The organism is Frateuria sp. YIM B11624 (genome assembly GCF_049727805.1).
GTDB lineage: Bacteria > Pseudomonadota > Gammaproteobacteria > Xanthomonadales > Rhodanobacteraceae > Frateuria_A.
Genome location: NZ_JBCNYA010000017.1, coordinates 1 through 86615, shown reverse-complemented (window position 1 = coordinate 86615; position 86615 = coordinate 1). Strand labels below are relative to the sequence as shown.

The window sequence follows — 86615 nt, the reverse complement described above, 5'->3', positions numbered from 1 at the left end:
GGTCTTGTTGCTTTTGTTGTGCGGTGCCTTGCCCACCCCACCGGCACAGGCCGGCAGCGTGGGACGCAGCACCACGCCGACCGGCGGCAGCATCGTCGGCGGCAGCGGCAGCATCGTGCAGGACGGCGCCAGCGTGGTGATCAACCAGGCATCGCAGAAGCTCGCGCTGGACTGGCAGAGCTTCAACCTGGGCCAGGACGCGACGGTGCGCTTCAACCAGCCGGGCACCTCGGCGGTGGCGCTCAACCGCATCCTCGACCAGAACCCCAGCCAGATCTTCGGCCAGATCAGCTCCAACGGTCAGGTGTTCCTGATCAACACCCACGGCATCATCTTCGGCGCCACCGCGCAGGTGAACGTGGGCGGGCTGGTCGCCAGCACGCTGGACCTGACGCCCACCGATTTCCTTTCCAACCACTTCAACCTCAACGCGGTCGGCGGCGGCGCCGGCGTCGTCAACCACGGCACCATCGCCGCGGCCAGCGGCGGCTCGGTCAGCCTGATCGGCGGCAGCGTGCAGAACGATGGCGTGATCCTGGCCAATTACGGCCGCATCAACCTCGACGGCGCCGACCATGCGGTGCTGGACTTCGACGGCAACGGACTGATCAACGTCCAGATCACCGGCGAGCTGAAGCATCGCCTCGACGCCAAGGCCGCGGTCAGCAACGCCGGCACGCTGCAGGCCGACGGCGGCACGGTGGTGCTCGAGGCCTCCGCCGCGCGCGACCTGTTCACCAACCTGGTCAACAACTCCGGCGTGATCGACGCCGGCGCGATCAGCCACGACGGCGGCGTGGTGCGGCTGGTCGCCCGCGGCGGCGACGCGACGGACAGCGGCAGCATCGACGTGAGCGGCACTCATGGCGGCAGCGTGCAACTGCTGTCCGACCGCAACGTGGTCGTGACCGGCGATATCGATGCCTCCGGCACGCAAGGTGGCGGCCGCATCCGCATCGGCGGCGGCGCGCAGGGTGGGGAAGGTCTGCTGCACGCCTCCACCAGCACGGTCGGCGCCGATGCCCGCTTGAACGCCGACGCCACGCAGTCGGGCAAGGGCGGCTCGATCGTGGTGTGGAGCGACCACGATACGCAGGTCGCCGGCCGGTTCAGCGCCCGCGGCGGCGTCCAGGGCGGCGATGGCGGCTTCGTGGAGACCTCGGCCGAACACGTGCGGATCGACGACGCCGCGCGCGTCAGCACGCTCGCGCCGAAGGGCCGCAACGGCACCTGGCTGATCGATCCGATGGACTTCACCATTGGCGCGGGCGGCGACATGACCGCTACCGCCGTGCAGACCGCGCTCGGCAGCGGCAACCTCACTATCCAGTCGACCGACGGCGCGAGCGCCGGCTTCGGCAACATCCTGGTCGAGAGCGACCTCACCTGGGGCGCCAACACGCTCACGCTGACCGCCCTCAAGGACATCAACATCGATGCCACGATCACCACCACCGGCACCGCCGGGTTGGTGCTGAACGCCTCCACGGCGATCGGTGCGGCCCCGGCCATCGCCGGTGGCCAGGTCAACCTCACCGACCTGTTGAAGGTGGGTGGCTCGGGCGGCCTCACCGTGGCCGGCACCGTGCACAGCGTCAGCGGCACGCTCGATATCTCGGGTTTGAGCAGCGGTGCCAGCATCGGTGGCCTGGACGGCAACGGGCTGGTCAACCTGGGAGGGAACGCGCTGACGTTGAGCAACGCCGCCGGCGGCGTGTTCAGCGGCGTCATCAAGGGCGCCGGCGGCAGCCTGATCCTGGCCGGCGGTACGCAGACGCTCAGCGGCACCAACACCTACAGCGGCGGCACCACGCTCGGCGGCGGCGTGCTGACGGTGTCCGACGACGCCAACCTCGGCAAGTCCACCGGCGGGCTGATCTTCAGCGGCGGCACGCTCGCGACCAGCGCGGCCTTCAGCAGCGCCCGCGACATCGTCATGCAGGGCAACGGCACCGTGCAGGCGGGCGCCGCGCTTACCCTGTCCGGAACCATCAGCGGAAGCGGGCGCCTGACCAAGGCCGGCGCCGGCACGCTCACGTTGAGCGGTACCAACACCTATGGCGGCGGCACCACGATCAGCGCCGGCACGCTGAAGGTGTCCAGCGACGCCAACCTGGGCGCGACCACCGGCGGTTTGACCTTCAACGGCGGCACGCTCAACAACACCGCTGCCTTCACCAGCGCGCGCGCGATCACGCTGCAGGGCGACGGTACGTTGCAGACCGGCGCCAACCTCACCCTGTCGGGCGTGATCAGCGGCGGCGGCGACCTCACCAAGACCGGCAGCAGCACGCTGACGCTCTCGGGCGTCGACACCTACACCGGTGCCACCGACATCGCCGCCGGTACGCTGGCTTTGTCGGGCGCGGGCAGCGTGGCCGCTTCCAGCGGTGTGACCGCCGACGGCACGTTCGACATTTCCGGTACCACCTCGGGCGCGTCCATCGCCAGCCTGGGAGGCAGCGGTACGGTCACCCTGGGCAGCAGGACGCTGACGCTGAGCAACGCCGCGGGCAGTTTCGGCGGCGTGATCGGCGGCACCGGCGGGCTCACACTCGCCGGCGGCAGCCAGACGCTGTCGGGCGTCAATACGTACAGCGGGGCCACCAGCATCAGCGCAGGCACGCTGAAGCTTTCCGGCGCGGGCAGCGTGGCCGCTTCCAGCGGCGTGACGGCCGACGGTACCTTCGATATCTCGGGCGCCACGGCCGGCGCGACCATCGCCAGCCTGGACGGCAGCGGCACCGTCACCCTGGGCAGCAGGACGCTGACGCTGAGCAACGCAGCGGGCAGCTTCGACGGCGTGATCGGCGGCACCGGCGGACTCACCCTGGCCGGCGGCAACCAGACGCTCGGCGGCATCAATACCTACACCGGCAACACCACGCTCGAGGGAGGCGTGCTGACGGTATCGAGCGACGCCAACCTCGGCGGCGCGGTCGGCGATCTCGTCTTCGACGGCGGCACGCTCGCCACCTCCGGTGCGTTCACCAGCGCGCGCGACATCGCCCTGCTGGGCGACGGCACGCTGCAGACCGACGCCGATCTCGGCCTGTCCGGCGTGATCAGCGGCACTGGCAACCTCGCCAAGACCGGAAGCAGCAAGCTGACGCTCTCCGGCATCAATACCTACACCGGTGCCACCGACATCACCGCCGGCACGCTGGCGTTGTCCGGTGCCGGCAGCCTGGCTGCCTCCAGTGGCGTCATCGCCGACGGCACGTTCGACATTTCCGGCACCACCGCGGGCGCGACCATCGCCAGCCTCGACGGCGCCGGCACCGTCACCCTGGGCGGGAACATGCTGACGCTGAGCAATGCCTCGGGCTCCTTCGGCGGCATCATCGGCGGCAGCGGCGGCCTCATCCTGGCTGCCGGCAACCAAACCCTGACCGGCACCAACACCTACGGCGGCGGCACCACGATCAGCGGTGGCACGCTCTCGATTTCCAGCGACGCCAACCTGGGTGCAACCACCGGCACGTTGACGCTCGACGGCGGCACGCTGGAAAACACCGCCTCGCTGACGCTGGACCGCACGCTGGCGCTGGGCACGGCTGGCGGCACCCTGCAGACCGACGCCGGCACCAATCTCACCCTGACCGGCGCGGTCAGCGGCACGGGTGGCCTGGCGCAGGCCGGCACCGGCTCGCTCACCCTGGGCGGCGACGTCACCACGGGCGGCAGCCAGAGCTACGGCAAGGTGTTCCTCGGCAGCGACGTCACGCTCACCAGCAGCAGCGGTTCGGTGGATTTCGCCGGCACCGTGGACAACGTCGACGCGACGGCCCGCGCGCTGACGGTGATTGCCAACAACGGCAGCATCGGTTTCGGTGGCGCCGTGGGCGGCGGTGCGAATGGCCGTCTGGCGAGCCTGACTACCAGCAGCCAGAGCTTCAGCGCTGGCGCGCTGGCGGTGGGTGGCAACCTGTCGGTGACCACCACCGGTGGCGACATCACCCAGGGCGGCGCGTTCCTGGTCGGCGGCAACGCCGGCTTCGACGCGGGCAGCAACCTCATTTCCCTGACCAACGTCGGCAACGACTTCGCCGGCACCGTCGATCTGACCGGTGGCACCACTGCGATCACCGACAGCAACGGCCTGGTCCTCGGCACGCTCGCCACGGGTGGCCTCACCGCAATCAGCCACGGCTCGCTCGCCCTGGGCAGCGGCAGCGTGGCCGGGAATCTCAAGGCCACCAGCAACGACGGTGCGATCACCCAGTCCGGCGGCCTCACCGTGACCGGCACCAGCACCATTGACGCGGGCGCCAATGCGATCACTCTGAATGCCGCGGGCAACGATTTCCAGGGCGCCGTGCGCCTGCTCAACAGCGGCGCCTACGACGTGGCGCTGGACAACGGCAGCCACGCCCTGCTGATGGGGGCGTCCACGCTGGGTACCGGCGCCTTGTCGCTGGCCGGCAACGGCATCACCCAGTCGGGCGGCATCACCCAGGCTGCGGGAGCCGGTGCAGTGACCCTGCAGGCCGGCAGCGGCGCGCTGGTGCTGGCCGACAGCGGCAACGACTTCACCGGCCTGGTCAGCGCCCAGGGCGCCGGGGTCTCGCTGCAGACGGTGGGCGACCTGCACATGGCCGCGCTGGATGCCGGTACCGACGGCTCGGTGAGCCTGGTCGCCGGCGGTACGCTGGACCTGGCCGCGCTGGGTGCGATCGATACCGGCAACGGCGACCTGACCCTGGGCGCCGGCGGCAGCTTCACCACCGGCGCCGACCTGAGCGGCCACAACGTGTCGCTGCGTGGCGACGGCGGCCTGATCCTCAGCAACAACGTCACCGCCAGCGGCACGCTGGACCTCACCAGCAGCGATGCGGCCATCACGCAAACCGGCGGCACACTGGTGGCCGCGGGCGCCACGACGGTGGGCGCAGGCACCGGCACCATCGGTCTGGCCGCGGGCACCAACGATTTCCAGGGCGACGTCACGTTGACCGGTGGCGACACCACCATCAACGACGCCAACCAGTTGACCCTGGCGGCGCAGGACACCGGCAACCTCACCGTCACCAGCCACGGCAACCTGGTGCTGGGGCAGGGCTCGGTCAATGGCGTGCTGACCGCGAGCAGCAACGGCGGGACCATCAGCCAGGCCAGCGGCGGGCTGACCGTCACCGGCACCAGCTCCATCGACGCCGGCGGCGGCGCGATCATGCTGACCGACGGCAACAACGACTTCGGAAACACGGTGGGCTTGAACGGCAGCTCCGTCGCCATCGCCGACATGAACGCGTTGACCCTGGGGGCGCTCACCACCGGCGCGCTCTCGGTCACCAGCCACGGCGACCTGGTGCTGGGCGCCAGCACCATTACCGGAACGCTGGATCTAGACAGCAACGGCGGCGACATCACGCAGGCCGGCGCTTTCACCGTCACAGGCATCAGCACGATCGACGCGGGCAGTGGCCTGATCACGCTGGGCTTGCTCAACGACTTCCAGAACACGGTGAACCTGACCGGTGGCGACACCGTCATCACCGACACCAATGCGTTGGCGCTGGGCACGCTGGACACCGGCGCCCTAACGGCGACCAGCACCGGCAGCCTGGGCCTGGGCAGCGGCATCATCGGCGGCGACCTGATCGCCACCAGCCAGGGTGGCGCCATCACCCAGACCGGCGCGCTGGCCGTGCAAGGCACCAGCGTCCTCGATGCCGGCGTCGGCGCGATCACGCTCACCAACACGAACAACCATTTCACCGGCGCCGTCAGCCTCACCGGTGCGGGCATCGCCGTGCACGATACCGGCGACCTGATGATAGCCGTGCTCACCAACCAGGCCGACACCGGCGTCAGCCTGGTCGCCGACGGTGCGCTGTACCTCCCGGGTGGCGCCATCGACACCGGCACCGCCGACCTGGTGCTGGCCGCCAATGGCGGCGTACTCAGTACGGTGGGTGCGCTCAGCGGCGCCAACGTCTCGCTGAGTGGACGCGATGGCCTGAGCCTGGGCGATGCCGTCACCGCGACGGACACCCTGACGCTTGCCAGCGCCTGGGGCGGCGTCACGCAATCCGCCGGCACGCTCACCGCTGCCCACCTGACCGGCAGCGCCGCCGGCCCCGTCGTGCTCGACCAGGTCAACGCGATCGGCCAGCTCGACGGCTTCAGCGCCGACGGCTTCACCCTGCTCAACGACGGCAACCTGACCGTTGCCGGGCCCGTTGCCGGCGGCAGCACCGGCGTGGACATCACCAGCAGCAATGGCCTGCTGACCGTCGCCGGCAACATCAGCGGCGGCAGCATCGCCCTGCAGGGCCTGGGCATCAGCCAGTCCGGCGGCAGCATCGACGCGGGCAGCGGGCAGGTCAGCCTGCAGTCCGGCGCGGGCATCATGCAGACGGGCGGCTCGATCACGGCCGGCACGCTCAGCGGCAGCGCCGTCGGCGACGCCAGCCTGGCCGGCGCCAACCACGTCGACAACCTGGGCAGCTTCAGCGCGGCCAACCTGTCGCTCACCAACGCCGACGGCCTGACCCTGGCCGGGCCGGTCACGGTGACCGGCACGGCCGCGCTGACCGTCGGCGGCGCCCTGGCCATCAACGATACGCTCAGCGCCTCGGCCACCACGCTCGCCGTGGATGGCGCGATCACCGAAGGTGCCGGCGGCAACCTCACCACCGGCACGCTGAGCGGCCAGGCGACTGGCAACGTCACCCTGACCGGCGCCAACCACGTCGGCACGCTGGGCAACTTCACCGCCGCCGGCTTCGCGCTGACCAACGCCCAGGCGCTGGCCCTCAACGGCAGCCTGGACGTCGGCACGGGCGACATCGCGCTCACCACCACCAGCGGTGCGCTCACCGTGAACTCGGCGCTCAGCGGCGGCACCGTGGCGCTGGATTCGGCGGCGGACCTGGTGCTCGGCCAGGCCATCCAGGGCAATACCGTCAGCCTCGAGTCGGCCGGTTCGATCAGCCAGACCGCCGGCGGCCTGATCACCGCCGGCACGCTGAGCGGCCAGTCCGCCGGCAGCACCGTGCTGAACCAGAACAATGCCATCACGGCGCTGGGCAACTTCACCGCCAGCGGCTTCAGCCTCACCAGCAACCGGGCGCTGACGGTCAACGGCACGGTCGATGGTGGCGCCAGCACGACGATCAATGCCGGCGGCAATCTGCGCATCAATGGCACGCTGCAGGGCGACGCCACCTCGCTCTCGGCCAACGGCACGATCAGCGAGGGCGCCAGCGGCAAGATCGTCGCCGACACCCTCACCGGCCAGGCCACCGGCGCAGCGACCCTCAGCGGCGCCAACATGATCGGCACGCTCGGCAACTTCCAGGCGGCGGGCCTGAGCCTGCACGACGCACAGAACCTGCGCGTGGCCGGCACGGTCGACGGCGGCGCCAGCACCACGCTGGACGTCACCGGCAACCTCGTGCTGGCCGGCACGGTCAAGGGCACCAGCACCCGCCTCAACGCGACCGGGACGCTGAGCGAAACCGGCGGCGGACGCGTCATCGCCGGCACGCTCACCGGGCATGCCGGCGGCAGCGCGAGCCTCACCGGCAACAACTCGATTACCAGCCTGGGCAATCTGGATGCCGCGGGGCTGAGCTTCACTAACGGCAAGGCGCTCACCATCAGCGGCACGGTCAATGGCGGCGCCAGCACCACGCTCACCACCACCGCGGGCGGCCTGACCGTGAACGGTTCGCTGGCCGGCACCACGACCACGCTGAACATCGCCGGCGCGATCGACCAGGGTAGCCACGGCCGCATCACGGCCGGCACCCTGGCTGGCCACGCCGGCGGCGACGTGGCGCTGGATGGCGACAACCGCATCGATACGCTGGGTGCGTTCAGCGCCCGCGACTTCGCGCTGAGCAACGGCAAGGCGCTGGCGGTGAACGGACCGCTGACCGCCAGTGGCGGCGACATCGCCCTCGCCACCACGGCCGGCACGCTGTCGGTCAACACTGCGCTCGCCGGCAACACCATCGCGCTGGACTCGGCCGGCGACCTGGCCCTTGGCCGCACGCTGCACGGCGGCGCAGTCACCCTGCAGTCGGGCGGCCGCATCAGCCAGACCGCCGGCGGCCTGATCACCGCCGACAGCCTGAGCGGCCATTCCACCGGCAGCACCACGCTGGACCAGGCCAACGCGATCGGCGCGCTGGGCAATTTCAGCGCGGGCGGCCTCACGCTCACCAGCACGCGCGCGCTGACCGTGAATGGCGCGGTCGACGGTGGCGGCAGCACCACGCTCACGACCGGCGGCAACCTCACCATCGCCGGCTCGCTCAGCGGCGACACCACCACACTCGCGGTAAACGGCGCGATCAGCGAGGGCAGCGCCGGCAGCCTCACTGCGCATACCCTGACCGGCCATGCCACGGGCGCGGCGTCGCTCACCGGCGCCAACCGCATCGACACGCTGGGCGCGTTCACCGCGGCGGGCTTCGCGCTGAGCAACGGCCCGTCACTGACCGTGACCGGTCCGCTCGACGGCGGCAGCAGCGTAAGCCTGGCCACCACCCGCGGCGACCTGCTGATCAACGGCAAGGTCAGCGGCAAGGCCACCACGCTCACTTCCTCCGGCGCGATCACCGAAGGGCAGGGCGGCAGCATCGTCGCCGACACGCTCTCCGGCCAGGCCGGCGGCTTCACCAGCCTCGGCACCGCGACCAGTCCGCTGGCCAACTACATCGGCACCCTCGGCGGCTTCTCCTCGCACGCGGGCTTCAGCCTGACCAATGCGCAGACGCTCACGCTGGCCTCGGTCGGCGGCAGCGCCTACACGGTCGACGCGGGCACCTCGCCGCTCTACCTCGCGGTGACCGGCGGCGACCTGCTGCAGGTCGGCAAGACCTGGCTGTACGACGGTGCGGGCACATTCGCGTCCACCGGCCGCATCGGCACCTCGGACGCGCCGATCTACGTGACCGGCACTGACCCGCAGGCAGTCGCCCTGGTGGGCATGCCGCCGGCGTACTTCTACGCGGTCAACGGCAACGGCGGCGTGCTGCCGCTGACCGGCGGCTCGAGCGTCAACGTGCCGACCTCGCTGTTCACCAGCCGCGCGCAGAACGCCAACAACCACACCGACGTCTACATCGACCCCAGCGTGATCTCGGCCAACTACCGCTCGTTCGGCATCGTGCCCTCCGGCATCCTGCTGCCGCCGGACCAGCAGGCCTGCGATCCGGAAATGGAGGAGTGCGATGAGTAAGGCCCCGCCGCGCCGACGCGCGGCCGGACGCTCATTGCAGGCATTCGCCGCGCTCGGGCTGCTGCTCGCCCTGAGCCTGCCGGCCGGCGCGCAGTTGCCGCCGCGACTGACGCCCGGCAGCGCCGCCGACCAGCTCGATGCCGCGCGCCAGCGACTGGCCGGGCGCGCCGACACCGCGGTTGTGGCGCAGCAGTTGCAGGCCATGGCGCAGGATCTGCGCGCGACGCTCGCCGACCGCAGCGCCCAGCCATTGACGGCGTTGGGCGACAGCGACCGCGGCCGGGTGCTGCGCGCCCACGCGGCGGCCCAGCTGGCCAGCGACTTCGCCGACGCCGCCGGCGCCTGCCGCGCGGGCGAGTCGGCGGCGATGGCGCAGGCACTGGCACTTTCGGTGCGCCGGCTGGCGCAGGCGCCGGCCGAAGGCAAACCGATGCAGGCGACCATCGATCGGCTGGAGACCGCCGACCACGCGCCGCTGTTCGCGCTGCGCGCCGGCGCCAGGCCGGTGGCGCTGGCGCTGGTGGGCAGCGAGTTGACCGACCCGCAATGTCCCGATCCGCAGCTCACCGCCACCGACGCCAACGGTGCGCCGCTGCCTTCGCAGCCACGCATCACCAACGTGCTGCCAACGCGCATCGAGTTCGAGTGGCCGGGTACCGCTGCGCTCAAGCCGGGCAGTTACGTGTTCCACGTGCGACCTCAGCACAAGGCGTTCCTGGTCGGCTGCAGCGCGCAGCCGGAAGCGGTCGTCGCGGTGCAGATGGTGCCGGCACCGAAATTCACCGTGGGTTACGTGCTCGATGCGGTGTGTGGCCGCAACGATCCGCGCGACGTGGCGCTGGGCAAGGGCACCTTGCCGCCGCTGGAGGGCTACGGCGCCACCGTCGCGCAGGCCATCGATACCTCGGCCTGCACCGACCCGGTTGCCTACCGCATTTCCGCCACTGTCACCTACGCCGACGGCGCGAGCGCCTCGGCCGGCCCGTTCGAGCAGAGCGCGGACGCCAATGCCACTGTGGGGCTTCCCGGCGGCCTGTCGCTGAGCTGGGATCCGGCGGTGCGCCAGCTGTTCGTGCGCTCCGGCTCGCCCATGTGCAAGGGCGTGCATTGACGCTCTGCTCCCTCTCCCCTCCGGGGAGAGGACTGGGGTGAGGGGCCGGGGCTCGCGGGGAGGTCTGCGGGGGCGTGTTGCTCGTGTGTCGCTCTTGCGGTGCGCTTCCGCGACTTGGCTCGCCTGCGGCGGGCTTCCGATCGCCTGTCGGCGCTCGGGTCACTTTTCTTTGCTGGCCCAAAGAAAAGTAACCAAAAGAAACGGCCTGCTCAGCCCGGGGTGAGATAAGAGCTAGGTGCCCTTGCGCCTTGCCGGGTGGGTCTCTTGCTCTTAGAGGAGCTGCCGCCGCTATACCGCGGGCGCTCGGGAGCTGAGGCAAGGGAGGATCATTCGCTGTGTGTGATTCGCCGCAGTGGCGAGCGTCACTTCAATCGACGGTTTGCGTGGGATAGCCGATCACTTGCTGGTGGGCTGAAGCCCACCCTACGGTGCAACGGTACGCTCGCGGGGTGGGCTTCAGCCCACCGGTCCCTCAACCGCAGTCATCACCGCCGCGGACACGACGCCCGCGCAACGAAAAAAGGCGGCCAGTGCCGACACCGTCAAACGCCATGCATGCACGCCTCCCTCGCCTCAACTCCCGAGCGCCCGAGGGTAAAGCGGCGGCAGCTCCTCTAAGAGCAGGTGCGTACCCATCAAGGCGAGACGGCACCTAGCTCTTATCCCTCACCGGGCTGAGTGGGCCGTTTCTTTTGGTTACTTTTCTTTGGGCCAGCAAAGAAAAGTGACCCGAGCGCCGTCAGGCGATCGGAAGCCCGCGGCAGGCGAGCCAAGTCGCGGAGGCGCTCCGCAAGAGCGACACACGAGCAACACGCCCCCGCAGACCTCCCCGCGAGCCCCGGCCCCTCACCCCAGTCCTCTCCCCGGAGGGGAGAGGGAGCAGGAGACTGTTATTCCTCGCTCGGGCCTGAGATCACTTCCATCTCGCTGACGCCGCCAGGGGCGAGGTCCTTGAGCAGGTCGAGGAAGTTCTTGCCGACCAGGCGCTGCGCGCGGCGCAACAGCAAGGGCACCGGGCTGGAGGGTTCGCTGCGGGCGTAGTAGTCGCAGATCTCGTCGATGCGGCGCATCACGTCCTGCGGGGTCTCGATGCGACCGGGCACGCTGGCGCGCGCCCCGGGCGCGACCGCGCCATCGGCGCCGTCGGCTTCACCGTCCATGCCTTCGACGGCATCGGGATTGCGCCGCTGCACCTGCGATTCGACGAACTTCTTCAGCTCGTAGCCGTCGCTCAGCAACGGCCTCAGGTCCGGGCCGGCGGTACCGATGCGCTCGTTGAACACCTGGTCGATGGCCTTGGCATTGTCGAGGATGCGCGTGGCCGCTTCGAGCGTTTCGGTGAGCTGCTCTTCGGGGCAATCCAGGCAGCACGCCTCGATCTCCGTCATGCTCGGCAGGGCCTCGTCGCCGGCGTCGGTTTTCAACGTGCCGTTGGCAATACGCAGATCGCGCAGCGAAAAGCGTCCGAGCCGCGGCGACTGCACGAATGGCGTGCTGCGGAAATAGCCGAGCAGGCCCAAGGGATTGGCGATGGTCGCCACCGCATTCACGCGTGCGGTCGGGTCGTCGTCGTCTTCCGCATCGAGTTGCGGATGCACGCCATCCCAATGGTTTTCCAGCAGTCCGCGGATCAGGCCCAGGCCGGCCGCCCAGCCGGACATCCCGCCGGTACGCATCCAGGCCGTGGCCAGGTGCGTCGCTACGCGCAGGTCGCGTGAGCGTTCGAGCAGGCCGGTGGCGAGCGAAGTGACCTCGTCCCAGTCGGGCTCCTCGGCGGCCTTCACGGCATCGCCAATGGCCCGTTCCGCGCGCGGCGCGGCGGCGCGTTCCAGGGCGAGGAAATCGGGGTCGTATTCCAGGTCGCTACCGGTGGGCGCATCGCCCTCCAGCGGGTCGAGAAAAGCAGCCGGATCGAAGCGCGTCATGAGTCCGAAATCCCCCTGTGGAATCGCATCGGATAATACAACAGGGATGGCATCAATCTGCCGGAAACGCGTGCCCAAAAATGGCATGGATAAATCCATTCGGCGATTGCGCAATACGGGCCTTCGAAAATGCCGCGCCGTCAAAAAAAACCAATATCGGCTACGGATGCACGTGCCGTCCGGTGGCTGCCGCGGCGGGTTCCTGCGGGCAGCGGCCCACCACGTGGGCGAGCGTGTTGACGTTGTCGACCAGGCGGTCGGTGAGCCGGCCGACCTGATCGGCCGCGGCATGGTTCTCGGACATCGCCAGCAGCGCCCCGAGGCTTCGCTGGAGCAGGCGAAGGTCGGGCAGTTCCACCACCGTGCGCTGCTCCCGCAGGGCGCCGGCGATGCCGTGCAGCGCGGTGGCGGCATGATCGATGAAGGCGCTCACCTCGGTCTGTTCGGGCAGGCTCGCATGGTGCTGCAGCAGCGCCTCCATGCTCATAGCCGTGCGCGCGAGCCGGTTGCCGTTGGAAAACAGTGCCTGCGCCAGGTCGAGCAGCGCGGCCGGCGTGGCCGGCTCGGCGCGCATGCGTTCGAGCGAAGCCAGTGCATTGGTGCGAGCGGTGCGCGCGGCGGTGCGCGTCTCGTGCTGGGCGGCGCGCCGCTGCGGGCGCCCGAGCGCGCGCAGGTAGTCGGCGTAGGCGTCGAGCATGTCGGCCAGGGCGGCACGCGCGCGGCCGCGTTCCCAGGTCGGCCACAGCACGTAGGCCAGCAGCGCCATGCCGCTGCCCAGCGCGGTGTTGATCACGCGGTCCATCACCGCCACGCCCGGATCCACGCCTTCGAACGAGAGCAGTACCACCACGGTGCCGGTGAGCGCCGCCACGGCGATCCCGTAGTGCGCGGTGGCCAGGTAGCGGAACGCCATGCACAGCACACCCATCAGCGCCAGGTGCGCCCAGGGCTGGTCGGGGATCACGTGCAGCAGCGCCGTGGTGAGCAGCAGGCCGAGCACGGTGCCGACCACGCGCAGCAGGCCGAAATTGAAGGTCGCGGCGAAATCCGGGCGCAGCACGATCGCCACGGTCATCGGCAGCCAGTAGCCGTGCGGCAACTCGAGCGCGCGCGAGAGGCCCAGCGCCAGGCTCAGCGCCACCGCCGAACGCACGGCGTGACGGAATGCCACCGAATGCGGCGTGAGATTGGCCAGCAGCATGGCGCGCGCGGAGCTTTGCCGCAGCGAGGCGGGCAGGCCAAGGTCGGCGGACTCGGCCCTCTGCTCGCCGCGGCTGCCGGCCCAGTTGGCGTTGCGCACCGCGGCCGCGAGCTGACCGGCCAGCGCATGCACGTGCAGCGCGTGCTGCACGCTGGCCTCCGCGGCGTCACGCTCGATCGCGCGCAGCGCCTGCAACGCACGTTCGGCAGCGAGCGGTGCGACACCTTCCTCCAGCGCCTCGGCGATGTGGTCGAGCACGCGGGCAACGCGGGCACGGAAGCGCAGCGGCACGGCATGGGCGGGCGAGCCGTCGGCGAGCGCGGTGAGTTCCAGCCGGATCCGCTCGGCCAGCTCCAGCATCACGCCGAAGGCTTCCATCGCACGGCCGCGCGCGTGGTAGCGCCCCAGCAGGGTCTGTTGCAGGGTGGTCATCGCGCCGCTGAGGGCCGGTTCATCCTCGTCGTCCTGCGCGCGCTGGCGGGCCAGCGTGGCCAGCCCGCGATAGACCACGGCGAGCGCCTGGCGCTCGGGACGGTAGCGCTGCAGCGGCCAGGCGGCGACCGAGAACAGCATCATCAGCAGGCCGCCGGCGAAGATCAGCGCGGCGCCCGCCGCGGCGGGCAGGAGCGAGGTGGGCGAGGCGGCGGTGACGACCAGCAGGATCATGCTGGTCATGCCCACCCGCGCCAGGTCGGTGCCGAACACCACCAGCATGCCGCCGCCGAAGCCGACCAGCGCGCTGGCCAGCAGCATCGAGGGCAACTGTCCGCCGATCAGGAAGCCGGCGAGCGCGGCCAGCCCCGCGGCAAGCGAGGCCAGCAGCAACTGCTGCACGCGCTGGCGGTAGGGGCCGGGCTGGTCGGAAAACATCGTATCCAGCGCGCCGGCGGCCACGCCCAGGCCGACCGCGGTATGCCCACTGGCCATGCCGATCGCCAGCGGCAGCACCACGGCCAGGGTATTGCGCACGACCACCCGCAGCGGGACGTCCGGACGCTTGGTCCGGGTCAGGCTGTCCAGCACGTTGGCGCGTAGCGAATAGACGCTGGCGGGCATGGCCGAATCGCTGGGATAGGGCCTGCGATTCTGCACGAGGCTAGTTGAACCGCCGTGTAGGAGCCCTGCGGCGAAGACGTTCCGGCGTAGGCCCGGCAGCCGTCAGGCGCGGCCGGCGAACTCGCCGGTCAACGTGTTCACCCACACCTTCTCGTCGTTGGTGATGTACTCGGGCACCTGGATCTCGACGCCGGTGTCGAGCCTGGCCGGCTTGGTGCGCTTGGTGGCGCTGGCGCCCTTGAGCTCCGGTGCGGTGTCGACCACGGTCAGCACCACGCTGGTGGGTACCTGCAGGCCGACCGGCGCATCGTCGATCAGTTGCACGTAGTAGCCCTCGGTGTCCTGCACGATGTAGCCGGCGTTGTCACCGACCAGCTCGGGGCCGAGCATGTACTGGGTGTAGTCCTCGGCGTCCATGAACACGAACGCTTCGCCGTCCATGTAGGAAAAGTTGGCCGCGCGGCGGACCAGGTCCATTTCCTTCAGGTCGTCGTCGGCGCGCAGGCTGAGGTCGAACTTGCGACCGCCCGGGATCGAGTACATGGTGAAGCGGAAGGTCACGTTGCCGCCGCGGGCGGTCGGCGCGCTGCGCTCGATGTCGCGCACCTGGTAGACGGTGCCGTCGTGCTCGACCACGTTGCCTTTCTTGACGTCGGAAGCTTTCATGGGGTGTCGGTCAGTGGATTGGACTGGCCGGAGCGCCGCGAGGGACGCCCCGCTGAAGTGGCAGGTTTACTTCGGCTGCAGACGCACCGCGCCATCCAGGCGGATGGTCTCGCCGTTGATGTAGCGGTTGCCCAGGATGAACGCGACCGTCCGCGCGAACTCCTCCGGCTTGCCCAGCCGCGAGGGGAAGGGGATCGAGGCGGACAGCGACTGCTGCACGGCCTCGGGCATGCCGTCGACCATCGGCGTCCAGAAGATGCCCGGCGCGATGGTGGCCACGCGGATGCCGAAGCGGGCCAGCTCGCGCGCCATCGGCAGGGTCATGCCCACCACGCCGCCCTTGGAGGCGGAGTAGGCGGCCTGGCCGATCTGGCCTTCGTAGGCGGCCACCGAGGCGGTGTTGACGATCACGCCGCGCTCGCCGTCCTCGCCCGGTTCGTTGGACTGCATCAGCGCCGCGCCGGCCTTGGCCACGTTGAAGCTGCCGACCAGGTTCACCATCACGGTGCTGGCGAAATTCGACAGCGCCATCGGGCCTTCCTTGCCCAATACCCGGCCGGAGCCGAGGATGCCGGCGCAGTTCATCACCACGTTGAGCCCGCCCATGGCCTCGCGCGCGGCGGCCACGTTGGCGGTCACGCCCTCCTCGGAGGTGACGTCGGTACGGTAGAAGCGCGCCGCCTCACCCAGCGCCTGCGCTGCCTGCTGACCCTTTTCCTCGTTGACGTCGAACAGCGCGACCTTCGCGCCCTGCGCCACCAGATGTTGCGCCACGGCGTGGCCGAGTCCGGAGGCGCCGCCGGTGATGACGGCCTTGACCTGGTCGAGCTGCATGGGTGTGTCCTCGAGTGCGAAGCGAAACGGCAATGGTAGCCGAGGCGGCCCTCAGGGCGCAGGCGCCGGGCAGGCGACGGGACCGCCGGGCGAGGGCTGCGGCGAGTCCAGGTTTCGGTGCAGCGACTGTTCCGGCGTCATCCACAGCCGCCCCTGCACACCGCAGGCGGCGGCATAGTCGAACAGCGCGCGCAGGTGCTGCGGGCGGAAGTCGATGAAGCTGCCGAACGGGTAGTCGCCGGGAATTTCGCTGATCCGCAGGTCGAGTCCGTAGCGATGGGCGAAACCCAGCGTGAGCGCGAGCGTCTCGCGCGTCTTGTAAGTGGTCTGCGCCGAGAAGCTGCGCGCCAGGATCGCCGGCGTGCTCAGGCGCGTGGTGGCGGGTGCGGCCACCAACTGGCCGTTGACGATCACGTACAGGTGCGCGCCGCGCAGCAGCCCGAGGTCGGAGGGCAGGATCTGCGCGATCAGCGGCGCGGCGAACAGCGAGGTGGTGACGCCGCCGTCGACGTGCATTTCGTCGTAGTGGCGCGCGCCTTCGTGCACCGGAATCAGCACCGGCGGGAACACCCCCGGCACGCTGGCCGAGGCGACCAGCACGTCGCGGAACAGCTTGCGGGCTGTTTCGCCGCCCTGCTCGGCGATCGCGCCCATGTCCCACAGCACGGTTTCCTGCTTGTCCAGGTCGGTGGTGGCCACGATCAGCCGGCGGCCCTTGGCCCGCTCGCGGGCCACGGCCGCTATCATCGCGTCGGTGACGTAGCGGTCGACCAGCGCCGCCAACGGATCGTGCCGGCCGAAGCCCTGCGGGAACAGCAGGCGGCTGGCGACGCTCATCAACGGGGAGCGCTGCAGGCTGGCGCTGGCCTGGCCGGTGAAGGCGTCCTTCAACTGCGCGTCCCAGTCCGGCCCCAGGAAGGCGAACGGCGCGATCAGCGCGCCGGCACTCACACCGGTGACCAGCTCGAAGGTGGGCCGCGCATGCGCGCGGCCCAGGCCCACCAGCGCGCCGGCGCCGAAAGCGCCTCCCGCGCCGCCGCCGGAGAGCGCGAGGATGTCCAGGCTGCCGTCCGCGGCGCGCCGGATGTCATGCAGCAGGAGGGGTGATTCCTGGAGGAAGCCCTGGCGGTCGATGCTGAGCAGGCGTGGGTTGGTCGTGAAACCGTCCGGGATCGCCGCGTCGATCAGCCTGGGCGGTGCCGGACGTCGCGGCGCGCCGACGCAGCCGGCGAGCAGGACGAGCGCGAGTACCAGCGGTAGCGATCGGCGTTTGCGCATGGAGGGTTTCTCCCTGGCAGTGAAAGGCGGCCTGCCCAATCCAGCATCGCATGCGAGGCGGGCAGCCCCACCGTCACCACCACGCGTGCGGGTCCGGCCTAGAGCGGAAGGCCGCGCAGTTCGATGCCGTCCGGCGCCACGCGCAATGCCGAGCCCTGTTCATACCAATCGCCCAGCACGATGCGCTGTGCGTCCTGGCCATCGAGCGAAAATTCGTGGATCGCCGGCCGGTGCGTATGGCCGTGGACCAGCCGCGTCACGCCCGCGCCACGCATCGCCTGCGCGACCGCCCCGGCGTTGACGTCCATGATCGATTCCATGGTGCTGCCGGTGTGCGCGCGGCTGTCGGCGCGCGCCTTGGCGGCGAAGGCGCGGCGCGCTTCCAGCGGCATCGCCATGATATTGGCCTTCCATTCGGGCGTGCGCACCTGGCGGCGCACCGTCTGGTAGGCGACGTCGTCGGTGCACAGCGTGTCGCCGTGCATCAGCAGGGTGGGGCGGCCGTAGAGGTCGTGCACCACGCCATCCTCCAGCAGGGTCAGGCCGGCGCGCTCGGCATAGTCCTGGCCGAGCAGGAAATCGCGGTTGCCGGGCATGAAGTAGACCGGCACGCCGGACTCGCGCACGGCGCGCGTCGCGCGGGCGATGCGTGCCGGCAGCTCGGCGTCGTCGTCGTCGCCGATCCAGGCCTCGACCAGGTCGCCGAGGATGTAGAGCGCATCGGCCTGGCACACTTCGTCGCCGCCGAGATAGCGCTCGAACAGGTCGGTGATGTGCGGGCGGCTGTCGTCCAGGTGCAGGTCGGCGATGAACAGGCTGGCCATCAGCCGTCCTTCCTGCCGGCCGGCCTGGCGGGCTTCGCCGCGCTGCTGGCCTTGGCCGGTGCCTTGGCGCTGGCGGCGGAGGCGGGGCCCTCCTCGCCGATCACGCGCGCACTCTCGATCACCGGCAGCGGGTTGGGTACGTCGGCGGCGAACGGGCCCTGGCCGCGCGTGGGCAGGGCGGCGATCTTGTCGATCACGTCCATGCCCTGCACGACCTTGCCGAACACCGCGTAGCCCCAGGTCAGGCCGCTCTGGTTGCCGGCGTAGTCGAGCCGGCGATTGTCGACCAGGTTGACGAAGAACTGCGCCGTGCCGGAGTTGGGATCGGCCCCGCGCGCCACTGCCACTGTGCCGCGCAGGTTGGACAGGCCGTTGTCCGCCTCGCTGGCGATCGCCGGGTGCGTGCGCCGCGGCTGCAGGTCACGCGTGTACAGGCCGCCCTGCACCAGGTAGCCGTTGATCGCGCGGTGGAACACCGTGCCGTCGTAGAAACCCTCGTGCACGTACTGCAGGAAGTTGGCCACGCTCTTGGGCGCCTTGTCCGGGTAGAGCTCCAGCGTGATGTCGCCCACGCTGGTGTGCAGCAGCACTTTGGGACCCGGGGCGGGGGGCGTCGGGCTGGTGCTCGCGGCCGCCGGCGCGGTCTGGGCGGCGACGCCGAACGGCAGGAACAGCAGGAGGGCCAGCAGGAGTCGGGACATGCGTGCGGAACCTGTATGGGATGTCCGCATGATACGCGGTGGCGTTGCATGGGCTGAAGCGCGGCTCTTGCTCCCTCTCCCCTCCGGGGAGAGGGCTGGGGTGAGGGGACGGTTCTTGCGGGGGAATGGATCGGAGCGTGGCTCCGAGGGAGTTCCGGGCGAGCCCCGCCCCCTCACCTCAATCCTCTCCCCGGAGGGGAGAGGAAGCGAATGCAAAGAGCCATGCCCATGCCCCCGCCTCAATCCTCTCCCGGAGGGGAGAGGAAGCGAATGAAAGAGGCGTACTTATGGAAGCAAAGCGGGAATCAAGTGCGCTGGATCTCCAGCGTCAGCCCCAGCTCCGCCATCGGCCCCTGTTCCTGCTCCAGGTCAGCCTCGGTGAGCGGATGGGCGTCCAGCCAGCCGGCGGGGATGGCCAGGCGCAGGCGGTGGCTGGTGGCATTGAGCTTGAGCGGCGGCAGCGACTCGGGCCGGCGGCCGCGGCGAAACAGCACCGCCAGGCGCAGCAGCGCAGTGATGTGCCGCGCCAGCGTGCGGTAGCGCTGCGGCAGCACCGAGATCAGCGCCTTGGCCGGCTTGCGCCGATGTGCCTCGATCACCGCGGCGAGCAGTTGCTGCTCCTGCCGCGAGAAGCCGGCGAGGTCGGCATGCCGCAGGATGTAGGCGCCATGGTGGTGGTGCTGGCTGTGCGCGATGGCCAGGCCGATCTCGTGCACGCGCGCGGCCCAGGAGAGCCACTCGCGCGCCTCGGCGTCGAGCTTCCACGGACGCGCGACCTGGTCGAACAGCGAAAGCGCGGTCTGCTCCACGCGCCGCGCCTGCGCGCGGTCGACGCCGTAGCGGGTGGCCAGCGCGTCGATGCTGGCGGTGCGCGGGTCGCTGCCGCCGGCGCGGCCGAGCAGGTCCCACAGCAGGCCTTCGCGCATCGAGCTTTCGCACACGCGCATGTGGTCGATGCCCAGCGCCTCGAACGCAGCCTCGAAGATCACCACGGCGCCGGCGAACACCGGAGCGCGTTCCTCGGTGAGGCCGGGCAGGCGCAGCAGGTCCATGTGGCCTTGTTCGAGGACGGCTTCGCGCAGTTCCGCCAGCGCGTCCAGGGTGACGCCGTCGTCGGTCAGGCCCATCGCCTGCACCGCGGCGTCCACCGCCTTGGCGCTGCCGGAGGAGCCATAGACCTCCTGCCAGCCCGATTCGCGGAAATCCTCGGCGAACTGCTGCAGCAGCACGCCGACCTCGCTGCGCGCGCGCTGCCAGCGCTTGGGCGTCAGCCGGCCACCGGGGAAGAAGCGCAGGGTCGAGGCGATGCAGCCGGCCTGCACGCTCTCCGTATGCAGTGGCGCGAGCCCGCGGCCGATGATGAATTCGGTACTGCCGCCACCGACGTCGATGACCAGCCGCGGCTCGCGCGAGGCGGGCAGGTCATGCGCCACGCCAAGGAAGATGAGCCGACCTTCCTCGCGGCCGGAGACGATCTCCACGGGATGGCCGAGCGCGTCCTCGGCCGCGCCCAGGAAGTTGTGCGGCGACGCCAGCCGCCGCACAGTGTTGGTCGCCACCGCGCGCACGTTCGCCGACGGCAGGCTTTCGATGCGCTGGCCGAAGCGCGCCAGGCTGGCCAGCGCGCGAGCGCGGTGCGCGGCGTCCAGCGTGCCGTCCGAGCGCAGGCCGGCGGCCAGGCGCACGCTGTCACGCAGGCGGTCGATCACGCGCGGCTCGCCGTGCTCCATGCGAGCCACCACCATGTGGAAGCTGTTCGAGCCCAGGTCGACGGCCGCGATCAGCTCGCCATCCTTGATGGGTACGGGCTCGGTGGTCACGCGGGGATTCCAGGCGGGAAAGGCGGCGATTCTGCCACGCCGGCCGCGAGGCGCTGCGTGCAGGAGCGGAAGGGCGGGCGTGTGCGCATCAGCCGCAGATCTTTTTCAGCAATGTCTGCTGCGCGCTGTGCGGCGGCTGGTCGCCGGGCGTGGCGCGGGTGTAGCGGCCGTCGCTGCCGAGCAGCCAGGCCTGGGTGTTGTCGGCCAGGCCGTTGGCCAGCGTCTCGTCGAACACGCGCTTGGCCAGCGCCGGGTCGAGGATCGGGAAGGCCACTTCGATGCGGCGCATCAGGTTGCGTTCCATCCAGTCGGCGCTGGCGCAGTAGATCTCCGGCTTGTCGTCGTTGGCGAACCAGTACACGCGGCTGTGCTCGAGGAACCGGCCGACGATCGAGCGCACGCGAATGCGCTCGGAAATGCGCGGCAGCCCGGGCCGCAGCGTGCAGGCGCCACGCACGATCAGGTCGATCTCCACGCCGGCCTGCGAGGCGCGGTACAGCGCCTCGATCACGTGCGATTCGTTGAGTGCGTTGAGCTTGGCGACGATGCGCGCGCTCCGGCCGGCCCGCGCGTGCGCGGTCTCGCGCTCGATCTTGGCGACCACGCTGCGGTACAGCGTGAAGGGCGAATGCAGCAGGCGCTTCAGGCTGATCACCGAGCCCAGGCCCGAGAGCTGCTGGAAGACCTTGTGCAGGTCCTCGCCGATCTCCGGATCGGCGGTCATCAGGCCGATGTCGGTGTACAGGCGGCTGTTGGCCTGGTGGTAGTTGCCGGTGGACAGGTGCACGTAGCGGCGCAGCGTGCCCGCCTCGCGGCGCACGATCAGCATCATCTTGGCGTGGGTCTTGTAGCCGACCACGCCGTAGACCACCTGCACGCCGGCCTCCTGCAGCCGCGTGGCGAGGCGGATGTTGGCCTCCTCGTCGAAGCGCGCGCGCAGCTCGATCACCACGGTGACGTCCTTGCCGTTGCGCGCGGCCTCCACCAGCAGGTCGACCAGCGGGGTGTCCTCGCCGGCGCGGTAGAGCGTCTGCTTGATCGCCAGCACGTTGGGATCGGCGGCGGCCTGGCGCAGCAGGTCGACCACCGCGGCGAAGCTCTCGTAGGGATGGTGCAGCAGCACGTCGCGCTGGCCGATCAGCTCGAACAGGTTCGCGCCCGGCTCGATCGCCGAAGGCAGGCAGGGCACGAAGCGCGGGAACTTCAGTTCCGGGCGGTCGACCTGGTCGTAGATGCCGCCGGCGCGGATGATGTTGACCGGGCCGTCGCAGCGATAGACGTCCGATTCCTCCAGCTCGAAGTTGGCCACCAGCATCGCGGTGATCGCCTTCGGGCAATCGTTGGCGATCTCCAGACGCACCGGCCGCGCGTAGCCGCGCCCGAGCAGTTCCTCGCTGAGCGCGCGGGCGAGGTTCTCCACCTCGGCTTCCTCCACGATCAACTCGCTGTTGCGGGTGACGCGGAACTGGTAGGAGCCGACCACCTTGAAGCCGGGGAACATCAGGTCGACGAAGGCCTGCAGCAGCTCGGCCAGGAACACGAAGTTGTCGCCGCCGCCGCCCACCTCGGCCGGCAGCTTGACGATGCGCGGCAGCGAGCGTGGCGCGCGCACCAGCGCCATGTGGCCCTCGTGGCCGAACGCGTCGCGGCCCTGCAGCACCACCGCGATGTTGAGCGTCTTGTTGAGGATGCGCGGGAACGGGTGCGCCGGGTCCAGGCCCAGCGGCGAGAGCACCGGCAGCACCTCGTGCTCGAAGTAGCCCTGCAGCCAGCGCCGCTGCACCGGGTTCCACTGGTGGCGGGTGAGGAAACGGATGCCTTCGGCGTCCAGTTGCGGCCTGAGCTGCTCCTGCCAGGTCGCGTACTGGTCGGTGACCAGGTCGAGCACGCGCGCGCGGATGCGGGTGAGCAGCTCGCCGGAGGACAGCCCGTCCGGCCCTGGCGCGGCCGAGCCGTAGGCGTGGTGATGCTTGAGCATCGCCACGCGCACCTCGAAGAACTCATCGAGGTTGTTGGCGACGATGCTCAGGTAGCGCAGCCGCTCCAGCAGCGGCACCTGCGCGTCGCGCGCCATCGCCAGCACGCGGAAATTGAATTCCAGTGCGGCCAGCTCGCGGCTGAAATACAGCTCCGGCGCGGCCAGGTCGGCGATCGCAGTGGCGGTTTGCGGCAGTTTGCGGGCCATGGGGGACCATTCTGGACGATGCGGCGCGCAAGTACATCCATTCCGGGATACCCGGGTAGGGTGGGCTTCAGCCCGCCGTTCCGGCCAGTCCGGCAGGCAGGAGCCCGCCCTACGGGGATTCGGGCTCCAGCAGCCGTTCCGGCCCGAAATGGCAGGCGAAGGTGGAACCCCGGCCCGGCGTGCTTTCCACGCCCAACCGCGCCTGGTGCAGGTTGAGCACGTGCTTGACGATAGACAGCCCCAGGCCGGTACCGCCGGTTTCGCGTGAGCGGCTGGAGGAGACGCGGTAGAAGCGCTCGGTCAGCCGCGCCAGGTGGCTGGCCGGGATGCCGTAGCCGGTGTCGCTGACCGAGTAGGTCGCCCCGTCGCCCGTGCGCTGCCAGCGGATCGTGATGCTGCCGCCGCTGGGCGTGTAGCGCACCGCATTGCTCACCAGGTTGGACAGGGCGCTGTGCAGGTCCTTGGGCGAACCGAGCAGGTCGCAGTCGGTGTCCACCTCGAGCGCGACCTGGTGGCGGCCCTGGCTCAGCGCCTCGGCTTCCTTGCGCAGGGTGGCGAGCAAGGCGGCCATCGGCACGCGCTCGTCGATGACGTGTTCCTGGGTCTCCAGGCGCGAGAGGGTCAGCAGGTCCTCCACGATCTGGCCCATTCGCTTGGACTGCGCGCGCATCTCGCCCAAGACCGGGGCCAGGGCCGGCACGTCTTCCGGATCGAGCAGTTCGAGGTAGCCGTGGATCACGGTCAGCGGCGTGCGCAGCTCGTGCGAGACGTTGGCCACGAAATCGCGGCGGATCTGCTCCAGCCGCGTCAGCGGACTGATGTCGCGCGCCAGCAGCATGCGCTGGCGGCGGCCGAAGGGCTGCACCGAAACGTCCAGATGGTCGCCCGGGCGCCCGGGAGCCGGTGCGTCGTGCAGCGTCACCCGGGCGCCGGCGCGCAGCCAGGCGGCCAGTTCCGAACCCTGCAGGCGTTCGGACAACTGCACGCCGCGGTCCTGTCCGCGGCGCAGGCCGAGCAGGGTTTCGGCCGCGCGGTTGAACCAGCGCACGCGCCAGGCTTCGTCCAGCAGCACGATCGCGTCCGGCAGGCTGTCGGCGGCATCGCGCAGGTCACGCAGGGTGATGGCGAGGCGGCGTGCGCGATGTTTCATGACCGTCCCCAAGGACCTTTTCCCTTTCCCGGCCTCCGCGGCGGCGGTGTCCGGGTGCCCATCAGGTGTTCGCCGAGAAACGGTAGCCGGCGCCGCGCACGGTCTGCACCATGGCATCCAGTTGCCACGGCTCGAGCGTCTTGCGCAGGCGGCGGATGTGCACGTCGACGGTGCGCTCCTCCACGTAAACGCTGCCGCCCCAGACGTGGTCGAGCAACTGCGCGCGGGTGTAGACGCGCTCGGGATGGGTCATGAAGAAATACAGCAGGCGGTATTCGGTCGGACCGATCGGCACCGGCTCCTCGCCGGCAAAGACGCGGTGCGCCGGGCCGTCGATGCGCAGGCCGCCCAGCTCCACCACGCCGGTGCCGTCGTCGCCCTGGCTGCGCCGCAGCACCGCCTTGATGCGCGCGATCAGCTCGCGGGTGGAGAAAGGCTTGACCACGTAGTCGTCGACGCCCGCCTCCAGGCCGTTGACGCGATCCATCTCCTCGCCGCGCGCGGTGAGCATGATGATCGGGATCTCGCGGCTGAGCTCCTCCTTGCGCAACCGGCGGGCCAGTTCCAGCCCGCTCATGCCCGGCAGCATCCAGTCCAGCAGGATCAGGTCCGGCACCTGCTCGGCGACGGCGATCTGCGCGGCGCGGGCGTCCGCGGCCGGCACCGCTTCCATGTCGGCCTTGCGCAGGGCGAAGGCGACCATGTCGCGGATCGAGGCTTCGTCTTCGACGATGAGGATGCGCTTGTGCACGCGGTTTGCGCCTGGCTGTGACGGGCTTATTGCAGCGGGGGAATGTTACGCGGGGATGACACTTCGCGGATCGATCGTTCCCCCGTCCCGGCAGGGCGGATGGGGGAAGCCTTGCGAAAGGCCTCGCCAAGGGCATCGCGCGAGCATCCCGCCACGAGCGCCCCCATCCGCCTGTCGGCACCTTCCCCCGCGTTGCGGGGGAAGGACTCGGGGGTGGGGACTACTGGCTCTGCCCGTCCGGGTTGTCCACGGTCTGGATCTTGCGCTTGCGCAGTTCCAGCACCAGCGGCGTCAGGTCGGCGATGCGCGCCTGGATGCGCGCGCGGGCGTAGTAGTCCAGGTCGTCGCGCCGGAGCAGGCGTTTGAGCTGCTCCATGGCGTCGAACGGGCGACCCGATAGGTAGCTGGCGTCCGAATAGGCCTCGCCGGCGCGGATGCTGTCGCCGGCCTTGTCGCTGGCGCGCGCGTAGCTGAGGTAGAGGTCCGGCTCGTCGGCGTTGTCCAGCAGCGGACGCAGCAGCGAGGCGGCGAGCGTGGCCTGCGCGGTGTCGCCGCCGGCGGTCAGTGCCTTGGCATAGGCCAGCGCCACGGCGCGATCGCGCGGCGAGCGCGCGTTGAGCTTCGCATAGCGCGCCAGCGCATAGGCGCGCTGGCCGTCCTGCAACTGTGCGTCGGCCATCGCCAGTTCGAGGATCAGGTTTTCCGGATGGGCGGCGAGCAACGGCTTGAGCTGCGCGACGGCCTGCGCGCCGGCGCCGCTTCGGGTCAGCGCCAATGCGTAGCCGTAGCGGGTGGCGGGCGAGTCGAAGCCGGGCGTGCCGAAGCTGGCGCTGTAGTAGTGGGCCAGCTTGGAGGCGTCGCCGGCGAGCACGCGGGTGCGCTCGCGCATCAGCGCGTAGGTGTCCGGGCCGCCCTTGGGTTGCGCAGCCAGCAGCGCGGTGGGGTCCTTCACGTAGGCGATCGGCGCGGTGGTCTTTTCCCACTCGCTGCGCACCAGCGTGGTGCCGCTGGGACGCAGCTTCTGCGCCGCCAGCAGGGCGCCGGCGCGCGACTTGGCGTCGCTGATGCGCGAGAGCGTGACCGGATGGGTCTGCAGCAGCTCGGGCACGTCGGTGCCGCCGGAGCCGGCGCGCAGGGTGTCCTGCATGCGCTCGAAGAAGGCGGCCATGGCGCGCGGATCGAAGCCGGCGTTGGCGAGGGTCTGGATGCCCACGCGGTCGGCTTCCACCTCGTCCTTGCGGGTGAAGTTGATCGAGCGCTGCGCGAGCAGGCCCTGGCCGGCGGCCAGCACCGCCATCGGCGAATCGCCGCTGTGCGAGCCGGCGCCCGCCGCGACCGCGCCCAGCAGCACCAGCGCCATCAGCGGCGCGTCCTTCTTGGAATCCTCGAACGCGCGCTGCAGGTGGTTCTGCGTGATGTGGCCGATCTCGTGCGCGATCACGCCGGCCAGTTCGCTCTCGTCGCGGGTGATCGCGATCAGGCCCGAGTTGACCGCGATGTAGCCGCCCGGCGCGGCGAAGGCGTTGATCTCCGGATCCTTCACGATGATGAAGGCGAAGTGGTCCTTCGGCCGGTCGCTGCTGGCCACCAGCCGGTAGCCCAGGTCGTTGATGTAGTCGTCCAGCAGCGGGTCGTCCACCACCATGTCCAGCGAGCGCATCTGGCGCAGCATGGCGGCGCCGTAGTCCTGCGCATCCTGCGGGGAGATCAGCGCGTCGGCCGAGCTGCCCAGGTCCGGCAGGCGGATGTCCTCCTGCGCGCCGGCGCCGAAGGCGAGGCTGGCGGCGAGCAGCGCGGTCAGCAGGCGGGGGACGGGTCGTGGTGCCATGGCCATAGGTGGGCGACAATACATCACTAGCAGACCGCCCGCGGGCGCGCCGGTTCATCGTCCGTTGGCTTGCAAACGGGTGTCCTGCGCCCCATCTGAAAGGGCCGACGCCAAGGCCATCCGGAGTATCAGCAATGCCCAAGATCGAGGTCTATTCCACCGCCGTTTGCCCGTACTGCGTGGCCGCCAAGAACCTGCTCAAGTCCAAGGGGCTGCAGTGGAACGAAGTACGCGTGGATGCCGACCCGGCCCAGCGCGACCTGATGCTCCAGCGCAGCGGCGGGCGCCGCACGGTGCCGCAGATCTTCATCAACGACCAGCACGTGGGCGGCTACGACGACCTGGTTGCCGCCGACCGCAGCGGCAAGCTCAAGCAGTTGCTGGACGAAGCCGCATGAGCGACGCCGACGAGAGCAAGGACCGCGTGGCGGAGTTCACCGCGTTCCGCCAGCGCATGAACGAGCGCATCCTGTCCGAGGACAACCAGGTCGTGCGCCGCTTCTTCGCGCTCGACACGCAGACCTACAAGCCCGGCGCGCTCGACGTGAAGACCAAAGAGCTGCTGGGCCTGGTGGCCTCGATGGTGCTGCGCTGCGACGACTGCATCAGCTACCACGTGGCCCAGTGCAAGGAGGCCGGCGTGACCCGCGAGGAGTTCTTCGAAACCTTCAGCGTGGGCCTGGTGGTGGGCGGTTCCATCGTGATCCCGCACCTGCGCCGGGCGGTGGATTTCCTCGATCGGCTGGAAGGCGGCGAGGCCGACGGCGCCGCCTGCGCCGATCACGCCTAGATTGCGTAGGGGTGGGCTTCGGCCCACCCCATCTGCGGGGAACGCGGGCTGAAGGCCACTCCACGTGCACTGGCGGCCTGCCAGTGCGATGAACCGCAACGCTCCATGCGAGGATTTGCAACGCGCTGGCGCACCCTGCCTGCTGCCGGCATGGGGCCGCATCGGCGATAATGGCGCTCTTTGGCGTGCGCATTCCTCCCGCGCGGCCCTGAGTCCCAAGGAGCTTCCTCATGAGCAAAACCATCGCCGTGATCCCGGGCGACGGCATCGGCCCGGAAATCATGACCGCCACCCTGCGCGTGCTCGACGCGCTGGATTGCGGCCTGAGCTACGACTTCGTCGACGCCGGCATGGTGGCGCTGGAGAAGCACGGCGACCTGCTGCCCAAGCCGACGCTGGACAAGATCGCCGAACACAAGGTCGCGCTGAAGGGTCCGCTGACCACACCGATCGGCGGCGGCTTCACCTCGATCAACGTCACGCTGCGGCGCCACTTCGACCTGTACGCCAACGTGCGTCCGGCGACCAGCTTCCCCGGCACCAGGGCGCGCTACGAGAACATCGACATCATCACCGTGCGCGAGAACACCGAGGGTGCATATCTCGCCGAAGGGCAGAGCGTGTCCGAGGACGGCGAGATCGCCACCTCGATGGTGCGCGTGACCCGCAAGGGCAGCGCGCGCATCGTGCGCTACGCCTTCGAAATGGCGGTGAAGAAGGGCCGCAAGAAGGTCACCGCGGTGCACAAGGCGAACATCATCAAAACTGCCTCGGGCATGTTCCTCAACGTGGCGCGCGAGATCGCCAAGGACTACCCGCAGATCGAGTTCAACGAAATGATCGTGGACAACACCTGCATGCAGCTGGTGATGAAGCCCGAGCAGTTCGACGTGATCGTGACCACCAACCTGTTCGGCGACATCCTGTCGGACCTGTGCGCCGGCCTGGTCGGCGGCCTGGGGCTGGCACCGGGCGACAACATCGGCGAGCACGCGGCGATCTTCGAAGCCGTGCACGGCTCCGCGCCGGACATCGCCGGCAAGGGCATTGCCAATCCGTGCGCGCTGCTGCTGGCCGCGGCCGACATGCTCGACCATCTGGGCATGGTCGAGAAGGGCACGCGCCTGCGCCAGGCGATCCGCGACACCATGGCCAACGACCATGACCACGTCACGCCGGACCTGGGCGGCAAGGGCAACACGCAGAGCTTCGGCGAGGCGATCGCCCGGCGCGTGAAGGCCTGAAACGGATCGCGCGTCGCGGCTCCCGGAAGGCAGCCGCGATGCGCGAGCGAAGTGGCGGGCGTGATGTTTCCCGGTCCGCCTACGGATTCTCGGGCGGCAGCGCCCGGCGCAGGAAATCGGTGAAGTTGCGCAGGTTCGCGGCGTAGCCCTTCGGGTCGCGCGCCTGCACCAGCGTCGAGGCGCCGTGCACGCCCGCGGCCTGGCGATAGTGCGTGACGTTGCTGCCGTGGGCGTCGCGCAGCACCTCCTCGACCTTGTCTTCTTCCTCGGGCCGGGTGGTGATGTAAAACGGCACGGTAAGCTTCGCGGCGGCGCGTTTCACCATGTCCTTGTCGTCGAAATACTCGCCCGGCGAGAAGCTGGCCACGGCGGCCGCGTCCTGCGGATGCCTTGCCGCCAGCACGATGGCCAGCGAGGCCGAGTACGAGCTGCCGACCACCGCGATGCGGGCGTAATGGTGTGCCTTGGCCCAGGCCAGCGCGCCTTCCAGGTCGGGCAGGGCGTCCAGGTAATCGGCCGAGCCGCCGCGCTTCTCCACGGTCTCGTTGCGGCCGCCGAACAGCCCGTCGCCGGAGCGCTGGTCGATGGCCAGCGTGTCGTAGCCCATCTTCGTGAGCACGGGCACCAGCGGGTCGTACTCGTGCCGGCTCGCTCCGGCCTGGTGGAACAGCAAGAGGATGGCGTCGGCCTGCCCACCGGAGGCGTCCTGTCCGGATCGGCTCAGCGTGCCGTAGACGGTACCGCCGTCGCTGGCGCGCAGCGTGATGGGCTCGCCGGCGTGGACGGCGCAGGACAGCAGGATCGACAGAAGGGCGAGGTAGCGCCCGAGCAAGCGGGCAATCCGGGAAGGCATGGCGGTCGCTCCGTGTGGGGTCCGGCGATGGTAACCCTGCATGGGGGGCGCCAGTGCATTGGCCCGGTCACCTCGGCACGGCCGGGGGAGCAGAGGTTGCGGGCGGTGCCTGCACCCCGGCTATGGCGTCCGACCCGCTAGGATTGCGGAGGTCTGTCGCTCCGCACGTCGTGCCCCTGCCCATGCCACTCACCCCCTGGACCTACGTCTACTTCGCCGCCGCCGTGCAGGCCGTGCTGCTTGCGCTGGCGTTGTGGCGCCGTCCGGCGAACCGCGAGGCCAACCGCCTGCTGTCGGCCTGGGTGGCGCTGACCGGCATCGACCTCGCAGTGAAGGCGCTCTACTGGCACCTGCTGACACCCGAGTGGTTCCGAGCCTACCGCTTCGTGGCGCTGTTCCCGTTCCTCTACGGCAGCCTGTTCTACCTCTACGTGCGTGCGCTGACCCGGGATCGCGGGTTCAGGCCGCGCGACCTCGTGCACCTGGCCGGCTTCGGCGTGATGCTGGTGCTCAACGGCTACGTCCTGGTGATGGACCGCGCGCACCTGCAGGCGCTCTCGGCACGCTGGATCGCGGGCGAGCGCTCGGTCGGCGCGTGGTTCGACGTGCCGCTGTTTCTCTACAGCCTTTCCTACGTGCTCGCCGCGCTGGCGCTGGTGCGCGGCTACCGGCGACGCTTGCGCGAACGGCGGTCCGATGCGGACCGCATGTCGCTGCGCTGGATCGACGTCATGGCCGGATTCCAGGTCGTGATCTGGTGCGTGGCGATCGTGCAGGCGCTGGTCTACCTGCCGCTGGTCAACTATGGCCTGTTGTTCGGCCTGGTGGCCGCGTGGGTGTGCGTGATGGGCTGGTTCAGCCTGGGCCAGCCGCCGGTAGCGGTCGAGGAGGAACCGCCGTCCGTGCCGCCGCCCGCACCGGCCGGCGGCACGGCCGATGACGCCCGTTTCGACGCAGTGCAGGCGCGCCTGGCCGAACTGATGGGCGGCGCCGCACCGCTCTACCTGGAGCCGGCGCTGACCATCGGCCAGGTCGCCAAGCGCAGCGGCTACCCCGAGTACCTCGTCTCGGCGGTGATCAACCGGCGGCTGGGCGGCAGCTTCTGGGAATACGTCAACAGGCTGCGCGTGGAGGCCGCGCGCGAGCGACTGGCCGATCCGGACGATGCGCGCACCGTCCTGGACATTGCCTACGCCTGCGGCTTCACCTCCAAGTCCACCTTCAACGCGGCGTTCAAGCGGCAGGTGGGACAGACGCCGAGCGGCTACCGCGGGTCGATGCTGCCGCCGCCGCAGGCGGCTGCCGGGCATGCAGGGCGGCGATGACCGCGGCGACCAGGTCGCCGGTGTCGTCGCCGTACCAGAGCGAAATGCCCATGCGCACCACCACCAGTTGCTCCGACGGCACGATCACCACGTACTGGCCGAACGCGCCGCGTGCGTAGTACATGTCCCTGGGCAGTTGGGGCATGCCCCACGGGGCGTCCCAGACCGGCACCATCGTGTCGTTCTTGACGTTGAGCCAGAAGCCGGCGCCGTAGCCGGTGTCCAGCGTCCGCGAGCGGCTGTACGCCACCCAGCCTTCGGGCAGGATGCGCTTGCCGTCGACCACACCGTCATCAAGATAGAGCTGGCCGAAACGGGCGAAGTCGCGCGCCGTGCCGTAGACGCTGCCCGAACCGATCAGCGTGCCGGTCGCGTCCGCCTGGATCACCGTGTGCGCCATGCCCAGCGGCGCGAACAGTTCGTGTCGGGCGAAGCGCCCGGCCGACACGGCGTCGCCGCCGGCCGCGTCGGTGACCATCCGTCCCAGCAGCACGTAGCCCAGGTTGCTGTAGCCCCAGGCCGTGCCCGGCGGATGCTCCAGCGGCGTGTGCGCGGCATAGGCGGCCATGTCCGGCTGCAGGAAGAGCATCCGTGTCAGCGCACTCAGCACGCCGTTGGTTTCGTCGAACGGCAGGCCGCTGTCCATGCGCAGCAGCTGGTCGACCGTGACCGCATGGTGCGGATCGCCCAGTGCGCGCCAGGCGGCGACCGGCGCCGGCTGGTCCAGCCGCAGCTTGCCCTGGCGCACCAGGATGCCGATCAGCGCGTTGGTCACCGACTTGCTCAGCGAGTGCGCCCAGATCGGCGTGTCCGGCCCGTAGCCGGGAGCGTAGCGTTCGGCGACGAGCTTGCCCTGGTGCAGCACCACCACGGCCTTGGTCAGCCGCGGATGGGCCGGGTCCGGCTCGGCGAAGGCACGGTCGAGCGCTTGCTCGATGGCCGGATCGGTCGAACCCACCACGCCTGACGGAAACGGGCTGGCGATGGGCGAGGGCACGAAGCCGGCCGCTTCGGGCACGGGCCCATCGCCATGCACCAGCAGGCAGCCCAGTCCCGGCCGGAACACCGCGCGCGCGGCGAAGCCGCCCAGCACGCTGGCGTGCACCTCGCGGCGGGCGCGGTCCACACGGTAGGCGAGCGCCCAGGCGACGCCGCGCATCAATGGCGCTTCCTCCTCGCGGAACTGCCGGGCCGGGTCCAAGCCGGCGACAAAGACGGCATCGCACAGCCCGCGGCTGACCGAACCGGTGGCCACCCGCAGCATGTCCTTGCCAGTGGTGCCCATCCAGACGGCAGCGCCGGCGGCCAGCAGCAGTACGGCGGCGAGGGCGAACTTCAATGAGCGAACGATCATGGCGGTCTCCGCGAAAAGGAAGGCCAGCATGGGCGGCGGGGGCACCGTCGGCGTCCGGGCCGGCCGTTCCGTACCGCCGCAGGGCGTGCGAGCGTCCGATCCGGCCGGTTCGGACGCCGCTTTTCGTGTTTCCGGCCGGTGCGGCCGGGCCTGCCGGCAGCTCTCCGGAGCTCAACCGAGCCCTTCGACAAAGCCGCGCCGCCAGGTGGGCCAAGCCGGCCGCCACGCCAGCTCGCGCCGGGCCTTGGCATTCGAGCCGCCGCGGATCGCGGTCATCATGGACACGCCGCCCTCGCCGATGAACAACCTGGCGAGCCAGGCCGGCACGTGGTGGGGCCGCTTCGCGCCCACGGCTTCGGCCAGCGCCGGCAGCCAGCTCGAAACGGGCGCGGGCTCGTCGTCGACGATGTTGTACAGGCCCGGGTCTCCGCGCGTGACTGCCGCCACCGTCGCGCGTGCCGCATCGCCGACGTGTATGAAGGACCAGATGCCGCCGCCGTCGCCGACGAGCGGGATCCGCCGCCGCCGCACGAGCTCGACCGTCCTGCCGCCCGTCGAGATATCGGTACCGGGCCCGTACAAGAACCCGTAGCGCAGGGCGATCGCCTCGATACCCTCCGCCCTGTGCACCGCGTCCTCGAGATACCGGAGCGCCGCCAGGGTCTTGCCGAAATGCGCGGGCGGATGCGGATCGAGCGGCGCGTCTTCGGTCTTGATCGGCCCACCCTCCCGGGCGAACGGCCACCCGCAGAAGCTCTGGGCGATGAAGCGGCGTGCGCCCGCCTTGCGTGCCGCGGCGAGCATCACGTCCGTGACCTCGGTACGCAGGCGGTTGGTCCGGGCGAAATCCTCGTCGAACCTCCTGAGGTCGATGGCCGCGGGGATGGCCGTGAGCTGGTGGATGACCACCTGCGGCTTCGCGTCCATGATGGCCACCGTCAATTGCGCCTTGTCGAAGGCGTCGGCAACGGCCACGTGCGCCCCCAGCGCCCGTAGCTGTTCGGCCTTGTGCGCCGACCGGCCCAGCACGACGACTTCGTGCCCGGCTGCCAGCAGGAGTGGCACCAGGCTCTTGCCGATGGCCCCGCTACCGCCCGCGACGAACACCCTCACAACAGGCTCCAGCGAGACGCGAGCCCGTAGAGATGCGCGAGTCCGACAAGCAGGCACAGGCCGGAGGACACCATCCAGAACAGCCCCGAGTTGCCCGGGAAAAAGCGCCGCAGCCATGGAAAGGCAAGCGCACGTCCCAGATAGGCGGTACAGACGAGCAAGAGCACGGCACGGGTCAACGGCAGGCGGGCCACGACGCCGGCGCCGGACAGCGCATAGGCGGACCCGGTCGCCAGGATGCCGGCGATGGCCCAGGTGGCGAGCGCAGGCTCGGGCTTGCCGGCCTCGACGGCGCGGGCGACCTTCTCGCCCGCGCCCATGAAACGGTATGCGGGCGCGCCGATGGCGATGCAGGCCAGATGCGCTGCCGCGGCCGCGGCGTCGAAGCATGCGGCAGCGACAAGCACCTGGGCGCCCGGCGCGGTCACGATGGCTGCCTTACGCGTCCGCGTCCAGCGGCTTGCGCTGCAGGACCACGTGGCGCTGAAGGGAATCGAGCTCGCAACCGACGATGCGGAAACCGTGCTTCAGATTGAGCATGATCATCGACGGGTTGTCCGTCCTCGTGCGCGTCTCGACGAAACGGAAGCCGTCCGTGCGCAGGTCGCGGTGTTGAAGCTGCATGAGTGCGGTGGCGATCCCGCATCGCCGGAATTCGGTCCTCACGCCGCCCAGCCAGCTGAAAAAGCTGCCCGGCATGCCGGTGTGGCCGAGCTTGAAGCCGACGACGTTGCCGCGGTCGCGCGCCGTCCAGAGCGACAGCCCGTGCACCATGCCGGCGCGTGCCTCGATGTGGACCGGGTCCAGGCGCGGAAGCACTTCGCGGCAGAGCTCCAGGACGATCGCGACCGCTTCATCGCGCGGGCCGTCGAACCGCGCAAAGGTCGGTACGCCCGGCGGCGCTGCCGTGCGCGGCGCGTTTTCGGTCGTGGCTGCGGTGGACGGCAAGTCCATGGTCGTTGTCCTGTTGGTGGTCATTCCGGAGCGGGGATTTGACGGCGTCCGTGTGGCGCGGGCATGGCCCGGCCGCGTCTATATCCAGACATCGTTGCGGGCCGTTCGCTCGCCACCCTCGTCCCCGGTGTTCAGGACGCCGCGCGGCTCGATCAGCAGCATCCTCACCTCGTGTTCCGCATACGGCTTGTGCTCGACGCCCTTCGGCACGACGTACATCTCGCCCTTGCCCAGGTTCACGTGGCCGTCCCTGAAGTCGATCCGCAGATTGCCTTCGAGAACGATGAAGGTCTCGTCGGTATCGCGGTGGTCGTGCCAGATGAAATCGCCCTGGATCTTCACGATCTTGAACTGGTAGTCGTTCATCTCGGCGATCACCTTGGGCGCCCAGTGCTCGTCGAACAGACCGAACTTTTGCTCCAGGTTTATCGGCTCGTAGCGCACGGCGCGTTCTCCAGGCTGGACGGTTTCGAAGGGGACGGAATCGGGATCGGGCTTGCCATCAGGAACGCGTCGGCCAAACGGCCCGGGTCAGGGACGGCGCGCCTCGATCCCTCGACTCTACGTCGCGGCGGCGATCAATGGGCGCCGGGCTTGTAGCTGCCACCGATCGTGCGCGCGGCGATGTTGATCCGGTTCCAGCCGTTGATGGTGGCGACCAGCAGGGTGAGGTCGACCAGCCCCTCTTCATCGAAGTGCTGCCGGGCCTGCTCGTAGAGCGCGTCGGACACTGCTTCGTGCGAGTTGAGTTCGGTCAACTCCTCGGCCCAGGCCAGGGCGATGCGTTCGCGCTCGCTGAACAGGGTGGTCTCGCGCCATGCGGGCAGCACGTACAGGCGCTGCTCGGTTTCGCCGCCGGCGCGGGCGTCCTTGCTGTGCATGTCCAGGCAATAGGCGCAGCCGTTGATCTGCGAGCAGCGCATCAGCACCAGTTCGATCAGTGCCGGCTCCAGCCGGCCGGCGGCGTGGATCTGCTTGCCGAGCTCGACCAGCGGCATCATTGACTTGTAGTGGCGTTGGATGGCGAAACGGGACATGTGGAACTCCTGGTGGGTAAGACGGCGTTGGGAAGGCGGCCCGGATGCGGGCCATTCGATGCAAGGACGCGGCAGCCACGTTTTTCGTGACTGCCGCCGGCCGGTGAACCCTCAGCCGTGCTCGCCGACCGTGTAGCTGCCGCCGATGGTGCGCACGGCGATGTTGAGCCGGTTGAAGCTGTTGATCACGCCGATCAGCAGGATCAGGTCGACCAGCGCAGCATCGTCGAAGTGCTGGCGGGCCTGCTCGTAGAGGGCATCCGGCACCGCCTGGGGCGAGGCCAGCTCGGTGAGTTCCTCGGTCCAGGCCAGGGCGATGCGCTCGCGCTCGCTGAACAGGTTGGTCTCGCGCCAGGCCGGCAGCACGTACAGGCGCTGCTCGGTTTCGCCGGCGGCGCGGGCGTCCTTGCCGTGCATGTCCAGGCAATAGGCGCAACCGTTGATCTGCGAGGCGCGCATCAGCACCAGGTCGACCAGCACCGGTTCGAGGCGGCCGGCAGTGCGGATGTTCCTGGCGACGGTGACCAGCGGCATCATCGCCGGGTAATGGGGTTCGAGGGGGAAGCGGGACATCGGGGACGCTCCTTGGCATGCACGGCTCGGAATGGGCCGTTCAGTGCAAGGACGCCGCGTGCTCCGGTTTCGTGACGGCCAGCAGCCGCGCCAGCTTGCCGGGATGCCGCAGCCCGTGGATGGCGGTGATGCGCTCACCTTCGCACTCGACCCAGATCACCGAGCTCAGGGTGCCGCCCGCCCACATCAGCAGCGCCGGCGCGCCGTTGAGGGTGGTCAGCTCGTAGTGCGGCAGGTAGAGGCGCGCATTGGTGGCGATCTGCATGTACAGGCGGGCCAGCCGCTCCGCGCCGTGCAGCGGACGCAGCACCGCGCGGACCACGCCGCCGCCGTCGCTGATCTGGATCGCGTCCTCGGCGAACAGCGCGCGCAACGCGTCCAGACTCGGCTGCGCCATAGCGGCGACGAAGCGCTCGAGCATGCGCCGCTGCGCCTGTGCATCCACGCTGAAGCGCGGCCGCCCTTCGCGCAGGCGGGTCCTGGCGCGGTGCACGCGCTGGCGGCAGGCGTCCTCGCCGATGCCGAGGATCGCGGCGGCCTCGGCATGGCTGTAGTCGAACACCTCGTTGAGCAGGAAGGCGGCGCGTTCGTCCGGGCTCAGCCGTTCGAGCAGCAGCAGAAAGGACAGGGTGATCGTCTCGCCGCGCTCGGCCTCGGCCTCGGGATGCTCGGCCTCGGGCACCAGCGGCTCGGGCAGCCAGGGACCGGTGTAGTGCTCGCGCTCGGACTTGGCGCGGCGCAGGCGGTCCAGCGCCAGGCGCGTAGTCACGGTGACCAGCCAGGCTTCGGGGTCGTCCAGCACGGTGGTGTCCTGCGCGTGCCAGCGCAGCCAGGCGTCGTGCAGCACGTCCTCGGCGTCGGCCGGCGTGCCGAGCATGCGGTAGGCCAGCCCGAACAGGCGCGGGCGGTGTTGCTGGAACAGGGCGGTCTGGCTATCCATGGGCTTCTCCGGTGGGATACGGCCAGGACGCGCGACCGGCGCGAAACGTGACCGGCCCAGGCTCCTAGCGCACCAGCGGCCAGGGCGCCAGGAACACCAGCCAGATCAGCAGCACGATGCCGGCGTACTTCAGGCCACGGAACAGTTTCGGGTGGCGCCGCTTGAACGCCTTGCTGCGCTCGCGGCTGCGCTGGTTGAGCGCGAACATGCGGTTGACGAAGCCGACCTTCTCGCTGCCGGCGTCGGAATTGGGCGAGGCGGTGATCTTGCCCATGAACGCGCCAACGCGATGGTTGATCGCGCCCATCCAGCGCGTGCGCAGCGGTCGCTCGATGTCGGCGAACAGGATCACGCGGGTCTGGTCGGTCTTGTTCTCCACCCAGTGCACGTAGGTCTCGTCGAACACCACGTCCTTGCCGTCGCCCCAGGCGTGCTCCTCGCCATCGACGAAGATGCGGCAGTCGCGCGAATTGGGCGTGATCAGGCCAAGGTGATAGCGCAAAGATCCCGCGAACGGGTCGCGGTGCGGATTGAGCTTGCTGTGCGGCGCCAGCGTGGCGAACATCGCGGCCTTGATGCTGGGGATCGCCTTGAGCAGCTCGACGGTCTTGGGGCACAACGCCTCGGCCGAGGCCAGCGGCTCGCCGTACCACTTGAGGTAGAAGCGCTTCCAGCCCTGCTTGAAGAAGCTGTTGAAGCTGGCGTCGTTGTGCTTTTCCGCGGCGCGGATGTAGCCCTCGTCGAACAGGTGCAGGGCTTCCTCGCGGATGGTCTGCCAGTTGGCCTGCAACAGGTCCAGTTGCGGGAAGCCGCGGCGGTCCAGGATCGGCCGCGCCGGCACCGCCGAGAAGGCGTACATCAGCAGGTTGTACGGCGCGAAGATCGCCGAGTGGTCGACCAGCTGGCGATCGAAGCGCAGCCGTGCCCGCCCGCGCAGGTGCACCAGCAGCACGCAGAACGCGAACAGCAGGAACAGCAGCAGGACGATCAGGCGGGGGGTGAGGATCATGGGCTGGATCGTGGGTAGGGCGCTTCATTCTACGCTGGCGCGCCTCGCTCGGAGCGAGGCTTGCTCCCTCTCCCCTCCGGGGAGAGGGCTGGGGTAAGGGGCGGCTCTTGCGGCAGGCGTAGATCGAAGCATGGCTCTGGTGCTGTTCCCCGCAAGCCCCGCCCCCTCACCTCAATCCTCTCCCCGTAGGGGAGAGGAAGCAAAGGCAAAGAGCCATGCTCATGCCCTCACCTCAGTCCTCTCCCCGGAGGGGAGAGGAGGCAAAAGCGCCGCTAATCCGTCACATCCGGCTCGAAGAAACTCCAGCGGATCTCCGGAAACTGCGCCTTCATCGCCCGCTCCACCGTATTGATCGCCTCGATCAGCGCGCGGTCGCCGGCGCACGGCTCCATCTTCGCCTTGACCGACACCATCACGTCCGCGCCCATCTGCAGCGTGATCAGGTTGAGCACCTGCGCCACCTCCGGGCGGTTTGTAAGGAACGCCTGCAGCTCGGCGCGGCGGCGCGGCTCCACGCCCTGTCCGATCAGCAGCGCCTTGACCTCCACCGCCAGCGCCACGGCCACCACCACCAGCAGCACGCCGATCGCGATGGTGCCCATGGCGTCGAACATCAGGTTGCCGGTGAGCATGGTCGCGCCCACCGCCAGCGCCGCCAGGCATAGGCCGATCAACGCCGCCAGGTCTTCGCCGAAGATCACCAGCAGCTCGCTGGAGCGCGTCTCGCGGAACCACGTCCACAGGTTCTGCTCGCCGCGCGCCTTGTTGACCTCCTGCATGCAGCCGCGCATCGAGATGCCCTCGGCGACGATGCCGAACACCAGCACGCCCAGCGCCAGCCACGGCCACTTCAGCGGTTCGGGATGGCTGAGCTTGTGCACGCCCTCGTAGACCGAAAACATGCCGCCCACGCTGAACAGCAGGATCGCCACCAGGAACGACCAGAAGTACAACGCGCGGCCCCAGCCCAGCGGGTACTCGTCCGAGGGCGGCCTCTTCGCCTGGCGCATGCCCAGCAGCAACAGGCCCTGGTTGCCGCAGTCGGCCAGCGAATGCACCGCCTCGGCGAGCATCGCGCCCGAGCCCGTGACCACCGCGGCGACCAGCTTGGCGATGAAGATGGCGAAATTCGCGCCGAGCGCGAGGAAGATCGCCTTGAGTGAATTTGCGTGGCCGGACATGCTTCGATTCCCTGCGGTTGGCCGGTCAGTTTAGGGCAGGTGGAAGATCGGGCGAACCGGTGGAATCGCCCTTCGACTGCGCCTGCGGCCCGCGCCCGGGGCGAACGCCTCTGGTCAGGCCGAAGCACCGAAGTCGAAGGGCCTGACGCGAGGCGTCAGCGGATGCCGACGCCTACGCCCACGCCGAAGTGCACGTTGTTCTTGCCCTTGTTCATCTCGTCGGCGGTCCACACGTGCGACTGGTTCACCTGCACCAGCGGGAACACGTAGTCGGCCTGGCCGACCTTGCCCGCGCGGCTGCCGCTGAGCTGGCCGCTGACCGTGATCAGCCCGCCGGCCGGGTAGTCCAGCGACTCGACGTAGCCGGGCATCACCGCGATGAAGCGCCCGCCGCCGCTGTCGTTGGCCTGCGGCCGCTGCGACTTGTCCAGCGGGTAGGCGAGGATTTCCACCTCGCTGTGGTCGGCGAGGTTGTTGACGCCGACGATGCGCCCGCCCCAGATCACCTGGCGGCTGGCGAACTGCTCGGGCGACTGCGAGACCTGGAAGGGCTGCGCGGTCACCGCATCGGGCGCGGCCTTGTAGATCGGCGCGGGGGCGCAGGCCGCCAGCGCGAGCAGCGTGGCCGGCACGAGCGAACGGAACATGATCGAAGCGAGGCGGATGCGCATGGCGGGCTCCTGACCTTGGCGGGAAGGCCGCGGCGGAACGCCGCCGCGGTGCGCAGCGAGCTTAGCGGCGACCGTGTGAACGCGGTAGCGGCGACGGTGGCGGCGCGGCGGCGCCTTCCTCGGCCAGCCAGTCCAGCCGCCACTCGGCCGGGCGTTCCTGCGACAGCAACCGCGCCAGCGCGCGCAGCGGTTCGCGCAAGCTCTCGTCCAGCTTCCACGGCGCGTTGACGATGGCCATGCCCGAACCGTTGAGCCGCAGCGGCGAGTCGTCCGGATGCACCAGCAGCTCGGCGCGCAGCACCCGGCGGGCGCCGCAGTGGCCGAGCCAGCGCAGGAACGGCTGCACCTGACTGCGCTGCTTGACCGGATACCACACGGCGTAGACGCCGGTCGGCCAGCGCACCAGCGCAGCCTTGAGCGCCTGCTCGATCAACCGGTACTCGGCTTCCTGCGCCTCGTAGGGCGGATCGATCAGCACCAGGCCGCGCTTCTCCTTCGGCGGCAGCAGCGCCTTGAGCGCCTCGTAGCCGTTGCGCTCGTGCACGTGCATGCGCCTGTCGTGGTGGAACAGCTCGCGCAGGCGCGCGGCCTCCTCCGGGTGCAGCTCGCACAACTGCGCGCTGTCGGTCTCGCGCATCGCGCGGGCGGCCTGCAGGGGCGAGCCGGGATAGAGCTTCAGGCCGTGCTCGTTGCCGGGCAGGGCGAGCAGGCCGTCCAGCCAGTGCCGCAGCAGCGGCGGCAGCGTGCCGCCGGCGCTGGCGTGCGGACCGACGTCGGGAAACAGTAGCCGGCCCACGCCATCGCGCCACTCGCCGGTCTTCTCGGCCTCCTTGCCCTCCAGCGCATAGCAGCCGCTGCCGGCGTGGGTGTCGATCACGGCGAATGGCGTGGGCTTGGCCTTCAGCGCATCGATCAGCGCGGACAGCACGATGTGCTTGAGGACGTCGGCGAAATTGCCGGCGTGGTAGGCGTGGCGGTAATTCATCGCGCCAGTATAGGGGCGGCGCGCCTTCAGTCCGTCGCGTTGTGCGCCTCGCTGACGCCCATCAGTTCCGGTTGTGCCGCCGCGCCGCGCCGGCTCAGCCACGGATGCGCGAACACCGCGGCCAGGATCACCGCCACGCCGAGGTAGAACGGCCAGGCCAGCTCGCGCTGCTCGCCCAGCAGCACCACCGCCAGCACGATCGCGTAGACCGGTTCCAGGTTGGTCACCATCTGGGTGCCGAATGCGCTCAGGTGGCGCAGCGCGACCAGCGCCAGCGCGAACGGCAGCAGCGTGCAGCCGAAGGACAGCAGCACCAGCAGGACCGCATCATGTGCGCCCGGCAGCACGAACGCGGCCCCGGCATGCGGCAGCCACGGCACCAGCAGGCTGAGGAACAGCGTGCCGGTGCCCAGTTCCAGGCAGGTCACCGTCAGCGGGTCGCCGTGCTCGACCAGCCGCTTGTTGCACGCGCTGAACAGCGCCACCAGCAGCGCCGAGGCGGTGCCCACCACCAGTCCCAGCCGCATCGCCGTCGGCACGCCGCCGACCACCAGCGCCACGCCTGGCACTACCGCCACGCCGAGCAGCAGTTCGCGCGGATCGAAGCGGCGGCGCGCGATCCAGGGCTCGACGAAGGCCAGGAATACCGGCCCGAGCGCGATGCAGGTCGCACCCACCGAGGCATTCGAGAGCTTGATCGCCGCATAGAAGGTGAGCCAGTGCAGCGACACCAGCACGCCGATGCCCGCATACGCCCAGCGCAGCCGCGCCGGCATCGCACGCAGTCCGCGCCACACCCGCGGCGTCGCCAGCAGCGCCAGCGTCACCAGCAGCATGCGCCACCACACCAGCGCCGAGGCCGGCAACGTGATCAGCTTGCCCAGGATCGCGGTGAAACCCCACAGCACCACGCAGAAGTGGATCTGCAGGCGGGCCTTGGCAATGGCTTGCATGGTGGACGTGTTCGCGCGGAGGGGAGGCGCGATTGTAGGAGGCGACGGGGTTGTTCGGATGGCCGATCGCGCGAAAGGCGCCCATCCGCCTTCGGCACCTTCCCCCGTTGCACGGGGGAAGGCTCGATCGTGAGGCCTCACGTCCAGTCATCCCCGTACCCGGGCTGGTTCGACCGGGAAGGGCGAACAAATCCTTCCCCCGCGCGCGGGGGAAGGTGCCCGAAGGGCGGATGGGGGCGCTCCCGCGGGTGACCGCAACCTGCGGCTACTTCACCTCGCGCGACGGAATGTTGATGCTGCACAGGTCGATCGCGCCGGCCGGGTTCGTGTAGAACGCGTCGCGGCGATTGCGCTTGGCCTCGACCAGCTTGGCGAACGTGGGGCTGTCGGTACGCAGCACTTCGATCTTCGGCCGCTGCGCCGCGGGCAGGTCGGCAGCCAGCCGCACCGACTCGATCGGTACCCGCATCGACTTGTCCGTATAGAAGCCCATCGGCGCCGGCCCGCGCGGCAGGGCGGAGAGCAGCTCCATGCCCTCGATCACGCGGCCGGCCACGGCCAGGTTGCGGTCCAGTCCGCGCGGGGCCTGGCCGATGATCGCGTAGAGCGCACTGCCGTTGCCGGTTTCGGGTCCGACGTCGCGCGCCACGCCCACGGTGCCGTAGCAATGCGTGATCCACTCGCGGCCCCCGGCCGGATCGCGCGCGACGGGGAAGCCTTCGGAGAAGCCCACTTCCTTCGCGTACACGTCGCCGTCGCGGAGCGGCGTCCACTCCAGCTTCGGATCGATCGCGCGGGTGAATTCCGGCGGCAGGGTCGCCTTGGCGCTGCCCAGCGGCTTGACGTGGGGCTTGTCCTCGTCGTCCGCGGCCGGATCGTCCCACTGGGTGACGAAGTTGTCCTGCACGCGCACGATCGCCAGCCCGTCGAAGTAATGCTCGCGCACCAGCGTGCGGATGTTGGCCGCGTGCAGCGGGGTGAAGTCCGGCGCCAGCTCGATCAGCACGTGGCCGCTGGGCAGCTTCATGTCGAGCAGGTTTGCCGGATCCGGCGTGCGCCATTCCTGCGGTTTCGATTGCGCCAGCAGTTCCTTGGGCGTCGGCGTGGGCCTGGCGTGGTCGGCCAGCGCGGGCAGGGCGAACAGGCTGGCGAGCGTGATGGCGAGAAGCGTGCGGCGCATGCGAAGGTCCCCTGCTGGCATGGATGAAGCCCGAAGCTTATAGCGTCCACCCGGTCGTGCGGTCGATGGGCGCGCCCTCCGCATGGCGTGTCGCTTTTCCAGCCTTCGTTTGCTTTTCGTTGGCCTGCATCCTTACCGCTGGCGAACGCCCCGGGGATCATCGGCTAACCAACGCCGTGCTATTCCTGCGCTCGAACGGGGTGCCGGCAGTCGGCCGGCTGCAGGACAATCAGGGGTTTCTTTCATTGGGAGCGACTATGCGTCTACGTATCCTGGCGGCCGCCGTCCTCGCCTGCGTCATGGCCCAGCCGGCGCTCGCGGGCGATGCCGACGCGTGGCCCACCAGCGTGGAGCTGGGCAACGGCGTCAATGCGGGCCTCAAGGGCCTGCTGCAGTACGACTTCAATCGCTTCAGCGACGATCGCCTGCCCGATGGCAGCGATCGATTCGACGATGCACAGACCTGGCGGCGCCAGGAATTCAATCTCTACGTCGAGAAGAAGGGCGCCTTCACGATCAACGCCGGCTACGACTTCCAGGCCAACAGCTGGGTGGACAACTACGTCGGCGTCGAAACCCATGCGGGCCGCTTTCGCGTCGGCCAGTTCAAGACGCCGGTGGGCTGGGAGGACGGCAACATCTCCACCGGCAACGTCACCTTCATGGAGCGCAGCCTGCCTGAGCAGGCGGTGTACGAAGGCCGCCGCGTGGGCCTGGACTGGGTCTACCAGGGCACCCCGCACTGGCTGCTGCAGGCGGGCTTCTTCACCCGCCACGACCTCAACGACGACGCGGCCGGCCAGACCTTCGCCGGGCGGGTGGTCTACAACCCGGTGCAGGAACAGGGCCAGGTGGTGCACCTGGGCCTGTCCGCCTCGCGCGAGCTGCGCGACGACCGTACCGGCCGCATCCGCGCTCGCCCGGAGGTGAACCTCACGCCGGTGCGGCTGGTCGACACCGGCACGCTCGAGGGCGTCGACCGGCTCGACCGGCAGGGCCTCGAGGCCGCCTGGATCCATGGTCCGGTGCTGCTGCAGGGCGAGTACCTGGCGATGCAGGCGATCCGCCCGGAGCAGCGCGACTTCCACAGCCACGGCTACTACCTGTTCGGCGCCTGGGCGCTGACCGGCGAATCGCGCGACTACAAGGCCGGCTCCGTCGGCGGGCTCAAGCCACGGCACGACTGGGGCGCGCTGGAACTGGCCTTGCGCTACGCCACGCTCGACCTGGACGACGGCGCGGTGATGGGCGGGCGTGAGCACGACTGGACGCTGGGCCTGAACTGGTACATCGACGATCACTTCAAGCTGCAGGCCAACGTGATCCGCGCCTTCAGCGACCGCGGCAACCTACCGCTGGATCCCACCATCTACGCGCTGCGCGCCCAGCTCAGCTTCTGACCGGCGGATCATCGGCAGGCGGGTCGGCGGCGTCGCCACGCCGACCCGCCACAGCCAGCGATCGCCGGCGATGGGCCCACCGTCGCGATCGAGCGGAAAGATCACCGCGTGGCTGGGCGAGACGTACAGCCCGTCGCCGTCGCGCAGGCCCATCCGCGCCAGGTCCTCGCTGGCGATGTCGGCCTCCAGCGGGTGGTCCAGCGCCGCCACCTCCAGGTCCAGGTGCGCCACGCTGCCGGCCAGGTAAACGTGGCGCAAACGTGCGCGCCACGCGCCGGGCATGGGGGCGGTGGACAGGGTCAGGTGCTCCGGGCGCACGTAGGCGATCGCCTGCGCGTGTTCGCCCATCCAGGGGTCGTTGGCGAAGGTCCAGCCACCGGCGGCGAAGCGCTCGCCCTCGCGGCGCAGGGTGAGACGGTTGGCCTTGCCGATGAATTCGCAGACGAACGGCGTCGCCGGTTGCTGATAGATCTCCCGCGGCGTGCCGACCTGCTCGATCCGCCCGCGGTTCATCACCGCGATGCGGTCGGCCAGCTCCAGCGCCTCTTCCTGGTCGTGGGTGACGAACACGGTGGTCAGCCCCAGCTCCTCGTGCAGCCGGCGCAGCCAGCGGCGCAGGGCCACGCGCACCTGCGCGTCCAGGGCGCCGAACGGCTCGTCGAGCAGCAGCAGCTCCGGCTCGACCGCCAGCGCGCGCGCCAGCGCCACGCGCTGGCGCTGGCCGCCGGAAAGCTGCGAGGGATAGCGCTTGCCGAAGCCGTCCAGCTGCACGCGCTTGAGCAACTGCTCCACGCGCGCATCGATCTCCGCGCGCTTGGGGCGCATGCGCCGCGGCCGCACGCGTAGCCCGAACGCCACGTTCTCGGCCACGGTCAGGTGACGGAACAGCGCGTAGTGCTGGAACACCAGCCCCACGTTGCGCTCGCGCGGCGCGGCAGCCAGGAAGTCCCTCCCGTTGAACTCCACGCGGCCGCTCTCCGGATAGTCCAGCCCGGCGAGGATGCGCAGCAGCGTGGTCTTGCCCGAGCCGGACGGCCCGAGCAGCGCGAGGAACTCGCCCGGCGCAATGCTCAGGCTGACGTCGTTGAGCGCCGGGTAATCGGAGAAGCGGCGGTTGAGGCGGGTCAGTTCGAGGGTCATGCGTCGGTTCCTCGCAGGGGAAGCGTCCGGGCGCCCTCCCGTGCCGGCGGGGGAGAGAGAACGGCGGGTGCGGTTCGAGAGTGGGACATGGCGTCACCGCCCGCCCGGCGCGTGCGCGGCGAGCTCGTCGCCGTAGCGCCATTCCAGCGCGATCCTGATCGCCAGCGTCAGCAGCGCCAGCAAGGCCAGCAGCGAGGCGACGGCAAACGCGCCGACGTAGTCGTACTCGTTGTAGCGCATCTCCACTTCGAGCGGGATGGTGGTGGTCAGCCCGCGGATGTGCCCGGACACCACCGACACCGCGCCGAACTCGCCCATCGCCCGCGCATTGCACAACAGCACGCCGTAGAGCAGCGCCCAGCGGATGTTCGGCAGCGTCACGCGGAAGAACATCTGCCAGCCGTTGGCGCCCAGCACGCGGGCCGCCTCCTCCTCGTCGTTGCCTTGCGCCTGCATCAGCGGGATCAGCTCGCGCGCCACGAACGGCAAGGTGATGAACATCGTTGCCAGCACCAGCCCCGGCACGGCGAAGATGATGCTCACGCCGTGTGCCTCCAGCCACGGCCCGAACCAGCCCTGCGCGCCGAACAGCAGCACGTAGACCAGGCCCGAGACCACCGGCGACACGGAGAACGGCAGGTCGATGAAGGCACCCAGCAACGCCTTGCCGCGGAACTCGAAGCGTGCCATCGCCCAGGCCGCGGCGATGCCGAACACCAGGTTCACCGGCACCGCGATGGCCGCCACCAGCACGGTCAGCCAGATCGCCGAGCGCGCCTCGTCCTGGCCGATGGCGTCGAAGAACGCGCCCGCGCCCTGCCGGAACGCTTCGACGAACACCACCGACAGCGGCAGCAGCAGGAACACGATAAGAAACACCACCGCGGCGAGCGTGAGCAGCCCTCGCCCGAGCACCCGTGCCCAGCCCAGGGGACGCGTACGGCGGCGGCTCATGGCGCGCTCTCCGCCCAGCGATGGCTCCAGCGCTGCAGCAGGGTGATCACCAGCAGCAGCACGAACGAGAATGCCAGCATCGCCACGCCCAGCGCGGCCGCGCCGGCGTAGTCGAACTGCTCGAGGCTTTGCACGATCAGGAGCGGCGCGATCTCCGACTTCATCGGGATGTTGCCGGCGATGAAGATCACCGAGCCGTACTCGCCCACCGCGCGTGCCAGCGCCAGCGCGAAGCCGGTCAGCAGGGTCGGCATCAGCATCGGCAGGATCACTTTCAGGAAGATCTGCCAGCGCCGGGCGCCGAGCGTCTCGGCCGCTTCCTCCACGTCGTGTTCGAGCGTCTCCAGCACCGGCTGCAGCGTGCGCACCACGAACGGAAAGCCGACGAACACCATCGCCACCAGCACGCCCCACGGCGTATAGGCGACCTTGATGCCGAGCGCGGCCAGCCATTGGCCGATCCAGCCGTTGGGGGCGTACAGCGCGGTCAGCGCGATGCCCGCCACCGCGGTAGGCAACGCGAACGGCAGGTCCACGATCGCGTCGAACAGGCGCCGCCCGGGAAAGCGGTAGCGCACCAGCACCCACGCCACCAGCAGGCCGACCACTACGTTGATCGCTGCCGCCAGCGTGGCACCGCCAAAACTGAGCTTGAGCGCCGCCAGCGTGCGCGGCACGCGCAGCAGCTCGATGAGGCCGCCCAGCCCCAGCCCGGAGGCCTTCCAGGCCAGCGCCGCCAGCGGCAGCAGCACGATCAGGCCCAGGTAGGTAAGCGAGTAGCCCAGGCTGAGATTGAAACCCGGCAGGATCCGTCCTCGTCGCATGTCAGCTCCCCGGGCCGATCTGGTCGAAGATGGCGCCGTCGGCGAAAAACTTCGCATTCACCTGGCTCCAGCTGCCGAAGGTGTCCTTGAGCGTGAACAGGTGCACCTTGGGGAACTGGCTGGCGTACTTCGCCATCACCTGCCCCGAGCGCGGGCGGTAGTGGTGCTTGGCGGCGATCTCCTGGCCCTGCGGCGAGTAGAGGAACTTCAGGTACGCCTCGGCGGCCGCACGCGTGCCGTGCTTGTCGACGTTGCGGTCGACCACCGCCACCGACGGCTCGGCCAGGATGCTCATCGAGGGCGCCACGATCTCCACGTCGGCGCCGCCCATCTCCTGCTTCGCCAGCATCGCTTCGTTCTCCCACGCCAGCAGCACGTCGCCGATGCCGCGCTGGACGAAGGTATTGGTGGCGCCACGCGCGCCGGTATCGAGCACCGGCACGTGCTTGTACAACTGGTGTACGAAGGCCTTGGCTTTGGCCTCGTTGCCGCCCGGCTGCCTGAGCGCGTAGCCCCAGGCGGCGAGGAAGTTCCAGCGCGCGCCGCCGGAGGTCTTGGGATTGGGTGTGATCACCTGCACGCCGGGACGCACCAGGTCGGACCAGTCGCGGATCTTCTTCGGGTTGCCCTTGCGCACGAGGAACACGATGGTCGAGGTGTAGGGCGCGCTGTTGTCAGGCAGGCGCTGCTCCCAGTCGCGCGCGAGCAGGCCGCGCTCGGCCAGCACGTCGACATCGTGCGCCAGCGCCAGCGTCACCACGTCGGCCGGAAGTCCGTCGACCACCGCCCGCGCCTGCTTGCCCGAGCCGCCGTGCGACATGCGGATGACCACGCGGTCGCCGTGCTGCGCCTTCCACTGCGCGGCGAAGGCTTGGTTGGCATCGCGATAGAGCTCGCGCGTCGGGTCGTACGAGGCGTTGAGCAGGGTCACGTTCTTGGCCGCCGCCGCACCCGCGGCCAGCGTGCCGAGGACGGCGCACAGCGCAATCAGCTTCTTCATGGAGTCTCCCTAACGAATGGATCGTTGCTCGCCGCACACCGGGCACGCGCCGGGCGCGGACACCCGTTCCTGCGGCCATGCCGCAGGTCTGGCGTGATCGGCTTTCTGTCTTTCCCTGGGTCGGGCGATTACGCCGGGTCTTGCCGGCGCAAGGCAGCGGCCGCGGGTGCTTCCCAGTCGTCGAATGCCTTGTGCGGCAGCGGACGACAGGCCCCTGGGCGATGGCTGCCTGCGGCCGTGGCCATGGCGGCCGGGCTTCGCGGGGCGGTGCGGATGTCGAGTGCGTCGTGCATGGTCGTACCTCGGGAATCGGCGTACTCGAGTCGCACTCCAGCACAGCTGCGGTTAAGCATCCGCTAGACATTCGTCGCGGATAGCGCAGCAATCGCGTCCACGTTTTCCTAACAAGCGCACGTGCGTCGGCCGAACCCGCGCGCCGCGGATGGATGGCCAACCGTTGCGCCGAGGGAGGTGCCGGCAGATCAACCGGTGTCGGCCTGGGCGACCGGCTCGGCCACCTCGTCCATGCGCAGTGCGGGCAGGGGAATGCGTACCGTTGCCGTCGTGCCGTTACCGTCGGACGACCACTGGATCTCGCCGCCAAGCTGCGTGGCGAACAACCGGTTGAGCCTCGATCCCAGCCCGCTTCCTGCTGCGTCGCTGCGCATGCCGCAGCCGCGATCGCTGACGGTGACGTGCAGCCACGTGCCCCGCCTCGCGGCATGCACGGCGATAGGACCGGGCGCGCCGCCATAGGCATACTTGGCCGCATTGGTGAGCAACTCGGTCACCACCAGGCCCAGGCTGATCGCGGTGTCGGCGGCGAGCCCGGTTTCGCAGGCATCGACCACCAGTTGCTGCATCCATCCCTCGCCCCAGGATTGCGCAAGGTCCGTGCCTAGCTGGCCCAGGTACGCGTCCAGCCGCACGACGCGCGCATCGTCGGGCTGGCTAAGTTGCCGGTGCACGGCGCCCACCGCGGCCAGGCGGCCCGCCGCGGCCTCCAGTTCGGTACGGACCTCGCCTCCGGCCGCCTGCCGCGCCTGCAGCCGCAGCATCGCGGCGACGATATGCAGGCTGTTCTGCATGCGGTGATGGGCTTCCTGCACCAGCAATCCGGCCTGCCGCTGCCGCTCGTGGGCCTCGCATGCCTCGATCCGCATCGCGCACTCGCGCACCACCAGCTCGCAGGCGAGGCGGACGGCGCAAGGCACGGGCCGAGGCGTGGCGTGATGGCAGGCGACCGCTCCCCACGGCCGGCCGCGCACCATGATCGGTAGCCACAGCGATGCGGCCACGCCCAGGCGTTCGAGCTGCGCACGATGCGCCGCTCCGCCGCCGCGCAGGACGCAGTGGCCGAGATCGGGATCCAAGCCGTGCGCCTGTGCGCGAAACACCGGCACCGGCAGCCGAGCGAGGTCGGGCGCTGCGTGGAAACCCACGCCATCGCCGTCGGGCGCAAACGGCAGGGGCAGAACGCCAACGAGCGATGGCGGCGACATGGAGATGGCTTCCTCCATGGCCGCCACCACGGCTGTGGTCCCGGCGGCGAAGCGCCCGATGGCCACACACTCGTACCCGGTGAGCTGACGCAGTGCCTTCGCGCAGGCCGCGCAGGTGGCTTGCACGTCGGAGCACGATTCGAAGGCCGCGCAGGCGTGGTGGATGGCAGCGGCGGCTGCCACTGCGTGGGGTTCGTCCGCGGGTGCCGGCTCGAATTCCAGTAGGGTGTACGGCCCACTGCGATGGGCCGAAACGTCCCAGCCGCTGCGGTCGTGATCGAGCCAGCGGCCCACGTGGCGGGGATGCGCCGTCAGGTCAGGCGGTACGGCGGGCAGCGGGTGCCTCGGCGCATCCGCGGTGTCCGCCAGCCGGCTGCCGAGCAGATCGCGCGGCCGGTGGCCGAACGGCCGGTCGGTAGTCCCTGCGAGCGCCGCAATGCAACCGGCGTCGTCGATTGCCAGCAGCATACCGTGCGGCTCGATCGCGGCAGCTTGCGGAAACGGCATGGTGGGCGGGGCACCGCCGGGTTCGATGTCTTGTCGCATGGGATCCCGAGCGCCGCCGGGAACGTATCGTCCGGGCGGCAAGTGTGGGGCCGGGGCGGCGGCCGGCCGTAGGCGGCAGCGGCGCTGCGCTCACGGTGATGGGCGGGCACTTTAGGCACGCAACTGCTGCCGTGTATGTTCACTAGTGGACATGCAAGCCCGCTGGATCACATTGCGAACACCTTTGTGGGCGCTACATGACGACGGAGCCGAGAGCGTGCTCAGCGGTTGGACGGCAGGCCACGCCTGCCCTGGAGGCTCGTGTGGATCAGCACATGAACGGCGGTGAAGCAGGCGACGTCCGGAAGCTGCGCATCGAGCGGCCGGCCAACAATCTGCTCCGCGCGTTGCGCGCGGAAGACCTGGCGTTGCTGACGCCGCATCTGAGGCCCTGGTTCGCCGATACGGAAACGGTGCTCTACGAGCCGGGCGATTCGGTGCAGACCGTCTATTTCCCGTGCGGCCCCAGCCTGGTTTCCTACGTGGTCCTGCTGGAAGACGGGCGCGGCGTGGAAACCGCCCTGGTCGGACGCGAGGGCGCCCTGGGCGGCATCGTCAGCCAGGGCCGGTTGCCCGCCTACGCGCGCGGCCTCGTGCAGTTCCCCGGGCCGTTCTATCGGATCGAATCGCGGGAACTGGAGGAGGCCAAGGCGCAGTCGGCGACCTTGCGTTATCTGTTCGCCCGCTACGCCGACTGCCTGCTGGCCCAGGTCTTCCAGTCCGTCGCCTGCAATGCGACCCACACCATCGAGCAACGCGTCGCCAAATGGCTGACGGCCGCGCTGGACCGCACCGGCGACCACGACGTGCCGCTGACCCAGGAGCAACTGGCGTCGATGCTCGGCGTGGGCCGCAGCTACATCAGCCGGGTGGTGCAGAACATGAAGATGCGCGGCGTGCTGGAAACACGCCGCGGCGGCGTGCGCGTGCGCGACAGGGAGCAACTGCAGCAGCTTTCGTGCAGATGCAACGATGCGGTGCGCGCCCATTTCGACGACGTGCTCAAGGGCGTGTATCCGACGGAAGACGAAAGCACCATTCTCAAGTTGAACGCAGGCGCCGCCGCCCCCGGTTCCCGCATGCCGGGCTAGCCTGGCGCCTGCGGTGCCGGCGAAAGCCACTGCGCGACGGGGACCGCGCAGATGCCGCCGAGGAACTGCGCCAGCACGAAGCCGGGCACATCGGCCGGCCGGATGCCTGCGAAGCTCTGCGTCAGCGAGCGCGCGACGGTCACCGCCGGGTTGGCGAAAGAGGTACTCGCGGTGAACCAGTACGCCGCGAAGATGTAGCTCGCCACCAGGCCCGCGACGGCCGACGGCCGCTGGCGGCTGCCGAGCAGGATGGTCAGCAGCAGGCCGAACGCGGCCACGCCCTCGCTCAACCACTGTGCGGCGCCGCTGCGCACGTGCGTGCCCGGTTGCAGCAGCGGCAGATCGAACATGGCGTGCGCAAGCAGTACGCCGGCGACCGCGGCTACGACCTGCACGAGCACGTAGGCGAGCGCATCGCGCGCACTCAGGTCGCCGCGCAGTCCCATGGCGAGCGTGACCGCAGGATTGAAGTGGGCGCCGGAAATCGGTCCGAACAGCACGATCAGGACATACAGCACGCCCGCCGTCGCCGCCGCGTTGGCGAGCAACGCGATGCCGGCGTTCCCGGGCGAGAGCATCGTGCCCATGATTCCCGAGCCGACCACGGCGGCGAGCAGCAGGGCGGTGCCGATGAACTCGGCCAGCAGCTTGCGCGGCAGCATGGTCAGAGCGACGCCAGCAGCGCCTGGACGCGTGCGGAGATCTCGTCGCGCACGCGCCGGTAGCCGGCATCGTCCAGATGCTTCGGGTCGGGCAGGTTCCAGTCCTCGCGCCGGCGCGCCGGTACCCAGGGACAGCGGTCGCCGCAGCCCATCGTGACCACGGCATCGAACGCACCCGAGACCTCATCCAGCGACTTGGAGGCGTGCGCGGAAAGGTCGTAGCCCAGTTCCGCCATGAACTGCACCGCACGCGGGTTGATGCGGCCGGAGGGCGCGGAGCCGGCGCTCCACGCCTCGACCCCTTCGCCGCCGTGCATGCGCGCGAAGGCTTCGGCCATCTGGCTGCGGTTGGAGTTTTCGATGCACACGAAAAGGATGCGTTTCTTCATGCGTGGATTTCCGGCGTGCCCACTGCTCAGCAGCAACCGGAGCCCGGTGCGCAGCAGGCCGCGCCCTTGTCCACCTTCGGCTTGACGGTGCGCAGGTCGGGGCTGCAGCTCGCGCCGTCCGTCGCGCAGGGTGCTTCGCCTTCGTAATAGGTCGTCGCTTCGCCGAAGGTGTGGAAGGTTTCCCAGCGCGTGCCCTGCGGATCCTCGGTCCACAGCTTGTCGGAGCGCGCGTAGCAACAGACGGTCGCCTGCTCCGGCACGAGCGCGCCGCCGGCCGCGTCCAGCCGCCGACCGAGCGAAGCGAGTGCTTCGTCGCTGTCGGCCTGGATGCCCATGTGGTCGATGCCCGGCGCACGGCCGGTGGTGGAAATGGCGAAGTTGACGCGCGGGTCCTCGACCATCCACTTGGCGTAGTCGTCCTTGCGCACGGTCGGCTCGGCGCCGAACAGCGCGGTGTAGAAGCGGATGCTCGTCGCCAGGTCGGCGACGTTCAGGTGCACGTGGAATCGGTTCATGGCTCAGGCTCCCTTGCGGCGCGGTTTGCAGGCCTGCGCCGGACCGCAGGTGACGGAACCGGCGCAGCAGTTTTCGGTGAGGTAGGCGATCAATGCGTCCATCTGCGCGTAGTCGGCACGAAGGCGGATCACCCGGCCTTCGCGCTCGTCCCGCACCAACCCGGCGGCGCGCAGCACGTTGAGGTGCGCGGTGAGCGTGGCCGGCGGCAGATCCAGGCGTTCGCGCAGCTCCCCGACGGAGAGGCCTTCCGGCCCGCCCTGCACCAGTTGCCGGAAGGCGGCGAGGCGGGTTTCGTGGCCGAGCGCGCTCAGGGCAGCCAGTGCGGTCTTGATTTCCATAATTCGGAAATTATGGAAATGTTTGGCGCATGTCAAGCCTGGGATGGCTCAGCGGGTTCCGCGATACCGCAGCGCCTCGACCACCAGCGCAAAGGCCGGCGACGGCTGCCGGCGGCTGGGGTAGTAGAGGTGGTAACCGGGGAAGGGCGGGCACCAGTCCTCCAGCACGCGCACCAGCCGGCCGGCATGCAGGTGCGTGAGCACCTGGTCCTCGGGCAGATAGGCCAGGCCGAAGCCGTCGATGGCTGCGGCCAGGATGGGCGTGATGCTGTTGAAGACCAGTTGCCCGTCGACGCGCACGTTGACCGGGCGCCGGTCGCGCTCGAACTCCCAGGCATACAGCCCGCCGAGGGTCGGCAGCCGCAGGTTGATGCAGGTGTGCGCGGCCAGTTCCTGCGGACTCCGCGGCGGCGGGCGGCGCGCGAAGTAGGAAGGGGCGCCCACCGCGGCCATGCGCAGGGCCGGCCCGATGCGCACGGCGACCATGTCCTTCTCGACCTGCTCGCCCATGCGCACGCCGGCGTCGAAGCGCTCCGCGACGATGTCCTTCAGGCCGTAGCTGATGTCCAGTTCCACCCTGATGTCGGGATAGCCCGGCAGGAAACGGGCGAGCCGCGGCCACAGGATCGATTCGACGGCATGCTCGCCGACGGTGATGCGCACCGTGCCGGCTGGCTTGTCGCGCAGCGCGGTGACCGCGTCCAGCTCGGCGTCGATTTCGTCGAAGCGGCTGCCGATGGACGCCAGCAGCCGCTCGCCCGCCTCGGTGGGCGCCACGCTGCGCGTGGTACGGGTGAGCAGGCGCAGGCCCAGCCGTGCCTCGAGTCCGCGGATGGTGTGGCTCAGGGCCGACTGGGACACGCCCAGCAGGGCCGCCGCGCGGGTGAAGCTGCGCTCACGCGCCACCGATACGAAGGCGAGTAGATCGTTGTAGTTCTGCCGGGCCACGCGACGCGCCTGGGGCCGATTGATGAGCGCGGATCATAGATGCATGCGCGACTGGGCGGCTAATCACCCGCGGCCGGCATCCCCACACTAGCGGGCGGTCCGTTACCAGGAGCAACCCATCCATGCAGATCAAGCGCAATGGCTCCCAGCCGTCGATGCAGGGACCGGCCGAGTGGTTCACCGGCTCGGTCCGCATCGACCCGCTGTTCACCGCGCCCGCGCCCGGCCGTACCGCCTGCGCGAGCGTCACCTTCGAGCCGGGCGCGCGCACGGCCTGGCACTCGCATCCGCTGGGCCAGATCCTCGTCGTCACCGCCGGCTGCGGCTGGACGCAGTGCGAGGATGGCCCGGTCGAGGAGATCCGCGCCGGCGACGTGATCTTCTGCCCGCCGGGCCACCGCCACTGGCATGGCGCCACGCCGACCACGTCGATGACCCACATCGCCATCCAGGAAGCGCTCGAGGGCAAGGTCGTCGACTGGATGGAGCACGTCAGCGACGCGCAATACCTCGCCGGTGCGGCGAAGCTTGGAAAGGGCTAAGCCGGCTTTGCTACCGTCGCCCGGTTGCACGCATCCCCACCCTGCACAGGAATCATCCATGAAGACCAAAGCCTACGGTGCCCACGCCAGCAACAAGCCGCTCGAAGCGATGGACATCGAGCGCCGCCAGCCCGGGCCGCACGACGTGCAGATCGACATCGCCTATTGCGGCGTGTGCCACTCGGACCTGCATACGGTGCGTTCCGAGTGGGCCGGCACGCTGTATCCCTGCGTGCCCGGCCACGAAATCGTCGGCCACGTCAGCGCGGTCGGCGACGAAGTGACCGGCTTCAAGGTCGGCGACACCGTCGGCGTCGGCTGCCTGGTCGACAGCTGCCAGCACTGCGCCTCCTGCGGCGAAGGCCTGGAGCAGTTCTGCGAGAACGGTTTTGTCGGCACCTACAACGGCAAGACGCCGGATGCCCCCGGCCACACGCTGGGCGGCTATTCGCAGCGGATCGTGGTCAGCGACCGCTTCGTGCTGAAGATCCGCCACCCCGAGGAGCAGCTCGCCGCGGTCGCGCCGCTGCTGTGCGCGGGCATCACCACCTGGTCGCCGCTGCGCCACTGGGGCGCCGGTCCGGGCAGGAAGATCGGCATCGTCGGCATCGGCGGCCTGGGCCACATGGGCATCAAGCTGGCCCATGCCATGGGCGCGCACACGGTCGCGTTCACCACGTCCGAGTCCAAGCGGCAGGACGCTCACGACCTGGGCGCGGACGAGGTGGTGATCTCGAAGCATCCCGACGACATGGCCAAGCACGCCGGCAGCTTCGACTTCATCCTCAACACCGTCGCGGCCAGCCACGACCTGGATGCGTACACCCGGCTGCTCAAGCGCGACGGCACGCTGTGCCTGGTCGGCGTGCCCGAACACGCGCACCCGAGCCCGAACATCGGCACGTTGATCTTCGGCCGCCGTTCGATCGCCGGCTCGCTGATCGGCGGCATCGCCGAGACGCAGGAGATGCTCGACTTCTGTGCCGAGCACGGCATCGTCGCCGACATCGAGATGATCCCGGCGCAGAAGATCGATGAGGCCTACGACCGCATGCAGCGCAGCGACGTGAAGTACCGCTTCGTGATCGACAACGCCTCGCTCGCCGCGTAGCGGGCAGGGCCTTCCCCGTTCCTGCGGGGAGGGCCCGACGTCGGGCATGCACGTGACGCCGCGCATCGTCGAGGGCTGGAACCCGCTGGGAGAGCGCCCCGCGGCGAACGACGACGACGTCTTCGAGTTGCTGACGGCTGCTGTCTTCCAGGCGCGCTTCCGGCCGGCTGTAGTGCGTGTGCGCTGGCCGGGCATCCGCCACGCCTTCGCCGGCTTTCACCTGGCCACCGTCGCCACCTGGCCGGACGAACGGCTGGCTGCGCTGATGGATGCCGAGGGCATGATCCGCAACGAAAAGAAGATCCGCGCCACCTTGCGCAACGCGCGCGACCTGCAGGCGCGTAGCCGGCAGTGCGGCGGCGCGCTGGCCTACGTGCACGCCTTCGGCGGCGACGAGGAAGCGCTGGTCCGCGACGCCGACACCTGGGCGCACTACATCGGCGCGCCCTCCATCCGCTGGTTCGTGCGCGCCCTCGGCGATACGCGCCGCAGGTAAATGCGAAGAGCGTGTGGCGCGGCGAGACGTGGCTCACGACATTGACGCTAGACTGCCCTGCGCAGACGTCCGCTGCACGGCGGGCAGGGCGGGATCGGCTACTCTTTCGCGGTCCGCCGTGCCAAGCTGCCAAGCCCGCGCGGGGACGGCACGAAGATAAAAACGATCTAAGGATGACCCTCAATGCGCAGCCCGAATGCCCGCGAAGAGGTAGCCGCATGAATGCGGTGCGTCGCCGACGCGGAATCGCCGCGTTGACGCTGCTTGCGTGGTCCATCCAGGCCGCCCATGCGTCCATCGACTTGCCGGCCACCGACCTGAGCAGCCTCTCGCTGGAGGACCTGGGCAAGGTGGTGGTGTCCTCGGTAGCCAAGAACCCCGAGGCGCTGGCCAAGGCGCCGGCCGCGGTCTACGTGATCAGCCACGACGATATCCTGCGCTCGGGCGCGCGCAGCCTGCCCGACATCCTGCGGCTGGCGCCCAACCTGGAAGTCTTCCAGACCAGCCCGGGCGACTACACCATCACCGCACGCGGGTTCAGCGGCAACAACGCGGCGCAGAACTTCCCGAACAAGCTGCTGGTGCTGATCGACGGGCGCAGCGTGTATTCGCCGATCTTCTCGGGCATGTACTGGGACGACCAGTTCGTGTTGCCGGAGAACATCGAGCGCATCGAGGTCATCAGCGGTCCGGGCGGCGCGCTGTGGGGCGCCAACGCGGTCAACGGCGTGATCAACATCATCACCCGCGCAGCGGCCGACACCCAGGGCGGCCTGCTGAGCCTGAGCGCGGGCAACCTGGAGAGCAGCGCCGCCGTGCAGTACGGCGGCAAGCTGGGGCGGCACGCGCATTACCGTGTCTATGCCAGCGACGTGCGCCGGCGCGCCTTCGACAACAGCGCCGGCCAGGACGCGCACGACGGCTGGCGCAAGCCGCAGGCTGGCTTCCGGCTGGACTGGGATGCCGGCGAGGGCGATGCGGTCATGCTCCAGAGCGACCTGCACGACGGCCGCCAGGACCAGCCCTCCGGCGTGGAAGGGCGCAGTACCGAGGGCGACCTGCTGGCGCGCTGGCAGCATGCATTCAGCGAGACCTCCAGCTTCCAGCTGCAGACCTACTACGACCACATGTACCGTCGCAACGAAGGCGACGGCAGCGGCTTCAAGCTCGATACCTGGGACATCGAGGCGCAGCACAACCTCATGCTGGGCGAGCGCAACCAGGTGGTGTGGGGCGTCGGCGACCGCATCTACCGCTACGACATCAAGCCGCGCATCGGCGCGGGCAACTCGCTGCTGTGGGATCCCACGCGCAACACCCAGAACCTGGCCAACGCGTTCATCCAGGACCAGATCGCGCTCGATCCGCGCACGCAACTGACGCTCGGCCTGAAGGCCGAGGACGACCCGTACTCCGGCGTCTCGCTGATGCCCAATGCCCGGCTGTCCTGGCAGCCGACGCGCAACGTGCTGCTGTGGGCCGCCGCCTCGCGCGCCGTGCGCACGCCTACGCCGTTCGACGAGGACGTCATCGAGAAGCAGGGCACGGTCACCTTCGTCACCGGCAACCCGGACTTCCGGCGCGAGAAGCTGACCGCCTACGAGGCCGGCTGGCGGGCGCAGGTCGCCACCCGCGCGACCGTGTCGGTCTCGGCGTACTACAACGTCTACGACGACCTGCGCACGATCGAGTTCACGCCGGTCACGCTGCTCCCGCTGACCTGGGGCAACAACATGTACGGACACACCCAGGGCGTGGAGGCGTGGGGCAGCTATGCGGTCAATGACCGGTGGCAGTTGGGCGCCGGCTTCACCGCCCAGCGCCAGCACCTGCGCTTCAGGCCGGGCGCAAGCGGATTGCTGGGCGTGGCGCAGGCAGGCAACGATCCGGACCACTGGGGCTTCCTCCGTTCGATGGTCAACCTGTCCGACCGCTGGACGCTCTACACCGAGCTGCGCGGCGTCGACGCGCTGCCCGATCCGAAGGTGCCCGGCTACGTGGAGCTCGACGCGCGCCTGGGATGGCTGGCAAGCGACAAGCTGGAACTGTCGCTGTCCGGCTTCAACCTGCTGCATGCCTGGCACCAGGAATACGTGTTCCCGGACAGCGACCGGATCGGGCGCAGCGTGTCGCTCGACGCCCGCCTGCATTTTTAGCCGCGCGCCCGGACCGCAGGAGATGACGATTCCCACCCGCCGCGCCGCGCCCCGATCCACCTTGCATGCCAGGGCGGCCGTGCGGCTTGCGTGGCTCCGTGGCGCGCCTGCCTGCCTGCTCGCATTGCTGCTTGCCTGCGTCACGGGCGAGGCACGGTCGCAGCCGGCGCCGGCGGACGTCTCGCTCGAATACGCGGTCAAGGCGACCTACCTCTACAAGCTGGCGCCTTTCGTGAACTGGCCGCCCACGACCTTCACTGCGGCGAACGAACCGTTCCGCATCTGCGTGGCCGGCGACGATCCTTTCGGCCACTACCTGGAGAAACAGGTCGCCGGGCGCAGCCTGGGCACCCATCCGTTCGAGGTGCGCCGGCTCGACGCGCTGACGCGCGACGCGGCGTGCCAGATCGTGTTCATCAGCCACCTGCCGTCGCAGAGCATCCATGACGCGCTCGACGCGGTCAGCGGACGGCCGGTGCTGACGGTGGTCGATTCCACCGCGCCACACCAGGGCGGCATCGTGCAGTTCGTGATCCAGCGCGGGCGCGTGCGCTTCGTCATCGACACCGGCGAGGCGGCGCGCAACCACATCACGATCAGCTCCAAGCTGCTCAATCTCGCCCTGGCGGTGAGGGAGCCGACGTGAAGTCGCGCGGCCTGGGCCAGTCGTTCGCGTTCCGGCCGGTGCTGGCGCTGGTCGCCGCCGCGCTGCTGCTGCTCGCCGGCGCGCTCGCGGCGGGCTACCAGTACCACTCCTCCAGCACCGAGCAGCGCCGCCAGTTGTCCGTGCAGGCTAGGATCCTGGCTGCCAGCGTGACCGCCGCGGTCGCGTTCAACGACCGCGCCACAGCGCAGGAGTATGTCAATGCGCTGATGCTCGACCCCCGGCTGGACGCGGCGGCGGTATACGACGAGTCGCATCACCAGGTCGCCGGCTTCCAGCGCCCGGGCAGCGAGCCGATCGCCGACAGCCTGGCCAACGGCGGGCGGTTGCCGCGCGGCCACCTGCTGGTGGCCGTGCCGGCGCAGCAAGGCACCACCACCGTCGGCAGCGTCTACCTGCGTGCTGCGGACACGCCGCTGGTCATGCAGTTGGCGCGCTACAGCGGCGTGGCACTGCTGACGTTGATGGCTTTGCTCATGCTCGCGGCACTGGCGGTGGCCCAGCGCGTGCTCACGCGCGCCAACGTCGTGCTGCAGCGGCGCGCGCGCGAACTGGCCAATGCCAACGAACGGCTCAGCGCGGAGATGGAACAGCGCGCGCGCACCGAGGAGGCGCTGCGGCAGAGCCAGAAGATGGAGGCGATCGGCCAGCTCTCCGGCGGCATCGCGCACGATTTCAACAACCTGCTGATGATCATCCGCGGCAGCCTCACGCGGCTGCAGAAGCAACTGCTGCAGAGCGAGCCGGGCGTCGAGCGCAAGGACCAGCTCGAACGCGAGCGCGTCGCAGCCGGCGAGCATCCGGACGCACCCACCGCCGCGTCGCAGGTTCCCGACCAGGACAACGAGTTCTTCCGCCAGCGCCAGGCCCGCCACGCACAGATCCAACGCTACCTGGACATGGCGCAGGACGGCATCGACCGCGCCGCCAGCCTCACCCAGCGCCTGCTCAGCTTCGCGCGCCGGCAGCCGCTGTCGCCCAGGTCGCTGCAACTGGATGCCCTGGTCCGCAACATCCAGCCGCTGCTGGACCATTCGGTCGGTTCCCGCTGGAAGATCGAGTACCAACTGCGATCGCAATGGCCGGTGCTGTGCGACTCCAATCAGATGGAGAACGCGATCCTCAACCTGGTCATCAACGCGCGCGATGCCATGCCCGAGGGCGGCCAGATCACGATCTGCACGGACGACCTCCGCGTGGATGCAAGCCATCTGCTGGATGGCCTGGCCGACGGCGACTACGTCCACCTGCGGGTGGTCGACACCGGCGTGGGCATGAACGAGGAAGTGCGCAGCAAGGCGTTCGATCCGTTCTTCACCACCAAACCGGTGGGCAAGGGTACCGGCCTGGGCCTGAGCACCATCCTCGGCTACGTCGAGCAGTCGCGTGGCGTGGCCAGTATCGAGAGCCAGCCCGGCCGCGGCACGACCATCCATATCATCCTTCCCCGCGCCCCCCGCGAAACCATCCCCGAGGAAGCGTAATGCCCCCTGTCGACACCATCCCCCACGTCCTGCTCGTCGAAGACGAGGCCTTCCTGCGCGAACTGGTCATGGAAGGCCTGCAGGACGCCGGCTTCAGCGTGGTCGAAGCCAGCGACGGCACCTCCGGCGTGCAGGCGCTGCAGTCGGACCAGCGCATCGACCTGTTGTTGAGCGACATCAAGCTGCCGGACATCGACGGCTACCAGGTCGCCGAAGCCGCCCGCACGCTGCGCCCGGGCGTGAAGGTGATCCTGATGACCGGCTACGCGCCTTCGCCGCTGCCGCCGGCGTTGCGGTCGGTGGTTTACCGCGTGCTGCAAAAGCCGTTCTCGCTGGAAAGCCTGCCCGACATGGTGACGGCCGCGCTGGAGGGCTGAGCGCACGTCCGGGCGAGGCAGGCGCGGTGGCTCCGCGAGCTTGCCAGGGATCGACCTTCACTCGGCCGGCCGGCCGGAGTCACGGCTGCGGGCCGAGCCCGTGGCCGTGATTCACGCCGTGCCGACGCATCGTTGATCCGGGACCGACCACTTTCCCTCCGAGCGCCGCATCCATCGCTGCGATAGGCGTGCGCCGTACGCGTCACGGTGTGCGGCAGGCTTCAGTGGCAATAGCGGAGGCACCACAGGCGCCTCCGTAACTGGAGGGCACCAACGCCAACCTAAGGCGCCATGGCACGATGACCCGACAACAGGCTCAGCCGAGCGCACCGCCAGATCGGTCTGGCCGCCCCGTCGATGGGCCGGCCAGCGGGGCGCCAAGCCTGGACATCCTTCAGCAGGTCATCGATGCCAGCCCGGCGATGATCCAGGTGGCCGACCTCGATTACCGTTTCCTAGCCATCAACGAGGCCAGCGCCGACGAATTCGAGCGCATTTTCGGCGTGCGGCCCAGGCGCGGCGACTCCATGCTCGAACTGCTCGCGGATCGGCCCAGGCAGCAGGCCGAGGTCAGGGCCGTGTGGAGCCGGGCGCTTGCCGGGGAATCGTTCAAGCAGGTCGGCGAGTACGGCGACGCCCGGCGCGAGCGAAGAAGCTACGAGATGAACTACTTCCCCCTGCGGGGAAACAACGGGAAACAGGTCGGGGCCTTCCAGTTCGTCTACGACACCACCGGCAGCGTGCGGCATGTCCACGTTCCCGCGGAGACGGGCGTCCTCCATCGGGCCGAAGGGGTGGTCGGTGCCGGGCTGGACGAAGGCCAGTACAGGGAACTGTTTGCCAGGATCCGCGAGGGCTTCTTCGTCGCCCAGGTCGTGCGCGACGACCAGGGTCAGGTCGTGGATTTCGTGTTCCTGGAGGCCAACGAGGCCTTCAGCGCGCAGACCGGCCGCTCCGCGCAGGCAGTGGTGGGTCGTCCTGTCAGCCAGGTCATACCTGGTGTTCCCTTCAGCCTGATACGGCTCTACGGCGCCGTGGTCGACAGCGGCACGCCTTCGGTGTTCGAGGTGCACGTGCCTGCGCTGCAGTTCCGCTCCTTCGAGGCCCGCGCGCACCCGCTGGGCGGCGAACGGTTCGCCGTGTTGTTCCTCGACATCACCGAGCGCAAGCGCATGGACAAGGCGCTGGAGGAAAGCCGTGCCTCGCTCGCGACCATCGTCGATTCCGTCGACCAGATCATCTGGACCGCGCGGCCCGACGGCTACCACGATTTCTTCAACCGGCGCTGGTACGAATTCACCGGCGCGGTGCCCGGGACCACCGACGGCGACGACTGGGCCTGGCTGTTCCACCCGGACGACCGCGAGCGCACGTTCGAGCGCTGGCGGCACAGCCTGGTGACCGGCGAGCCCTATGAAATCGAGTACCGCATGCGGCACCACACCGGCGTCTATCGCTGGATGCTGGGTCGCGCGCACCCGGTGCGCGGCGAGGACGGCCAGATCCTGCGCTGGATGGGCACCTGCACCGACATCCACGAGCGCAAGGCGTCCGCCGAGCAACTGGAACTGGCCGGCAAAGAGCTCAGCCACCGCATCAAGAACATCTTCGCGGTGGTGTCGGGGCTGGTCGCTCTCACCGTGCGGCAGTTTCCCGAGAGCCGCGCCTTTGCCGACGAACTGCTCGACCGCCTGGCCGCTCTGGACGAGGCGCACGACTACGCGCGGCCGCACGGGCGCGATGGCGAGCCTGTCGAAATGAACGCCACGGTGTTCGGCCTTACCTGCCGCCTGCTCAGGCCCTACACGCTCGAAGGGTACGAACGTGTCGAGCTGACCGGCGACGACGTCCCGATCGAGCCGGGCGCGATTACGCCCTTCTCCCTGGCCATCCACGAGCTCGCCACCAATGCCGCCAAGTACGGTGCATTCGCCGTGCCCGGCGGGCGGGTGAAGGTATGCGGCGAACGCGCGGGTGACCGCTTCATCCTGCACTGGTGCGAGCGGGGCGGGTCGACCGTGCGGGAACCGCAGCGGGCCGGCTTCGGCACCCGGCTGGTCGACGTGACCCTGCGCGACCAGTTGGCCGGCGAACTGACCCGCACCTGGCATCCGCAAGGGCTCGAGGTGCACGTTTCGGTGCCGCTGGACCGGCTCTCGGGGATCCAACACACCTAGCGGCTCGTTTCCAAAAGGCCGGCTTCGGCGCCGGTCGCGGCGCGCCCGCGGCATGACTTCGAGCACATGGACTAGTGCGAACTTCGCACTAACATGCACACCAACCAAAGCGGCAGTGCAGGCGAGTGCGTGGACGATCGGGTCGGCCATCTGAAGAAATTCCAGAAGGAGCTGTCGGCGGGCACCGTGTCACTGGTGCTGCTGGCGGTGCTGGGGCAGTCGCGCCAGCCGCTGTACGGCTACCAGATCGCCAAACGGCTGGAGGAGCTGGGCGAGGGCGTGCTGGCGGGCAAGCAGAGCGCGCTCTATCCGGTGCTGCGCAACCTGGAGGCGGCCGGGCTGCTGGCCAGCGAGGTGGAGCCTTCGGTGAGCGGGCCGCCGCGCCGCTATTACCGTGTTACCAAGCCGGGGCGGGAGGTGCTGCGCGAGTGGGTCGCGGCCTGGATCGCCACGCGTGATTCCGTCGACAAGGTCCTTCAAGGAGAGGTGTGATGAACGCACCGCGCACGATCAACGAATATCTGCACCAGTTGAAGTCCGCGCTGCGCGGCGCCGATCCGGCGCTGGTGCAGGACGCGCTCTACGACGCGGAGGAACACCTGCGCGCGGAACTGGCCGAACAGCCCACGCGCAGCGAGGCGGAGATGCTGGCCCACGTGGTGGGCAGCTACGGTGCGCCGGACGAGGTGGCCGAGCTCTATCGCGACCAGGAGATCAGGATCCAGCGTGCGCTGCGTCCGCCGCCGCCGCCGAAGCGCCGCTCGCTGGCCGGGCGCTTCTTCGGCGTGGCGGCCGATCCGCGCACCTACGGCGCGCTGTTCTACATGGTGCTGGCGCTGGCCACCGGCATCTTCTACTTCACCTGGGTGGTCACCGGCGTGTCGCTGTCGGCCGGCTTCTCGGTGCTGATCATCGGCTTGCCGTTCATCGTGCTGTTCTTCGGCTCGGTGCGCGTGCTCTCGCTGGTGGAGGGACGCATCGTCGAGGCGATGCTCGGCGCGCGCATGCCGCGGCGTCCGCCATACCCGGCGCAGCAACTGACGCTGATGAAGCGCATCGGCGCGATGTTCACCGATGGCCGTACGTGGACCACGCTGCTCTACATGCTGCTGATGCTGCCGCTGGGCATCGCCTATTTCACCATCGCGGTGACGCTGGTCTCGCTGTCGGTCGGCTTCATCGGCGCACCGATCGTCTGGGCCTTCGCGCCCGGGTGGATGAAGGATGCCTACGTCAACGGCCAGCCGATGGTCGACTGGGGCTTCGGCGCCCACGTGCCGGGCTGGGCCGACGCGATCGCGCTCTGCCTGCTGGGCGTGCTGCTGCTGTTCGCCACGCTGCACCTGGCACGCGGGCTGGGCCGCATGCACGGGCATGTGGCGCGTCATCTGCTGGTGCGCGGTTGAGCCAGATGCGGGCGCCCGGCTCTTGCCCGAGGAGAGGGCCGGGGTGAAGGGCCGGGGCTCGCGGGAAAGCCTCCCGACACCCGGTTCTCAGAAATCCTCCCCGTCGACGATTTCCAGCCCGGCATCCAGCCGCCGCGCCTCCGACTCGGCCACCACGCGCACTGCGTCCGCGCACATGTCGTTGGGCGCATCGACCTCCAGCATGAACACCCGGCCTTCGCTGTCGTCGACCAGGTTGGCCGAACTGGAATCGTCGCGCACGCCCAGCATGAGATCCTCGATCTCCTCGATGTGTTCGATGCCGTCGATACCGTGCAGCACGTTGATGATCGAGTCGGCGGCGTCGCGGTTGCCGATCAGGCGGAGGCGGATCATGGACATGGCGGGGCTCCAGGCGGGTCGGTGGCAAAAATGCTGGGGCGCGCCGCGTGTGCGCCGGGTGATTGCCAGGCCGTACCATCGGTTCTTTTGCGGAAATCCCGTCGCCATGCCCAAGACCTACGACCGCGCCTATTTCGACAAGTGGTACCGCGACCCGCGCCACGCTGTGGCCTCCGCGGCGGAGCTCAAGCGCAAGGTCGCGCTGGCGGTGGCCATGGCGGAGTACTACCTGGGGCGTCCGTTGCGCAACGTGCTGGACGTCGGCTGCGGCGAGGCACCGTGGCGCGCGCCGCTGCGCGCGCTGCGGCCGGACGTCGACTATCGCGGCCTGGATGCCAGTCCCTACGTGGTGGCGCGCTACGGGCGCAGCCGCAACATCGGGCTGGCGCGCTTCGGCCAGCTCGAGCACCTGCGCTTCGACCAGCGCTTCGACCTGATCGTGTGCACCGACGTGCTGCACTACCTCAGGCCCGCCGAGATCCGCGCGGGCCTGGTCGGCATCGGCGAGATGCTGGAAGGCGTGGCGTTCCTGGAGGCATTCACCAGCCGTGACGACGTGGTGGGCGACCGCGAGGGGTTTTTCTCGCGCCCGCCGTCTTGGTACCTTCGGCAATTCGCGCAGGCCGGCCTGCTTCCCTGCGGCTCGCACGGATACCTGGGACCCAGGCTGGAGCGGCACATCGCGGCCCTGGAGCGTGCGCAGGCAGCCGGCTAGGCGTTCACGGCGCGCATGGAGGCAGGCCGCATAATCGGCGTTTGCCCTGATCCTGCGGGCTGATCGTTCAAGAGGTAACCATGTCGACAGGTGGGGAACGCACCCATGACCGGATGGTGCAGGCGCTGGACACGCTTGCCCTGGTATTCCTCGATCCGGAGGGGCGGATAACCAGCTGGAACGCCGGCGCCAGGCGCATCTTCGGCTTTGCCGCCGAGGAGATCGTCGGCCAGCCGTTCGAAATGCTCTTCACGCCCGAGAGTCGCAAAGCCGGTCGCCCTGCGCACGCCCTGCGTGCCGCGATGCAGGATGGGCACGACGAGGAGACCGGCTGGCGCCAGGGCAGGGGCGACCGGCGCGTGTGGGCGCGGACCATCCTGGAAGCGGTGCGCGGCGACGCAGGCGAACTGCTCGGCTACACCTACCTGGCCCGCGACATCCATTGGCCGGTCCAGGCCGACGAAATGCTCGGCACGACCGAAAAGCAGTTCAGCCTGCTGGTGCAGGGCGTGCGCGACTACGCCATCTACCTGCTCGACCCGGAGGGCCACGTGGCCAGCTGGAACGCGGGCGCCGAACGCATCAAGGGCTATCGTGCCAACGAGGCACTCGGCAGGTATTTCGGGAACTTCTACGCAGAAGAGGATGCCAGCGCCGGCCAGCCGGCGCGCAACCTGGCGATCGCGCGCGAGCTGGGCGTGTTCGAGGGCGAGGGCTGGCGGCGGCGCAAGGACGGTTCGCTGTTCTGGGCGCACGTGGTGATCGACCGGCTGACCGACGAGGACGGCCACATCGTCGGCTTTGCCAAGATCACCCGCGACGTGACCGAGAAGAAGCTTGCCGAGGAGGAGCTGTCGAAGGCCCGCGAGGCGCTGTTCCAGGCACAGAAGACCGAGACGATCGGCCAGCTCACCGGCGGCGTGGCGCACGACTTCAACAACCTGCTGATGGCGGTGATGGGCAACCTGGAGCTGCTGCGCAAGTGGCTGCCGGCTGCGCCGCGGCCGCACCTGCTGCTGGACAACGCAATGGCCGGCGCACAGCGCGGCGCCTCGCTGACCCAGCGCATGCTGTCCTTCGCACGCCGGCAGGAACTGCATCCGCGGCCGGTCGACGTACCGCTGCTGGTGCACGGCATGGCCGACCTGCTCAGGCGCTCGCTGGGGCCGGAGATCCGCATCGGCACCAGCTTCCCGCTGCAACTGCCGCGGGTGCTGATCGATCCCAACCAACTGGAGCTGGCGCTGCTCAACCTGGCGGTCAACGGCCGCGATGCGATGCCGCAGGGCGGCCGGCTGGAAATCGGCGCGCGCGCCGAACCGGTGAGCGCCGGACATTCCACCCTGTTGCCGCCGGGCGACTACGTGTGCCTGTGGGTGGCCGACGAAGGCCACGGCATGGACCCGGACACGCTCAAGCGCGCCACCGAGCCGTTCTTCACCACCAAGGGCGTGGGCAAGGGCACCGGCCTGGGCCTGTCGATGGCCTACGGCCTGGCCGAGCAATCGGGCGGGCGCCTGTTGATGCAGAGCCAGCCGGACAAGGGCACCACGGTGGAGATCTGGCTGCCGGTCGCCACGGTCGAGGTGCAGCCGGCGGCGCCGTCCGTCGGCGAGCCCGACGAAATCCTGCAGGCCGCCGAGCCGGTGACCCTGCTGGTCGTCGACGACGACGACCTGGTGCTGCTGAGCACCATGGCGATGGCCGAGGACATGGGCTACGCCGTGCATGGGGTCAAGTGCGCCGAGGAGGCGCTGGCGTACGTCGACGGAGGCGGCGAGGCCGACGTGCTGGTTACCGACCAGGCGATGCCGGGCATGACCGGCGCACGGCTGGCGCAGCTCCTGCGCAAGCGCCATCGCGGGCTGCCCATCGTGCTGGCCTCCGGCTATGCCGAACTGCCCGAGCTGCCGGTGCCCGACATGGTCCGGCTCAGCAAGCCCTTCACCCGGCGCGAGCTGCACCGCGCGATCGGCGAGGCGATGGGGCAGGTCGGCGTGGCCGACGAGACCGGCTGATCCGGCGCCCTGCGGCGGTCGACCGGCTGCGCAGGCCGGCCGGGCGGGAAAGCCAGCCCTTTCGCGGACGCCACGTCCCCCGCACACGGCCTGCGGTAAAGTGCCTGGGCTGACCGCAGGTAGAGGTAAGGCCGCCATGCAGCACCCTGCCGCCCCGCTCGCCACGCAGGCGCCCGCCGACAAACCGGCCGGCGAAGCGCGCCTGGACCTGGCGACGCGTGCGGCGGAGCTGGGGTTCTGGGAGTGGAACCTGCTCGACAACAGTTTCGTCTACTCCCCGCGCGCCCGCGAGATCTGCGGCCTGCCGCAGGACGACGCGCCGCTGCGGCTGGAGCAGTTGCAGGCGCTGACCCACCCCGAGGACATGCCGCGCACGCACGCCATGCTGCTGCGCGCGATCGACCCGGACATCCGCGAACGCCTGCCCTACGAGTACCGGGTGGTGCATCCGGATGGCGAGATCCGCTGGGTGGTCGCCAACGGCGAGGCGACGTTCGCCGCGGTGGATGGCGTCACCCGTGCCGTGCGCTACGTCGGCACGCTGCAGGATGCCACCGAGTCGCACCAGCTCCGCCGCGCGCTGGAGACCACCGAGACCCGCCTGCACCTGGCCGTCGAGGCCGGTCGCATGGCGGTGTGGGAAGCCGACCTGCGCGAGGACGCCATCGCCGGCTCGCCCGAGCTCAATCGCCTGCTGGGCTTTCCCGAGGACGCCCGCCCGACCGTGGACCAGATCCGCGCCGGCTATGCGCCTGGCGAGCGCGAGCGCCTGCAGGCCTGCATGCGCGATGCCGTGGCGCGCGGCGACCGCTTCGTCGAAACCGAAATGCGCTACCGCTACCCGGGTGGCGAACCGCGCTGGCTGCTGCTGCGTGCGGAAATCCAGCTGGACGACGGCGAACCGGCGCGCGCCGTGGGCGTGCTGATGGACATCACCGACCGCCGCCGTGCCGAGGAGGCGCTGCGCGCCAGCGAGGCGCGGCTGCAACTGGCCCAGCGGGTCGGCCACATCGGCGTATGGGAGTGGGAGCTGCCCTCCGGCGACGCGCGCTGGTCGCGCGAGATGTACCTGCTGTTCGGGCTCGACCCGGATGCCGGGATCACGCCCGAGCAGGCCTGGCTCGCCGGCGTGTTCCCGGAGGACCGCATCGCCGTCGACGAGGCGGTGCGCCGCAGCACCGAAGGCGGCCAGCCGGTGGACGTCGAGTTCCGCATCCGGGCCCATGGCGAGACCCGCTGGCTGCGCTCCAAGGGCACGCCGGTCACCACGCCCGACGGCCGCGCGCGCATGATCGGCGTCAACCAGGACGTGACCAGCACGCATCGCCAGAAGCTCGCGCTGGAGGACCGCAACCGCGCGCTGCAGGAAGAGGCGGTGCAGATCGGTCGCGAGCGCGAGCGGCTGTTCGAGCTCAGCCGCGACATGTTCGGCGTGGTCGGGTTCGACGGATACCTGCGGGCCGCCAACCCGGCCTGGACGCGGATCCTGGGCTACGACACGCACAGCCTGCTCGCACGTCCGTTCCTGGAGCTGATCGATCCGCAGGACCGCCCCGCCGCGAGGTCGGCCATGGCCGGGCTCAAGCGCGGCAACGTGGCGGCACCGTTCGAGAGCCGCATGCCTTGCGACCATGGCGGCTGGCGCTGGATCGCATGGACCGCGGTGGCCGAGGACGAACTGATCTACACGGTCGGCCGCGACGTTACCCATGAAAAACTCGCCGCGCACGAACTGGAGGCGGCCAACCGCCAGTTGCGCAACCAGATCGAGGGCCGCGAGCGGGTCGAGGCCACGCTGCGCCAGATGCAGCGGTTGGAGGCGGTCGGCCAGCTCACCTCCGGCGTGGCGCACGACTTCAACAACCTGCTGACCATCGTGCTGGGCAACCTCGATCTGGTCGACATGACGGTCGACGATCCGAAAGTGCGCCGGCGGCTCGACCTGATGCGCCAGGCCGCCCTGCGCGGTGCCACGCTCACCTCGCAACTGCTGGCGTTCTCGCGCCGGCAGCGGCTGGAGCCGAAGGTGATCGACCTCAATGGCACGGTGCAGGGCATGAGCGAGCTGCTCAGGAGCACCATGGGCGGCAGCATCGCGGTCAGCGCACGGCTGCAGCCGGACCTGTGGAGCGCGCTGGTCGATCCCACGCAGATCGAGCTGGTGATCCTGAACCTGGCGATCAACGCGCGCGACGCCATGCCGACGGGCGGCAGCCTGGCCATCGAAACGGCCAACGTCACGCTCGCCGAGTCACAGGGGTTGCCCGGCGAACCCGAGCCGGGCGACTACGTCGCCATCGCGGTGATCGATACCGGCACCGGCATGTCCGAAGAGGTGCTCGCGCGGGTGTTCGAGCCGTTCTTCACCACCAAGGGCGCAGGCAAGGGCTCCGGGCTCGGGCTGCCGCAGGTGTTCGGCTTCGCCCAGCAGTCCGGCGGCGGCATGCGGATCGAGAGCCGGCCCGGCATGGGCACCACCGTATGCGTCTACCTGCCACGCGCGCATGCCGGCAGCGTGGCCGATCCGCCGGCGCCCGATACGCGCCGCCGCGACGGCGCCTCGCCGCAACGCCGCGTCGCCCTGCTGGTGGACGACGACAACGCCGTGCGCGACATCACCGCCGCGCGCCTGCGCCAGCTCGGCTTCGAGGTGCTGGAGGCAGGCTCCGGCGGCGCCGCACTGGACCTGCTCGACCGTAACGCGCAGGTCGACCTGCTGGTGGCGGATTTCGCGATGCCGGGCATGAACGGCGTCGAGGTCGCCCAGCAGGCGCGCACGCGCCGGCCCGAACTGCCGGTGCTGTTCGTCACCGGCTACGCGGACCAGACCGCGCTGGCGGGCGTCAGCGAGGAGCGCGTGGTGCAGAAGCCGTTCCGCGACGACGAACTGGAGCGCAAGGTGCGCATGGTGGCCGGCGTCTAGCTCCGGCCACGGAGGAGCCCACGCCGCCCGGGGGCATGGCGCAGTGGGCAAACGCCTGCCGCCTGCCTACCATGCGGGGGTTACTCCCACGCAAAGGAGCTCCCGTGAACCGATTGCTCGCCTCCGCCGTCACCGCGGCCATGCTCACGCCTGCGCTCGCCGCGCTGGCCACCGACCTGCCGACGTTCGATCCGCACCGGCTCTCGCAGGAGGTCCGGACGCTGTCCTCCGACGCCTTCGAGGGCCGAGGCCCGGCCACGCCGGGCGAGACGAAGACGGTCGACTACGTGATCGCGCAGTACAAGGCGGCGGGCCTCGAGCCGGGCGGTGCCATCGTCGACGGCAAGCGCACCTGGACCCAGCCGGTGCCGCTGGGCCGCTTCGAGATCGTCGGTACGCCCACGCTCTCGCTGAGCGAGAAAGGAAAGAACGTGCCGCTCACCCAGGGCGAGCAGATCGCCGTGCGCGCGTCGATGGACGGCACGCGCAAGGTCGACATCGAGCATGCGCCGCTGGTGTTCGTCGGCTACGGCGTCGACGCACCCGAGCGCCACTGGGATGATTTCAAGGGCGTCGACCTCAAAGGCAAGATCGGCGTGGTGCTGGTCAACGACCCGGACTTCGAGGCCGGCCGCGGCGACTTCGGCGGCAAGGCGATGACCTACTACGGCCGCTGGACCTACAAGTACGAAGAGGCCGCGCGCCAGGGCGCGCTGGGCATGCTGGTGGTGCACGAGACCGCGCCGGCCTCCTACGGCTGGGCCACGGTGAAGAACTCCAACACCAACGTGCAGTTCGACATCGTGCGCGACAAGCCGGCCGCCGAACACCCGACGTTGGAGGGCTGGATCCAGCACGACCTGGCGGTGCAGATGTTCAAGGCCGCCGGGCTGGACTTCGCGGCGCTGAAGAAGCAGGCGCAGACGCGCGACTTCAGGCCGGTGACGCTCGAGGGCGTGACCTTCTCGGCCAAGTACGACGTCGACGCCAAGGTGATCACCTCGCAGAACATCGTCGGCCACATCGAGGGCAGCAAGCGCCCGGACGAAACGGTGATCTACAGCGCGCACTGGGACCACCTGGGCGTGGGCGCACCCGATGCCAAGGGCGATCGCATCTACAACGGCGCGGTCGACAACGCCACTGGCACCGCGGCGCTGATCGAGCTGGGCCGCGCCTTCGCCCACGCACCGCGGCCGGCGCGTTCGGTGGTGTTCCTCAACGTCACCGCCGAGGAGAAGGGCCTGCTGGGTTCGGAGTACTACGCCACGCATCCGCTGTACCCCGCGGGCAAGACCGTCGCGGACATCAACCTGGATGCGCTCGACCCGCAGGGCGTGGCCCGCAACTTCAGCATTTCCGGCAACGCCAAGCTGGGCCTGCTCGACGAGCTGATCGCGCTGGCCAAGACTTACGGCATGAGCTACGCGCCCGACCCGCATCCGGAAGCGGGCAGCTTCTTCCGCTCCGATCATTTCTCCTTCGCCAAGCAGGGCGTGCCGGCGATCTCGTTCGAGTCGGGCAACGACCTGGTCAAGGGCGGCAAGGCGGCGGGCGAGGCCGCGGGCAAGCTCTACAACCGCGAGCACTACCACCAGCCGTCCGACGAATGGCAGGCCAACTGGAGCTTTGCCGGCATGGCGCACGACCTGCGCCTGCTCTACCAGCTCGGCTACCAGTTGGCCGATTCGGACACCTGGCCGGAATGGTCGAAGGATTCCGAGTTCCGCGCCGTACGCGAGAAGACCGCCGACCAGCGCAAGTGAGCGCGCGTCTCCCCGGCCCTGGGGCCGGGGAGACGGTCTACTGCGGTACGGTGATGTTCCGGCGGCTGAGCGGGTGGCCTTGCGCATCCGTCGCCAGCAGCCGGTACTTGCCGGGCCGCAGATACAACTCGCCGGCGGACGCGCCGTCGGCCGGCCGCAATCCATCGTCGGCCTTGCCGTAGCGCGGCGGCGGATCGAATGCCAGGCGGTCGGCCGCGATCGCGTCCTCGCCCTCGTCCGCGTAGCGCGCCTCGACCAGGCACGGATACGCCTCCCTGCACATGTCTTCGCCGCGTACCGCATAAGGCTTGCGCAAGCCGCCCAGGGACAGCCAGGTCGGGCGTCCGCGCCGCAGCACCGGCGGCGGAAAGAACACGCTCACGTCGTAGCCCGCGCGCAACGACCACGGCTTGCCGTCCTTCTCCATGAACACCAGCGGCTGGTCCGGCGCCAGCTTCTGCATGACCGGCAGGTAATAGGGATGGTCGTGCGCGGAATCCGGATGCGGAATCAGCACGACCTGGTCCACGGTGAGCGGATCGATGCCGCTGATCGTGCGGAAATACTCGGCCATCGATCGCCCGCCCAGATAGGGGCCGCTTTCCTGGATGTGTCCGTAGCCGGCGTCGAGCACCAGCCGCGCCTGCGGATGCTGCTTGAAGACCCGCGCATAGAGGTTGCGCGCCTGCCGGCTTTCGCGCGCGTCGCCGCCGCTCTCGGTTTCCGCCTCGTAAGCCACTACGCGGTAGCCCAGCTTGAGCGCGGTGCGCACCATCTCCGCGCAGATCGGTTCCTGGGTGTAGAAGCCGGTGCCTTCGACCGGGTAGCCGCGCGCAGCGAGCTCGTCGTCGCTGGCGTAGAGCGTCTCCGCGGCGAAGGTGTCGAAGCCTTCCTCGCGCAGCCTGGCCAGCAGCTCGACGGTCAGCGTACGGGTCAGCGGCAGGTGATGGGCCTCGTTGAAGAACACCGCCTGGCGGTCGCGCGCGAGCATGGCGATCGCCTCGACGGCAGGCTGCGGCTGCGCCTGGCTCTGCAGTGGCGAGGGCCGGTCGTCCGGCTGCTGCAGTTCCTGGATCGAGAAGTTCGCTGCCGCGTTCGGATAGTCGCCGATGAAGGTCTCGTACCAGGCCAGGTACTGGCCGATGATCGCCTGGAACGCCGGATTGGCGTCGCCGGCGCTGGCCGCGGCGAGCATGGCTTCGTAGCGGCCAAGCAGGCTCTTGCGCGTGTCGGCCTCGCGCATCAGGCGATCGGCCTTGTCGGCGGCGCGCATCTGCATCGCGTGCCATTGCTCCGGCGTGGGCGGCGCCTTCTGTTCCGGCATGGCGGCGACGCCGCTGCTCAGCAGTGCAGCGGCGAAGCAGGCAAGGGGCGGCCAGCGGAAAGGCACCGCGTTGCTCCAGCGCAGGGCGTCGAGCGCAGTCTGCGCCGATCCGGCGGCGGTGCAAGCGCCACTTTCGCGGAAGAGGCTCAGGCCGGTCGCGAAGCGGGCGGCACCGGTGTCTCCACGGTCCGGACGGCCGGCCGCACGCGGAACGCCAGGCTGATGCGCGGCCCCATCGGCGCGCGCTGCTTGGGGATGCCGTGGTCGTAGTGGAACTGGCTAGCGTAGTCCATCAGCAGCAGGCTGCCGGCGGCCAGGTCCAGGTGCAGCACGCGCCGCGGCGGGCGCTTGGCGCGGATCACCATCTCGCGCGTGGCGCCTAGCGACAGCAGCGCGATCGGCTGGCCGCGCACCAGGTCTTCCAGCTTGTCGTTGTGCGGCGCCACGCTGTCGTGCTCGTCGCGGTAGAGGTTCAGGCCCACGCTGGTGAACGGCGCATCGACCGCCGCGCGCACGGCGGCCAGCGCCTCGGGCAGTGGCGCGGGCAGGTGCGGATCGTCCAGCTCGAAGTGCGCGCGCAGGCGCGGCACGTCCACCTCGCGCTCGTACATCAGGCGCCGGCCGCCGCGCCAGGCAATGCCTTGGAACAATTGCTCGAACCAGGCCTGCGCGGTGGCCGCGGGCACCAGCTCCGGCGTGTAGGCGACGCGGCCGCTGGCATCGTCGAAGAGCACCTGCGGTGCGGCGCCGAACAGCGAGAACTGGCCCATGGCGATGCCCTCAGTCCTTCGGCTCGTTGGCCCGCTCGATCGCGCGCCGGCGCGCACGCCAGGTCTCGGTGGTCTGCGGCTTGATGAACAGCGAGGTGACGTCGGCGTGCCGGCTCTTGACCGCCTTTTCGATGCGGTTGATGCATTGCTCGATCTGCGGCGTGGTCAGCCGGTCCTCGAACTCGGCGCTCAATGCCGCGACCACGGTGTGCGGCCCCATCTGCACGGTCAGCACGCCGTTGACGTGACCGACGCCCGGGTCGTTGGCGGCGATTTCCAGCAGCGATTCGCGCAGCCTGGGGTGCGCCGGCTCGCCGATCAGCAGGCCCTTGCTCTCGCGCGCCAGCAGGCCCGCGGCGATCGCCAGCACCACCGCGATGCCGATCGAGGCCGCACCGTCGAGCTCGGGCAGGTCGAACACCTGTGCGCAGACCACGCCGGCCAGCGCGATCAGCAGGCCGAGCAGGGCGGCCGAATCCTCCAGCAGCACGGTGAAGGTGCTTGGATCCTTGCTCTGGCGGAACGCCTCGAAATAGCCCATCGAGCCCTTGGCGACGCGGAACTCGCGCAGCGCGATGGCCCAGGAACCGCCTTCGAACAGCATCGATACGCCCAGCACGATGTAGTTGATCAGCGGGTTGCTGATCGGTTCGGGATGGCGCAGGTGGCCCACGCCCTCGAACAGCGACACGCCCGCACCCAGCGCGAACACCAGCAGCGCCACGATGAAACTCCAGAAATACAGCTCGCGGCCATGGCCGAACGGATGCACCGCGTCCGGCGGACGCGCCGCGCGATGCATGCCGTACAGCAGCAACAGCTCGTTGACGGTGTCCACCAGCGAGTGCACGCCCTCGCTGAGCATCGCCGAACTGCCGGAGAAGCTCGCCGCGACGAACTTGGCGATGGCGATCGCTAGGTTGCCGGCCAGCGCGGCGTAGACGACCAGGCGCGAGTTGGACGAGGACATCGGGCGTCAGTCCTCCACGTAGCGCCGCTGGCACAGCTCGCAGAAGAAGCTGCGGCGGTTGGTCCGGCCCAGGTAGGCGCGATGGAACTTCACGTGGTCGCGCGGGCAGAGGCTCTGGTTGTGCGCCAGCCAGTGCTTGCGCAGCACGAACGCGCGCTTCCATGCGAGGAACTCGAAGCTGTACCGGCGCGCCTGCTCGACCAGTTCGCGCAGCTTGCGCGGCGGCAGTGCGCCGACGGTGGAGAGCGGATGCGTACGGATGCGGAACAGCACCTCGTTCTTGATGATGTTGCCCACGCCGGCGAACACGTCCTGGTCCAGCAGCGCGTCGCAGACCAGCGTGTCGGGCATCGCGCGCAGGCGCTTGCGCGCGAGCGCAGGATCCCAGGCGTCGGACATCACGTCGGTGCGCCAGTCGTAGAGCTCGTCCAGGTCGCCTTCGATCAGCCGCACCGAGCAGCTGTAGAAGTTGATTTCGCCTTCGTCGAACTGCAGGCTCAGCCGCGGCGCGGCCTCCTTGCGCTCGTCGATACGGTAGCTGCCGAACATCAGCAGGTGGATGCGGATGGTGACGTCCGGCAGTTCGATCAGCGTCTGCTTGCCGAAGCTGCGGAAGGCCACGACGGGCTGGCCGGCGAGCCGCTGCATGTCGATCTTCGCGTTGCCCTCCGCGCGGCGGATCGTGCGCCCGGTGAAGGGCGCCAGTTCCTCGCGCAGGATGACGATCGAAGGGCCTTCGGGCACGGTTCACCGGTCGTGGCTGCCTGCGACCATTCTGGGCGGGGCAGGAGCATGTCCAGGTGAACGGAGCGCGGGTTGGCGTCGTTCCCTCAGTCGCCGAGCATCCGTTGCAGCTCCAGCGCATCCCCCGTTGCGTGCCCAAGCGCGGTGTTGTCGAAGATGCACCACGCATGCGGCGCGTACCGCAGCCGGCGTGCGATGCGCTCCAGCACCTGCGGCGGGTAGGCGTCGTAGTACATCCGTGGCGAGCCGTGCAGGCGCAGATAGATCCGGCTCCGGTCGCCGCCCGGCAGTGCCGCGCGCGGAACGCGTGCCGGGTCGGCCGCGACGCGCGAGATGCCGAAGCCGCGCAGGATGCGATCGACCTCGACGCGGAACCACGAGGGATGCCTGGGCTCGCAGGCCAGCGGCCCGGCATGGCGTTCGCGCAACCGTTCGAAGAAGGGAAGCACCACCGTCGCGTCGAAGACGAGGCTCGGCGGCAGTTGCAGGAGCAGCCAGCCCAGCTTGTCCCCGAGCTCGCCGGCCTGGTCGAGGAACGCATCGACCAGCCCGTCGCAGGCCCGCAGGCGGCATTCGTGGCTGATCGCGCGAGGCATCTTGGCGGCGAAACGGAAACCGGCCGGCACGCTGTCGCCCCAGCGCCGCCAGGTCGCGGGGCGATGCGCGCGGTAGAAGCTGGAATTGATCTCCACGCAGCCGAACACCTGCGCGTAGCGCTCCAGTGTGCTGCCTTCGGAGGGGAACGCGCCGGCGTGCGCCTTGGGAATCGACCAGCCGGCGCAGCCGATGCGGGTGGTGGTCACGGGATCATCCGTTCGCCCTTGGCACAGGTATGACGCGGCGGCATCGGGGTGTCCTCCGACGCCGCCGCGCTGCGCTCAGGGTGAACGGTCCAGATCGCGCAAGGTTCACTTCGCCGGCTTGCGGAACCGGTACATGAACTGGTCGGTATGCCCGCGTATCGACTTGTCGAATACCTTGATGTCGTGCGGGTCGGCCGGGTTGCGCAGCGCATCGCTCTCGCCGTCGAACACGAAGCCGGCCGACTCGACCTGCTTCTTCACGATGGCCGGGTCGATGCGGTGCAGCGTGTCGGTGTCGCGCATGCCCGAGCCGGCCGGCGCCACGTGATCGATCACGATGAACACGCCGCCGGGCTTGAGCACCTTGTAGACCTGCTTGTCGAGCACCACCGGATCGACGTTGCCCATGAACTTGTCCGGATAGTCGTGGTAGTTCTGCGAGGTGAACACCACGTCGACCGATTCGGGTGCGTCGAGCTTCGCAGCCGGCTGGGTCAGCACGCTGACGTTGGCGTAATGCGGCTGGCCGGCGAGCGTGCGCAGGTTGGCCACGTCGGACTTCGCCTCGGCAGCGTACTCATTGGGCCATAGCGCGTAGACATGTCCCTTCGGCCCGACCACGCCGCTGAACACGCGGGTGAAGTAGCCGCTGCCGGGGATCAGTTCCAGCACCTTGTCGCCGGGCTTGACCTCGGCGAAGGCCATCACCTGCGCGATCTTGCGGCGGGCGTCGTCGCTGCGGTCGGACTGGCGGGCCGGATCGTTGATGGCGGCTGCGAGATAGGGCGGCTGCGCGTGCTGCGGCGAGGCGGGCGCGGCGTGGATGGCAGGCAGGGCGAGGGCGATCACAGCGGCAAGGGCGAGCGTGCGCATGTCAGAGGCTCCATCGGGTTGGGCCTGCGATTGTGCGCCCGGCCCGGGCGCGGCAAGGCCGTGACTTGTGGGAGGGGTGGAAGGCCGCCGGCCGATCGTCCCTGATCCATCGCCGCAGGCGCACGAAACGAGCCCGGCGCCCGCCAGGCTCGACCGATTCGCCTCGGGGCCGTCCCTGGCCATGCCGGCATCCTTGCCACGTGTCGGAGGTTGCCTGCCGGCGGCGCTAGCCGCCCGCCGTCGACGTCGGCGCGGGCATGGCGGTGGACGAGGATGGCGGCATCGTGGCCGGCGGTGTCGTCGCGGTGGATGCCGGCGGCGGCGTCATCGGCGTGGTCGGCTGGGTGGCGGATGGTGCCGTGGCCGACGGGGCCGCCCCGGGCTCGGCATTCTCGTTGCCGGCATGGTTGCAGGCGGCGAGCGCGAACGAGGAAGCCAGCAGCAGGCTCCAGCACAGCATGCGGATCTTCATGGCAGTCTCCTTCAGTGAACGGGTCAGTGCGGCTGGGATACGGCGCGGGTCACTTCGTTCTGCAGCGAGCGTGCGTCCGAGCGTTCCAGGTCGGCCAGCGAGACGATGCCGCACAGCGCGCCCTTGGCGTCGACCACCGGCACACGCCGGATCTTCTGGCGCTCCATCAGCTTGGCGCAGTCTTCCACGCTGGCGTTCTCCTGGATCACCACGGGCGGCGCGGTCATGCAGTCCTGCACGCGCACGTCCAGCGGATTGCGGCCGGCGGCCAGCGTCCGCACCACCATGTCGCGATCGGTGATCACGCCGATCGGGTGGCGGTCCAGGTCCACCACCGGGATCTCGCCGACATCCTCGTCGCGCATCGCGCGGGCGACCTCGTCGAGCGGCGAGGTGGCCAGGCAGAACTTGGGATTGCGGGTCATCAGGCGGTCGAGATCCATGGGCACTCCGGGCGGGGCGGGGAAGGCGGGACGGTGTGGATGTTCCTCGCGCCCGGTTGAATGCGATGTGCGCGGATCATGAAAGAGGCGTGCAAGGGCGGTATGCGCCTTCAGCTTCTGCTTCGTCTTGGCGGAGGAGGGAAGGCTGGCTTTCGCTCCCTATCCACTGGGGAGAAAGCTGCCTTTGCTCCCTCTCCCCTGCGGGGAGAGGGCTCGGCTTGCGGCAAGGTTCAGGTCAACGCCGTCGGCTGATCGAACGGCAGCAGCGTGCCCCCGGCGCGGACAAGTGCGGGCTCGGCACGCGCCAGCAACTCCTTGTCGCCATCGAGCACCACCAGGATGCGGCCGGCCTCGATCTCGCCCTCGAACTTGCGTCGTACCGGATCGGGCACCGAAGCCCCCGCCAGCGCGCCGGTCCAGCCGCCGGTCAGTGCACCGGCAAGGGTCAGGCCGGCCACGCCAGCCACGGTGATGCCCACCGGCGGGATTGCCACCGCCACCAGCCCGGCCAGCAGCCCGATGGCGCCGCCGCCGACCACGCCGCGCAGTGCGGCCGGGTAGAAATCGCTGCCAGCCTCCTTGTGCTGCTCGGGCGCGGCTTCCAGTTCGATGTCCGAGCGGGCGATGAGCGAGATGTCGCCTTCGGGGATGCCTGCGGCGCGGGCGGCCTGCATCACCGTCTTGGCCGCTTCGATGTCGGGCGTGCTGAATACGTGGCGGGTCTTCATGACGCTCCTCGCGGTGGGAATGGCGGGCGCGGGGACGGCCCTTCGCCATCCTTGGCGAGCGCGGGTTGGCGGGATGTCGGCTGCGGGTGTCCATCGCGTGAGTGCCGGCCGTACCATCGGGGCATGGATCCTGCGTTTCCCATCGACGATCCGCCGCCGGTCCGCCCGGTCGAGCCGGATCCGGGCGACTGTTGCGGCGAAGGCTGCGTGCACTGCGTGCTCGATCGCTACGACGAGGCGATGGAGCGCTACCACGTCGCGCTGGCGGCCTGGCGTGCGCGCCACCCCGAGGCGCCGGCGCCCTGACGGCTTTCATCCGGCCCGCTGGCCGGTCGCGTACAGACGGCCCGTGCACGCCTGCCTGCTAGTCTCCCCGCATGCCGCCGAACACCGCGCCCGTGCTGGTTGCCGGCGCCGGCCCGACCGGGCTGGCCGCCGCGCTGCTGCTCGCGCGGCGTGGGGTGGCGGTGCGCATCGTCGACAAGGCGCTCCTGCCCACGCGCCATTCCAAGGCGCTGGCGGTCAACCCGCGCACGCAGGAACTGCTGGAGGACACCGGCGTCACCGCGCGCATGCTCGCCGAGGGCTGGACCGTGCTCGGCCTGACCCTGCACCGCCCCAGCCATGACGACGTCGCGGTGCCGCTCTCGCCGCTGCTGGATACCCATCGCTCGCTCGTCTCGCTGCCGCAGGCTCGTACCGAGGCGCTGCTGGCTGAGGCGCTGCACGCCCTCGGCGTCGAAGTCGAGCGCGGCGTGAAGCTCGATGCGCTGGAGCAGGGCGACGACGGCGTTTCCGCCAGCCTGGTGCATGCCGACGGCAGTATCGAGCAGGTGCGGGCCCCGCTGCTGTATGGCGCGGACGGCGCGCACAGCACGGTGCGCCAGGCGCTGGGCCTGGCCTTTCCCGGCGACGAGCTGCCCGAGCCATGGCAACTGTGGGACCTGCGATTGGCTACGCCGCTGGATCCCGACCGCGTCCACCTGATGCTGTTGCCGGATGGCTTCCTCTTCGTGCTGCGTGTCCATGGCGATCTCTGGCGCGTGATGGGCAACGGCGCCCATCCACTGGATGCGCTACCGCCCGGTACCGTCTGCGGCGAAGTGGAGTGGCAATCGCACTTCCACATCGCGCACCGCGTCGCCGAGCGCGCCGGCGTCGGCCGCGTGCTGCTCGGCGGCGATGCGGCGCACATCCATTCGCCGCTGGGCGCGCGCGGCATGAACCTCGGCATCGAAGACGCCTACGTGTTCGCCGACTGCGCCGCCGACGCTCTTGGAGGGCACCTCTCGCGCCTGGCCAGCTACGCGCAGTTGCGTCATCCCGTGCACCGGCGGGTGGTACGGCGCATCGCCGCATTGACCCGGCTGATGCACGGACATCCCGCCGCCCTGCGCGAATTGCGCGACGAACTGGTGCCACGACTGATGCATTTCGGCCCGGCGCGACGCCAGTTCTTCCGCGTGGCTGGCGGCCTGGACCATCCTGTCCGCACACGCGGGTAGCCATGGCGTGACGCAGCGGATGGACGTCCGAACGTGCACTGGCTCGCACTTGCCGGCCGGTTGCGTTGCTCGTGCCGTCACGCGCCTGTAGATTCAAGCGGGTAAGTCGCTTCTTGGGGGATGATGATGAAAAAGTTTGCCTGGGTGGTCGGCAGCGCGTTGCTGCTGGCCGCGTGTGGAGGGTCGCAGGAAACGCGCGTCCCGGTGGCGCTGGGCAGCCTGGTGGCGCCGTCCTCGGCGCCGTGGCTGCAGGTGGATCCGCAGGACGAGCCGGACGTGCCGGTGCGCGGGCTGGATGACGCGGTCACGCTGACGCCCACGCCGTCGGTATCCGATGTGCTGCAGGCACGCCTGCGCCACGCGCTGGAGCCGTCCTACTTCACCGACCTGGTAGTTCATTGCGAGCAGGTGTCCGCCGAGATGCGGATGGACACGGAGGCGACGCCCGCGAGCATCACGCTGGAGCTGGGTGCGCATTGCACCATCAACGCGCGCGGGCTCGGTTCCAACGCGACCTACCACGCGTCGCCCTCGATGCCAGCACCGGCGCACGCGGACTACGCCAAGGCGCTCGCCTCACTACTCGCCACCGGCGCCGATGACATCGCCCGGCAGTTGCGTACGGACGTGGACGCCACCGCGCACTGAGGCAATTCAGGCCTGCGCCGGCATGAACTGCCGGCGCAGATCCTGTTGCCCGCGCAGCAGTACCGGCGTGGGGAAGCAGGTGGGCCAGGTCCCGCTGTAGTCGAGATCCGGATCGAGCCGGCCCCGCTCCACCAGCAGTTGCACCATCGCCAGCGGGTCGGCACAGGCCAGCGCCTTGCCCAGCGCGGAGGCCGGCGGTGCCGGAGCGTCGACGCGCTCGACCAGCGCTTCGATCACATTGGCAGGCATGTCCCAGTGCCGTACCGCGCGCAGCGAGAGCCGCGCCCCGATGCGCATGCAGCCGGCGAGGAACGGCGAGGAGAACGGCTCCAATGAAGGCGGCGCCTCCTGGTCCAGCAGGCGCACGATCGCACCGGTGCCGGTGTGGCAGACCATGCCGGCCAGGAACGCCTCGAACGTATCGCAGCCGCCGTGGCGGCCGAGGAAGGCGGCCGCGTGCGCGCAACGCTCGGCGTGCTCCCACAGCCACGGCCCGGCCATGTGCCCGCGCATGCCCGCGCTGGCCTGCAGGATCGGCTTCATCACGTGCAACGTGGCGACCTGGCGCAGCGCGTCGCGGCCGAGCAGCACCACTGCGTGCTGCAGGCTGTGGATGGGCTGCGCCGTGCGGAAATGCGCGCTGCCAGCCACGCGCATCACCTCGCCGACCAACACTGGGTCGCGCCCGATCATCGCCGCCAGTTGCGAGCCGGCGAGATTGTCGTTCTTCAACGCGCGCAGCAACTGCGGCAGCACGCTGGGCAGACGCGGCAGGGCGCTCACGTCGAAGCGCTCGGCGATGGCCTCCAGCCGCCGCAGCGTCGCCTGCTCGGCCTGGCCGATCACATCGTCGGTGGCGTCGGGCAGGCCCAGCACGAAACGATGGAAGCGGTCCTGCACCACCACCAACGGCGGGCCGGCATCGACCGGCGCAGGCGCGTCGGCGACCACCGCCATCCGCGGGGCGGGGGCAGGGCGGGGCAGGGCTTTCCTCGGGGCGAACAGGCGCCGCCACATGGCTCTCATCCTGATGCAGGTCCCATTGCGTGCTTCGCACCGTATCGGCCCGCGGGCGCAAAAATGTAGCCGCTTGCCGACCTCTCCGGGCCAAGTCTGCTTTTCGCTGTGCTTCCCATGGGGACCGCCCTTGCTGGCATTGCCCGCGATCGCCCCCAGATACCGGCGATCCGCCGCAGGAGCCGTACATGATCCCGTTCTCGATCCTCGACCTGGCGCCCATCACCGAGGGCAGTGACGCCAGCGAAGCCTTCCGCAACACGCTCGATCTGGCCCGGCTCGGCGAACGGCTGGGCTACCGCCGCTACTGGCTGGCCGAGCACCACAACATGCCCGGCATCGCCAGCGCCGCCACCGCGGTGCTGGTCGGCCACGTCGCCGGCGGCACCTCGCGCATCCGCGTGGGCGCCGGCGGCGTGATGCTGCCCAACCACGCGCCACTGCAGGTGGCCGAGCAGTTCGGCACGCTGGCCGCGCTGTATCCCGGCCGCATCGATCTGGGCCTGGGCCGCGCGCCCGGCACCGACCAGGCCACGATGCGCGCGCTGCGCCGCTATGCCGACGCCGCCGAGACCTTTCCCGACGACGTGCTGGAGCTGTTGCACTACTTCGAGCCGGCCACACCGGGCCAGGCCGTGCGCGCGGTGCCGGGCGCAGGGCTGGACGTGCCCGTCTGGCTGCTCGGCTCCAGCCTGTTCAGCGCGCGCCTGGCCGCCGAGCTGGGGCTGCCTTTCGCCTTCGCCTCGCATTTCGCGCCCGATGCGATGGATACGGCGTTGGCGATCTACCGCCGCGAATTCCGGCCGTCCCCGCGGCTCGCGCAGCCTTACGCCATGCTCGGCCTCAACGTGGTGGCCGCCGACACCGATGCGCAGGCGCGCCGCCTGTTCACCACCCAGCAGCAGAGTTTCGTCAACCTGCGTCGCGGCCAGCCGGGGCTGGTCCCGCCGCCCATCGACGACATCGAGGGCTGGTGGACGCCGACCGAGAAGCTTGGCGTCGAGCGCGCGCTCGCCTGCGCCGTGGTCGGCGGCCCGGCCACCGTCGAACAGGGGCTGTCCGACTTCATCGCCCGACACCGGCCGGACGAACTGATGCTCACCGCGAACATCTTCGAACACGCCTTGCGGCGGCGCTCCTTCGAACTGGCCATGCAGGCGGGCGAGCGGATCGCCGGGACCGTGGCGTAGCGATCTTCCCGACGAGAAAGCGCAGGCCGGACGGTGCAGGCCGGACGAAGGCATCGGCCTGATGGCGGCGAGCCCGCGCCACGCCGGCTACGAACGCTCGAACGTATCGGCGCCGGTCATCATGGCGCGCCACCATGGGGTCTTCTTCAATGCCGCCGGCGCGCCGTCGCTTGGCGGAGTGAGCATGCTGTCGGCAGCGACATACCACAGGGTTTCCATCCGCCCGTCGCGCAACAGGCCGGTGTAGGAAACCACCATGTCGCCCGCCGGCGTGGAACCTGCGCCAGCGAAACTGATGCAGTCGCCCCGGTGCACGCCGCTGATCTGGACGTCCTGTCCGTAGAAGCCGCTGTCCTTCAAGGCCGTGCGAAACACGCCCTTGATCGCGTGACCGGCGTCGTCGGTGATCTCGACCACCGACCCGTATTGATTGCGCCAGGTGCCGAGCCAGCAGCCCATGTCGCCCCCGATGCCGTGGGAAAGCCGGCTTTATGGACGCGTCAACGTCCAGAGGCGGTCAACGCACCGCCCATGCTTGGCCGGCCAGCCTGGTGCCGCGCCTGGCGAAAGGTCGCCTACTGGCCTTCCGGCGGCTGCCAGAGTTCCACCTTGTTGCCCTCCGGATCGATCACCCAGCCGAACTTGCCCTGTTCGGAGATTTCGCTCTTGTCGAGCACGTTGCAACCTTCGCTGCGCAGCGCCGCAAGCAAGCCATCCAGGTCCGCCACACGAAAATTCACCATGAAAGGTGCGGAGCTGGGTGCCATGTAGTCTGTGTCCTGGGTGAACGGGCTCCAGAGCGTCATGCCGAGCGGGCTGTCAGCGCCGCCCCACGGGAAAACCACGCCGCCCCAGTCGGCCACCTCGAGCCCGAGATGGTCGCGATACCACGCTCCCAGCGCCTTGGGATCCCTGGCCTTGAAAAAGATTCCACCCAATCCGGTGACACGCTTCATGGTGAGCTCCAAGGTCTGGTCGTTACTTCGCGCGCAGGCTAACGCCGAAGGCTGGATTGCGCACATTCTTTTGGTTACGGCGTCGCATCGGCTGGGCGAACCGTCAGGCCGAAGCCAACTGTGACCGAACGTCGGATGGAGCACGGACCTGAGCACGCGTGCCAGGGATGTCGCTCTCAGGACTGCGGGTCGAACTGGAAAACACGCAGTTCCTGGGCACAACGGCAGGCCTTGGCGATACGCGAGGCCCACGCTATGGCTTCCTCGCGCGACGGCAGTTCCAGCACGGTGAAGCCGCCATCGAGCGGCGGTGCCCATGGGTAGCCGCCCTCGACGATCGCACCGTCAGCAGAGACGAGTACGGACGGGACACTTTCATCGATGCCGCCGCCGAAAACGTAGACGCCAGCGTCCTTCGCCTCGTCGATCACGGCGTGCGAGTCGCGACCGACCGCTTCCCACTCGCTGTCGGGCACGACCATCGCTGCGCTGGGGAAGGAGATGAGGTATTTGGCCATGGTGCTTCTTTTGGGACGATGGCGGTCGTGAGGGATGTTCGGCTTGCGCCTGCCTGGGCCGAACGCGAAGCGACCTCGACTCTAGGGGAACGTCAGGCCGCCGCGAGCGCACTGACCATAACGTAGTACCCATCCGGATCGCGGAGGGCGAACTCCATGGTGCCCGTGTTGGGGTTGATATTGGGCTCTTCCTCGAGTCGTGAGACGAGCGCCCGGGCGCGGGCCAGTGTCTCGTCAAAGTCATCTACGCGGAAGAACAACAGAAGTCCGTTGCCAGGCTGGGAGCGCCCGGGGCTGGCCAGCGTTGGATGATCGTGGGAGCCCCACCGGTAAAGGCAGAGCAGGACCGTGCCGTCATCATCCTGGATCTGCCCGAAATAGCTGTGAGCGGGACCCGCCCTGGGTCGTCCGAACAGCGACCGATACCAGTCGAAGCTGCGAGCCACATCGGCAACGCCAATGATCGTCCAGGTACGCCTCATGGTCTCTCCTACGGTTTGGTGCAAGAGTTGAGCGCGCCCGCACGACATCCGCGTTGGCGAGCTTCTATACCGGCACCCAAAGCCCCACACGGCTGGCCTTCGGCTTGGCTAGTAAGTGCCACGATGCCTGATAAAACAAGTCGCCAAAGCAACCCAATTTGGAGGCGGTAGCCACGGACAACGCTGGCGAAGGAATCAGTCCCATACCGATGCCCTGGACGGTTCGACTGATGAGTTCGGAGCTCTAGAAAGCTTCCATAAGGTGCCTCACATTCGACGTCAGCGGCGGCTTTGGGCTGACCCAGCCAGTTCAACGACGCCCTGTCGATAGAGGGGTTAACCCCGGGCTCCTTGAGGACAGGATCCTTGCGGCAAGCACGCAGAGGCCGCGTTCGCTTCCATAGGTCCTAACGTCTGAGTTAAACGGCGCGCGGTACGCGCGTCCGCATGAATGAGTAGTTAGGCGGCGCGATTACTTGGCTTGGATCAACTTGAAATGGCCGCGCGGTGAGCTGCCTCCGAGCCAGAGACTGAAGTAACTGCCTTGTACTGTAGTGCCATCGAGCTCGCCTTGTAGCCACAGGTAGGCATCGCATACTTCGTTGCGACCGATTGTGAGCTGGCCGTTCTCGATCTGATATGACAGTGGCTCCGCTGCTGGGAAGAATTCCTTGTCCTTAGTGGTGGCAGAAATCACGTCCACCACTTTCCATTTTCCGCTCATGCATGAAGCGGCAGCTTTATCGGTGAAAACTATGTTCGCGGTTGTGACTACTTGATGCTCTGGATTCTCGACGTACAGAACCCACTTGCCGGAGAGTTCGGCGCCGAGAGTTGCCGCGGAAGCGCAAAGGCTGGCTGCAATGAGGGCTATGCGCGGGAAGATGCTCATGATGCCTAACGCCCGAATTAAGCGGCGGCGGAGCCGTCCGCTTGAATGAAGAGTTAGGGGCTTGCG

78 protein-coding genes and 1 pseudogene are annotated in these 86615 nt (G+C 69.4%); 26 read left to right on the top strand and 53 right to left on the bottom strand.

Features of this window, described 5'->3' with window-relative positions; genetic code table 11:
- Window positions 1-28 precede the first annotated feature (28 nt).
- Together AAIL17_RS10545 and AAIL17_RS10540 are read left to right on the top strand one after the other, a co-directional pair.
- Window positions 29-9196, top strand: coding sequence for an autotransporter-associated beta strand repeat-containing protein (locus AAIL17_RS10545; protein ID WP_424682798.1), 9168 nt, complete (start codon window positions 29-31; stop codon window positions 9194-9196).
- Entirely contained in the window at window positions 9189-10307 is a 1119-nt protein-coding gene (locus tag AAIL17_RS10540) for a hypothetical protein (protein WP_424682797.1), read from the top strand. Before AAIL17_RS10545 ends, AAIL17_RS10540 begins: the two co-directional genes overlap by 8 nt.
- Window positions 10308-11197: 890 nt before the next feature.
- On the opposite strand, the gene tssA is transcribed toward AAIL17_RS10540, so the two are convergent.
- From tssA to AAIL17_RS10480, 12 genes are all read right to left on the bottom strand, one after another.
- On the bottom strand, window positions 11198-12232 hold the full coding sequence (gene tssA, locus AAIL17_RS10535; protein ID WP_424682800.1) for a type VI secretion system protein TssA: 1035 nt from the start codon (window positions 12230-12232) through the stop codon (window positions 11198-11200).
- Window positions 12233-12392: 160 nt separating this feature from the next.
- The gene (locus AAIL17_RS10530) at window positions 12393-14489 is read right to left on the bottom strand and encodes an FUSC family protein (protein ID WP_424682796.1); all 2097 of its coding nucleotides are present in this window, start codon (window positions 14487-14489) and stop codon (window positions 12393-12395) included.
- 102 nt (window positions 14490-14591) lie between these two features.
- On the bottom strand, window positions 14592-15155 hold the full coding sequence (gene yeiP, locus AAIL17_RS10525) for an elongation factor P-like protein YeiP (protein WP_424682795.1): 564 nt from the start codon (window positions 15153-15155) through the stop codon (window positions 14592-14594).
- Window positions 15156-15221: 66 nt separating this feature from the next.
- Complete coding sequence (locus AAIL17_RS10520; protein WP_424682794.1) at window positions 15222-15989, bottom strand: SDR family NAD(P)-dependent oxidoreductase; 768 nt, start codon at window positions 15987-15989, stop codon at window positions 15222-15224.
- A gap of 51 nt (window positions 15990-16040) precedes the next feature.
- Window positions 16041-17267 carry a patatin-like phospholipase family protein gene (locus AAIL17_RS10515; protein WP_424682793.1) on the bottom strand — a complete coding sequence of 409 codons (1227 nt, stop codon included), beginning with the start codon at window positions 17265-17267 and terminating at the stop codon, window positions 16041-16043.
- A gap of 98 nt (window positions 17268-17365) precedes the next feature.
- Complete coding sequence (gene lpxH / locus AAIL17_RS10510) at window positions 17366-18091, bottom strand: UDP-2,3-diacylglucosamine diphosphatase (RefSeq protein ID WP_424682792.1); 726 nt, start codon at window positions 18089-18091, stop codon at window positions 17366-17368.
- Window positions 18091-18792, bottom strand: coding sequence for a peptidylprolyl isomerase (locus AAIL17_RS10505; protein WP_424682791.1), 702 nt, complete (start codon window positions 18790-18792; stop codon window positions 18091-18093). The genes lpxH and AAIL17_RS10505 overlap by 1 nt, the downstream gene beginning before the upstream one ends.
- A gap of 305 nt (window positions 18793-19097) precedes the next feature.
- Entirely contained in the window at window positions 19098-20612 is a 1515-nt protein-coding gene (locus AAIL17_RS10500; protein ID WP_424682790.1) for an exopolyphosphatase, read from the bottom strand.
- 88 nt (window positions 20613-20700) lie between these two features.
- Window positions 20701-22797: a polyphosphate kinase 1 gene (ppk1, locus tag AAIL17_RS10495; protein ID WP_424682788.1), complete on the bottom strand. Its 2097-nt coding sequence runs from the start codon at window positions 22795-22797 to the stop codon at window positions 20701-20703.
- A 109-nt stretch (window positions 22798-22906) separates the two neighbouring features.
- A complete protein-coding gene (phoR, locus tag AAIL17_RS10490) occupies window positions 22907-23947 on the bottom strand; it encodes a phosphate regulon sensor histidine kinase PhoR (protein WP_424682786.1) in 1041 nt (346 codons plus the stop codon).
- Between the two features lie 61 nt (window positions 23948-24008).
- Window positions 24009-24698, bottom strand: a complete 690-nt coding sequence (phoB, locus tag AAIL17_RS10485) for a phosphate regulon transcriptional regulator PhoB (RefSeq protein WP_424682785.1) — start codon at window positions 24696-24698, stop codon at window positions 24009-24011.
- A gap of 220 nt (window positions 24699-24918) precedes the next feature.
- Complete coding sequence (locus AAIL17_RS10480; protein ID WP_424682784.1) at window positions 24919-26532, bottom strand: M48 family metalloprotease; 1614 nt, start codon at window positions 26530-26532, stop codon at window positions 24919-24921.
- A gap of 128 nt (window positions 26533-26660) precedes the next feature.
- Between AAIL17_RS10480 and grxC the strand changes: the two genes are divergently transcribed.
- From grxC to AAIL17_RS10465, 3 genes are all read left to right on the top strand, one after another.
- Complete coding sequence (gene grxC / locus AAIL17_RS10475; RefSeq protein WP_424682783.1) at window positions 26661-26924, top strand: glutaredoxin 3; 264 nt, start codon at window positions 26661-26663, stop codon at window positions 26922-26924.
- Window positions 26921-27316 (top strand): carboxymuconolactone decarboxylase family protein, encoded by a 396-nt coding sequence (locus AAIL17_RS10470; protein ID WP_424682782.1) that lies wholly within the window; start codon window positions 26921-26923, stop codon window positions 27314-27316. Before grxC ends, AAIL17_RS10470 begins: the two co-directional genes overlap by 4 nt.
- Window positions 27317-27546: 230 nt before the next feature.
- Window positions 27547-28560 carry an isocitrate dehydrogenase gene (locus AAIL17_RS10465; RefSeq protein ID WP_424682780.1) on the top strand — a complete coding sequence of 338 codons (1014 nt, stop codon included), beginning with the start codon at window positions 27547-27549 and terminating at the stop codon, window positions 28558-28560.
- Window positions 28561-28639: 79 nt separating this feature from the next.
- Here the strand turns inward: AAIL17_RS10465 and AAIL17_RS10460 are convergent, their stop codons facing one another.
- Window positions 28640-29413, bottom strand: coding sequence for an alpha/beta hydrolase (locus AAIL17_RS10460; protein WP_424682778.1), 774 nt, complete (start codon window positions 29411-29413; stop codon window positions 28640-28642).
- Window positions 29414-29595: 182 nt separating this feature from the next.
- Here AAIL17_RS10460 and AAIL17_RS10455 point away from each other — a divergent pair, with 182 nt between their 5' ends.
- The gene (locus AAIL17_RS10455; RefSeq protein ID WP_424682776.1) at window positions 29596-30738 is read left to right on the top strand and encodes a helix-turn-helix domain-containing protein; all 1143 of its coding nucleotides are present in this window, start codon (window positions 29596-29598) and stop codon (window positions 30736-30738) included.
- On the opposite strand, the gene AAIL17_RS10450 is transcribed toward AAIL17_RS10455, so the two are convergent.
- The 14 genes from AAIL17_RS10450 to AAIL17_RS10385 all read right to left on the bottom strand — a co-directional run bounded on the left by AAIL17_RS10450 (window position 30647) and on the right by AAIL17_RS10385 (window position 42688).
- Window positions 30647-32092, bottom strand: a complete 1446-nt coding sequence (locus tag AAIL17_RS10450; protein WP_424682775.1) for a serine hydrolase domain-containing protein — start codon at window positions 32090-32092, stop codon at window positions 30647-30649. The two genes, AAIL17_RS10455 and AAIL17_RS10450, sit on opposite strands and share 92 nt — an antisense overlap.
- A 171-nt stretch (window positions 32093-32263) precedes the next feature.
- Window positions 32264-33205: an NAD-dependent epimerase/dehydratase family protein gene (locus tag AAIL17_RS10445; RefSeq protein ID WP_424682774.1), complete on the bottom strand. Its 942-nt coding sequence runs from the start codon at window positions 33203-33205 to the stop codon at window positions 32264-32266.
- Window positions 33202-33633 carry a hypothetical protein gene (locus AAIL17_RS10440; RefSeq protein WP_424682773.1) on the bottom strand — a complete coding sequence of 144 codons (432 nt, stop codon included), beginning with the start codon at window positions 33631-33633 and terminating at the stop codon, window positions 33202-33204. Before AAIL17_RS10440 ends, AAIL17_RS10445 begins: the two co-directional genes overlap by 4 nt.
- A 10-nt stretch (window positions 33634-33643) precedes the next feature.
- Complete coding sequence (locus AAIL17_RS10435; RefSeq protein ID WP_424682772.1) at window positions 33644-34159, bottom strand: GNAT family N-acetyltransferase; 516 nt, start codon at window positions 34157-34159, stop codon at window positions 33644-33646.
- Window positions 34160-34237: 78 nt separating this feature from the next.
- Complete coding sequence (locus AAIL17_RS10430) at window positions 34238-34603, bottom strand: cupin domain-containing protein (RefSeq protein WP_424682771.1); 366 nt, start codon at window positions 34601-34603, stop codon at window positions 34238-34240.
- A gap of 134 nt (window positions 34604-34737) precedes the next feature.
- Complete coding sequence (locus AAIL17_RS10425; RefSeq protein WP_424682770.1) at window positions 34738-35196, bottom strand: carboxymuconolactone decarboxylase family protein; 459 nt, start codon at window positions 35194-35196, stop codon at window positions 34738-34740.
- Between the two features lie 111 nt (window positions 35197-35307).
- Window positions 35308-35769 (bottom strand): carboxymuconolactone decarboxylase family protein, encoded by a 462-nt coding sequence (locus AAIL17_RS10420; RefSeq protein ID WP_424682769.1) that lies wholly within the window; start codon window positions 35767-35769, stop codon window positions 35308-35310.
- Window positions 35770-35809: 40 nt separating this feature from the next.
- Window positions 35810-36709 (bottom strand): RNA polymerase sigma factor SigJ, encoded by a 900-nt coding sequence (gene sigJ, locus AAIL17_RS10415; RefSeq protein ID WP_424682768.1) that lies wholly within the window; start codon window positions 36707-36709, stop codon window positions 35810-35812.
- A 64-nt stretch (window positions 36710-36773) separates the two neighbouring features.
- Complete coding sequence (locus AAIL17_RS10410) at window positions 36774-37718, bottom strand: aspartyl/asparaginyl beta-hydroxylase domain-containing protein (RefSeq protein WP_424682767.1); 945 nt, start codon at window positions 37716-37718, stop codon at window positions 36774-36776.
- Window positions 37719-37990: 272 nt separating this feature from the next.
- Complete coding sequence (locus AAIL17_RS10405) at window positions 37991-38899, bottom strand: cation diffusion facilitator family transporter (protein ID WP_424682766.1); 909 nt, start codon at window positions 38897-38899, stop codon at window positions 37991-37993.
- A gap of 155 nt (window positions 38900-39054) precedes the next feature.
- Window positions 39055-39570 carry a Slp family lipoprotein gene (locus AAIL17_RS10400; RefSeq protein ID WP_424682765.1) on the bottom strand — a complete coding sequence of 172 codons (516 nt, stop codon included), beginning with the start codon at window positions 39568-39570 and terminating at the stop codon, window positions 39055-39057.
- A gap of 61 nt (window positions 39571-39631) precedes the next feature.
- On the bottom strand, window positions 39632-40555 hold the full coding sequence (locus AAIL17_RS10395; protein ID WP_424682764.1) for a 23S rRNA (adenine(2030)-N(6))-methyltransferase RlmJ: 924 nt from the start codon (window positions 40553-40555) through the stop codon (window positions 39632-39634).
- A gap of 26 nt (window positions 40556-40581) precedes the next feature.
- A complete protein-coding gene (locus tag AAIL17_RS10390) occupies window positions 40582-41508 on the bottom strand; it encodes a DMT family transporter (RefSeq protein WP_424682763.1) in 927 nt (308 codons plus the stop codon).
- A 265-nt stretch (window positions 41509-41773) separates the two neighbouring features.
- Window positions 41774-42688: a peptidylprolyl isomerase gene (locus AAIL17_RS10385; protein ID WP_424682762.1), complete on the bottom strand. Its 915-nt coding sequence runs from the start codon at window positions 42686-42688 to the stop codon at window positions 41774-41776.
- A 257-nt stretch (window positions 42689-42945) separates the two neighbouring features.
- Between AAIL17_RS10385 and AAIL17_RS10380 the strand changes: the two genes are divergently transcribed.
- On the top strand, window positions 42946-44088 hold the full coding sequence (locus AAIL17_RS10380) for an OprO/OprP family phosphate-selective porin (RefSeq protein ID WP_424682761.1): 1143 nt from the start codon (window positions 42946-42948) through the stop codon (window positions 44086-44088).
- A gap of 93 nt (window positions 44089-44181) precedes the next feature.
- Here AAIL17_RS10380 and AAIL17_RS10375 read toward each other — a convergent pair.
- The 5 genes and pseudogenes from AAIL17_RS10375 to AAIL17_RS10355 form a co-directional block, all read right to left on the bottom strand.
- A pseudogene (locus AAIL17_RS10375) lies at window positions 44182-45228 on the bottom strand (sulfate/molybdate ABC transporter ATP-binding protein); the annotation flags it as partial.
- Between the two features lie 93 nt (window positions 45229-45321).
- Window positions 45322-46182 (bottom strand): sulfate ABC transporter permease subunit CysW, encoded by an 861-nt coding sequence (gene cysW / locus AAIL17_RS10370; protein WP_424682760.1) that lies wholly within the window; start codon window positions 46180-46182, stop codon window positions 45322-45324.
- Window positions 46179-47006 carry a sulfate ABC transporter permease subunit CysT gene (gene cysT, locus AAIL17_RS10365; RefSeq protein WP_424682759.1) on the bottom strand — a complete coding sequence of 276 codons (828 nt, stop codon included), beginning with the start codon at window positions 47004-47006 and terminating at the stop codon, window positions 46179-46181. The genes cysW and cysT overlap by 4 nt, the downstream gene beginning before the upstream one ends.
- A 1-nt stretch (window position 47007) precedes the next feature.
- Window positions 47008-48006 (bottom strand): sulfate ABC transporter substrate-binding protein, encoded by a 999-nt coding sequence (locus AAIL17_RS10360; protein ID WP_424682758.1) that lies wholly within the window; start codon window positions 48004-48006, stop codon window positions 47008-47010.
- Window positions 48007-48488: 482 nt separating this feature from the next.
- A complete protein-coding gene (locus AAIL17_RS10355; RefSeq protein WP_424682757.1) occupies window positions 48489-50054 on the bottom strand; it encodes a histidine kinase dimerization/phosphoacceptor domain -containing protein in 1566 nt (521 codons plus the stop codon).
- Between the two features lie 275 nt (window positions 50055-50329).
- Here AAIL17_RS10355 and AAIL17_RS10350 point away from each other — a divergent pair, with 275 nt between their 5' ends.
- Entirely contained in the window at window positions 50330-51145 is an 816-nt protein-coding gene (locus tag AAIL17_RS10350; protein WP_424682756.1) for a Crp/Fnr family transcriptional regulator, read from the top strand.
- Here the strand turns inward: AAIL17_RS10350 and AAIL17_RS10345 are convergent.
- The 5 genes from AAIL17_RS10345 to AAIL17_RS10325 are packed head-to-tail and all read right to left on the bottom strand — an operon-like array spanning window position 51142 to window position 53998.
- A complete protein-coding gene (locus AAIL17_RS10345; RefSeq protein WP_424682755.1) occupies window positions 51142-51807 on the bottom strand; it encodes an aquaporin in 666 nt (221 codons plus the stop codon). The two genes, AAIL17_RS10350 and AAIL17_RS10345, sit on opposite strands and share 4 nt — an antisense overlap.
- Before the next feature lie 2 nt (window positions 51808-51809).
- Entirely contained in the window at window positions 51810-52196 is a 387-nt protein-coding gene (locus AAIL17_RS10340; protein WP_424682754.1) for an arsenate reductase ArsC, read from the bottom strand.
- Between the two features lie 26 nt (window positions 52197-52222).
- On the bottom strand, window positions 52223-52711 hold the full coding sequence (locus AAIL17_RS10335) for an ArsI/CadI family heavy metal resistance metalloenzyme (RefSeq protein WP_424682753.1): 489 nt from the start codon (window positions 52709-52711) through the stop codon (window positions 52223-52225).
- A 3-nt stretch (window positions 52712-52714) separates the two neighbouring features.
- The gene (locus tag AAIL17_RS10330) at window positions 52715-53050 is read right to left on the bottom strand and encodes an ArsR/SmtB family transcription factor (RefSeq protein WP_424682752.1); all 336 of its coding nucleotides are present in this window, start codon (window positions 53048-53050) and stop codon (window positions 52715-52717) included.
- A 48-nt stretch (window positions 53051-53098) separates the two neighbouring features.
- Window positions 53099-53998: a LysR family transcriptional regulator gene (locus tag AAIL17_RS10325; RefSeq protein ID WP_424682751.1), complete on the bottom strand. Its 900-nt coding sequence runs from the start codon at window positions 53996-53998 to the stop codon at window positions 53099-53101.
- A gap of 122 nt (window positions 53999-54120) precedes the next feature.
- Between AAIL17_RS10325 and AAIL17_RS10320 the strand changes: the two genes are divergently transcribed.
- The 10 genes from AAIL17_RS10320 (at window position 54121) to AAIL17_RS10275 (ending at window position 64411) form a co-directional block, all read left to right on the top strand.
- On the top strand, window positions 54121-54540 hold the full coding sequence (locus AAIL17_RS10320) for a (R)-mandelonitrile lyase (protein WP_424682750.1): 420 nt from the start codon (window positions 54121-54123) through the stop codon (window positions 54538-54540).
- A gap of 58 nt (window positions 54541-54598) precedes the next feature.
- On the top strand, window positions 54599-55651 hold the full coding sequence (locus AAIL17_RS10315) for an NAD(P)-dependent alcohol dehydrogenase (RefSeq protein WP_424682749.1): 1053 nt from the start codon (window positions 54599-54601) through the stop codon (window positions 55649-55651).
- A gap of 46 nt (window positions 55652-55697) precedes the next feature.
- Entirely contained in the window at window positions 55698-56147 is a 450-nt protein-coding gene (locus AAIL17_RS10310; RefSeq protein WP_424682748.1) for a DNA-3-methyladenine glycosylase I, read from the top strand.
- 218 nt (window positions 56148-56365) lie between these two features.
- Window positions 56366-58303, top strand: a complete 1938-nt coding sequence (locus tag AAIL17_RS10305) for a TonB-dependent receptor plug domain-containing protein (protein ID WP_424682747.1) — start codon at window positions 56366-56368, stop codon at window positions 58301-58303.
- 22 nt (window positions 58304-58325) lie between these two features.
- Window positions 58326-58949, top strand: a complete 624-nt coding sequence (locus AAIL17_RS10300) for a YfiR family protein (RefSeq protein ID WP_424682746.1) — start codon at window positions 58326-58328, stop codon at window positions 58947-58949.
- The gene (locus tag AAIL17_RS10295; RefSeq protein ID WP_424682745.1) at window positions 58946-60451 is read left to right on the top strand and encodes a sensor histidine kinase; all 1506 of its coding nucleotides are present in this window, start codon (window positions 58946-58948) and stop codon (window positions 60449-60451) included. Before AAIL17_RS10300 ends, AAIL17_RS10295 begins: the two co-directional genes overlap by 4 nt.
- Window positions 60451-60828 carry a response regulator gene (locus tag AAIL17_RS10290; RefSeq protein WP_424682744.1) on the top strand — a complete coding sequence of 126 codons (378 nt, stop codon included), beginning with the start codon at window positions 60451-60453 and terminating at the stop codon, window positions 60826-60828. The genes AAIL17_RS10295 and AAIL17_RS10290 overlap by 1 nt, the downstream gene beginning before the upstream one ends.
- A 299-nt stretch (window positions 60829-61127) precedes the next feature.
- Entirely contained in the window at window positions 61128-63005 is a 1878-nt protein-coding gene (locus AAIL17_RS10285; RefSeq protein WP_424682743.1) for a PAS domain-containing protein, read from the top strand.
- A gap of 93 nt (window positions 63006-63098) precedes the next feature.
- Complete coding sequence (locus AAIL17_RS10280) at window positions 63099-63497, top strand: PadR family transcriptional regulator (protein ID WP_424682742.1); 399 nt, start codon at window positions 63099-63101, stop codon at window positions 63495-63497.
- Window positions 63497-64411 (top strand): sensor domain-containing protein, encoded by a 915-nt coding sequence (locus AAIL17_RS10275; protein WP_424682741.1) that lies wholly within the window; start codon window positions 63497-63499, stop codon window positions 64409-64411. Before AAIL17_RS10280 ends, AAIL17_RS10275 begins: the two co-directional genes overlap by 1 nt.
- Before the next feature lie 87 nt (window positions 64412-64498).
- Here AAIL17_RS10275 and AAIL17_RS10270 read toward each other — a convergent pair whose 3' ends face one another.
- On the bottom strand, window positions 64499-64792 hold the full coding sequence (locus AAIL17_RS10270; protein ID WP_424682740.1) for a hypothetical protein: 294 nt from the start codon (window positions 64790-64792) through the stop codon (window positions 64499-64501).
- 106 nt (window positions 64793-64898) lie between these two features.
- Here AAIL17_RS10270 and AAIL17_RS10265 point away from each other — a divergent pair, with 106 nt between their 5' ends.
- The 4 genes from AAIL17_RS10265 to AAIL17_RS10250 all read left to right on the top strand — a co-directional run bounded on the left by AAIL17_RS10265 (window position 64899) and on the right by AAIL17_RS10250 (window position 72214).
- Window positions 64899-65507, top strand: a complete 609-nt coding sequence (locus AAIL17_RS10265; RefSeq protein WP_424682739.1) for a class I SAM-dependent DNA methyltransferase — start codon at window positions 64899-64901, stop codon at window positions 65505-65507.
- Window positions 65508-65587: 80 nt separating this feature from the next.
- Entirely contained in the window at window positions 65588-67525 is a 1938-nt protein-coding gene (locus AAIL17_RS10260) for a PAS domain S-box protein (protein WP_424682738.1), read from the top strand.
- A gap of 136 nt (window positions 67526-67661) precedes the next feature.
- Complete coding sequence (locus tag AAIL17_RS10255) at window positions 67662-70448, top strand: PAS domain-containing protein (protein WP_424682737.1); 2787 nt, start codon at window positions 67662-67664, stop codon at window positions 70446-70448.
- 140 nt (window positions 70449-70588) lie between these two features.
- Entirely contained in the window at window positions 70589-72214 is a 1626-nt protein-coding gene (locus AAIL17_RS10250) for a M28 family metallopeptidase (protein WP_424682799.1), read from the top strand.
- Window positions 72215-72251: 37 nt separating this feature from the next.
- Here AAIL17_RS10250 and AAIL17_RS10245 read toward each other — a convergent pair whose 3' ends face one another.
- The 9 genes from AAIL17_RS10245 to AAIL17_RS10205 all read right to left on the bottom strand — a co-directional run bounded on the left by AAIL17_RS10245 (window position 72252) and on the right by AAIL17_RS10205 (window position 79341).
- The gene (locus AAIL17_RS10245; RefSeq protein WP_424682736.1) at window positions 72252-73604 is read right to left on the bottom strand and encodes a hypothetical protein; all 1353 of its coding nucleotides are present in this window, start codon (window positions 73602-73604) and stop codon (window positions 72252-72254) included.
- A gap of 80 nt (window positions 73605-73684) precedes the next feature.
- Complete coding sequence (locus AAIL17_RS10240; RefSeq protein WP_424682735.1) at window positions 73685-74308, bottom strand: alpha-ketoglutarate-dependent dioxygenase AlkB; 624 nt, start codon at window positions 74306-74308, stop codon at window positions 73685-73687.
- Window positions 74309-74318: 10 nt separating this feature from the next.
- On the bottom strand, window positions 74319-75278 hold the full coding sequence (locus AAIL17_RS10235; RefSeq protein ID WP_424682734.1) for a cation diffusion facilitator family transporter: 960 nt from the start codon (window positions 75276-75278) through the stop codon (window positions 74319-74321).
- A gap of 6 nt (window positions 75279-75284) precedes the next feature.
- A complete protein-coding gene (locus AAIL17_RS10230; protein ID WP_424682733.1) occupies window positions 75285-76022 on the bottom strand; it encodes a DNA-formamidopyrimidine glycosylase family protein in 738 nt (245 codons plus the stop codon).
- 86 nt (window positions 76023-76108) lie between these two features.
- Complete coding sequence (locus AAIL17_RS10225) at window positions 76109-76825, bottom strand: DUF72 domain-containing protein (protein ID WP_424682732.1); 717 nt, start codon at window positions 76823-76825, stop codon at window positions 76109-76111.
- A 105-nt stretch (window positions 76826-76930) separates the two neighbouring features.
- Window positions 76931-77698, bottom strand: coding sequence for a class I SAM-dependent methyltransferase (locus AAIL17_RS10220; protein WP_424682731.1), 768 nt, complete (start codon window positions 77696-77698; stop codon window positions 76931-76933).
- A 226-nt stretch (window positions 77699-77924) separates the two neighbouring features.
- On the bottom strand, window positions 77925-78170 hold the full coding sequence (locus AAIL17_RS10215) for a hypothetical protein (protein ID WP_424682730.1): 246 nt from the start codon (window positions 78168-78170) through the stop codon (window positions 77925-77927).
- Between the two features lie 23 nt (window positions 78171-78193).
- Window positions 78194-78613, bottom strand: coding sequence for a CBS domain-containing protein (locus AAIL17_RS10210; RefSeq protein WP_424682729.1), 420 nt, complete (start codon window positions 78611-78613; stop codon window positions 78194-78196).
- A gap of 230 nt (window positions 78614-78843) precedes the next feature.
- Window positions 78844-79341, bottom strand: a complete 498-nt coding sequence (locus AAIL17_RS10205) for a hypothetical protein (RefSeq protein ID WP_424682728.1) — start codon at window positions 79339-79341, stop codon at window positions 78844-78846.
- A gap of 123 nt (window positions 79342-79464) precedes the next feature.
- Here AAIL17_RS10205 and AAIL17_RS10200 point away from each other — a divergent pair, with 123 nt between their 5' ends.
- From AAIL17_RS10200 to AAIL17_RS10190, 3 genes are all read left to right on the top strand, one after another.
- Window positions 79465-79647: an oxidoreductase-like domain-containing protein gene (locus tag AAIL17_RS10200; protein WP_424682727.1), complete on the top strand. Its 183-nt coding sequence runs from the start codon at window positions 79465-79467 to the stop codon at window positions 79645-79647.
- A gap of 71 nt (window positions 79648-79718) precedes the next feature.
- Window positions 79719-80846 (top strand): FAD-dependent oxidoreductase, encoded by a 1128-nt coding sequence (locus AAIL17_RS10195; RefSeq protein WP_424682726.1) that lies wholly within the window; start codon window positions 79719-79721, stop codon window positions 80844-80846.
- A gap of 126 nt (window positions 80847-80972) precedes the next feature.
- Window positions 80973-81494: a hypothetical protein gene (locus tag AAIL17_RS10190; protein WP_424682725.1), complete on the top strand. Its 522-nt coding sequence runs from the start codon at window positions 80973-80975 to the stop codon at window positions 81492-81494.
- Window positions 81495-81500: 6 nt separating this feature from the next.
- Here AAIL17_RS10190 and AAIL17_RS10185 read toward each other — a convergent pair whose 3' ends face one another.
- Window positions 81501-82511, bottom strand: a complete 1011-nt coding sequence (locus tag AAIL17_RS10185; RefSeq protein ID WP_424682724.1) for an HDOD domain-containing protein — start codon at window positions 82509-82511, stop codon at window positions 81501-81503.
- A 188-nt stretch (window positions 82512-82699) separates the two neighbouring features.
- Between AAIL17_RS10185 and AAIL17_RS10180 the strand changes: the two genes are divergently transcribed.
- Window positions 82700-83701, top strand: coding sequence for an LLM class flavin-dependent oxidoreductase (locus AAIL17_RS10180; RefSeq protein ID WP_424682723.1), 1002 nt, complete (start codon window positions 82700-82702; stop codon window positions 83699-83701).
- 87 nt (window positions 83702-83788) lie between these two features.
- Here AAIL17_RS10180 and AAIL17_RS10175 read toward each other — a convergent pair whose 3' ends face one another.
- The 5 genes from AAIL17_RS10175 to AAIL17_RS10155 all read right to left on the bottom strand — a co-directional run.
- Window positions 83789-84160, bottom strand: coding sequence for a hypothetical protein (locus AAIL17_RS10175; protein ID WP_424682722.1), 372 nt, complete (start codon window positions 84158-84160; stop codon window positions 83789-83791).
- A gap of 116 nt (window positions 84161-84276) precedes the next feature.
- A complete protein-coding gene (locus AAIL17_RS10170; protein ID WP_424682721.1) occupies window positions 84277-84657 on the bottom strand; it encodes a VOC family protein in 381 nt (126 codons plus the stop codon).
- A 176-nt stretch (window positions 84658-84833) separates the two neighbouring features.
- A complete protein-coding gene (locus tag AAIL17_RS10165) occupies window positions 84834-85175 on the bottom strand; it encodes a YciI family protein (protein WP_424682720.1) in 342 nt (113 codons plus the stop codon).
- 92 nt (window positions 85176-85267) lie between these two features.
- Window positions 85268-85657, bottom strand: coding sequence for a VOC family protein (locus AAIL17_RS10160; RefSeq protein WP_424682719.1), 390 nt, complete (start codon window positions 85655-85657; stop codon window positions 85268-85270).
- Between the two features lie 472 nt (window positions 85658-86129).
- A partial coding sequence (locus tag AAIL17_RS10155) for a hypothetical protein (RefSeq protein WP_424682718.1) occupies window positions 86130-86615 on the bottom strand: 486 nt, incomplete at its 5' end.

Excerpts from the sequence above, each read along its gene's own strand:
- lpxH (WP_424682792.1), bottom strand. The coding sequence starts at position 18,091 with ATGGCCAGCCTGTTCATCGCCGACCTGCACCTGGACGACAGCCGCCCG.
- AAIL17_RS10520 (WP_424682794.1), bottom strand. The coding sequence starts at position 15,989 with ATGCAGCTCGACCAGGTCAAGGCCGTCATCACCGGCGGCGCCTCCGGA.
- AAIL17_RS10435 (WP_424682772.1), bottom strand. The coding sequence starts at position 34,159 with ATGGACTTGCCGTCCACCGCAGCCACGACCGAAAACGCGCCGCGCACG.
- AAIL17_RS10355 (WP_424682757.1), bottom strand. The coding sequence starts at position 50,054 with ATGCGACAAGACATCGAACCCGGCGGTGCCCCGCCCACCATGCCGTTT.
- AAIL17_RS10505 (WP_424682791.1), bottom strand. The coding sequence starts at position 18,792 with ATGTCCCGACTCCTGCTGGCCCTCCTGCTGTTCCTGCCGTTCGGCGTC.
- AAIL17_RS10290 (WP_424682744.1), top strand. The coding sequence starts at position 60,451 with ATGCCCCCTGTCGACACCATCCCCCACGTCCTGCTCGTCGAAGACGAG.
- AAIL17_RS10300 (WP_424682746.1), top strand. The coding sequence starts at position 58,326 with ATGACGATTCCCACCCGCCGCGCCGCGCCCCGATCCACCTTGCATGCC.
- AAIL17_RS10175 (WP_424682722.1), bottom strand. The coding sequence starts at position 84,160 with ATGGGCTGCTGGCTCGGCACCTGGCGCAATCAATACGGGTCGGTGGTC.
- AAIL17_RS10405 (WP_424682766.1), bottom strand. The coding sequence starts at position 38,899 with ATGTCCGGCCACGCAAATTCACTCAAGGCGATCTTCCTCGCGCTCGGC.
- AAIL17_RS10235 (WP_424682734.1), bottom strand. The coding sequence starts at position 75,278 with ATGTCCTCGTCCAACTCGCGCCTGGTCGTCTACGCCGCGCTGGCCGGC.
- AAIL17_RS10280 (WP_424682742.1), top strand. The coding sequence starts at position 63,099 with ATGCACACCAACCAAAGCGGCAGTGCAGGCGAGTGCGTGGACGATCGG.
- AAIL17_RS10530 (WP_424682796.1), bottom strand. The coding sequence starts at position 14,489 with ATGCCCGCCAGCGTCTATTCGCTACGCGCCAACGTGCTGGACAGCCTG.
- AAIL17_RS10270 (WP_424682740.1), bottom strand. The coding sequence starts at position 64,792 with ATGTCCATGATCCGCCTCCGCCTGATCGGCAACCGCGACGCCGCCGAC.
- AAIL17_RS10200 (WP_424682727.1), top strand. The coding sequence starts at position 79,465 with ATGGATCCTGCGTTTCCCATCGACGATCCGCCGCCGGTCCGCCCGGTC.
- AAIL17_RS10305 (WP_424682747.1), top strand. The coding sequence starts at position 56,366 with ATGAATGCGGTGCGTCGCCGACGCGGAATCGCCGCGTTGACGCTGCTT.
- cysW (WP_424682760.1), bottom strand. The coding sequence starts at position 46,182 with ATGAGCCGCCGCCGTACGCGTCCCCTGGGCTGGGCACGGGTGCTCGGG.
- AAIL17_RS10180 (WP_424682723.1), top strand. The coding sequence starts at position 82,700 with ATGATCCCGTTCTCGATCCTCGACCTGGCGCCCATCACCGAGGGCAGT.
- AAIL17_RS10170 (WP_424682721.1), bottom strand. The coding sequence starts at position 84,657 with ATGAAGCGTGTCACCGGATTGGGTGGAATCTTTTTCAAGGCCAGGGAT.
- grxC (WP_424682783.1), top strand. The coding sequence starts at position 26,661 with ATGCCCAAGATCGAGGTCTATTCCACCGCCGTTTGCCCGTACTGCGTG.
- AAIL17_RS10310 (WP_424682748.1), top strand. The coding sequence starts at position 55,698 with ATGCACGTGACGCCGCGCATCGTCGAGGGCTGGAACCCGCTGGGAGAG.
- AAIL17_RS10400 (WP_424682765.1), bottom strand. The coding sequence starts at position 39,570 with ATGCGCATCCGCCTCGCTTCGATCATGTTCCGTTCGCTCGTGCCGGCC.
- AAIL17_RS10515 (WP_424682793.1), bottom strand. The coding sequence starts at position 17,267 with ATGCGCAAACGCCGATCGCTACCGCTGGTACTCGCGCTCGTCCTGCTC.
- AAIL17_RS10330 (WP_424682752.1), bottom strand. The coding sequence starts at position 53,050 with ATGGAAATCAAGACCGCACTGGCTGCCCTGAGCGCGCTCGGCCACGAA.
- AAIL17_RS10380 (WP_424682761.1), top strand. The coding sequence starts at position 42,946 with ATGCGTCTACGTATCCTGGCGGCCGCCGTCCTCGCCTGCGTCATGGCC.
- AAIL17_RS10460 (WP_424682778.1), bottom strand. The coding sequence starts at position 29,413 with ATGCCTTCCCGGATTGCCCGCTTGCTCGGGCGCTACCTCGCCCTTCTG.
- AAIL17_RS10165 (WP_424682720.1), bottom strand. The coding sequence starts at position 85,175 with ATGGCCAAATACCTCATCTCCTTCCCCAGCGCAGCGATGGTCGTGCCC.
- AAIL17_RS10385 (WP_424682762.1), bottom strand. The coding sequence starts at position 42,688 with ATGCGCCGCACGCTTCTCGCCATCACGCTCGCCAGCCTGTTCGCCCTG.
- AAIL17_RS10345 (WP_424682755.1), bottom strand. The coding sequence starts at position 51,807 with ATGCTGCCGCGCAAGCTGCTGGCCGAGTTCATCGGCACCGCCCTGCTG.
- cysT (WP_424682759.1), bottom strand. The coding sequence starts at position 47,006 with ATGCGACGAGGACGGATCCTGCCGGGTTTCAATCTCAGCCTGGGCTAC.
- AAIL17_RS10450 (WP_424682775.1), bottom strand. The coding sequence starts at position 32,092 with ATGATCGTTCGCTCATTGAAGTTCGCCCTCGCCGCCGTACTGCTGCTG.
- AAIL17_RS10275 (WP_424682741.1), top strand. The coding sequence starts at position 63,497 with ATGAACGCACCGCGCACGATCAACGAATATCTGCACCAGTTGAAGTCC.
- AAIL17_RS10210 (WP_424682729.1), bottom strand. The coding sequence starts at position 78,613 with ATGGATCTCGACCGCCTGATGACCCGCAATCCCAAGTTCTGCCTGGCC.
- AAIL17_RS10540 (WP_424682797.1), top strand. The coding sequence starts at position 9,189 with ATGAGTAAGGCCCCGCCGCGCCGACGCGCGGCCGGACGCTCATTGCAG.
- AAIL17_RS10320 (WP_424682750.1), top strand. The coding sequence starts at position 54,121 with ATGCAGATCAAGCGCAATGGCTCCCAGCCGTCGATGCAGGGACCGGCC.
- AAIL17_RS10160 (WP_424682719.1), bottom strand. The coding sequence starts at position 85,657 with ATGAGGCGTACCTGGACGATCATTGGCGTTGCCGATGTGGCTCGCAGC.
- AAIL17_RS10350 (WP_424682756.1), top strand. The coding sequence starts at position 50,330 with ATGAACGGCGGTGAAGCAGGCGACGTCCGGAAGCTGCGCATCGAGCGG.
- AAIL17_RS10255 (WP_424682737.1), top strand. The coding sequence starts at position 67,662 with ATGCAGCACCCTGCCGCCCCGCTCGCCACGCAGGCGCCCGCCGACAAA.
- AAIL17_RS10265 (WP_424682739.1), top strand. The coding sequence starts at position 64,899 with ATGCCCAAGACCTACGACCGCGCCTATTTCGACAAGTGGTACCGCGAC.
- AAIL17_RS10205 (WP_424682728.1), bottom strand. The coding sequence starts at position 79,341 with ATGAAGACCCGCCACGTATTCAGCACGCCCGACATCGAAGCGGCCAAG.
- AAIL17_RS10470 (WP_424682782.1), top strand. The coding sequence starts at position 26,921 with ATGAGCGACGCCGACGAGAGCAAGGACCGCGTGGCGGAGTTCACCGCG.
- AAIL17_RS10215 (WP_424682730.1), bottom strand. The coding sequence starts at position 78,170 with ATGAAGATCCGCATGCTGTGCTGGAGCCTGCTGCTGGCTTCCTCGTTC.
- AAIL17_RS10315 (WP_424682749.1), top strand. The coding sequence starts at position 54,599 with ATGAAGACCAAAGCCTACGGTGCCCACGCCAGCAACAAGCCGCTCGAA.
- tssA (WP_424682800.1), bottom strand. The coding sequence starts at position 12,232 with ATGACGCGCTTCGATCCGGCTGCTTTTCTCGACCCGCTGGAGGGCGAT.
- AAIL17_RS10220 (WP_424682731.1), bottom strand. The coding sequence starts at position 77,698 with ATGCGCACGCTCGCCCTTGCCGCTGTGATCGCCCTCGCCCTGCCTGCC.
- AAIL17_RS10390 (WP_424682763.1), bottom strand. The coding sequence starts at position 41,508 with ATGCAAGCCATTGCCAAGGCCCGCCTGCAGATCCACTTCTGCGTGGTG.
- AAIL17_RS10250 (WP_424682799.1), top strand. The coding sequence starts at position 70,589 with ATGCTCACGCCTGCGCTCGCCGCGCTGGCCACCGACCTGCCGACGTTC.
- AAIL17_RS10340 (WP_424682754.1), bottom strand. The coding sequence starts at position 52,196 with ATGAAGAAACGCATCCTTTTCGTGTGCATCGAAAACTCCAACCGCAGC.
- phoR (WP_424682786.1), bottom strand. The coding sequence starts at position 23,947 with ATGAAACATCGCGCACGCCGCCTCGCCATCACCCTGCGTGACCTGCGC.
- AAIL17_RS10285 (WP_424682743.1), top strand. The coding sequence starts at position 61,128 with ATGACCCGACAACAGGCTCAGCCGAGCGCACCGCCAGATCGGTCTGGC.
- yeiP (WP_424682795.1), bottom strand. The coding sequence starts at position 15,155 with ATGAAAGCTTCCGACGTCAAGAAAGGCAACGTGGTCGAGCACGACGGC.
- AAIL17_RS10260 (WP_424682738.1), top strand. The coding sequence starts at position 65,588 with ATGTCGACAGGTGGGGAACGCACCCATGACCGGATGGTGCAGGCGCTG.
- ppk1 (WP_424682788.1), bottom strand. The coding sequence starts at position 22,797 with ATGGCCCGCAAACTGCCGCAAACCGCCACTGCGATCGCCGACCTGGCC.
- AAIL17_RS10195 (WP_424682726.1), top strand. The coding sequence starts at position 79,719 with ATGCCGCCGAACACCGCGCCCGTGCTGGTTGCCGGCGCCGGCCCGACC.
- AAIL17_RS10360 (WP_424682758.1), bottom strand. The coding sequence starts at position 48,006 with ATGAAGAAGCTGATTGCGCTGTGCGCCGTCCTCGGCACGCTGGCCGCG.
- AAIL17_RS10335 (WP_424682753.1), bottom strand. The coding sequence starts at position 52,711 with ATGAACCGATTCCACGTGCACCTGAACGTCGCCGACCTGGCGACGAGC.
- AAIL17_RS10185 (WP_424682724.1), bottom strand. The coding sequence starts at position 82,511 with ATGTGGCGGCGCCTGTTCGCCCCGAGGAAAGCCCTGCCCCGCCCTGCC.
- AAIL17_RS10455 (WP_424682776.1), top strand. The coding sequence starts at position 29,596 with ATGCCACTCACCCCCTGGACCTACGTCTACTTCGCCGCCGCCGTGCAG.
- AAIL17_RS10190 (WP_424682725.1), top strand. The coding sequence starts at position 80,973 with ATGAAAAAGTTTGCCTGGGTGGTCGGCAGCGCGTTGCTGCTGGCCGCG.
- AAIL17_RS10410 (WP_424682767.1), bottom strand. The coding sequence starts at position 37,718 with ATGATCCTCACCCCCCGCCTGATCGTCCTGCTGCTGTTCCTGCTGTTC.
- AAIL17_RS10465 (WP_424682780.1), top strand. The coding sequence starts at position 27,547 with ATGAGCAAAACCATCGCCGTGATCCCGGGCGACGGCATCGGCCCGGAA.
- AAIL17_RS10395 (WP_424682764.1), bottom strand. The coding sequence starts at position 40,555 with ATGAATTACCGCCACGCCTACCACGCCGGCAATTTCGCCGACGTCCTC.
- AAIL17_RS10420 (WP_424682769.1), bottom strand. The coding sequence starts at position 35,769 with ATGTCCCGCTTCCCCCTCGAACCCCATTACCCGGCGATGATGCCGCTG.
- AAIL17_RS10425 (WP_424682770.1), bottom strand. The coding sequence starts at position 35,196 with ATGTCCCGTTTCGCCATCCAACGCCACTACAAGTCAATGATGCCGCTG.
- AAIL17_RS10480 (WP_424682784.1), bottom strand. The coding sequence starts at position 26,532 with ATGGCCATGGCACCACGACCCGTCCCCCGCCTGCTGACCGCGCTGCTC.
- sigJ (WP_424682768.1), bottom strand. The coding sequence starts at position 36,709 with ATGGATAGCCAGACCGCCCTGTTCCAGCAACACCGCCCGCGCCTGTTC.
- AAIL17_RS10240 (WP_424682735.1), bottom strand. The coding sequence starts at position 74,308 with ATGGGCCAGTTCTCGCTGTTCGGCGCCGCACCGCAGGTGCTCTTCGAC.